At 51.8% G+C, this 115343-nt stretch carries 95 protein-coding genes and 1 other RNA gene (2 of these 96 only partly in view); 57 read left to right on the top strand and 39 right to left on the bottom strand.

Going from position 1 to position 115343, the window contains the following annotated elements:
- Positions 1–921: the 3' portion of a DUF1800 domain-containing protein gene (locus F0P93_RS06465; RefSeq protein ID WP_150875518.1), read on the top strand. The gene continues 624 nt to the left of window position 1, outside the view; 921 of the gene's 1545 nt are visible here — the last part of the coding sequence; its start codon lies off the left edge, out of view; the stop codon is at positions 919–921.
- A gap of 74 nt (positions 922–995) precedes the next feature.
- Positions 996–2561, top strand: coding sequence for a DUF1501 domain-containing protein (locus F0P93_RS06460; protein WP_150875517.1), 1566 nt, complete (start codon positions 996–998; stop codon positions 2559–2561).
- A gap of 446 nt (positions 2562–3007) precedes the next feature.
- On the opposite strand, the gene F0P93_RS06455 is transcribed toward F0P93_RS06460, so the two are convergent.
- Positions 3008–6418: a ThuA domain-containing protein gene (locus F0P93_RS06455; protein WP_150875516.1), complete on the bottom strand. Its 3411-nt coding sequence runs from the start codon at positions 6416–6418 to the stop codon at positions 3008–3010.
- A 155-nt stretch (positions 6419–6573) separates the two neighbouring features.
- Here F0P93_RS06455 and F0P93_RS06450 point away from each other — a divergent pair, with 155 nt between their 5' ends.
- The 3 genes from F0P93_RS06450 to F0P93_RS06440 all read left to right on the top strand — a co-directional run bounded on the left by F0P93_RS06450 (position 6574) and on the right by F0P93_RS06440 (position 8439).
- Complete coding sequence (locus F0P93_RS06450) at positions 6574–7203, top strand: hypothetical protein (protein ID WP_138990812.1); 630 nt, start codon at positions 6574–6576, stop codon at positions 7201–7203.
- Between the two features lie 37 nt (positions 7204–7240).
- Positions 7241–7613: a transfer-messenger RNA gene (ssrA, locus tag F0P93_RS06445) on the top strand.
- 316 nt (positions 7614–7929) lie between these two features.
- A complete protein-coding gene (locus F0P93_RS06440; RefSeq protein ID WP_150875515.1) occupies positions 7930–8439 on the top strand; it encodes an SgcJ/EcaC family oxidoreductase in 510 nt (169 codons plus the stop codon).
- 38 nt (positions 8440–8477) lie between these two features.
- Here F0P93_RS06440 and F0P93_RS06435 read toward each other — a convergent pair whose 3' ends face one another.
- Entirely contained in the window at positions 8478–8909 is a 432-nt protein-coding gene (locus F0P93_RS06435; RefSeq protein ID WP_150875514.1) for a RidA family protein, read from the bottom strand.
- Positions 8910–9311: 402 nt separating this feature from the next.
- Between F0P93_RS06435 and F0P93_RS06430 the strand changes: the two genes are divergently transcribed.
- From F0P93_RS06430 to F0P93_RS06420, 3 genes are all read left to right on the top strand, one after another.
- Positions 9312–9641, top strand: a complete 330-nt coding sequence (locus tag F0P93_RS06430) for a DMT family transporter (RefSeq protein ID WP_150875513.1) — start codon at positions 9312–9314, stop codon at positions 9639–9641.
- A 220-nt stretch (positions 9642–9861) separates the two neighbouring features.
- A complete protein-coding gene (locus tag F0P93_RS06425) occupies positions 9862–11109 on the top strand; it encodes a LuxR C-terminal-related transcriptional regulator (protein ID WP_225309384.1) in 1248 nt (415 codons plus the stop codon).
- Between the two features lie 224 nt (positions 11110–11333).
- The gene (locus F0P93_RS06420; RefSeq protein WP_150875512.1) at positions 11334–11573 is read left to right on the top strand and encodes a hypothetical protein; all 240 of its coding nucleotides are present in this window, start codon (positions 11334–11336) and stop codon (positions 11571–11573) included.
- A 61-nt stretch (positions 11574–11634) separates the two neighbouring features.
- Here F0P93_RS06420 and F0P93_RS06415 read toward each other — a convergent pair whose 3' ends face one another.
- Both F0P93_RS06415 and F0P93_RS06410 read right to left on the bottom strand, forming a co-directional pair.
- Complete coding sequence (locus tag F0P93_RS06415; RefSeq protein ID WP_150875511.1) at positions 11635–12210, bottom strand: DUF2911 domain-containing protein; 576 nt, start codon at positions 12208–12210, stop codon at positions 11635–11637.
- 51 nt (positions 12211–12261) lie between these two features.
- Complete coding sequence (locus F0P93_RS06410; protein WP_150875510.1) at positions 12262–13044, bottom strand: MBL fold metallo-hydrolase; 783 nt, start codon at positions 13042–13044, stop codon at positions 12262–12264.
- A gap of 67 nt (positions 13045–13111) precedes the next feature.
- Between F0P93_RS06410 and F0P93_RS06405 the strand changes: the two genes are divergently transcribed.
- Entirely contained in the window at positions 13112–13384 is a 273-nt protein-coding gene (locus tag F0P93_RS06405) for a hypothetical protein (RefSeq protein WP_150875509.1), read from the top strand.
- 15 nt (positions 13385–13399) lie between these two features.
- On the opposite strand, the gene F0P93_RS06400 is transcribed toward F0P93_RS06405, so the two are convergent.
- Positions 13400–13906, bottom strand: a complete 507-nt coding sequence (locus F0P93_RS06400) for a hypothetical protein (RefSeq protein ID WP_150875508.1) — start codon at positions 13904–13906, stop codon at positions 13400–13402.
- A gap of 388 nt (positions 13907–14294) precedes the next feature.
- Positions 14295–14702 carry a hypothetical protein gene (locus F0P93_RS06395; RefSeq protein WP_150875507.1) on the bottom strand — a complete coding sequence of 136 codons (408 nt, stop codon included), beginning with the start codon at positions 14700–14702 and terminating at the stop codon, positions 14295–14297.
- A 300-nt stretch (positions 14703–15002) separates the two neighbouring features.
- Here F0P93_RS06395 and F0P93_RS06390 point away from each other — a divergent pair, with 300 nt between their 5' ends.
- Positions 15003–15629 (top strand): AlbA family DNA-binding domain-containing protein, encoded by a 627-nt coding sequence (locus F0P93_RS06390; RefSeq protein ID WP_150875506.1) that lies wholly within the window; start codon positions 15003–15005, stop codon positions 15627–15629.
- A 137-nt stretch (positions 15630–15766) separates the two neighbouring features.
- Positions 15767–16666, top strand: a complete 900-nt coding sequence (gene hemF / locus F0P93_RS06385) for an oxygen-dependent coproporphyrinogen oxidase (RefSeq protein WP_150875505.1) — start codon at positions 15767–15769, stop codon at positions 16664–16666.
- Between the two features lie 23 nt (positions 16667–16689).
- On the opposite strand, the gene menC is transcribed toward hemF, so the two are convergent.
- Entirely contained in the window at positions 16690–17799 is a 1110-nt protein-coding gene (menC, locus tag F0P93_RS06380; protein ID WP_150875504.1) for an o-succinylbenzoate synthase, read from the bottom strand.
- A 91-nt stretch (positions 17800–17890) separates the two neighbouring features.
- On the opposite strand from menC, the gene lpxK reads away from it, so the two are divergent.
- The 5 genes from lpxK (at position 17891) to F0P93_RS06355 (ending at position 25862) form a co-directional block, all read left to right on the top strand.
- Positions 17891–18946 carry a tetraacyldisaccharide 4'-kinase gene (gene lpxK / locus F0P93_RS06375; RefSeq protein WP_150875503.1) on the top strand — a complete coding sequence of 352 codons (1056 nt, stop codon included), beginning with the start codon at positions 17891–17893 and terminating at the stop codon, positions 18944–18946.
- Between the two features lie 90 nt (positions 18947–19036).
- A complete protein-coding gene (locus tag F0P93_RS06370; RefSeq protein ID WP_150875502.1) occupies positions 19037–21058 on the top strand; it encodes a putative porin in 2022 nt (673 codons plus the stop codon).
- A 9-nt stretch (positions 21059–21067) separates the two neighbouring features.
- The gene (locus tag F0P93_RS06365; RefSeq protein WP_150875501.1) at positions 21068–22015 is read left to right on the top strand and encodes a DUF1835 domain-containing protein; all 948 of its coding nucleotides are present in this window, start codon (positions 21068–21070) and stop codon (positions 22013–22015) included.
- Entirely contained in the window at positions 22015–22602 is a 588-nt protein-coding gene (locus tag F0P93_RS06360; RefSeq protein WP_150875868.1) for a MiaE family protein, read from the top strand. The genes F0P93_RS06365 and F0P93_RS06360 overlap by 1 nt, the downstream gene beginning before the upstream one ends.
- A gap of 299 nt (positions 22603–22901) precedes the next feature.
- Positions 22902–25862 (top strand): PD-(D/E)XK nuclease family protein, encoded by a 2961-nt coding sequence (locus tag F0P93_RS06355; protein WP_150875500.1) that lies wholly within the window; start codon positions 22902–22904, stop codon positions 25860–25862.
- 285 nt (positions 25863–26147) lie between these two features.
- Here F0P93_RS06355 and F0P93_RS06350 read toward each other — a convergent pair whose 3' ends face one another.
- Positions 26148–26534 (bottom strand): DUF1801 domain-containing protein, encoded by a 387-nt coding sequence (locus F0P93_RS06350; RefSeq protein WP_150875499.1) that lies wholly within the window; start codon positions 26532–26534, stop codon positions 26148–26150.
- Between the two features lie 127 nt (positions 26535–26661).
- On the opposite strand from F0P93_RS06350, the gene F0P93_RS06345 reads away from it, so the two are divergent.
- Both F0P93_RS06345 and F0P93_RS06340 read left to right on the top strand, forming a co-directional pair.
- Entirely contained in the window at positions 26662–27816 is a 1155-nt protein-coding gene (locus F0P93_RS06345) for an efflux RND transporter periplasmic adaptor subunit (RefSeq protein WP_150875498.1), read from the top strand.
- A 12-nt stretch (positions 27817–27828) separates the two neighbouring features.
- On the top strand, positions 27829–30999 hold the full coding sequence (locus tag F0P93_RS06340) for an efflux RND transporter permease subunit (protein ID WP_150875497.1): 3171 nt from the start codon (positions 27829–27831) through the stop codon (positions 30997–30999).
- Positions 31000–31049: 50 nt separating this feature from the next.
- On the opposite strand, the gene F0P93_RS06335 is transcribed toward F0P93_RS06340, so the two are convergent.
- From F0P93_RS06335 to F0P93_RS06305, 7 genes are all read right to left on the bottom strand, one after another.
- Positions 31050–32240, bottom strand: coding sequence for a S8 family peptidase (locus F0P93_RS06335; protein WP_150875496.1), 1191 nt, complete (start codon positions 32238–32240; stop codon positions 31050–31052).
- Positions 32241–32466: 226 nt separating this feature from the next.
- Positions 32467–35121, bottom strand: coding sequence for an ABC transporter permease (locus F0P93_RS06330; protein ID WP_150875495.1), 2655 nt, complete (start codon positions 35119–35121; stop codon positions 32467–32469).
- Positions 35122–35224: 103 nt separating this feature from the next.
- A complete protein-coding gene (locus tag F0P93_RS06325; protein ID WP_138990783.1) occupies positions 35225–35563 on the bottom strand; it encodes a PadR family transcriptional regulator in 339 nt (112 codons plus the stop codon).
- 165 nt (positions 35564–35728) lie between these two features.
- On the bottom strand, positions 35729–36664 hold the full coding sequence (locus tag F0P93_RS06320; RefSeq protein WP_150875494.1) for an aldo/keto reductase: 936 nt from the start codon (positions 36662–36664) through the stop codon (positions 35729–35731).
- A gap of 12 nt (positions 36665–36676) precedes the next feature.
- Entirely contained in the window at positions 36677–37426 is a 750-nt protein-coding gene (locus tag F0P93_RS06315) for an SDR family NAD(P)-dependent oxidoreductase (protein WP_150875493.1), read from the bottom strand.
- Between the two features lie 171 nt (positions 37427–37597).
- The gene (locus F0P93_RS06310) at positions 37598–38926 is read right to left on the bottom strand and encodes a PQQ-dependent sugar dehydrogenase (protein WP_150875492.1); all 1329 of its coding nucleotides are present in this window, start codon (positions 38924–38926) and stop codon (positions 37598–37600) included.
- Between the two features lie 94 nt (positions 38927–39020).
- Positions 39021–40010: an alpha/beta hydrolase gene (locus tag F0P93_RS06305; RefSeq protein WP_150875491.1), complete on the bottom strand. Its 990-nt coding sequence runs from the start codon at positions 40008–40010 to the stop codon at positions 39021–39023.
- 267 nt (positions 40011–40277) lie between these two features.
- On the opposite strand from F0P93_RS06305, the gene F0P93_RS31455 reads away from it, so the two are divergent.
- Both F0P93_RS31455 and F0P93_RS06300 read left to right on the top strand, forming a co-directional pair.
- The gene (locus F0P93_RS31455) at positions 40278–40454 is read left to right on the top strand and encodes a hypothetical protein (RefSeq protein WP_191908741.1); all 177 of its coding nucleotides are present in this window, start codon (positions 40278–40280) and stop codon (positions 40452–40454) included.
- 82 nt (positions 40455–40536) lie between these two features.
- Positions 40537–41493 carry a sugar phosphate isomerase/epimerase family protein gene (locus F0P93_RS06300; protein ID WP_150875490.1) on the top strand — a complete coding sequence of 319 codons (957 nt, stop codon included), beginning with the start codon at positions 40537–40539 and terminating at the stop codon, positions 41491–41493.
- A gap of 115 nt (positions 41494–41608) precedes the next feature.
- Here the strand turns inward: F0P93_RS06300 and F0P93_RS06295 are convergent, their stop codons facing one another.
- Positions 41609–42646 (bottom strand): sugar phosphate isomerase/epimerase family protein, encoded by a 1038-nt coding sequence (locus F0P93_RS06295; RefSeq protein WP_150875489.1) that lies wholly within the window; start codon positions 42644–42646, stop codon positions 41609–41611.
- A 279-nt stretch (positions 42647–42925) separates the two neighbouring features.
- Here F0P93_RS06295 and F0P93_RS06290 point away from each other — a divergent pair, with 279 nt between their 5' ends.
- The 6 genes from F0P93_RS06290 (at position 42926) to F0P93_RS06265 (ending at position 51814) form a co-directional block, all read left to right on the top strand.
- Complete coding sequence (locus F0P93_RS06290; RefSeq protein WP_150875488.1) at positions 42926–43612, top strand: response regulator transcription factor; 687 nt, start codon at positions 42926–42928, stop codon at positions 43610–43612.
- 4 nt (positions 43613–43616) lie between these two features.
- Entirely contained in the window at positions 43617–44984 is a 1368-nt protein-coding gene (locus tag F0P93_RS06285; protein ID WP_150875487.1) for a sensor histidine kinase, read from the top strand.
- 108 nt (positions 44985–45092) lie between these two features.
- The gene (locus F0P93_RS06280) at positions 45093–46346 is read left to right on the top strand and encodes a TolC family protein (RefSeq protein WP_150875486.1); all 1254 of its coding nucleotides are present in this window, start codon (positions 45093–45095) and stop codon (positions 46344–46346) included.
- Between the two features lie 7 nt (positions 46347–46353).
- Positions 46354–47436, top strand: a complete 1083-nt coding sequence (locus F0P93_RS06275; RefSeq protein WP_150875485.1) for an efflux RND transporter periplasmic adaptor subunit — start codon at positions 46354–46356, stop codon at positions 47434–47436.
- A gap of 127 nt (positions 47437–47563) precedes the next feature.
- The gene (locus F0P93_RS06270; protein WP_150875484.1) at positions 47564–50722 is read left to right on the top strand and encodes an efflux RND transporter permease subunit; all 3159 of its coding nucleotides are present in this window, start codon (positions 47564–47566) and stop codon (positions 50720–50722) included.
- Positions 50723–51424: 702 nt separating this feature from the next.
- The gene (locus F0P93_RS06265) at positions 51425–51814 is read left to right on the top strand and encodes a response regulator (RefSeq protein WP_150875483.1); all 390 of its coding nucleotides are present in this window, start codon (positions 51425–51427) and stop codon (positions 51812–51814) included.
- A 21-nt stretch (positions 51815–51835) separates the two neighbouring features.
- On the opposite strand, the gene F0P93_RS06260 is transcribed toward F0P93_RS06265, so the two are convergent.
- The 4 genes from F0P93_RS06260 to F0P93_RS06245 all read right to left on the bottom strand — a co-directional run bounded on the left by F0P93_RS06260 (position 51836) and on the right by F0P93_RS06245 (position 55622).
- Positions 51836–52798: a threonine ammonia-lyase gene (locus F0P93_RS06260; protein ID WP_150875482.1), complete on the bottom strand. Its 963-nt coding sequence runs from the start codon at positions 52796–52798 to the stop codon at positions 51836–51838.
- A 140-nt stretch (positions 52799–52938) separates the two neighbouring features.
- Positions 52939–53817, bottom strand: a complete 879-nt coding sequence (locus tag F0P93_RS06255) for an alpha/beta fold hydrolase (protein ID WP_225309383.1) — start codon at positions 53815–53817, stop codon at positions 52939–52941.
- Between the two features lie 5 nt (positions 53818–53822).
- Positions 53823–54299, bottom strand: coding sequence for a methylated-DNA--[protein]-cysteine S-methyltransferase (locus F0P93_RS06250; protein WP_150875481.1), 477 nt, complete (start codon positions 54297–54299; stop codon positions 53823–53825).
- Positions 54300–54410: 111 nt separating this feature from the next.
- Positions 54411–55622, bottom strand: a complete 1212-nt coding sequence (locus F0P93_RS06245) for a PQQ-dependent sugar dehydrogenase (RefSeq protein ID WP_150875480.1) — start codon at positions 55620–55622, stop codon at positions 54411–54413.
- Between the two features lie 294 nt (positions 55623–55916).
- Between F0P93_RS06245 and F0P93_RS06240 the strand changes: the two genes are divergently transcribed.
- From F0P93_RS06240 to F0P93_RS06230, 3 genes are all read left to right on the top strand, one after another.
- A complete protein-coding gene (locus F0P93_RS06240) occupies positions 55917–56741 on the top strand; it encodes a serine O-acetyltransferase (RefSeq protein WP_150875479.1) in 825 nt (274 codons plus the stop codon).
- Positions 56742–56828: 87 nt separating this feature from the next.
- Positions 56829–57380, top strand: a complete 552-nt coding sequence (locus F0P93_RS06235; RefSeq protein ID WP_191908740.1) for an RNA polymerase sigma factor — start codon at positions 56829–56831, stop codon at positions 57378–57380.
- 68 nt (positions 57381–57448) lie between these two features.
- Positions 57449–57802, top strand: a complete 354-nt coding sequence (locus F0P93_RS06230) for a thioredoxin family protein (protein WP_150875477.1) — start codon at positions 57449–57451, stop codon at positions 57800–57802.
- Between the two features lie 126 nt (positions 57803–57928).
- On the opposite strand, the gene F0P93_RS06225 is transcribed toward F0P93_RS06230, so the two are convergent.
- A complete protein-coding gene (locus tag F0P93_RS06225; RefSeq protein WP_150875476.1) occupies positions 57929–58624 on the bottom strand; it encodes a pirin family protein in 696 nt (231 codons plus the stop codon).
- Between the two features lie 28 nt (positions 58625–58652).
- Entirely contained in the window at positions 58653–59381 is a 729-nt protein-coding gene (locus F0P93_RS06220) for a dioxygenase family protein (protein WP_150875475.1), read from the bottom strand.
- Positions 59382–59634: 253 nt separating this feature from the next.
- Here F0P93_RS06220 and F0P93_RS06215 point away from each other — a divergent pair, with 253 nt between their 5' ends.
- A complete protein-coding gene (locus F0P93_RS06215; RefSeq protein WP_150875474.1) occupies positions 59635–61146 on the top strand; it encodes a sulfatase family protein in 1512 nt (503 codons plus the stop codon).
- Between the two features lie 2 nt (positions 61147–61148).
- Here the strand turns inward: F0P93_RS06215 and F0P93_RS06210 are convergent, their stop codons facing one another.
- The 3 genes from F0P93_RS06210 to F0P93_RS06200 form a co-directional block, all read right to left on the bottom strand.
- Positions 61149–62423, bottom strand: coding sequence for an amidohydrolase family protein (locus F0P93_RS06210; protein WP_150875473.1), 1275 nt, complete (start codon positions 62421–62423; stop codon positions 61149–61151).
- 107 nt (positions 62424–62530) lie between these two features.
- Entirely contained in the window at positions 62531–63124 is a 594-nt protein-coding gene (locus tag F0P93_RS06205; RefSeq protein ID WP_138990755.1) for a TetR/AcrR family transcriptional regulator, read from the bottom strand.
- A gap of 162 nt (positions 63125–63286) precedes the next feature.
- Positions 63287–64033, bottom strand: a complete 747-nt coding sequence (locus F0P93_RS06200) for a class I SAM-dependent methyltransferase (protein WP_150875472.1) — start codon at positions 64031–64033, stop codon at positions 63287–63289.
- A gap of 194 nt (positions 64034–64227) precedes the next feature.
- Here F0P93_RS06200 and F0P93_RS06195 point away from each other — a divergent pair, with 194 nt between their 5' ends.
- A complete protein-coding gene (locus F0P93_RS06195) occupies positions 64228–65148 on the top strand; it encodes an ROK family protein (protein WP_150875471.1) in 921 nt (306 codons plus the stop codon).
- Positions 65149–65232: 84 nt separating this feature from the next.
- Here F0P93_RS06195 and F0P93_RS06190 read toward each other — a convergent pair whose 3' ends face one another.
- From F0P93_RS06190 to F0P93_RS06180, 3 genes are all read right to left on the bottom strand, one after another.
- Entirely contained in the window at positions 65233–67803 is a 2571-nt protein-coding gene (locus tag F0P93_RS06190) for a TonB-dependent receptor (protein WP_150875470.1), read from the bottom strand.
- A gap of 350 nt (positions 67804–68153) precedes the next feature.
- Positions 68154–68780 carry a hypothetical protein gene (locus F0P93_RS06185; RefSeq protein WP_150875469.1) on the bottom strand — a complete coding sequence of 209 codons (627 nt, stop codon included), beginning with the start codon at positions 68778–68780 and terminating at the stop codon, positions 68154–68156.
- Positions 68781–68791: 11 nt separating this feature from the next.
- The gene (locus F0P93_RS06180; RefSeq protein ID WP_150875468.1) at positions 68792–69280 is read right to left on the bottom strand and encodes an RNA polymerase sigma factor; all 489 of its coding nucleotides are present in this window, start codon (positions 69278–69280) and stop codon (positions 68792–68794) included.
- Positions 69281–69486: 206 nt separating this feature from the next.
- Between F0P93_RS06180 and F0P93_RS06175 the strand changes: the two genes are divergently transcribed.
- On the top strand, positions 69487–69987 hold the full coding sequence (locus tag F0P93_RS06175; RefSeq protein WP_150875467.1) for a DUF4385 domain-containing protein: 501 nt from the start codon (positions 69487–69489) through the stop codon (positions 69985–69987).
- A 97-nt stretch (positions 69988–70084) separates the two neighbouring features.
- Here the strand turns inward: F0P93_RS06175 and F0P93_RS06170 are convergent, their stop codons facing one another.
- The 3 genes from F0P93_RS06170 to F0P93_RS06160 form a co-directional block, all read right to left on the bottom strand.
- Positions 70085–72352: an NADP-dependent malic enzyme gene (locus tag F0P93_RS06170; RefSeq protein ID WP_150875466.1), complete on the bottom strand. Its 2268-nt coding sequence runs from the start codon at positions 72350–72352 to the stop codon at positions 70085–70087.
- A gap of 150 nt (positions 72353–72502) precedes the next feature.
- Positions 72503–72748 (bottom strand): hypothetical protein, encoded by a 246-nt coding sequence (locus tag F0P93_RS06165; protein WP_150875465.1) that lies wholly within the window; start codon positions 72746–72748, stop codon positions 72503–72505.
- A gap of 212 nt (positions 72749–72960) precedes the next feature.
- On the bottom strand, positions 72961–74193 hold the full coding sequence (locus tag F0P93_RS06160) for an MFS transporter (RefSeq protein ID WP_225309382.1): 1233 nt from the start codon (positions 74191–74193) through the stop codon (positions 72961–72963).
- Positions 74194–74461: 268 nt separating this feature from the next.
- Between F0P93_RS06160 and F0P93_RS06155 the strand changes: the two genes are divergently transcribed.
- The 5 genes from F0P93_RS06155 (at position 74462) to F0P93_RS06135 (ending at position 78860) form a co-directional block, all read left to right on the top strand.
- Positions 74462–75598: a Gfo/Idh/MocA family protein gene (locus F0P93_RS06155; RefSeq protein ID WP_150875865.1), complete on the top strand. Its 1137-nt coding sequence runs from the start codon at positions 74462–74464 to the stop codon at positions 75596–75598.
- A gap of 151 nt (positions 75599–75749) precedes the next feature.
- Positions 75750–76898, top strand: coding sequence for a Gfo/Idh/MocA family protein (locus F0P93_RS06150; protein WP_150875464.1), 1149 nt, complete (start codon positions 75750–75752; stop codon positions 76896–76898).
- 43 nt (positions 76899–76941) lie between these two features.
- Entirely contained in the window at positions 76942–77316 is a 375-nt protein-coding gene (locus F0P93_RS06145) for a four helix bundle protein (RefSeq protein WP_138990740.1), read from the top strand.
- A gap of 47 nt (positions 77317–77363) precedes the next feature.
- A complete protein-coding gene (locus F0P93_RS06140; protein WP_150875463.1) occupies positions 77364–78416 on the top strand; it encodes a sugar phosphate isomerase/epimerase family protein in 1053 nt (350 codons plus the stop codon).
- 243 nt (positions 78417–78659) lie between these two features.
- A complete protein-coding gene (locus tag F0P93_RS06135; RefSeq protein WP_114406982.1) occupies positions 78660–78860 on the top strand; it encodes a hypothetical protein in 201 nt (66 codons plus the stop codon).
- 10 nt (positions 78861–78870) lie between these two features.
- On the opposite strand, the gene F0P93_RS06130 is transcribed toward F0P93_RS06135, so the two are convergent.
- The 3 genes from F0P93_RS06130 to F0P93_RS06120 all read right to left on the bottom strand — a co-directional run bounded on the left by F0P93_RS06130 (position 78871) and on the right by F0P93_RS06120 (position 83048).
- On the bottom strand, positions 78871–81801 hold the full coding sequence (locus F0P93_RS06130; protein ID WP_150875462.1) for a leucine-rich repeat domain-containing protein: 2931 nt from the start codon (positions 81799–81801) through the stop codon (positions 78871–78873).
- 21 nt (positions 81802–81822) lie between these two features.
- Positions 81823–82431, bottom strand: a complete 609-nt coding sequence (locus F0P93_RS06125; protein WP_150875461.1) for a Uma2 family endonuclease — start codon at positions 82429–82431, stop codon at positions 81823–81825.
- Positions 82432–82496: 65 nt separating this feature from the next.
- Entirely contained in the window at positions 82497–83048 is a 552-nt protein-coding gene (locus tag F0P93_RS06120) for a hypothetical protein (protein WP_150875460.1), read from the bottom strand.
- 86 nt (positions 83049–83134) lie between these two features.
- Here F0P93_RS06120 and modA point away from each other — a divergent pair, with 86 nt between their 5' ends.
- The 15 genes from modA to F0P93_RS06045 all read left to right on the top strand — a co-directional run bounded on the left by modA (position 83135) and on the right by F0P93_RS06045 (position 106232).
- Entirely contained in the window at positions 83135–83872 is a 738-nt protein-coding gene (gene modA / locus F0P93_RS06115; protein WP_150875459.1) for a molybdate ABC transporter substrate-binding protein, read from the top strand.
- Entirely contained in the window at positions 83869–84540 is a 672-nt protein-coding gene (gene modB / locus F0P93_RS06110; RefSeq protein ID WP_150875458.1) for a molybdate ABC transporter permease subunit, read from the top strand. The genes modA and modB overlap by 4 nt, the downstream gene beginning before the upstream one ends.
- Positions 84541–84545: 5 nt before the next feature.
- Positions 84546–85400, top strand: a complete 855-nt coding sequence (locus tag F0P93_RS06105) for a sulfate/molybdate ABC transporter ATP-binding protein (protein ID WP_191908739.1) — start codon at positions 84546–84548, stop codon at positions 85398–85400.
- Between the two features lie 583 nt (positions 85401–85983).
- A complete protein-coding gene (locus tag F0P93_RS06100) occupies positions 85984–86823 on the top strand; it encodes an MBL fold metallo-hydrolase (RefSeq protein WP_150875456.1) in 840 nt (279 codons plus the stop codon).
- A gap of 197 nt (positions 86824–87020) precedes the next feature.
- A complete protein-coding gene (locus F0P93_RS06095) occupies positions 87021–87833 on the top strand; it encodes a patatin-like phospholipase family protein (RefSeq protein ID WP_150875455.1) in 813 nt (270 codons plus the stop codon).
- A gap of 71 nt (positions 87834–87904) precedes the next feature.
- On the top strand, positions 87905–90367 hold the full coding sequence (locus F0P93_RS06090) for a TonB-dependent receptor (protein ID WP_150875454.1): 2463 nt from the start codon (positions 87905–87907) through the stop codon (positions 90365–90367).
- 21 nt (positions 90368–90388) lie between these two features.
- Positions 90389–91585 (top strand): sensor histidine kinase, encoded by a 1197-nt coding sequence (locus F0P93_RS06085; protein ID WP_150875453.1) that lies wholly within the window; start codon positions 90389–90391, stop codon positions 91583–91585.
- Complete coding sequence (locus F0P93_RS06080; protein ID WP_150875452.1) at positions 91557–92333, top strand: LytR/AlgR family response regulator transcription factor; 777 nt, start codon at positions 91557–91559, stop codon at positions 92331–92333. Before F0P93_RS06085 ends, F0P93_RS06080 begins: the two co-directional genes overlap by 29 nt.
- A gap of 562 nt (positions 92334–92895) precedes the next feature.
- Positions 92896–95901, top strand: a complete 3006-nt coding sequence (locus F0P93_RS06075) for a SusC/RagA family TonB-linked outer membrane protein (RefSeq protein ID WP_150875451.1) — start codon at positions 92896–92898, stop codon at positions 95899–95901.
- A gap of 13 nt (positions 95902–95914) precedes the next feature.
- A complete protein-coding gene (locus tag F0P93_RS06070; protein ID WP_150875450.1) occupies positions 95915–97312 on the top strand; it encodes a RagB/SusD family nutrient uptake outer membrane protein in 1398 nt (465 codons plus the stop codon).
- Between the two features lie 451 nt (positions 97313–97763).
- Positions 97764–100808 carry a SusC/RagA family TonB-linked outer membrane protein gene (locus tag F0P93_RS06065; protein ID WP_150875449.1) on the top strand — a complete coding sequence of 1015 codons (3045 nt, stop codon included), beginning with the start codon at positions 97764–97766 and terminating at the stop codon, positions 100806–100808.
- Complete coding sequence (locus F0P93_RS06060) at positions 100805–102184, top strand: RagB/SusD family nutrient uptake outer membrane protein (protein WP_150875448.1); 1380 nt, start codon at positions 100805–100807, stop codon at positions 102182–102184. The genes F0P93_RS06065 and F0P93_RS06060 overlap by 4 nt, the downstream gene beginning before the upstream one ends.
- A 182-nt stretch (positions 102185–102366) precedes the next feature.
- Entirely contained in the window at positions 102367–103236 is an 870-nt protein-coding gene (locus F0P93_RS06055; RefSeq protein ID WP_225309381.1) for a DUF4843 domain-containing protein, read from the top strand.
- 8 nt (positions 103237–103244) lie between these two features.
- Positions 103245–103751, top strand: a complete 507-nt coding sequence (locus F0P93_RS06050; protein WP_150875446.1) for a hypothetical protein — start codon at positions 103245–103247, stop codon at positions 103749–103751.
- Between the two features lie 69 nt (positions 103752–103820).
- Positions 103821–106232 carry a M43 family zinc metalloprotease gene (locus F0P93_RS06045; RefSeq protein WP_150875445.1) on the top strand — a complete coding sequence of 804 codons (2412 nt, stop codon included), beginning with the start codon at positions 103821–103823 and terminating at the stop codon, positions 106230–106232.
- Between the two features lie 59 nt (positions 106233–106291).
- Here F0P93_RS06045 and F0P93_RS06040 read toward each other — a convergent pair whose 3' ends face one another.
- The 5 genes from F0P93_RS06040 to F0P93_RS06020 all read right to left on the bottom strand — a co-directional run bounded on the left by F0P93_RS06040 (position 106292) and on the right by F0P93_RS06020 (position 109927).
- The gene (locus F0P93_RS06040) at positions 106292–107002 is read right to left on the bottom strand and encodes a hypothetical protein (protein ID WP_150875443.1); all 711 of its coding nucleotides are present in this window, start codon (positions 107000–107002) and stop codon (positions 106292–106294) included.
- A gap of 165 nt (positions 107003–107167) precedes the next feature.
- On the bottom strand, positions 107168–107674 hold the full coding sequence (locus tag F0P93_RS06035; RefSeq protein WP_150875441.1) for a hypothetical protein: 507 nt from the start codon (positions 107672–107674) through the stop codon (positions 107168–107170).
- A gap of 49 nt (positions 107675–107723) precedes the next feature.
- A complete protein-coding gene (locus F0P93_RS06030) occupies positions 107724–108101 on the bottom strand; it encodes a hypothetical protein (RefSeq protein WP_191908738.1) in 378 nt (125 codons plus the stop codon).
- Positions 108102–108677: 576 nt separating this feature from the next.
- Positions 108678–109514, bottom strand: coding sequence for a TIM barrel protein (locus F0P93_RS06025; RefSeq protein ID WP_150875437.1), 837 nt, complete (start codon positions 109512–109514; stop codon positions 108678–108680).
- An 83-nt stretch (positions 109515–109597) separates the two neighbouring features.
- Positions 109598–109927, bottom strand: a complete 330-nt coding sequence (locus F0P93_RS06020) for a DMT family protein (protein ID WP_150875435.1) — start codon at positions 109925–109927, stop codon at positions 109598–109600.
- 130 nt (positions 109928–110057) lie between these two features.
- Between F0P93_RS06020 and F0P93_RS06015 the strand changes: the two genes are divergently transcribed.
- The 5 genes from F0P93_RS06015 to F0P93_RS05995 all read left to right on the top strand — a co-directional run.
- The gene (locus F0P93_RS06015) at positions 110058–110717 is read left to right on the top strand and encodes an endonuclease III domain-containing protein (protein ID WP_150875433.1); all 660 of its coding nucleotides are present in this window, start codon (positions 110058–110060) and stop codon (positions 110715–110717) included.
- Positions 110718–110861: 144 nt separating this feature from the next.
- Positions 110862–111488 carry a beta/alpha barrel domain-containing protein gene (locus F0P93_RS06010; RefSeq protein ID WP_150875431.1) on the top strand — a complete coding sequence of 209 codons (627 nt, stop codon included), beginning with the start codon at positions 110862–110864 and terminating at the stop codon, positions 111486–111488.
- Between the two features lie 144 nt (positions 111489–111632).
- Complete coding sequence (locus F0P93_RS06005) at positions 111633–112148, top strand: PspC domain-containing protein (RefSeq protein WP_138990691.1); 516 nt, start codon at positions 111633–111635, stop codon at positions 112146–112148.
- Positions 112149–112154: 6 nt separating this feature from the next.
- A complete protein-coding gene (locus tag F0P93_RS06000) occupies positions 112155–113156 on the top strand; it encodes a toast rack family protein (protein ID WP_150875429.1) in 1002 nt (333 codons plus the stop codon).
- Between the two features lie 656 nt (positions 113157–113812).
- A protein-coding gene (locus F0P93_RS05995) for a CotH kinase family protein (RefSeq protein WP_150875427.1) crosses the window boundary here: on the top strand, positions 113813–115343 show its 5' end (the start). It continues 1970 nt past the right edge of the window; only the first 1531 of its 3501 coding nucleotides appear in the window; its start codon is at positions 113813–113815; its stop codon lies beyond the right edge, outside the window.

Below are 115343 nucleotides of genomic sequence, written 5' to 3'. Positions count from 1 at the left end.
ACCAAAGCCGAAATCAGCACGGTCTTTCGGGCAAACCGGCACGATACGACCGACAAAACGTTCTCGGCAGCCTACCAGAACACGGTCATTAAAGGTCGTTCAGGGGCCAGTGCGGGGGCCGACGAGCTGAATGAGTTGCTGGATATGCTGCTGCGCCATGCCGAAACGCCCCGCTTTATTTGCCGGAAACTGTATCGCTGGTTTGTCAATGCAGACATTCCGGCCAAGGTCGAAACGGGTTTTATTCAACCGTTGGCCGAGGTATTCCGGAAAAGCAATTTCGAGCTGAAACCGGTGCTGGCTGCGCTCTTCCAGAGCCAGCATTTTTTCGACGAAGCCCTGCGCGGGGCGGTGATTAAATCGCCGGTAGACCTGGTGGTTGGCACGTTTCGGTTCTGGGGGGTGCAGGCCCCGGATCAAAATCTGACGGCCTATTTCCAGATCGGGAATTACCTCTACGCCCGCGTGAAAGAACAGCAACAGGATTTGCTGAATCCGCCTACGGTTTTCGGCTGGACAGCCTACTACCAAACCGGTTACTACCAGCAATGGATTAATTCGACTACGCTGGGCCTGCGCGGATTATTTGGGGATGCCCTGACAACCAATGCCCTGAAATTGAACTCAAAACCGGTAATCGATGTGCTGGCTTACGTCAAAACCCTGTCTGACCCCAGCGATCCCGCCAAACTGGTGAACGACCTGACCGGGCAATTGCTGGCATTGGCCCTCACCCAGCCGCAGAAAGACTTTCTGATTGACACCATCCTGCTCAACTCCATTCCGCGGTATGAGTGGACCGGTGAGTGGAATGACTATATCAAATCGCCGAATGATACGGCCAAAAGGCAGGCCGTACAAATCAAATTAACCGCCTTCCTGCAATACGTTTTCCGCATGGCCGAGTATCAGGTTTTTTAAAACAAAGGTGAAAGAGCGAAAGTCTGAAAGTTTACGAATCAGCATTCACTCTTTCGCTCTTTCACTCATTCCGTATGAAGCGTCGTAATTTCTTACAACAGGCGGTGTCGTCGCTGGTTCTGCCGGTTCTGATCGATGGGTATGGAGCCAAAGCATTTGCGCGCCCTTCGTCGTTTGTGCAGTCGCTGCTCAGCCTGGCCGAGCAGAGCGACCGGGTGCTGGTGATCATCCAGTTGCAGGGTGGAAACGATGGGTTGAATACGGTTATTCCACTCGATCAGTTGAGTACGTACTCGTCCGCGGGGTTTCGGGGAAACATTGCCATTCCCGGGGCCAAAGCCTTGAAATTAAAGTACTATCCCGAAACCGGCCTACACCCGGCGATGACCGGAATGCAGCAACTTTTCAACGAAAGCAGGCTGAGCATCGTGCAGGGGGTCTCGTATCCGTCCCCCAATTTTTCCCACTTTCGGGCGAGTGATATCTGGATGACGGGCGTGGATGCAGACAAAACTGCCACTTCCGGCTGGACCGGGCGGTATCTGGACAACCGGTTTCCCGGTTTTCCGGAAAAGTACCCGAGCGATAAGATGCCGGACCCGCCGGCCATTCAGATAGGGTACGTGACGGCGACCACCCTGCTTGGGTCCACCAACTCGATGGCAATTGTGCTCCAGAACCCGGATAGTTTCGCCCGGCTGGTTGGCGACACGCCCAAAGATCCGTTGTCTGCCCTTCCGGGCTATGCCGGGCAGCAGATCGACTACATCCGTCAGCAACAGGCCAGCTCGGTCAGTTACGCGGGGCAGATTAAGACGGCGGCCGGCAAAGGGAAAAATCTGGCGGTATATCCCGAAAAGAATGCGTTGGGCGATCAGCTCAAAATCATCGCCCGGCTCATCAGCGGTGGTCTGCAAACCAAAGTGTATTACGTGACACTGGGCGGTTTCGACAACCATGCCAACCAGGTGGTGTCCAGCGATACGACCACCGGGACGCACGCCAACCTGCTTAAAACACTTTCCGACGCGATTTTGGCGTTCCAGAACGACCTGACCCAACTGAAAGTTGATGAGCGGGTGGTGGGCATGACGTTTTCAGAATTTGGGAGAAGGGCCAAATCGAACGGGAGTTTCGGCACCGATCACGGCACCTCGGCACCCATGTTCGTCTTCGGCAGTGCCGTCAAAACCCCGATGGTGGGCAAAAACCCGAACCTGAGCGATCTGGATGCCAACAATCTGAAGATGCAGACCGACTTTCGGCAGGTCTATGCGGCCATTCTGACGGACTGGTTTGGCACCGACGCCGGTACCGAAACCGCCACCTTGTTCCGGGATTTTCCGGTGGTGCCGGTGTTTCGGCAGACGGTTACGGCCACGGCTCCGGTGCTTTCGGAAGCACGCGTGTACCCCAATCCGGCATCGACGGAAGTGATTCTGGAATCGGACTGGCTCGAACAGGGCGTCAAAACCGTGCAGATGACGGACCTGCAGGGACGACTATTTTCCCTTCGATCTTCCCGACCCACGCCAACATCCATTCACATGGTCGTCAGCCATTTGCCAACCGGAAATTACCTGCTTCGGGTTGAAACCGTTCGGGGTATAGTCACCAGGCAGGTGCTGGTGACGCATTGAGTAAACCGGATGTATGGAACCGGTTTTCGGATTGAAAAACCGCCAGTACTCAGAGTAAAAATACGCATCATTTCGACGCAGAAACAACCGGTTTGCGCGTGGCAAACTCTACTCGAGTAATTCCTGAAAAGAGGCCATCTGAAAAATTGCGTCATCATTTTCCGGCTTTCTCAGGTTATCAGACAGAAATGGTAAAATAGTACCAGTCTGTAGCAAATTGGTATGATCATATTGACTAGTTATTTATGACCAGGTGGGACAAATTGTTTTCAGAACTCCGGACTTTCTACAGAAAACAAAGGCATGCCAATGAGGAAATAGAAAAGGGTTGTCTCGCGGAGTCGAGCAGAGTGAAAGGAGTTAAGCGGAGTTTTTCTCTGCGGAACTCTGATTTTCTCTGCGTACCTCTGCGATACAACCCTTTTTGTATCCTGTCCTGAGACAACTTACATCGTCTCCCCGTTGAACTGAATGTCACTCAATGTAAACAGTGGCTTACTTCCAGCGTTCGGATTGACAAAAACAAAATAAAGCTTGTGCTGGCCGGAAACCGGAGTTTTGAAGCCAATGTTCACCGGCTCCGATTTTTCACTTTTGACATCACCACTTCCCAACAACGTTCCGGTGGGGGAATCGAGACGGATTTCGAGCGTGCCGCCCGCCATGTATTTCGACGAGGCAGAACCCATTACCGTCAGGCTGCGGATGGCTGTTAAATCAATGTCATCCAGAAAAAAATACCCGTTCGATTTGACACCGGAGGCAATTTCATTGCCGGAAGGCAGCTTGAACTTTGTCACATCTTTCCCGCCATCATAGGCAGCCGCTTTCACCCTGGCACTGCGCAGCGCGACCGTCGAGCTACCCGTCAGGGGGCCAATTACGGCACCGCCCTTGTCGGTATAGCTGGCAGAGAACAGATACGAACCGTCTTTTTCTTTCGCTTGTGCGGTATAAGTCCCTTTTAGCGGTTTTTTATCGACCTGCTGTTTATCGCCCAGCGACATGATGAAGCTAACCATTTCTTTCGCTTCGTCTTCTTTTACCTGCGGGTGGGCGCTCATGGCCTGTTCGCCCCAGACACCGCCACCGCCTTCGATCACTTTCTTCGCCAGTCTGTTGACAATTTCCGTCCGGCGTTCTTTGGCGTATTTTTTGGCCACTTCCTGGTAAGCCGGTCCAATGGATTTTTTGTCGATGCTGTGGCAGGCTTTGCAGTCGCTGAGTTCGATGAGCCGTTTGCCGGTTGCAAAACCGACGTTGGCCTGGTGGCCCTGCGCCAGCAGTGTCTTGTCGAATCCTTCGAGGTAGTTGATGGTCATCGTGACGTCTTCCGGACTGATTTTGCCGGTCGTCAGACTACCGTCTTCCTTGTCAGCCACTTTGACTTCGTATTCTACCGGTTTGTTGTCGAAATAAAAGGTTTTGTTGCCTTTCACGGCCACTTCCACTTTCGGAACCTCGTTGCCAACCCGGATTTCCAGTTTCTTGGTTGCAACATTTCCAGCGGCATCGGTAATTTTCAACGTCGGCGTATACACACCCGGTTTAGCATACGTGAAGGTGGGAGCGGCCTGGGTGCTTTTCGGCAGGCCCTGTCCGAAAGTCCACTCGTATTTGATCGCATCGCCGTCGTAGTCCAGTGATCCTTTGGCGTTGAATTGAACGGCCAGGGGCGCAGCTCCAACGGTTTTGCTGGCGTTGGCAACCACGAGCGGTTTGCGGTTTCCGGCGTTGTAGGTGATGTGCGATAACCGCGCGTCGTCGTTTTGAGCAAACCAGTTCTGGCCATATTCCAGGACATACAACGAACCGTCTTTGTGGAACTGCATGTCGATCGGGTGGCTGAATTTCGTGTTCGGCATGAACGTTTCCATCTTCACGAAATCGCCGTCTTTGGTCATCGTTACCGGGTGAATCCAGTCGCGAATCCAGTCGTAGGCAAAAAACTTGCCGTCGTAATGACGCGGGAATTTCACCGGCGTTTCCGGATAATCGTCGTAATAATACACCGGGCCGCCCATCGCGTTCCGGCCACCTTTGCCGACAATCGGGCCAAATTCGGGCGAGTCGGCATACGGATAATAAATAAACGCCTTCTGGGCCGGGGGCAACTCGCTGAGTCCCTTGATCAATTTCGACGGATTGACCGGTTTGGCCGGGTCAAACGACGGGCCGGAAGTGCTGTCGGCAAAATTGTAGTGACGATACGCCTTGTTGTCGGCAACGAACAGGGGCCAGCCGTAATACCCGGCTTTGCGGGCCTGGTTCACTTCGTCGTGACCGCGCGGGCCGTATTTTTCGATGTTGTTGGCGGCATCCGGGCCTACTTCACCCCAATACAGAAAACCGGTGCGTTGATCCACCGAGATGCGATACGGGTTCCGGTTGCCCATCACGTAGATTTCGGGCCGGGTGTTGGGCGTGCCTTTCGGGAAGAGGTTGCCTTCCGGGATGTCGTACGTGCCGTTGTCGAGTGGTTTGATGCGCAGGATTTTTCCGCGCAGATCCATTGTGTTGCTCGACGTCACCAAGGCGTTGAAACTCTCGCGGCCGGGCCGGTCGTCGGACGGACTGAAGCCCCGCGACTCGAATGGGTTGGTATCGTCGCCGGTCGACAGGTAGAGGTTGCCCGACTTATCCCAGGCTACCGAACCGCCGGTGTGGCAGCATTCGTTGTTGCGTTTGACCGGAACGCGAAGAATGACCTGCTCGCTTTCCATTTTCAGCTCGTTCTTCTCGGCATCGAATTTAAAGCGCGAAAGGTGCTGGGCCGTATCGGCTTTCCATTTTTCGACGGTTGGCGAATAATAGAGATACAGCCACTGGTTCTCCTTGAATTTCGGGTCGATGTTCATGCCCATCAAACCGTATTCCTGTTTGGTATACACCGGCAGATTGGCCACCAGCTTGGTGACTTTTGTTTTCGGATCATACACTTTCAGCGCACCTTTCCGTTCGGTAAACAGCACTTTGCCGTTGTCGAGTACAACCAGTTCGGTGGGCTCGTCCAGTTTCTCGGCCAGTACTTCCTTGTTGAAGCGGTTTTCTTCCGGGAAGGGCAGCGTTTTGGCTTTCGTGTAATCCAGTTTTGGTGCAACGGCATACTGAATACCGCCCAGCAAATGCTTGAGGTAAACGGGATTGGTGAAAGTTTCGTCGGGGTGGCCGAAGTTGGTGTAAAACACCTTGCCGCCGTCGTATTCGTGGAACCACGACATGGGATGATTATCGCCCATTTTGCCCTCTTTGTAGGTTTTCTCGTCGATTTTCACGAGAACCGTCACGTCGGGATTGACATTCTTGAAATCATAAAACTCATCTTTGATCTTCCAGCGATCGGGAAAACCGAACATCGAAACGTGGTCTTTGCTGACGACGTAAGCTTCGCCTTCCTGCACGTTCGGATTTCCGGGGTGGCTGGCAAAATACCCACCCACCAGCTTGCCATACCACGGCCAGTCGTATTCCGTATCGGCAGCCGCGTGAATCCCGACGAAGCCGCCACCGGCCTGAATGTAGCGTTCGAAAGCCGCTTGTTGCATGTCGTCCAGCACGTTACCCGTAGTGCTCAGGAAGACCACGGCATTGTAGCGTTTGAGGTTCGCTTCGGTAAATTTGGCGGCATTCTCGGTGGTATCGACGGCGAAACCATTTTCCTTGCCCAGTTTCATAATGGCTTGCTGGCCGGCTGGGATGGACGTGTGCCGGAAACCGGCGGTTTTGGAGAATACTAATAAACGTTTCTGGGGGGCCTGCGCCTGCGTCCATACGGCCGACAGGGTCAGACAGCCCGCCAGCATCCACGACAGGAATGCCCGAAAGCGCAACGAGGATTGGGGGTTGTCAGAATACATAGAGGTTAGTTAAAAAATACTACGTGGTCCAGAAACCGGCTTATAAAGATTCGGGTTTCAAATAGACTTTTACAAAGCTTCAAAAGTACAAAAAAAAACGGTCTGCGACCCACGCCTGTGCCGTATCTTTGCGGGATATCAATTCAAATTTCTGGATGGAATTTACGAACCTTTTAACGCATATCGTGGCCGACGATTCACTGCACGCCCGCTGGCTCAACACGTTGTCGATGATGGAAAATACCGGGGCCCGCAAGATTTCGGCGGCTGAACCCAAAACCACCGTCGATTTGCTGATGCTCAAACACGCGGCTGAGGAAGCCCGGCACGCATATTACCTGAAAAAACAGATTCAGAAAGTGGCCGAAACCGACTGCCCGACCTACGAACCGGCCTATCTGCTGGCTCCGAACGACAGCCACGCGTACCTCAACCGGCTCGATGTGCAGGTTTGCCGGTATTTGAAAGACACGCTGGGATTTGCGGGGGCGGAACTGAAATACGCGGCTTACCTGCTGGTGACCTACGCCATTGAGGTGCGGGCCGACGAACTGTATCCGGTCTACCAGGACGTGCTGACCGAGTCGGGCAGCAAGGTGAACGTCCGGTCGATCATTGTGGAAGAGGAGGGACACCTGGCCGAGATGCTGCGGCAGATGGAAACGTTTTTCGGCGACTGGCAGGGCCACGCCGAGCGGGCGGTGGCGATTGAAACCGGGTTGTATACGGCCTGGCTGACCAGCCTGATGGCGACGGAAAAAATCATTGCAGGAAAGGAAAACTAATTTCCGTACCTTTGTGTTATTCTTAGCACACGTTTCTGGGGACGACCGGAATTGACAGCTTGTTGACGCTGCGTGTAAGCATGCCGGGAGTTGAGGGCATTTCCTGTATAACAAACCTTCACACAATAACTGGCGAATATAACTACGCCATGGCTGCTTAATCCGGAGGATTAGCAAATGCCATTGTCCCACCGACCCTACGTGCTGCTGGGTTGGACTCTGGGGCATCGACTCGCAGCGCTGGTTCCGGTAATGGTGTTGACTACGGAGCGAGACAAAAATACCTAAGGATGAGGTACGGCGTGATGCGGGCCTGACCGATTCCCGACAATCCCAATCGCATCTAAGCATGTAGAAAGCACGACGGTTTCCTTGTCTGGACCAGGGTTCGACTCCCTGCGTCTCCACAAAATGCCGCTCCTGGCCTCAGGAGCGGCATTTTTTTTATGGTACGGTGAGTTTTATCCATTCTTTAAAGCGGAGAATGATCCAGTTCATTCCATTGTTTCGTTCAAATTGCTGAAAAAATATAATGTCACTTAAAGAAGCGATTCATGCAAATGTACAATCAAGTGTTCGCAGAAAATTCGGTTTATGAAAACGGAAATTTTCATGGTTGAAAAGAAAAAACGCTGGGGTATTCTTAAACCGTTAAATAAAGATCAATAGGTAGAGGATATTCCATTTTGTAGCTTTCAGAATAGTCCAATAAAAAAGCTACCAATCATGAAAATATATCCCTTTACCAAGTGCGTTTTCGTTCTTATGCTGACCCTGAATGCATCCAGCCTTCGTGCACAAAGTGCAAAGGACTCGATCGCAATTCAAAGCATCATTCAGCAGGAAGATCAGGCATGGAATCAGGGAGACGCTCCGGCTTATTCCCAGCCATTTTCCCTCGAGGGTACTTTTACCAACATTGGTGGTATGTTCTTCAAAGGGCATAAAGCATTTCTGGATCAGCACGACGTGATTTTTAAAAGCTTTTTTAAAAATACCGTTCTGAAACAAAAAATCGTTTCCCTGAAATTTATCCGCTCCGATGTCGCAATCCTGGAAACTTTGTGTCAGGTCTCAGGATTTGCAAAAGAGGGACTTCCAGCCAGAATTCAGCTTGACGCCAAGGGAGCACTCAATACCCGTTTATTGCAGGTATTAGCCAAAGAGACAGGTAGTTGGAAAATTGTTTCCTATCACAACGTCGATGTAAAGCCGGGCACCCCCATCCCGGAATAAAGGGTATAAATCTGAAAGACAGATGGGAGGTTTAAAAGCTATGTATGCTTAATGGTAGGATGGACAGCAACTACCGCAATCGCATCAATCTCAATTAACAATCCTTCCAGAGCTAATGCTTGCACACCCAGCCACGTACTAGCCGGAAGCTTTTCAAATGGGAATGCACTTTGAAATGCCTCACTGACCACACCGGCATCGGCCGAGCGGTAGTCTTTTACATAAATATTGATTTTTACTACGTCCATTGTGGTTGCTCCCACTGAGGCAAGAGCTACCTGCAGATTCTTAAAAGCTTGTGTAGCCTGACATTTAAGGTCGCCTTCTCCAATCAGTTTATTTTCTCGGTCTACCGAAACCTGACCGGAAAGATAAATGGTTTGCATTTCCTCACTCTTCACCACGACTACCTGTGAAAAGGCCTTTTCCCAATTGGGGAGTTGTGGGGGATTGTAATAGTGCTTTTCCATTGATAATCGTGTTATATTTTCATTTTTTCCAGCTTATCAACCTACAGAAGCTTTTAAACTGATACGAAAAAGTAAATCTGGTCTTTAAAGTATCTGTTGATCGTTTAAAATGATTCACAGAAAGCAGGGTTTGTCGCCAATAAACACCGGATATCTACATCGGAATAGTGAAACCGAAGTTTCCAGGTAAAAAGTTAAGATGCGTTTTTCTGTCCAGTCGAGTATCTTTTCGTTACATTAGAGTATGAATGCAAGGGACCTGACAAGTCTCTGGCTGACAAGATTCATCACTTTTCACAACGATTTGTTTACGACTTCACCGGAAAATTAATAGATGGCCTGGCTTGACAGCAAGTGTCTAGGGGGTAAAAAAAATCCGGAAAAACGCCCCACCACAACCCCATGAAATACCTGTATTTATTCGCGGCCATCGTTGCTGAAGTGGTGGCAACCAGTGCCCTGAATGCGTCCCAGCAATTCACGAAACTGGTGCCCAGCCTGATTACCATCGCAGGCTATCTGATCTCGTTTTACTTGTTAAGTTTAGCCCTGCGGTCGTTGCCGATTGGCGTGGCGTATGCCGTTTGGTCCGGTGTTGGAATTGTCCTGACCGCCCTGGTGGGCATTTTTCTATTTAAACAGGTTCCGGATACGCCTGCTATTATTGGTATGATCCTCATCATTGCGGGCGTTCTGGTAATGAATCTTTTTTCCAAAGTAAATGACTATTGATCAGAGTCCGCTGCTGCACGTTCAATAAAATCGCTGACTTTCAGCAATTTTTAGATTAATGGCGGCTTTTTTTATACGGTTTAAAGACAAATGCCGTTGATCGATACCGGAAATACGTTTTCGGGTTAGTAGAATACTGTTATCTTCACCATGCGTAGCGACCGGTCGGAAGGATGCCGGGAACGGTTTGTTACCCCGCGAATATTACTGGTTTTTGTGTATGAATACGTTCTGGTTGCTGCGCTCGGTCTACGGTTGTTGGTTCTTCTTTCTGTCAATTCATGTTTCGGCTCAGGGGCTCAGTCCGCAGGAACTGGAACAGAAGGTGTTTCAACTGAATAATACGCTCAACTACAAAGAATCACAGGCTTTGCTGCTGCCTCTCTTGCAGGATCCTACCCAAAGCCCTGAATACAAGTATCATGCGGCTTTACTTTTGTCGTATACGTACAAGCGTGTGTTCGATTATCAATCAGCACTGAAGTTCCTGACCGTTGCCCTCGGGTTTGCCCGGGAAACCCCGAACCGAAATCAGTATGAGGCAAACATCATCGCTGAGCAAGCCTTTGTCTATTTTGATGTGCATAATTACACGAAGGCCGACAGCCTGATCAAGCGGTTGACGGTTTCAGGCTTTCGTTTCATCAATCCTGAAAACAAAGCCATTCTGGTCATGCAGCAGGGCTACCTGTTTTTTCTAAACCGGCAGTTTTCCAAAGCAGATGACGCGTATGATCGGGCCATTGCCTGGATGCAGATCTCCAACCCGTGTAATCTGCCCATGATTTACGTGAAGAAAGTCCAGCTTTACGATGCGATGAACCGGGAAGAGCGTATGATGGAAGCGCTGCGGAAATCGACCGGGTATGCCGATTCCTGCCGGATCATTAAGTACCATCTGTATGCGTATGAGGAACTACTGAAAATTTTCGAGAAGCGAAATGATGCGTCCAAGATTGTGGAGATTAAAGCAAAAATCGATAGTCTCAACCAAATTTATGCCCGGGAAGAGAACATCAGTTTGCTGCACGATCAGAAGGAAAGTATCCTGTTGAAAACGAAAGAGCAGGAGTTATTGCAGCAGAAAACCAGCCGGGACCAGCTGACCCTCGTTCTTTCCGGATTGACCCTGATCGCCTTGCTTTTGCTGAGTGGCTTGCTTTTTTACCGTCAGCGGCAGAACCGTCTCGAGGCTGAATTTTTACAAATGAAAGCCGAGATGGATGCTTACATCACCCTCAACGGGAAAGTACAGGCCGACAATACAACCAATCCGGGGGCCAGTACGGGTCTCCTTTCAGAACGGCAGCGGGAGGTTTTTCAATGCATGACGGAGGGTTTGTCCAACAAAGCAATTGCGGATAAACTGTGCATTTCCGAGAACACGGTTAAATACCACATCAAGAATATTTACCAGGTACTTGAAATTAAGGACAGGAAGGATCTGCTGGTCTACATCCGGAAGTGAGCGTTCCAGCACCGGTTTTCTGGGCCGAATTCATGGATTGGCCCTATCAGAGCAGGTAGTTTTTATAAACGGTCTGTAAACTACCCGTTTGGGTAGGCGTTGACAAACGGCAGTTGCTTATTTTCGACCAGCTTTGGCACTGCGGTTTCAAATTTTCACGTATTGACGGATTCCGACAGCCATTGCTCACTTTTCTCCATTCTCTCCCAACTCTAAAAAAGCATATGGAAACGTTTGGGCAATTGCAATTCAATCAACAATTAGAGTTTGTCTTTCGATTTGGTAAATACCAGGCGACTCGCCAGACACCGGCAGGAATCGTCAAGTTGGTAAGACTGCCGGGCTTTTTCGTTGAGGCCCAGTACAAACCGGACAATGAAACCATTGAAAGGCTGGTCCCTCTAAAGAATGAATTGAACCTATCGGTAAAATACCCATCCCTGGCGAAAATCAGTTGGAACTAGTGGCGATAGATGGGAAACGCAGCCGGAGGCCAACTGCCGCCTGGCCTCCGGCTGAACAACCTTAAAACGAAACCGGCACCGTCACCAGCGTGGTGTCCCAACCGATAGACAGGATAGCGGTTTTAGCGTCTTTTTTTGTTAGCTGGATTGAAAAATTTTCTAGAACCGTATCCAGCTTTTGCACCGGTACGGTTACGCGGGCCACGTCCAGGGCTTCGTTGTAGCTGTAAGCGCCCCACTGGTCCAGGTCGGAGCTGAGGATGAGGGTCCATTCTTTTTCGGTCGGAATGGCCAGCAGTGCGTAATTGCCCGCTTTTATTTTTTTGTCACCAAACGTCGCATCCTGGTAAAATTTGATTTCCGGGGCTTCGTTGGCTCCCACCCGCCAGACCTTTCCATACGGCGCCAGTTTGGTTCCGAAAATTTCACGGCCGTTTTTCGCCGGGCGGCTGTAGGTAATTCGCACCATCGCCTTGTCGGTGCCGATTTTGGCCGGGGCGAACTTGCGGTCGTGGGCATAGTCGTCCGGGTAGTAGGCCATATCCATTGGCGATTTGTCGAGGCCACGGAACGTTTGGGCATTTGCTCCGGCCATCGCCAGAAAAAGGAGTCCGAAAAATAAACCGGTTTTTTTCATTGATTTTTGTGAGGTAAATAGGAGAAGGCTAAAACTACGCGCTATCCTTCGTCAAACCAACGCCAGGGCCCCATCAATCCGAAAAATTGGAGTTTCGCCAAAGCGGGAAGCCACAACAAGCTCCGTACGGTCGAGGTGGGGCAGAAACAGATCGCGGGCCAGTTCCGGGCAGTTGTTGTCTTTTGAGAGGTGCGACAACAGGACGTGGCTCATAAAAGCCGGTTTGTGTTGCCTGAACAGGGTCAGGGCCTGCTGGTTGGACAAATGGCCTTTGCCACCCCGAATGCGCTGTTTCAGAAAATACGGATACCGCCCCCGATCCAGCATGTCTTCGTCGTAGTTGGCTTCCAGAAAAGCCGCGTGACATTGGCTGAAGTGGTGAATCAGGTGTTCGCAGGGCATGCCGATGTCCGTAAAGATCCCAACCTTTGTGTCCTGAAAATCGACCGTAAAGCTGTGGGGGTCAGCAGCATCGTGGTGTTTCGGGAAAGCCGTGATGCGGAGGTCTCCAATCTGTACCGGTTCGTTGCCGCATAATGGGTTGACAGGAACCCCCTCCAATGAAAGACGGCTATTGTGCAGGGTTTTCGGGGTAATGTATACCGGCAGTTTATACTTCCGCGCCAGTTGGGAAAGGCCGCTGATGTGATCCGAATGTTCGTGGGAAATGAAAATAGCTTTCACCGTCCGGAGCGACAACCCCAGCCGCTGAAACCGGGTTTCGATCTGGCGGCAGGAAAGCCCGACATCGATCAGGACGGCTTCCTGCTCGTTGCCGATGTAATAACAATTTCCGTTGCTGCCCGAATTGAGGGAGGAGATAAACAATGGCATAGACTCGTAAAGTTATCAAAAAATACGCACGGATTGATAACGAAAGCCACCGTTGGGTGATAAATACATGAGCCAGCGCGAAAGCACCGGAGCCGGAACCAAACGATTGTCGAAAGCCATGTTAACCGCCAAAACCAACTTCAACCACGCCAAATTGCCCCGCCTGGGGGCTGTTGTGAGCCTGCCGGTGTCGCAGTTGTTTTCACCAAAACGGAAATTCATTGTGACGGCTTATCCGCTTTGTGACAATGAAACCGGCATTCACACCTGCTACCTGCGGGCGCTGGACAATGGGCAGGAGGTTCGGGTTTCGGGATTTTACTGCCATCTCGTTGCGTGAGCGGGCAGAATGGCGTCAGAATGCTGCGAGGTGGCTAACAGCTCGTTGATGCGAAGCTTCGAACCCGGTCAACAAGAGCAGGTATTTTTCCTGCATCAGTTCATAGTGTCTCAGTCCGGCACCGGCGCCCTTTCGTTGGGCCGCCTTAATCAGGGCCTTTTGATTGCCAATCAGGTTTCGGCAAACGCGTTCAATCTGCTTTTCGTAATACTGAATGAGTTGCCGATCCCACTCCTGCAAGGGAGTGATGACCGGTTTTTTCGAATAATTCCCCCGATTAGCTAAGATTTCCTCCCATTCCATCTGGAGATTTTGCAGGTGCGGACTGAATAATTGCCCATCAAATCCATCAACCGGAAGTTTCAGCAGGGTAGCACCATCGCTCACGGAAGCTTCCAGCAGGGTGAGGCCACTAGCGACAAAATTAGATAAAAGATCAAAGGCGGTTTCGTAATCATTGGGGAAGCAAATTAAATTCCGCCATTCAATTTCCGCCCGAATCCCATGTATGATAAGTACCATTTTACAACTGTGGATTAGTGACGGGTTCTTTTAAATACCTAATAAAGCTATCGGTTTGTGGGATAAGTCACAAATAATGGCCAATATAAATACCGGTTGATCATCCGGTAGCAGTTGATTTGGGCAAGTTGCGGGAGCGAATCAATCGCAGGAACGGCCTTCAAAAACAAATCCCGGCCAAAAAGGCCGGGATGTTCCACTTACCAATCTCTATTAATTACAAGTAGTACAGGTGTACTCCTTCATCTATAAGAGGGGGATAAAGTGCTTTTATCACCTTTTTTTGGAAAGTTTTTTTTGCTTTTTTTTGTAATAGTCAGATAGTCAAGGAATAACAATGTGTACGAAAGACATAATAAATCCGCATTTCGGCAGGTATACAACGGATTTATTCTGGTAAAACCGCCCGGTCGGACTCCGCTTTGACCACCGTGACGGTCGCCGATCGGGCGGCTGGCATCACAGGCCCGTCCTGAATGTCGCGAACAGGTAGCGCGGCCCGTGGTCCGATGGCTTGCGGGAGAATTCTGTTTGACGAGCCGATTTTGTGGTACGTGCTGTCAAAATAGTCGAACCGGACTTCAATCTGATGATACGAATACAACTCCGAGGTGTTGGTCATCGTAAACCCGTGAACGTTTGTGGGGCTTCCCGGCGGGTTTGCTACATCGCTTTTTTTCCAGATTACCCGGTCGATCAGCAGGTCGCGGTAGGCGTCCGCCTGGTCGTGATCCGTATTTTTTTTCGATTGGCAGGCGAAGGCGGTGAGCAATAACAGACAATGGAGCGGTTTCATAGCTTCTGGTTTTGGAGGACGCGGGTTTTCGGAATGGCTCATTTTGCCCCAAAACTACAAAGCCCGGCTGCAAGTGCAACCGGGCTTTGTCAGGATTATCTATCGCATTGTGAGATGAACTCGATCAAAGATATACGGATAAATTTTAAAAAGGACTATGCAAAGCAAGGTCGGAATGGCAATTTTAAGTAACTAGGGGCCTAAAGGACTGACAGACACGACTGGTGATGGCCCTGTTTTTGGCCTTCCAACGAAAATTATTTGTGAACAAAACGCTTGAATAACGTGGTTTAAGACAGTATGCGCTATAATCTGACCGAATTGATTGCCCGGGGTGAAGGCACCCGACTCGAATTTAAATCGACCATTCATACGGCCTACCGCATTGCCCGAACACTCACCGCCTTCTCCAACACGTCGGGGGGGCTGCTGCTCATCGGCGTATCGGACGACGGGCGGGTGTCAGGTGTCGAGTCGGAATTGTACGAAATGCAGAAAATCGAGAAAGCCACCGATCTGCTGATTGACCCGGCCATTTCGGTTAGTTACGAAGTGATCCACCAACTGGGTCGGCAGGTCATTCTGATCGAAGTGGCGGAGAGCGACGAAAAACCGCATTATGCCATCGACGAAAAAGGGAAACGAACCATTTATGTACGGGCGAAAGACAAATCCGTGCCAACCAACAAGCTGATTCTGACCAATCTCGTGACGCCCGACGGCCCGTTGCTGCAATCGTCCAACGTCCGCAATTTGATCCAGGTACTCCGGAAAACCGACTTCATTACGGCCAAGCAATACGCCCAACTGGTCAATATTTCCGAATACCGGGCCAGCAAACTGCTCCACCAGTTAACCGGACAAGGCTTGCTGTTGATGGTCGATAAACCCCGCCCCGTGCGGTTTTCGCTGAAAATCAGTGAGTAAGTGCTCCGGTCGTCCAGCCCGAGAGCTTTTTAGACAACATTTCAATGGAGGAAGACCATAGGCGGAATGAAAATCGCCCGGACTAATATCCGCGGGTCCGTGTATCTTTACGGGCGAAAAAACCGCATCATTCCCGAATGGCTGTCGATAAACAAAGCATCACTGATTTTTTTACGGGCTTACAGGACCGGATTTGCCAGGCACTCGAAACCGCCGACGGCTCCGGCCGGTTTCACGAAGACCGCTGGGAACGTGCCGAAGGGGGCGGAGGTCGCACCCGGATCATCCAGAACGGCAATGTGATTGAAAAAGGAGGAGTTCTGTTCTCTGCCGTCCACGGCCCGGCATCCGACGCGGTGCTGAAACAGATGAAAACGACCGAACCGGCTGATTTTTACGCCACCGGCGTTTCCATCGTCATCCATCCGCACAGTCCAATGGTGCCGATTATCCACATGAATGTGCGGTATTTTGAACTCAGTACGGGCGCGTGCTGGTTTGGGGGCGGCATCGACCTGACACCTCATTACGTCGACGCCGACGATGCCCGCTGGTTTCATCAGTACCTGAAAACCGCCTGCGACCGGCACAATCCCGACTATTATTCCCAATACAAAAGCTGGGCTGACGACTATTTTTTCATCCGCCACCGGGCCGAAACGCGCGGTATTGGCGGTGTTTTCTTCGATTACCTCCGCCCGGCCGACGACGATCATAAGGCGGCTTTGTTTGCCTTTGTGCAGGAAATCGGCAATTCCTTTGCACCGATTTACACCCATTTCATGCAGAAAAACCGGGCATTGCCATTTGGCGAAAACGAGAAAAAATGGCAGATGCTGCGCCGGGGGCGGTATGTGGAATTCAATCTGGTCTGGGACCGGGGCACGAAATTCGGGCTGGAAACCAACGGCCGCACCGAGTCCATTTTGATGAGCATGCCCCCGCAAGCCAACTGGGTATACGATTACCAGCCTGAACCCGGAAGCCGCGAAGCCGAAACGCTGGGTTTGCTAAAAAAAAGGATTGACTGGGTATAGAAAAGGCGCGGCAGAAACCGGCATTACCTTTCGATGCGCACCCCCCGACCGGTTTCTAGAATCTCCAGATTCCAGCCTTTGGTGAGATCGGTTTTCAAAAAACCGTTTTCAATCGCCAGTGGACTTTCGATGTTGTTGTGGTAGAGCTGCCCGGTTCCGAGGCCCTGCGGAATGGGGTTTTTGAACTGCGCGGTGTATTGCGCAATGGCGTTCAGGCCAATGTTGGATTCGAGGGCGGAGGTGATCCACCAGCCGATGCCAAGCCGGTTGGCAATTTCAATCCATTGGGTGCAGTGAATAAAACCGCCCAATAGTGTGGGCTTCAGGATAATATAGTGCGGCTGGATCTTTTTCAGCAACCGCATTTTTTCCACATATTCCATGTGACCGATCAATTCCTCATCGAGCGCAATCGGGATGGGCGACTGGCGGCAGAGTTCGGCCATCAGATCCGGTTGCCCTGGCCGGATGGGTTGTTCGATGGAATGAATGTCGAAAACGGCCAACTGGTTGAGTTTGTCCAGCACATCGTCGGGGCTAAAAGCGCCGTTGGCGTCCACCCGCAGCGTAATCTGGTCGGCACTGAAGCGGGAGCGAATGGAGTCGAGCAGGTCACATTCCTGCCGGAAATCAATGGCACCGATCTTTAATTTGATGGTCGTGAAGCCCGCTTCCAGTTTTTCTTCAATCTGCCGGCGCATAAATTCCGGTTTCCCCATCCACACCAGGCCGTTGATGGGCAGGGTTCTGGCGCCTTTGGCAAACTCGGAGTCGAAAACCGTCCGCTGTCCGCCGTTGATGTAATCGTGCATGGCGGTTTCAAAACCAAACTGGATCGACGGCAGTCGGTCGCTGATGAGTTGCAGCACAATCGGGACATTCCAGTGAAAAAGCTGAAGGTCCAACTGGTTGAAAAGCTCGCAGGTATGACGCAGTTGATCGACAAAATCAGGACGGTCGTCAATGCTCAGCCCGCGGAGCGGAGCGCACTCGCCCCAACCAACCACAGACGGTTCTTCATCGTCGCGAATGCGGACAAAATAGCTGTCTTTTTGCGTTAGCGTGCCTCGTGACGTTCCGGCCTCGAACGTAAAATGCAATGTGTATTTCAGGAAGTCGGCCTTGAGACTCATAGTGACAGATAAGGAACGGCATTCATCATTAAAAGTAGTAATTTTGGGTGTTACTGAATAGGCTTGTTAATAAATTATTACGTAAAACTTAGTGTCCAACCGATTCCTGAATCCCCTCAACTGGCTGTATGGCGGTATTACTGACATTCGTAATGCGCTGTATGACAGGCGTATTATTCCCATATTAAGGCCACCAATCTATACCATTAGTGTAGGAAACATAACGGTGGGAGGAACCGGCAAAACGCCACACGTCGATTATTTGGTTCGTTTGCTGAAACCGTTTGGGCCGCTGGCTACGCTGAGCCGGGGGTATGGCCGCCGGACCAAAGGTTTTCGTCTGGCAACAGATGCCGACACCGCCGACACCATCGGAGACGAGCCGCTGTTGCTGTATCGGAAACACGGACACAGCCAACGGGACGATCAAGCCCGGGTCATGATCAGTGTGGGTGAAAAACGCGCTGAAGCGATTCCGGAATTATTGAAAATAAATCCTGATTTACAGGTGATTATTCTGGACGATGCGTTTCAGCACCGCCCCGTTCAGGCGCACCTGAACCTGTTGCTGACGGATTACAACCGGCCCTTTTACGACGACCAGCCGTTTCCGGGCGGACGCCTGCGCGAACGGCGACACGGTGCCCGCCGGGCGGATGGGATTCTGGTAACCAAATGTCCCGACGGATTGAGCCGGGCCGAACAACAGGCGATTCAGGAGCGAATCCGGGCGTATGGCCGGTCCGACGTTCCGGTTTTTTTTACGGGATTCCGGTACGGTGATCCGATTAATTTTGCAACCCCATCAATCCGAAAGCGCCTGAAAAGCGTAGTTTTGGTATCGGGCATTGCCCGGCCCGAATCATTGGAAACGTACGTCAAAAGCCATTATTCACTGGTTCGTCATTGGCGGTTTGCCGATCATTACCGCTACACTCCGGCCGATCTGAAACGAATTCAGGACGAATTGCCGGTTGGCGCAACGGTTTTGACGACCGAGAAGGACTTTGTCAAACTGGCTCCTTTGCTGGCCCAAACCGGGGCCAATGCCTCGTCGTTTGCGTATCTGCCGATCGACGTGACCTTTCTGAAAGGCGAAGAATTGTTCCGGGAAATGATTCAGAAAAGCCAGCCGCAACGGGTTTGAACGGACGCGAAGGGCTGTTAAAAAAAGCTAATTACCGCAAAAAGTAATCACCGCGAATCAATAAATTGGCGGAATCCCAGTTCAGACCATATGACCCGACTTTTTTTACTGCGTATAAGTATCCTGCTGTTATGGTTTACCTCACCGGCCTGGGCGCAGTTGCCCACCCGCCTTCCAAACTTCCCGCAGGGTGGAAACCGGACAGGCGGGCAGCCTACGACGACCGGAGGGCCGGGTGCAACCGCCGGAGGGGCCATACTCGACGACTCCACCAAACTCATTTATGGGCCCAAAACGACCCGCTTTTTTTTGGAAAGCGACGTCCTGAATAACCGCAAAGCCCTGATAACCATCGACACCACGCTGGAAGGGATTCACCAGACCAACTATGTCAATCGGTATAACAACCTCTACACGGATTTGGGAAATCTGGGGACGGCCCTGCGGTCGGTTTTTTACCAGACACCCGCCATTGGTTCCCAAACGGGTCTGAGTGCCTACGGGTTGTACGGGTATCAAACCCAGAACATCCGGTATTTCGACACGCGATCGCCTTACACGAACATGTATCTGGTGCTGGGGGGGCGCGGGCAAAACATCGTGAATTTCGATTTTACGCAAAACGTCAGTGAACGCTGGAACCTTGGATTCAATCTTCAGCGCATGACGTCGGATGTGCAATTTGGAGGAACCACCTCCAGTTCGTCCGGCACGCAGCGCCTGGCCGAAAACTGGAATTTTGTCATCCATTCCAACTACCGGTCCAAGAACGACAAGTACACCTTGCTGGCGCATTACAACAACCTCAACCACCGCTCACTCGATCAGGGCGGAGTGGTTGAACCCGGCTCCAGCACCGCCACCGTTGCCAATCCCAACCTTGAACTAAAACCGGTTTTGTCGACGGCCAACTCCCGCGAAATCCGCAACGACCTCCATCTGTATCACCAGTATGTTCTGGATACGGCTTTTCAACTTTATAATATCGTTGATTTTCGTGCCCAAAGCTACCGGTTTACCGACACGGACATCTCCACCGGACTTACGTTGGCGGACTCCCTGAATCCGGCCCGAAAACCGTTTTATCCCCGCTATTATTTCGACAGCCTGGAAACGCGGCAAACCACACTATTTCGGCTGTTTGAGAATCAGATTGGCATAAAAGGCCAGTTTTCGGCCCGTGGTTCGGCTTTCAACTACCGCGCCTGGCTCCGAAACCGCTATTACGGCTTGGAAAACCGGTTCAACATCGGGCGGCTCGTGCCCGATTCGAGCTACAAAAGCAGCCGGCTCGAAACGTTTGTGGGCGGTTGGCTGGGCTACTATTTCCCGGACAGCCTGACGCGGGTGACCGCCGAAGTGGAGTATTTGTTAGGCCGCGACTTCCGGCTTCAGGGTCGTCTGGAAAGCCGTCTGTTGACGGCGGGCTATGAAAGCGTCTTTGCCTCGCCGACGCTCCTCCAAAACCGGTATACGAGCAACATTTACCAATGGGATCATGAAGGAAGGTTAGCAACCCGGTTTGATTTGCGCGGTACCCAACACGCCTACGGGCAGTTGAATCTGAAGCTGGGAAAGCTGATTTTGAGCCCCGGAATGGACTATTATTTGCTGACGAATTATATTTATTTCGACACGGCCGCGGTTCCGCAACAGCTTTCGAGTGCGTTCAGCATTTTGCAGACGAGTTTGGGCTGGCAGTTTCGGGCCGGCAAGTTTACGATGGCGGGGCAGGGTTATTACACGCTGGTTTCGAATGATGACGTGCTGCGCATACCGACCTTTCTGGCAAATGCCCGGTTTGAATATAACTTTTTGTTATTCAAGAAATTGTATGTGCTGGCTGGAATTCAGTTTCATTACAAATCCGCCTATTACGCCGACCAGTATATGCCACTCACCCAGCAGTATCATTTGCAGAACGAGACCAAACTGGGCGATTACCTCATGGCCGAACCGTATGCCAACTTGCGAATCAACCGGGTTCGGCTTTTTCTAAAACTGGCGCATGCCAACCAGGGCCTGCTCGACCAGACGTATTACAGTGCGCCGTATTTCCGGACGATCAACCGGTCTTTTTCCTTTGGTGTTCATTGGTTATTATTCGACTAAGTCCTGACTATGAAAGTACTACACATCCTCAACGGCGATGCAACCGCCGAAGCCTTTGCCGAATCGAACATTCTGGGAAATGCCGACCAGACCGACCGCATGGTCTGGCGGGAAGCGATGTCGGAGGGGCCGGTCAGTGCGGATGTTCAATCCGTTCACGAACTTTGGCGCATCCGCCGGGCGTGGCACAACGTGACGGATGACGCGCCTTCTGAGTACGATCAGCGGGTGGTGCAGGCGTTTGAAAAACTGGCCGTTCCGACCGACTACGACGAAATCTACCTCTGGTTCGAGCACGATTTGTTCTGCCAGATCAACCTGGTTTTTTTGCTGGCCCAACTGGCGCAGCAACCACTGGGAACCACTAAAATCAAGCAGGTTTCGGTCGATTCCTTCCCGGGGGAGCCGTTTTTTAAAGGCATGGGCCAACTGAACGGAGCCCAGTTGGCAACCCTGTTTTTACAGGCCGATGCGTTGACGCGTCACGATCTGGAGGTGGCCGGGGCGGTTTGGAATGCTTACGCCAGCCCGGAACCGCTGGCGATTCAGCAACTTCTGGAGACGGATTTTGGCCGGTTGCGGTTTTTGCGAAACGCCCTGATTCTGCATTTGCAGCGTTTTCCGTTTACCGAAAACAACCTGAATCTGATTGAACATATGCTGACGGCGACGCTGATGGAAGGGCCGATGCCGGAAGCCAGCCTGATCGGGCGGTTTTTACAGCAGGACCGCGACTATGGGATCACGGACCTGAGCGTGGGGGAAACCATCCGGCAACTGAACGGAAAACTGTGGGAATACACCGAAGCGGGTGTCAGCCTCACCGAAGCTGGTGCTGATGTCATTGCCGGACGCCGGGTCCTCAACCCGGTGGAACGCTGGCTGGGCGGTTATTATCAAACGCCGGATTCACCGTATCGGTGGGACCGGGAACTCGAAAAACTGATCGAGCTGTGATGACGACTTTAGGCCTGGAACTCCCTACCGATCCGCGCTGGGTCGATATTGCCCGAATGAACCTCGGCGATATCCTGATCGACCACGCCTTTTGCGAACAGAAAGCCGCATCGTCGTGCATCTCCCTGATCGTTCAGTTTCCCGAACATGAAAAGCTGGTGGAGGTGCTGACGCCCGTCGTGGCCGAAGAATGGGGGCATTTTCAGCGGGTTCTGAAAGAACTTCGCAAACGAAATATTCCGCTGGGTAAACCGCGTAAGGATGAGTATGTCAATCAGTTGCTGCTGGTTCTGCGAAAACCCGGCGACCGCAACGAACAGTTGATGGAAAAGCTGCTGTTGAATGCCCTCATCGAAGCCCGCAGCGCCGAACGCTTCAAGCTGTTGTCGGAAAACCTGACGGACGAATACCTGCAAAAATTCTACCGCGAACTGATGATTTCGGAAGCCGGACATTACCGGAATTTTATTGAACTGGCCGAAGAATACAATCCGAAAGAAAAGGTCCGGAAACGCTGGAAAGAACTGCTGGAAACCGAAGCGGCCATTATGAAAACGCTGGAAGTGCGGGCCGACCGGTTTCATTGAATTAACGGAGCAAAACGAACGTTCTTAGAAAAAATCGTCTATCGAAGCTGTTTAGGATTCTGGCTTGGACCTGACGAATGGGATGCTTCGGTTGGGGAGGAAAATAAATGTGAATTTGAAATCCTAAACAATGTCATCGTAATAAACGGATTATTTTTACCCCGGAGGGGTTTACTGTTAATAGCCCAAGCCGCTAAGTCTCGTCTCCTTAGCCCCGGAGGGGCGTAATAAGCTAATCTAAAATCGAAGGACACCCCTCCGGGGTAAATTTCTTCAGTCTACTTATATAATTAACCCGAATGTCATTCCTACGTCAAGTGGCCCAACACATCTTCCGCAACCATCAAACGCGGATGGACGACGTGTGGGTGATTGTGCCGACACGCCGGGCGGTTTCCACCTTTCAGCAACACCTTAGTCAGCAATCCGACACGCCGTTTTTGTCACCCCACGTGCTGGCCGTCGACGACTTCATCATGCAGAGTGCGGGCGTTCTGCAAATCGACCCGGTCAGTCTGTTGTTCGAACTGTTCGAAGTCTTCAAAGAGATTGACGATACGCTGGAATTTGGACGGTTTCTGAACTGGGCGAGCATTCTGCTCACCGATTTCGACCGCATCGATCAGTATATGATTTCGCCCTCCGAGCTATTCAGCTACATGACGGCGGCCAAAGCACTCGAACGCTGGCGGCTCGATTTGCCCGATGGCCGGGGGGGAGCCAAACTCGAAACCGTCGGAACGCAGCGGTATTTTAAGCTCTTCGAAAACCTGCAAACCGCCTACGAGGCTCTGCACGAGCGGCTTTTGTCGAAAGGCTGGGCGTACCGGGGCATGGCCTACCGGTTGCTGGCCAATCAGGTGGAAGACCTGGTGCGCGACAATCCGGCGTATGAAAAACTGTATTTCGTGGGATTCAACGCCCTGAGTCGTTCGGAAGAGCAGATTGTAAAAACGCTCCTGAAGGCGCAGAAAGCCGAAATGCTGTGGGATACCGACGCGTATTACATGCAGTCGAAGCGGCAGGAAGCCGGGAAGATGCTGCGGAACTACAAACGGGACGGCTGGAGTGGCCCCTGGACCTGGGAAGGAAATGGACTCACCGAAACGCCCAAACACATTCAGGTCATCGGCGTTCCGAATGCCAGCATGCAGGCCAAAGTCGCCAGCCAGATTTACCGGCAGCATGCCGATTCTGAAACCGATGCCGGCACCACGGCCTTGATTCTGGGCGACGAAACCTTGTTGTTACCGGTTTTGTATTCGATGGGTGGCTCAGTGACGGATCTGAACGTGACGATGGGGCTTTCGTTGCAGAATTCGCACCTGTTTACGCTGGTCGATGCCCTTTTTGAAATGCAGCGCACCGTGGCAGCTTTTCAAAAGAAAGACGGTAGCGGCACGATCTATATTCCCAAATTCAACCACCGGCACGTTGTCAAAGTTCTCAATCACCCGTTTATCCGGCAGTATGAATTGACGGGTTTGAAATCGTCGTCGGGGTTGCCAAACCGGGTCGTTCAGAAAGCCATCAACACCATCACGACGGACAATCTGGTGTATCTGGACGAAAAGCAGTTGCTGGCGATGGGCGAAAACAGCCCGTTGTTTCAGGTGTTGTTCCGCCGTTGGCCGGACGATAAACCGCTGGTGGTCATTCACCAGTTTTATGCTTTGATCGAGGTGCTGCGGGAGGTCTACACCGAACAGCAGGACGCCATTGAAACCGAATATCTGTATTTATTTCAGAATCTGCTTCGCCAGTTGGAAACGACGCTCGAACGCGAACAGCGGAATGAACTGGTGACGATCAAGAGCCTGAAGCAGTTTCTGTATGAACTGATCCGGCAAACCAGCATCCCGTTTGAAAGCGAAGGGGGCAGTGCTTTGCAGGTGATGGGGATGCTCGAAACCCGGGCGCTGGATTTCGAGCACCTGATTATTTTGTCGGTGAACGAGGGAATCCTGCCCCAGTCGCGGAAATTGAATTCCCTGATTCCGTTCGATGCCTGTGTGGAAGTCGGTTTGCCGACCTACCAGGATCAGGAATCGGTGATGTCGTATCACTTCTACCGGTTGTTGCAGCGGGCCAGAAAAGTCTCGCTGCTCTATGTTACTTCGGCCGATGCGTACGGGACCAGCAAAGGCGAGAAAAGCCGGTTTATCCGCCAGATCGAACACGAATTGGTTCCGGCTTCCGGGGGTAATGTAACCATCAGCTATCCTACTGTACGATTTGGCAAGGCGGCCGATCAAAAATTGGCTTTGTTACCCTACGATACGCTCGAAATTCCGAAGAGTGATGCAATTCTGGCGAAACTGCGGGAGGATCTGATGGGGAAATTCAGTTCGGCCAAAAATCGGGTGTTTGGTGGAATGTACCCCACCTCGCTGAATAATTTCATGAGTTGTTCGCTCAAGTATTATTTCAGCCGGGTAATCAGCATGCAGGAAGACGATGAGGTGAGCGATGAAATGGATGCCGCTGAATTCGGGCAGTGGATTCACAACACGCTGGAAGCCCTTGATCAGGAATACCGCATGGTGGGAGCGGAGGTGACGACCGAACGGGTTGTCGAAAAATTGAAGCTGAAATACGAAGAAGCGTTTGTAAACCGGGTGACCGAATCGGGCATGAATCGCCTGCTCTACAAGGTGGCGGAAGACCTGATGGTACGGTTTAATGCCCTGCAGATGGAGCGCTACGGGAAGAATCTGGAAGTGTTGCAAACGGAAGAAGAATGGGATACCGAGCTGGAGGTCGAAACCGCCATCGGTCCCTTACGCATCCGGATTGCCGGGAAAATTGACCGGGTCGAGCGGCTTCGCCAACCCGACGGTACGGTGCTGATTCGGGTGGCCGATTACAAAACCGGGAAAATCGAAGCCCGGGATGCCGACGTCAAAACGATGGAACTCCTGCTGACCGACGCCCAGAAAGACAAGGCCCGGCAGTTGTGGTTATACCAGTATCTGGTGTACAAAAAGATGCTGCAAAACAAGGGATTGCAGTTTGGCAGCGAATGGATCGACGGTACGAACACCCGGGTGGTAGCCGGTTTTTATTCGTTCCGCAACATGGAAGGCGGTTTCATGGAGAACAAACTGCATCTGGGCACGCCCGAAGAATTCGTGGTTGAAACGGAAGTGCACCTCCGTAAACTCATCGCGGATTTGTTCGACCCCGGCCAGCCGTTCCAGAAAACCAGCGACAAAAAGATTTGCGAATGGTGTGAGTATCGGAAATTGTGTGGCCGGTAGTTGAACTATAAAATGATGAATGTGAAAGGGTGCGGCTAACTACAAACGGGTCATCAAGTAGGCGTCGAGCACAGGCGTATGGTCTAGCCTAGGAGTGGCCGTCGAGCATAGGCGTCTGCCCCAGCACAGGCTTGACCGAGGGTTGCACCTCCGGTTATCCATACTTAACCCTCCAAGGGTTGTAAACGATAGGGAGCTTACTGGTAACACCGAAGGTGTTAAGTATGGATAACCGGGGGTTGCACCCCCGGTCCGGCAACGATATAGTATCCGGCTCTGGCACAATCACCCTCTCTTTTTATGAAAGATGGCCGGTTTTTCCTTGGAGGTTTCATTGAGCAGAATCGCTTCCTGCAGCAATTCCCGAATCAGGTCTTCGTTTATGGAGTCAGCCTGCACAATTAGTGACTTGACCGTTCGGCGGCCCCGGCCTTCAAGCGCGCCCTGTTCATTGGCTAATTCGTAGCCTCTCAGGAAACAAAGATCGATGGCGACCTCCGGTGTTCGGAGCGGATTGAGGTAACACAAATGGCCTTTATGGAAATAAAAGGGTACTCCCCAGCTAATTTTTTCCTGAACTTTAGGGGATGCTTCCAGGATTAATCGACGTATTTGGTCTAATAAGCGATGAATTTCGGGTGTTTGTCGATTAATGTATTCTTCAACTGTCATGGCTTGTTGTAATGGAGTAATTTCGGTGCTAAGTTAGCTGAAAAATCAGATTCCGACAGTAGGCACACGGTTTGATACAACTTTCTCAATGGGCGCAATACCGCGTCCGATTCAACTTACGATCTCTGTGAAAAGGTGGATTGCTATTATTTTGGTGGTGCTGGTTTTGGGCGGCATCATCTATTACAACAAGTTTTATAAAAAGCAACCGGGCGAATCGGCCGGTGGCGGTCGGGGAGGGGCTCCTTCCGGGCAGGGTGGCGGCCGCGCGGGCGGTGGTGGCCCCACGGCGGTCAATGTTTTTGTGGTTACTTCCCAGAATCTGAAAGATGAAGTAGTGGCTACGGGTTCCCTGCTGGCTTCTGAGCAGGTGGATATCTACCCCGAAATCTCGGGAAGAATTGTTCAATTAAACATTCAGGAGGGACGGGCCGTTAAGCAGGGTACATTGCTGGTGAAACTGTACGACGGTGATTTACAAGCTCAATTGTTGAAGCTAAGGTCGCTTGAAGAAAATAACCGGCGCATTGAAGAACGCAACAAACAACTGCTGCAACGGGGCGGTATTAGCCAACAGGAATACGACATCATTGTGACGAACCTGAAAGGAACGCTGGCCGACATCGAGGTGACGAAAGCCGCGCTTCGCCGAACCGAAATCCAGGCACCTTTTTCCGGAACCATTGGTTTACGGAATGTGAGTTTAGGGGCTGTAGTGAGTCCGAATACACTGATTGCCAGGTTGCAACAGACCAATTCCATGAAGCTCGATTTTTCGGTTCCCGAGAAATACAGTCCGTCCGTTAAAGTGGGCAGTGTGATCTCGTTTCAGGTCGACGGTCTGGACAAAACGTTTAACGGATCGGTGTATGCCATCGAGCCGGGCGTTGAAGAAGCCACCCGGAACCTGCGCATTCGGGCGCGGGTAGCCAACAATACGTCCAGCCTGCGTCCCGGAACGTTCGCCAAGGTGAGTCTGGTAATCAATAATTCCCAGGCACTCGTGGTTCCAACCCAGTCGGTGATTCCGCAAACGCGCGGCAGCCAGGTGGTGGTGATCGAAAACGGGAAAGCGGTTTTTAAAGATGTGAAGATCGGATTACGGAACGCCAGCGTGGTCGAAATAACGCAGGGCTTACAGAAGGGGGATACGGTGGCAACCACCGGTTTGATTTTCCTGCGTCCTGAAGCCCCGGTGAAAGTGGCTAAAATTGATCGGTTAACGGGTCAAAAGCAGCCGGAGCAAGGGTCAGCAGCGGGTAATAGTGCGAGTATGAATTAACGAACTACACCAATGAGTCTACCTTCATTAAGCCTTCGGCGACCGGTTTTCGCCATGGTTATGTCGATTGTCATCATCCTTTTCGGTGTCATTGGCTTTACATTTTTGGGCGTTCGGGAATATCCGGCTATTGATCCGCCGATTATTTCGGTCCGGACCAGTTACGTCGGTGCCAATCCGGAAATTATCGAGTCACAGATTACGGAGCCGATTGAAAAATCGCTCAACAGCATCGAAGGCATTCGGACCATTTCATCAAACAGCGCACTCGGCAGCAGCAACATCACCATCGAGTTTGAACTGGGAGCCGACCTGGAACGGGCCGCCAACGACGTCCGGGATAAAGTGGCCCAGGCCCAGCGGCAGCTTCCGCAGGACATCGATGCCCCCCCGGTTGTGAGCAAGGCCGATGCCAACTCCGACCCGATTATTTTCATGCCGATTCAGAGTACGACGCGCAATCCAATGCAATTGTCGGACTACGCCGAGAACGTGTTGCAGGAGCGTCTGCAAACGATTCCGGGTGTGAGTCAGGTGATGATCTACGGGTTGAAACGGCCCGCGATGCGGCTCTGGATCGATCCCAGCAAGCTATCCGCGTATCGGTTAACCTCTCAGGATATTCAGGATGCGCTCACCCGCCAGAATGTGGAACTACCGGGCGGAAAAATTTACGGAAACAACACGGAATTGACCGTTAAAGCCGCCGGTCGGTTGGCGACCGAAGAGGATTTTAACAACCTCATTCTTCGCCAGACCGCCAACCAGATCGTTCGTTTTAAAGACGTTGGCTACGCGGTGTTGGGGCCGGAAAATGAAGAATCAGCGGCCAAACAAAACAATGCTTCGGGTGCTATTCTGGTTATGATTCCGCAACCGGGCGCCAACTATGTGGCCATTGCCGATGAATTTAACAAGCGGTTGAACGATATCAAACGGGAACTGCCGCCGGACATCAAGATTCTGAACGGGATCGACCGGACGGTTTTTATCCGGAAGTCCATTGAAGAAGTGGGCGAAACCATTCTGCTGGCTTTTATACTGGTCGTCATTGTCATCTATCTTTTCTTCCGCGACTGGCTCATTTCCATTCGCCCGCTGATCGATATTCCGGTATCGCTCATTGGTGCCTTTTTTGTGATGTATATTTCCGGGTTCAGTATCAACGTACTAACGCTGCTCGGCATCGTTCTGGCCACGGGTCTGGTGGTGGATGACGGGATTGTGGTGACGGAGAATATTTTCAAGAAAATAGAAGGCGGCATGGAGTTGAAACGGGCGGCCAAAGAAGGCTCGGAAGAGATTTTCTTTGCCGTAATCTCGACCTCGGCTACGCTGGCCATTGTGTTTCTGCCGGTGATTTTCCTTCAGGGTTTTACGGGTCGCCTTTTCCGGGAATTTGGGGTCGTCGTGGCCAGTTCCGTGTTGATCTCGGCCTTCGTTTCGTTGACCCTGACTCCCGTTCTCAGTGTGAAGCTGGTGAGCAAAGACCACGGAAAAGGATCGTGGTTCTACCAGAAAACCGAGCCTTTCTACCAGTGGCTGGATCAGTCGTACCGCTCTTCGCTAACCGGTTTTATGGGGCGTCGCCGGTGGGCATTTGGGTTGATTGCGGTTTGTATCGCGCTGATTTTTGGTATTGGATCGACCTTGAAATCCGAGTTGGCTCCCCTGGAAGACCGGGGACGGGTACGGATTCCCATTACCGCGCCGGAAGGAACCAGTTACGAAGCCATGAGCCGGATTACGGACCGCGTCAACCAGTTTGTGCTGGATTCGATTCCGGAAATCAACTTTACGTTCAGCGTTATTGCGCCTGGAATGTCGGGTTCCGGAGCCGTCAATTCGGGTTTTGTGGCCCTCAACCTGATCGATTCCAAAGACCGCAAACGTTCGCAACAGGATATAACCGACTTTCTAAGCAAAAACCTAAAACGATTCAGTGAAGCGCGGATGAATGCCACCCAGGAACAGACCATTCAGGTGGGCCGTGGTGGTGGCGGGGGCGGAGGGGGTCTGCCGGTTCAGTTTGTGATTCAGAACCTGAATTTCGAGAAACTGCAGCAAAACCTGCCGAAATTCATGGATGAAGTTCAGAAGGATCCTACGTTTCAGGGTTTTGATGTAGACTTAAAATTTAATAAACCCGAATTGAACCTGACCATTGACCGGGAAAAAGCAACCAGCCTGGGTGTATCGGTTCAGGATGTGGCCCAAACCCTTCAACTGGCCCTCAGCAACCGGCGTCTGGCCTACTTCCTGATGAATGGCAAGCAGTACCAGGTAATTGGTCAGGTGGCCCGGGATGACCGCGACGAACCGGTCGATCTGGCGTCATTCTACGTCCGCAACAACGTAGGAAATCTCGTGCAGTTGGATAACCTGGTGAAATTTGCCGAAGTATCCAGTCCACCGCAGGTTTACCACTACAACCGGTTTAAATCGGCGACGGTTTCGGCAGGTCTGGCTCCGGGCAAAACCATTGGCGATGGCGTAGAAGCTATGCAGGCCATTGCCGCCCGCACGCTTGATGACACGTTCCAGACCGCCCTTTCCGGGTCATCCCGTGATTATGCCGAAGGATCGTCGAATACCATGTTTGCTTTTTTGCTGGCTCTCGTCTTGATTTATTTGATTCTGGCGGCTCAGTTTGAGAGCTTCACCGATCCGTTCATCATCATGTTGACGGTTCCCCTGGCGATTGCCGGTGCGGTGGTGTCGCTGTGGATGTTCAACCAGACGCTCAATATTTTCTCCCAGATCGGGATCATCATGCTCGTGGGGTTGGTGACGAAAAACGGAATTTTGATCGTGGAATTCGCGAATGAAAAGCGAAAAGAGGGCATGAATAAAGTCGAAGCGGCCATAGAAGCCTCGGCTCTGCGCCTTCGTCCCATTCTGATGACCAGTCTCGTCACGGCCTTTGGGGCTTTGCCCATTGCCATGGGATTGGGTGCGGCCGCCAAAAGCCGGATTCCGTTGGGGGTTGTTATTGTGGGGGGTATTATGTTTTCACTGGCTCTGACCCTCTTCGTTATTCCCGCTATGTACTCGTTCATGTCACGGTTTAAAGCCGTCGATAATTCGGCGTACGAGGATCATCCTCAGCCCCTCCAACCTTTGCCGGAGCCTGAAAAACCGGTCAAACGCAAAAGCGAGGAGTTACACGAAGAAGAAGTTTGATAGTAAAAAAACCGGCTCATCGCCGGTTTTTTCGTTTGTAGTGAATCCATTCAAACCTGTGGTGCTCTTACCAGACCCGTGCCTACATCGGTGGGATCAAAACCGGGTTTCAGGCCGGTTTCCGTACCCGAACCGATCAGCCGGGCCGTCAGCGTTAAGGGGGTCAGAAAACCGGTTTTCATGATTTTCTCCGCCCACAAAGCGGCCACACCCGCCACGTGGGGCGTTGCCATGCTGGTACCGCTCATCTGAACAAAACCGCCACCGGGTTTGGCCGACAGAATTTTAACCCCCGGCCCGGAAACATTGGCACCCGTATTAGAGAACGTCGCCACCGTCAGCCCCTGCGTGCTTTCGCCCAGCGCTGCAACGGAAATGATGCCGTCCGACACGGCGGGCGGGCTCACTGAAATCTCAAAATCCGGATTCACATTCCGCTGGCTTTCGTTGCCGGCGGCCGCAATGATGACCGTGGCCTGCGAAAACGAACCCTGTATTTTAATCAAAGCGGCCAGCCGTTCGAAGAGCTGGACATTGGCCCGGTAACCTTCCAGCGCGTAGGAGGTGGCCAGTTCGGTGGGATATCCCTCGTCGATCAGTTGCTTCACAAAACCGGGAAAGTCCATCCCCAGCGACATGGAGATGACATTGGCCCCATTCTGCCCCGCCCACTGAATGGCGCTCACGATTTGTTCGCTGGAACCCCCGCCGTTTTCGCCCAGAACCTTGCCGATGAGGGCTTTCTGAACACCGGGGGCCACACCGATCCGGAGGTTGTCACTAATGCGGCCAAAAATCGTTCCGGCGCAATGGGTGCCGTGTCCGTTCTGGTCGCCGTTGCCTTCACCCGTAAAATCCTGCTCAATGATCTGGACGCCCGCAAAAGCCGGGTGTGCGGCATCGATGCCCGTATCCAGCACGGCCACAATGACCCCTTCGCCCGTGAAAGGCGACGTGTCGGCACCCACGGCTTTGACACCCCAGGCCGTAGTCTGGGCCGATGGCGTGGCTACATTTTTTTGGCTAACGGGCTTGATCAGCTTCATAGGAATGGCCGGAGCCATCGCCAGAATGTCGGACCGACGGGTGAGAGCCGACACCTGCCTTCGGTCGATGTCTTCAACTTCGATGGAAAGGCCGGCGGCAACCGCTTCGGCAGAGCGGGGCAACGAGAGTGCGCCCAGAAAGGGATCGCGGGTGGCGGTTTGGGTGGTTCGGAGAATAATGTGTTTCTGTTTCATGGGGTAAGGATATAGTTAGAACGGGAGACTGAACCAAATGTAGAAACAGAACGGGTTCGCCAACAGCGTAGTATTACCTGATTTATTCACCGGGACGATTGATAGAAAACCGGGCATAAACCGGAAAGCCCCGGCTGGATTGCTATTGCAATTTTCAGCCGGGGCCTGGTTCGTTTATTAACGTGAAACCAGTAAAACCGCTTGTTTCAGGCAGCCTGTTTATTCTTTACTCCGAGCGAAGGGCTTTGACCGGATTCATCAACGCGGCTTTAATGGACTGAAAACCGACGGTCATAAACGCAATCAAAAAGGTGCCAACGATGGCAGAGATAAAGATTCCGACGCCCAGATCGACGCGGAAGATGAAGTTTTTCAACCAGGCCGTCATTGCGTAATAGGCCACCGGAGCCGCTACAATGAAAGCAATCAGAATCAGACGCGAAAACTCTTTGGCAAAGATCCAGAGAATCTGGCCCATGCTGCTGCCCAGCACTTTTCGAATCCCGATCTCCTTGGTTTTTTGAGCAGCCATAAACGACACCAAACCGTAGAGACCCAGACAGCCGATGAAAATGGCGATGGCCGCAAAAGTCTGAATCAGCTTGAGCATCAGGTCTTCGGTTGCGTAGAAATTGGCAATGTGTTCCTCCAGAAACTGATAGTCGTAAACCTGATCCGGGTGCCGGTCGCTCCACGTTTTTTCCAGAGCAGCCAGCGTGGGTTGCACAGTGGCGCTATTGATTTTCAGGGCGTAACTCGCGTACAAATCCGGAGCTGTCGTGATGCACACCGCGTTGATGTCTTCGTGGAAAGACCGGTCATGAAAATCGGCGATCACCCCCACAATCGTCCCTTTGGTGTTGCCATCGTTTAAACTCAGGGCTTTCCCAATCACTTCGTCGGATGCTTTCAGACCCAGCTTGCGGGCAAACATTTCATTGACAATAAATTCCTTCGCCGTGTCGGACGGAAACAGGTTGCGACCCGCCACGATTTTTAGTCCAAACATCGGGATATACTGCTCATCGGCGGCTTTGACGCTCACACTAAAGGCTTCATCCTCAGCCCGGTTGTCGTATTTGGGCGAAGTGTTCCAGACGTTGTAGTTCGAAGCCGGAGCCGACTGACAAACCGATACGGTTTGAACGCCCGGAATTTGGGAAAACTGGCTTTTCAGGGTTTTCATCGTCAGCACGTCCGATTCCGTCGCCACCGGTAGCATTACCACGGCGTCTTTGTTGAACCCCAGATCGGATTGCGTCGAATACCGCATCTGGTTGGTGATCACAATCATGCCAATGATCAGCACTTGCGAAATCGCAAATTGCCCCACGATCAGCGTACGCCGGGTATTGAAACCGCCGATGTTTTGTTGTGAAAGCTTTCCTTTGAGCGCCATAACCGGCTGAAAACCGGCCAGAATCAGTCCGGGGTATGATCCGGCAAAGAACGTAACGACCAGGGTCAGGAGGGGTAAAAACAGCATAAACGGCCAGTCGGAAATGGCGTTGACAGCGATTTGTACCTTGAACCAGTCGTTGATGAAAGGCAGGAGTAACGCGGACGCAAGGCAGGCCAATCCAACGGCTACGGTCGTGATCAAACCGGTTTCGGCGATAAACTGCCAGAAAAGTTGCCCGCGGAAACTCCCCAGTACTTTTCGAACGCCCACTTCTTTGGAGCGCTTTAGTGCCTGTGCCGTGGCCAAATTGATGAAATTTACGCAGGCGGTGATGATCAGAAACAGGCCAATACAGCCTAAAACCCACAAATTGGTTTTGGTGATAACCCCGCCATACCGGGCGTTAAAGTGAATATCGGTCAGCGGTTGCAGCTTGTAATGGTGGACGTTTTTGTTGGTCGGGCGGTATTTCTTCACGTAAGCAGGCAAAACCTTCTCTACTTTATCGGGCGAAACCCCGGGCCGGAGCCGGACAAAACACTGCATGGCACTGTTAATGCCGCCCCAGGCATCGTCGCTGGCCAGCCAGTCGTTGTACTGTTTCAGCGTGTTGTACGATGCGTAGATTTCGGTTTTTCGGTCGGTAGTGATGGGTAAATCTTTCAAAACTCCCGTGACCCTGAAATCAACCTTGTTATCCAGCCGAAACAGTTTGTTCATCGGATCGACCTCGCCAAAGAGCTTTCGGGCCATTTTCTCCGTCACAATGGCGGTATTGGGGTCACGCAAGACCGTACTCCGATCCCCTTTCAGCAGCGGATAATTGAAAATGTCGAAGAAATCGGGTTCCGTGAAGGCCACGCCCTCGCTCTCCTTAAATTTGCGGATTTCCGAACCTTCTTTAACCGTTAGCACCACATCCTCGGCGGTGGCAATGCGGGCTACTTTTTCGCCGAAGGTATAGTCGTTACGGAAAACTTTGCCGAGGGGGCTGGGAACGTTGGCGCGGTAGCTGATCGTTTCGCGGTGCTGCTCGGTCACGAAGCGGTAAATCCGGTCGGAATTGGCGTGAAACGTGTCGAAACTCAGGTGGTATTTCACCAGCATGAAAATCAGAATGCCGCAGGTCATTCCGAGGGCCAGCCCGGAGACATTGATCACCGTGTAGCTTTTATTACGAACCAGGTTTCGAAAAGCAATTTTGAAATAGTTACGGATCATCGTGGTATTTGTTGGTTTGGAGTATGCTTCGGGTTTTCGCTTTAAAAAGAACGGGTTCAGGTAATTCAAAACCGCCCAGACGAACGCCCGTCGGGCGTTTGCCAAACCGGCATCCTCCGTCTGCTTGTAAAACACTTCATGCAGATCGCCCTGCACATCCTCCAGCAGATGAGGTGCCACGAAGCGTTCCAGCAGCCAGTCGGCCCAGCGGGGCGGATGCGGTCCTGCATTTGGGTCTTGTGTTTCGGTGTTTCTCATCGGTTTGAAATATCGAATATTGAATAAAAAATATTGAATGATGAAGGGAGGCCACACTTCGATATTCTCTATTCAATATTCAGTGTTCGATATTCATTTTTATTTACCCGCCAATCAATTGAAATTTCCCCGGTGGAATGGCCTGCCAGAGTCGACTGCGGACTTCCTGAATGTCGTTTAAGGCCCGAACTCCGGCATTGGTCAGCGCGAAAAACCGCTTGCGTCGCCCACCCCGTTCGGCGGTAGCACCCCCCATCAGCGAGGAAAGAAATCCTTTCTCTTCAAGGCGGTATAAGGTGGCATGGACGGCACTCATCGTGATCGTTCGCCCGGTTTGTTGCTGGACATCCTCCCAGATTGTAACGCCGTAGGCTTCGGCCGGACAGGCTGCCACCACCAGCAGGACAATTTCTTCAAACTCGCCCAGAAAGGATCTTCGCATGGTCTTACTCCGTTCGTACGATTAGTTGTAATTTTGCAAAACAAATAGGATGCCAGAAAGAAAAAGTGCCTTTGGAAGTGATTTGGATGGTGTTGAAGAAGTGGCTCTGTACGATTTCGGACAGAATTTGTCCAGGTGCGGACAGGCAATGGATGTGGTTTGACGTTACAACCGTTGGAGAAACGCGGCCATTTTTTCGCGCAGGGCCGTATCCGGCTGACGTCCGTGTCCGGCCAGCATGTTGTCGGCAGCGTGCCGGGGGTTGCTGGTGCCGGGAATGACGCAGGTAACGGCGGGGTTTGAAACAATAAATTTCAGAAAAAACTGCGCCCAACTGCTGATCTCGTTTTCGGTCGCCCAGGCTGGTAGTTCCTTCCCTTTTACGAGCGAAAATAACCGCCCTTCGGCAAACGGCTGGTTGATGATTGTTGCTACGCCCTTGTCCCGGGCGACGGGCAACAGCTTTTTTTCGGCATTGCGGGACAGAATCGAGTAGTTGAACTGCACAAAGTCGATGGGGACTTTGGTGATGATTTCCGCCAGTTCATCGTGCATCGAATCGGTGTAATGCGTTATACCGATGTAGCGGATTTTGCCGGACGCTTTCCAGGCTTTGAGCGTCTCCAGGTGCGTTTTCCAGTCGACCAGGTTGTGAATCTGCATCAGATCCACCGACGACCGTTTCATTTTCTGCATCGACTCGTCCATCTGCCGAATGCCCGCTTCCCGACCCCGCGTCCAGACTTTGGTAGCGTAAAAAAACTGGTTTTGAATCCCGGATTCCGCCGTGAGTTTGCCCACCACTTCTTCCGAACGTCCGTACATCGGCGACGAATCGATTAGCTTGCCACCGGCTTGGTGAACGGCTTTCAAAGCCTGCAGCAACGGTTCCTGTTCCGTCGTTCCGGAAACATCGAACGTCTGCCAGGTGCCAATGCCCACGACGGGCAGTTTTTCGTTGCTGGAAGGAATCAGTCGGCTGAGCATGGAAGGAGGAACAGGGGCTGAAAAACCGGATAAACCGCCCGTTGCCAGCGTTGCGGCCGTAGCCCCAAGCAGTCGCAGGGCGTCTCGCCGGGTGTTTCGTTGGTTTTGATCCATCGGTTTCATTCATTATTGACAAACATACCCGCCATCCGCACTCACCAGACTGCCCGTCATGAAGGAATTGTCGTCCGACAACAGGAATGCGACCACCGCGGCAATCTCTTCCGGTTTACCAATTCGGCCCAGCGGCTGGATGGTGTTCAGTGATTCGTAAACCTCCGATTCACCAACGGAATTGACGGCGGAAAAATGGGTTACCGCTTTATGGAGCAAGGGCGTATCGATGGTTCCGGGACAAATGCAGTTAACCCGGATGTTGAACGGGGCATAATCGATGGCCGTGCTTTTGGTGAGTTGCCCGATTGCACCCTTGGTCAGGCCATACACCGAACTGCTGGCTTTGCCGGTAAAGGTCTGATCGGAACCCATCAGCACGATGCTTCCCTTCCGCTGCGCTTTCATGTAGGGGAGAACTTCCCGGACGGTATGAAACGTGCCTTTGATGTTGATCTCGATCAGGTTGTCCAGCTCCTCGTCGGACGTTTGTTCCATTGTAGCGAAAAGGTGGATGCCGGCGTTGGCAAAGAGCATGTCGATCCGGTTTTCTTTCGCCATAACAGCCGCCAAACCGTCTTTGATTTCTTGTTTGTTTCGGACATCACACGGGATAAATTCACCCGGTATGTCGTCGTCTGTAGGTTTTTGGATGTCGAGATTATAGACAATACCACCTTCACGCGTAAGGTGTTCTCGGGTCGCTTTGCCAATGCCGGTGGTGGCGCCGGTAATGACCACTACTTTGTCTTTGAATTTCATGGTACGATGTTGGAGACTCGTAAAACCGATCGATACCGACTGCCCCGGAAACAAGCGCCGGGGCAGTCGGTTCGCAAACGTAGTGCTATCAATCGAAGAATGCTATTGGAATTATCCCAATGATGATCGCATTTATACCAATCAAGAACAAAAGAGTGAAATTACCTCAGATCAGCGAGTTGCACTGATCCGCCAGATCCGGTTGCCGGCATCATCGGCTACGAGCAGCGAACCGTCGGGTAAAACCGACAAACCAACCGGACGACCAAACACGTCCTTGTCGTTGGCAATAAAACCAGTCAGAAAATCCTCCGGTTTTCCACTCGGTTTTCCGTTCTGAAAGGGAACAAAAAGGACTTTGTAGCCCGAAAAAGCCGACCGGTTCCAGGAACCGTGCTGACCCACAAAAGCGCCGTTGCGGTATTTCTCCGGGAAAGCGGTTTTGTCATAAAACGCCAGCCCCAGCGATGCCGTGTGCGAGCCTACGGCCACATCGGGAACGATCGCTTTCTTGACCAGATCGGGCCGTTCGCCTTTCCGGCGCGGGTCTTCGTTCTGACCAAAATAGGAGTAAGGCCAGCCGTAGAATGCGCCTTCTTTAACGCTGGTAATGTAGTCGGGCACGAGTTCATCACCCAGTTCGTCGCGTTCGTTCACGGCCGTCCACAGCGTGTTCGTACCGGGCGCCCAGTCCATGCCCACCGGATTCCGCAGTCCGCTGGCGTAAATCCGCTCACCCGACCCATCGGGGTTGATTTCCAGAATGGCCGCCCGTTTCACTTCATGCTCCATGCCGTTTTCGCCCACATTGCTGCCCGATCCCACCGAAACGTAGATTTTGGAACCGTCGGCATTGGCAAGCAGGTTGCGCGTCCAGTGGTTGTTGTAACCCCCGGCGGGCAGCGGCAGAATCGGCGTTCCTTTGGCGGTTATTTTGGTCTGGCCCGGCTGATACGGAAATTTGAGAACGCCGTCGGTATTGGCGACATACAGCGTGTTGCCGATCAGCACAACCCCAAACGGTTGATTCAGGTCCTCCAGAAAGGTTTCGCGAATTTCCGGTTTACCGTCTTTATTGGCGTCGCGAAGGAGCGTAATGCGGTTGGCACTTTCACCAACGGCACCGGCTTTCGCTTGTCCACTGACGGCGGCCACCACCTTCTTCACCACGCCTTTCTTTTCGGTTTGGGATTCGACTACCAGCACGTCGCCGTTGGGCAACACGTAAGTCCGGCGCGGGTTTTTCAGGTCGCGGGCGTATTCGGTGACCACAAAACCGTCAGGGGCCTTGGGCATCTGGCCGTCTTTCCAGCCGATCACGTTGCTGAAATGCTTGGATGATTCGGAAGGTTCCGGCAAATCAGGTGCCTGGGCAGTTTCGGTTTCTTCCGTTGCCGTAGCAGTGGTTTCGTCGCTCTCCGTCTTTTTGCTTTGGCCGCACGACAGCAGCAGACCGGTCAGCAGTAAGGTGTGTGTAAAAAGAATAATTCGGTTGTTCATCGTTGAGAAGAATTAGCAAGTAATCCTGTATCAACCGACTGATCAACGGCTTTGTTTGGGTTATTTATCGTGATTTATTCGGGCATAAACCACCTCACCGGGCTTGAAGTTCGGTCGCCGGTTGACGGGCCGGTTTAGGACTGGTTTGCAAAAAACGGTTGATGCTGGCCTGCCACTTCGCGTTTTCGACGGTGCAAAACGACTGGTGGGCCGACTTCTCGAAAACCACCAACTGTTTCCGGCGAGTACCTAAATTCTCAAAAATGGCGTCGGTCTCGTGTCGAAGCACCCGGGGGTCTTTCGCGCCCCAGTTGAGCAAAACCGGCATCGTGAGCTGTTTGGCCGACTCCGAGGGCCGGTAGCCAAACACCCACATGCTGCGCTGCATGCCGCCCCACAATGCCAGCAATTCTGACACCGGATGGGCTGGCAGGTGCATCGACCGAAGGCGACCCTGAATGGCGTCATAGAGTGAGGCAAACGGACATTCCAGAATGACCCGCGTCGGTTTCAATCCGTGTTCGGGAATGGCTTTCAGAATCGTAGCGGCTCCCATCGACACGCCCCAGAGGATGATGTTTTTCTCATTTCCCTTTGCCACAAAATCATAAGCGGCTTTCAAATCGTTGGTTTCGCGAAAACCGATGGTGCAAATGTTGCCCCCGGAATTGCCGTGCGCCCGGAAGTCGAACGAGAGGGTGTTGTAGCCCAGGGCGTGAAAATAGTCCGCTTCGCACAGGATTTTCGATTTGTTCGACGCATGGCCGTGGCACAGAATCACCGTGCCTTTGGCCTGTTCTGCCGGAATGTACCAGCCTTCCAGTTTCTGACCGTATTCGTTGGTGAGCCGAATGGTTTCGTAGGGGATTTTTGGGGTATCGCTGACGACCGATTTCTTCAGTTTCAGGCCAAAAAAAGCCGCCTGGATGAGTTCGCTGGTCGAGTAGTCCTCCGCTTTTCGTGCCGGTGTTTGGTCTGGGTTGTCGTAAAAATACGTAAAGCGGGAAGCATGAAAAGCCGAAACGATATTCAGCAGAATAAACAGGACGAGCAAAACCAGCCCGATTCGGCGCAGCATCAGCATGAGTTACCAGATTAAAGAAGCAGGAAGAACGCGTAAAACCGTCCCTCATTTGGACTGGCAAACATACCGATTTTTACAAACACTTTGTCACGAATAGGCCACCGGTTTTACAAACCCGTCTGGCCGAAAAGGAGCAGGCCAATAACCAGACAGCCGGGGTCAGCGGCCGAAGTTTTTTTACCCTTCGCGGTGTGACAAGTGGCACATCGCTCCGTCATATAGTAACCGAATCTGTCAACATGCTAACACTAAAGTATACAGAAAGCCATGAAAGTCTTACCTATTTTAACTGCCCTCCTCTTTATTGCGATTATGATCAACCTGTATTCGGGCATTGCGGATGGCTTCAGCACCAACCGCCAGGCCCTGATCGCGGGCGGTTTAACGGTTCCGGCGGTAGCGGTGCTGTTTGTATTGATCGTAAAAGCGAAGCAGGCGGAGTAGGGGATGGGTATCATTCTGCGTCATGGTCACTGAGTAGATCAGCACCTAAAAATCCTTATCGGCATACTTATTCCCTAATGCTATGCCGCTTCTGCTTCAACGTCGTGCTATGTTAAAAGGGTTGCTGGCGACCAGTCTGGCTGGTTCGGCGGCTGAAACCAGGGCGGTTTCGCAGGCACCGGCCGATGCTGCTCCCTATAGCATCCATATTTTCTCGAAACTCCTTCATTTCCTGGATTATACCGAACTGGCGACGGTTGCGTCCGATCTCGGTTTTGACGGCGTCGACCTGACGGTTCGGCCCGATGGACACGTTGAACCGGCCCGGGTGCAAACCGATTTGCCGAAAGCAGTCGACATCCTGAAAAAGCGGAACCTGAACGTGTCTACGATTACGACTGCCATTACCAAAGTTGATGAGACGGCCCGAACGGTGCTGGAAACCGCCAGCAAGCAGGGCATCCGGTATTACCGCACGGGTTGGCTGGCGTATCCAACCGACCAACCCATTCAGGCGGTGTTGACGAACTACCAAAAGCAACTTGGCGAACTGGCAAAGCTAAACCAGCAACTGAATCTGGCAGGAGCGTATCAAAACCACGCCGGAACCAACTTCGGTTCGGCCACCTGGGATCTGGCCACGGTTCTCAATGAAATCAATAGCCCCCATATGGGCAGTCAGTATGACATTCGGCATGCAACGGTAGAGGGCGGGACGTCCTGGTCAACGGGCGCACGGATGATTGCCCCACACATCCGGTTTATCGCCATCAAGGACGTGATCTGGGAGAAAAAGGAAGGAAAATGGAAAGCGGAAAGTGTACGGCTGGGACAGGGTATGGTCGATTTTCCGGCTTATTTTGCCCTACTGAAGAAACTGAACGTCCGCGTTCCGATTTCGCTGCACCTGGAGTACCCGCTGGGCGGTGCCGATCAGGGCAAACGCGCCATCACAATTCCCCGCGAGAAAATCTATCAGGCTATGCAGACGGATTTACAGACGCTGCGGGGCATGCTGAAATCGGCGGGATTGGGGTGAAAGGGAATGCTAAATAATAAAGGATGAATGTAAAATGTTAAAGTGATTGCAACTCCGGCATTTTTATATTTAATATTCATCATTTGATATTTATCATTCCCTCTTTTAAAGTTTTTTAGCTCAGCGCATTGCGGCAAAAGTCCATGCATTTTTTCACTTCGGCGACGGCATTGGAGCCTTCCGGAATTTTATACTCCAGTTCGACCGTGGCCGGGAATGTATATTTCTGCTCGCGCATCAGTTTCAAAACCGGCAGCAAGGGCGTATCACCCTGACCCCAGGGCAAATTACCTTTTCCATTCGCCGGTAGTTGGCGGTCTTTAATGTGCATACTGGAAATCCGGGTGTGTTTCTGCCGGATTAAGCCCAGCGGGTCGGGCTGACCGGCGGCCAGGTAGTGACCCAGATCGAAGTTCATGGCATTGCCCGGTGATTGGGCGAGCGCGGTGTCCCAAAACGTGGGCGTTTGCTGCTCGTGGCCGTGGTAGCCAACCCGTAAACCGTGTTTCTCGGCCATTTGCCCCAGTTTAAGCGTATGCGCATCGTTGGCCGGGTGTTCGAGCGTAACCTGATTGGCCCCCAGTGCTTTGGCCGCCCGCATGCCATAGTCGATGTCAGCGTCGGTGTTCTGCATGCCGAATGCGTCGGGCTTGAATCCGTAGATGGTAACACCGGCCGCGTTGTACATCTTGCGGACCTGCTCAAACTTGCTCATCGGAACCGAGAGCCGCCATTTGGCCACTTCCGCCCGGTACGCTTTCATTTTAGCATCTGCATCCGCCAGCGTTTTCTGTTCGTCATCGGTGAGGGTCTGGTTTTCGCGCCGTTTCCGCATCAATGGGAAAATCGTCCGCATATCGACCGTATTTTTGGGAGCGCCCGCAAATGACTCGGCCGGCCCACCCATCAACTCGATGGCGCTGATGCCACTATCCAGAACGTATTGCAGGGTGGCTTCGGCACTTTGGTCGGGCATATCCCGGTACGAATACGTAATGACCCCGACCTGTACGCCATTGATCAGGGAGTTGGGTTTGTTTAGATTGCGGATCAGGGCCGGTGCGCCAAACAGTTTTGGAGGAGCAAGCAGGGCACTGGAAACCAAAGCGGCTGTGGCACCCAGAAACTGACGGCGAGTGGGTTGGTTTTCCATCGTTTTAAGTCGGTAGATTTGATTGAATGGCGAAATGGTCACGTTACTAAATAGTCAAAGTAATACTTTTTCAGGTGAATGTACAAGAGAAATAGACGAGTGAGCCGGAAACACCGACCAATAAACCGGCAGAACCGACAGGCTGGACTTTAAAGTCACTGAGATGCGGGAGCCGTCGGGCAGGGAGGCCGCATTAGAATACCCTTAGAATTTGGATTTCAAGAACCGTCCGGGCAGGTTGTGTTGTTTAGTCAGTATTTGTCCTGATTTCGAAGTCGTATGAAAACTATTCTGATCGTTGAAGATGACCGCCGGATTGCCCAAAACATCAGCCGGGGTCTGATGGAAGAGGGATACCAGACCGAGGTGGCTTACGAAGGGTACAACGGGCGAGATCTGGCGTTGCGGCAACCGTTCGATCTGATCATTCTGGATATTAACCTGCCGGGACTGAACGGATACGAAATCTGCCGGAATGTCCGGGCCGAAAAACCGCATCTGCCGATCATCATGCTCACAGCCCTGGGCGAAATTGAAGATAAAGTGGAAGGACTGGAACGCGGAGCCGACGATTACCTGGTAAAACCCTTCGATTTCAGGGAGTTGAATGCCCGGGTGGCAACCTGTTTCCGGCGGGCGGATTTGATCGATAAAAGTGTCGCCGATGAGGTGTTGCGCATCGCGAATCTGGAAATCAATCTATCCACGAAACAAGTCAAACGCGGCAACACCCCCATCGACTTAACCGCCCGGGAGTTTGCTCTGCTCGAATACCTCGTCCGCAACCGGGGCCGGGTCGTTTCCAAAATGGATCTGGCCGAAAAAGTCTGGAGTCTCAACTTTGATCCCGGTACGAATGTCGTGGAGGTGTATATCAATTACTTACGCAAAAAAATGGATCGGGATTTTGAGCCGAAACTGATTCACACCCGCGCCGGTATGGGTTACGTTTTAAAAGTGGAGTAAGCAGATGAAGATCAGAAACCGGATCGCGCTTCAGTTTTCGCTCATCGTTGCCACCATTTTGCTGGCCTTTTCGGTCATTATTTACGTAACCACCGCCACCTACAGCCGCGATGATTTCTATGACCGCCTGAAAAGCAAGGCACTCACCACCGCCCGGTTTTTGATTCAGGTTAACGAAGTGGATCACAATCTGCTCAAAATCATCGACCGGAATACGCTCACGGCCCTGTATGACGAAAAAGTGCTGGTGTTCGATGAACGAAACCGCCTGATCTATTCCAGCGTCGACGACCACATCATTCATTACCAGCGGGGACTGCTGGATGAGGTTCGGCAGTTGAAAGAAGTTGAAACCTGGAGCGATGACAACCAACTGGCCGGGATTTTATACGAAGAAGGCGGGCGAAAGCTGGTGGTGCTCGCGTCGGCCAATGACCGCGTTGGGCAGAACAAACAGAAAAACCTCCGGTTCACGTTGATCTGGGGTTTGTTGGGCGGTATTAGTCTGACCATCGGCTTGGGCATTTTCTTCGCCGGGCAATCGCTGCGGCCCATCGACGAGATCAACACCCAGGTTTCGACCATTACCGCCCGGAACCTCCGGCAACGGCTCGATGAGGGTGACCGCCAAGACGAAATCGATCAGTTGGCGGTCAACTTCAACGCCGTGCTGGGGCGGCTCGAGCAGGCTTTCGAGCAACAGCGCAGCTTCGTTTCCCACGCATCTCACGAACTCCGGACGCCCCTGGCGGCCCTCAAATCCGAAATTCAGCTGGGCCTCCTCCGCCGGTTGAATGCCGACGAATACGAAACCATTTTGACCAATTTACTCTCGGACGCCGATCGGCTTATCGGGCTGACCAACAGCCTGTTATTTCTGGCCCGAACGCTCGAAAACATCAGCCAGATGCCGTTGGCCCCGGTGCAGATGGAGGAAGTCGTGCTGCTGGCCCGGGATGAGCTGCTGAGTGCCAAACCCCAGTATCGCATAGAATTCGATTACGACAACCTGCCCGAATCGGAAACCGAAACAACCGTATCGGGGAATGAAGAGTTGCTGAAACGGGTTTTGCTGAACCTAATGGACAATGCCTGTAAATATTCCGCCAATCATACCGCCCATGTCCGGCTCGGTACGGATGCCCGTTTGTGTTGGGTAAGTGTTCGCGACGAAGGAATCGGCTTATCGCCGGAGGAAACCGAACTGATCTTTGAACCGTTTTATCGGTCGGCCAATGCTGCTGGCTATGAGGGGTTTGGCATCGGGCTCTCCATTTGTCAACGGATTCTGGAACTGCATCAGGGGCGAATTCAGGTGGAAAGCCGCCTGAATGAAGGCAGCCAGTTCACTATCCGGATCGCCCATCTTTGAGCCTCTAATTTTTTTTTAACGGCTCTTTAACATTTTTCTAATTCGCTTTTAACAGCCTTCTAACTTCTTTGGGTGAACCTTGCATCAGCATTGTGCGAACCCAATTGAATGCGATTTTTAGCTGTTATTAGTAGTATCTGCCTGCTGTCGCTAACCGGCCGGGCGCAGGATACGTTGCGGCTCAGCCGACGGCAGGCCGACAGTCTGTTTCTAAAAAATAATCTGTTGCTGCTGGCAGGCCGGTTTCGGATCGAAGCCGGACAGGCGGACATTATTCAGGCCAGTTTGTACGACAATCCGACGGCTTCGGTGGAGGTGAGCGCCTACAATACGGAGCGGAGCCGGGTGCTGGACGTGGGTCGGCAGGGGCAGAAAATCATTTCGGTGCAGCAGCTTCTGTATACCGCCGGGAAACGGAACAAACGGATTTCGCTGGCTCAGGAAGCGGCCCGGCTGAACAACTACGAATTTGCCGATCTGCTTCGCTCACTTCGGTTTGAACTCCGAAGCCGGTTTTTCGACCTCTACTTTCAGCAGGAAACCCTCGCGCGCTACGACCGTCAAATTACCACCTTACAGGGAACCGTTGCGGCTTTTGAGCAGCAATTTGATAAAAATAACGTGTCGTTGCGCGAGCTGCTCCGGCTGAAGGCCCTGCTATTTCAACTGAACAACGACCGGCTGGAAATCCGGCTTCGCCAGACCGAAAACCAGCAGTTTTTACGAACCTTACTTTCAGTCGATCAGCCCATTCTTCCATTGGTCAACGAAGCCCAACTCCAGCAATACCGCTTCCCCAATCAGCCGGTCGACTCGCTGCGAAACCGGGCACTGCGGAACCGGCCGGATGTGCTTGCCAACCAGTCGCTGACCCGGCAATCGGAACTGAATTACACCTTGCAAAAAGCACTGGCGGTGCCAGACCTGCGGGTCGGCGGAACGTATGATCAGGCGGGAAGTTACATTCCGAATTACCTCGGCGTTTCGGTGGCGATGGATTTACCGTTTCTGAACCGCAACCAGGGCGCCATCAAAGCCGCCCGGAGCCAGATCGACTACCAGAAACAGATTCAGAACCAGAAAGCCGTGCAGGTGAACAACGAAGTGCTGGCGGCCTTGCAAAAAGTCCAGGAAGTCGAGCGAACGGTGCAATCCGTCGAGTCGCGGTTTTCGGAACAATTTGAGCTGTTGAACCAGGGTCTGTTTGCCAATTTTCAGAAACGTAACATCTCCCTGCTGGAGTTTATCGACCTCATCGAGACCTACAACGAAAGCACCAAGGAACTCAACCGGCTCAAAGCGGACCGCATCAGTGCGTATGAAGAACTGAATTACGTCGTAGGGGAGGAGCTTTTTAACTAAAAACAGGATGAAAAAACTCGTTAGCGGTCTATTGCTGGGAACACTGGGGCTGGCGACGGCCTGCCATCAGAAAGTGGAAGAAAACGAAGCAAAGGCGTTTATGATGTCGGATACGATGATGAATCGCATTCATCTGGACACGGTTTTGAACCAGCCGGTCCGGAGCGAGCTGACGTTGGTGGGCAAGGTGGCCGCCGACGAAAACAAGGTGATCAAGGTGTTTCCGCTGGTCGGGGGGGTGGTGGAAGAGGTGGATGTGGAATTGGGCGACTTCGTAAAAAAAGGGGAGCAACTGGCCGTGATCCGGTCGGGTGAGGTGGCTGATTTTGAGCGGCAAATGATTCAGGCACAGTCGGATCTGCTGCTGGCGCAGAAAAATCTGAGCGTGGCGGAAGACCTGTTCGAGAGCAAACTAAACTCACAGCGTGAAGTAGTTTCGGCGAAGAAAGACGTGGAAAGTGCACAGGCCGAACTCAGCCGGGTCAAGGAAATTTTTCGGATTTACGGCCTGGGTAAAACACCAACCTACGTGGTTCGGGCACCGATCGATGGGTTTGTGATCGAGAAAAACGTCAACCGGGACATGCAACTGCGCTCCGACAACGCCGACAACCTGTTCACGGTGGGCCAGATCAGCGACGTCTGGGTGCTGGCCAACGTCAACGAAAGCGACATTGGCCGGGTGAAAGCCGGGATGTCGGCCAACGTGCAAACGCTGAGTTATCCCGATCTGCAATTTCATGGAAAAGTTGATAAGATTTTCAGCGTGCTCGACCCCGGAACCAAGGCCATGACGATCCGCATCCGGCTTAAAAACGAAACCATGAAACTCAAACCGGAGATGCACGCGACGGTGGCCCTGCGGTTCGACGACGGCGCAAACATGGCAACGGTGCCTTCCACCGCGGTTATTTTCGACAATTCGAAATACTACGTCATGGTGTTCCGTAGCCGCTCCGACATCGAAACCCGGGAGGTTAACGTCCACAAATTTCTGGGCGACATTGCCTACATCAGCTCCGGTCTCAAAACAGGAGAAAAGGTCATCTCGAAGAATCAGCTACTGGTTTACGACGCGCTTAACGATTGAGTGAATGAGTGACGGGGCCGCCCGCGCGGTGAGCGAATAAAATCGCAATACTCTGCCTGCCGATAGCATATTTCCCCTATTTATTTAGTCACTTACTCACTCATTCGCTCAATCACTCATTGAGAATATGAACAGGTTCATTCGGAATATCGTCGGCTTTTCGCTCAAAAACCGGTTTTTTATTTTTTTTATGACCACCGGGCTCATCATCGCCGGTGTGGTGAGCTATCTGAATACACCGCTCGAAGCGTTTCCCGACGTTACCAACACCCAGATTATCGTCGTGACAGAATGGAACGGGCGGAGTGCCGAAGAAGTGGAGCGGTTTGTAACGGTGCCCATCGAGGTAGCGATGAACTCGGTGCAGAAAAAAACCAACGTCCGGTCCATCACGATGTTCGGATTGTCGGTCATCAAAATCATATTTGAAGACGATGTCGAAGACTTTTTTGCCCGGCAACAGGTCAACAATCAGCTTCGCACCGTGACGCTACCCGAAACCGTCGAGCCGGATGTGCAGCCGCCGTATGGCCCAACGGGTGAAATTTTCCGGTTTACGCTGGAAAGCAAAACCCGCGACAGCCGGGAGCTGCTGACGTTGCACAACTGGGTGATCGATCGTCAATTGCGCAGTGTACCCGGTGTGGCCGACGTCGTAGCGTTTGGCGGGCAGGAGAAAATCTACGAAATCCGGGTCAATCCCACGCAACTGACCAAATACGACCTGACGCCCCTGGAAGTGTACCAGGCCATCACCCGCAGCAACATCAACGTCGGGGGCGATGTCATCGAGCGAAACGGTCAAGCCTATGTGGTTCGGGGCGTCGGCCTGCTGACGTCGGTTCCCGATATCGAAAACATCATCATTGAAGAACTGAACGGCAACCCGGTTCTGGTGAAAAACGTGGCCGAAGTGGCCGAGTCGAGCTTGCCACGCGTGGGGCAGGTGGGTCTGAACGACAACGACGACGTGGTGGAAGGCATTGTGGTGATGCGGAAAGGCGAAAATCCCAGCGAGATTCTGACGCGGGTGAAGGATAAAATCGAGGAGCTGAACACCCGGATTCTGCCGTCGGACACGAAAATGGTGACCTTTTACGACCGCGACAACCTCATCGCGTTCTGTACCCGCACGGTGATGCACAACCTGACTGAAGGCATCATTCTGGTGACGGTCATCGTCTTTGTGTTCATGGCCGACTGGCGTACCACCGTCATCGTGTCCATCATTATTCCGCTGGCGTTGCTGTTTGCGTTTATGTGTCTCCGTTTGCGGGGCATGTCGGCCAATTTGCTGTCGATGGGCGCGGTCGATTTCGGAATCATCATCGACGGGGCCGTGGTGATGGTCGAGGGAATCTTCGTGACGCTCGACCATCTGGCGCACAAAAAAGGCATGGCGACCTTCAATCGGATGACCAAACTCGGGCTGATCAAAAAAACCGGTGGAGAGTTGGGCAAAGCGGTTTTCTTCTCCAAACTGATCATTATTACGGCGCTGTTGCCCATTTTTTCGTTCCAGAAAGTGGAGGGCAAAATGTTCTCTCCGCTGGCCTGGACGCTCGGTTTTGCCTTGCTGGGGGCCTTGTTGTTTACGCTGACGCTGGTGCCGGTTTTGTGTTCCATGCTGTTGCGGAAAAACGTTCGGGAGAAGAACAATTTCATCGTCCGGTTTTTTACCAACACCGTTACCGCCGGTTTTGAATGGTGTTATGCCCGGAAACGACTGAGTTTTCTGTTGGCTACGGCTTGCCTGGGCCTGACGTTTTTCTCTGCCACCTTGCTGGGAACGGAGTTTTTGCCGCAGCTCAACGAGGGCGCGTTGTGGGTGGAAGCCAAATTGCCGATGAGTTCGTCGCTGAGTGAAACCACCAAAATGGTGCGTGTTCTGCGAAAAAAGCTGATGGAATTTCCGGAGGTCAACGGGGTATTGTCGCAAACCGGACGCTCCAACGACGGAACTGATCCGTCCGGTTTCTATTATGTTCAGATGCAGGTGAACCTGAAACCGAAAGACGACTGGCCGGATCGCCGGACCGGGCGCAAGCTTTCCACCGATGACCTGATCGAAGAAATGGATTCGAAACTTAAACAGTTTCAGGGAATTAACTACAACTATTCCCAGCCGATCATCGACAACGTGGCCGAAGCCGTGGCCGGAATGAACGCGTCGAATGCCGTCAAGATTTTTGGAGAGGATCTGACGACGCTCAACGGACTGGCGGATGAGGTGATCGAAGCGATTCAAAATGTGCCGGGTATCAAGGACGTCGGTATTCTGCGGAACATCGGCCAGCCCGAAATCAGCGTGCTGTTTCATGACCACAAAATGGCCCTCTATGGGGTTTCAACGGCTGATGCCCAGGCGGTGATCGAGATGGCGATTGGTGGAAAAACCGCTTCGATTCTGTATGAGGGGGAGCGCCGGTTCGACATCCGGCTGCGCTACGCCGAGCAGTACCGGAAAACCGAAGACGACATCATGCGGCTGATGGTGCCAACGATGCACGGGAGTAAAATACCGCTCAGCGAGATTGCAACCCTGCGCAAAACCACCGGCCCGGCGTTCATCTACCGCGATCTGAACAAGCGGTTTATTGGCGTCAAATTCTCCGTCCGGGAGCGCGATCTGGGAAGTACCATTGCCGAAGCCCAGCGCAAAGTCAACCAGAAGCTGAAAAAATTGCCGAAAGGCTACTCGGTCAACTGGACGGGCGAATTTGAAAACCAGGTGCGGGCCACCCAGCGGCTAGGACAGGTGGTTCCGCTGAGTCTGGCGGCCATTTTTGTCATTCTTTTCATCACGTTCGGCAATCCGAAAGATGCCGGTCTGGTGTTGCTGAATGTGCCGTTTGCGTTGATGGGCGGCATTCTGGCGCTACACGCAACAGGCATCAATTTCGGTATTTCGGCGGGAGTGGGGTTCATTGCGCTGTTTGGAATTTGTGTGCAAAACGGCGTGATTCTGGTATCGGTTTTCAACCAGAACCGGGCCGACCGACTCCCGCTCGACGAGGCCATTCGGCAGGGCATCCAGAGCCGGATTCGTCCGGTGGTCATGACGGCCTTGATGGCGGCCATTGGGTTGCTGCCGGCCGCTGTTTCGACCGGGATCGGCTCCGAAACCCAGAAACCGCTTGCGGTGGTCGTCATTGGCGGTCTGATGACGGCTACGGTGTTAACGCTGCTGATTTTTCCGATTTTGTACCGGTTTTTCTATCGCAAGGCCGAAACCCATCCGAAACCCTGGCGACGTGAACCGGAGCTTTTGGAAGGCTCGAATTAACATTTTTCTAAGACGGCTCTAAGCGTTTTCTAATGTAGCCGCATCAATTTTGTGTTGAGATCAAAGAGGTGAGACACGAGAGGAAAGACCTGAAATTATGCGCTGTTCAATCAGTCTTTATTCTCTGATCACACCTCTTTGATCTCCTTGCAATAGAAGGTTTTTGGCGAGTAACATTGCTAATTTCAGGTGATTCCGATAGCCGGTTCTTCTCTGGGGACCGGCTATTTCTTTTGCCAGAAAATTCTAATTTTTTTTTAATCGGGCTCTAAGCGGGTTTTAAGATGCGTATCTCATCTTTGTAGAAATACTTAACCCTTACTTGATATGTCCTGGTTTGAATATAGTCAGTGTGTACTGAATAAAGTTGATTTCGACCGGCGGCTTTTCCGAAAAGAATTGCGGAAACTTTTACGGTGGCTCTCTCCGCCGGAGCGTATACAATTACTGCAGTGGTGTCGCCAGCAGGTTCTTCGAAAAAGGCGAGTGCTTACGTAGACGAAAGAGGTGAGACAAGAGAGGAAAGAAACGAAATCTACGATACTCTAAATGTCTTTCTTCTCTAGTCTCACCTCTCTTGTCAGATTTTGTGTGTTTTCTTTAGCGTTTTAGGTAGAAAGGGAGTAGCCGATCCAATGATTGGGTCGGCTATCTTGTTGAGAATGAGTTCGGAAAGCGGTCAACTCTAAAATCAAATTCATTATGCTGTTAAAACACCGTCTTGTTTTTATTGTCGATGATGACGACGATGACCGGTTTATGCTGTGGCAAGCCTTCCAGAAACACCATCCCGGTTGTTTGCTCTATACGTTTACCAACGGGCAGGAATTGCTGGATCACCTGACGGACTATGCCGACCGGCCGGATCTGATCATTCTGGATCTGAATATGCCCGTGATGGACGGTTTTGCAACGCTGAAACGGCTGAAACTGAGTAGCCAACTTCGTACAATACCAACCGTAATTCTGGGTTCTTCCTTCGAAACCATCGATAACCTGCGGGCCAATGAGGCCTCCAATGGAACCGTCCTCGTCAAACCTACGCGTTACAGCGAACTGGTTCAGTTGACAAATCAGTTGTGTCCGGTCTGATTTTTGCCGGATAGTCAGTCACTAAAACGGAAGTTTGCCCAGATCGACGTTACCGCCGGTCAGAATGATGCCCACTTTTTGCCCGGCAAACCAGTCTTTGTGTTTCAGCAAAGCCGCCAGCGGAACGGCGCAGGAGGGTTCGATAATGATCTTCATCCGTTCCCAAACCAGCCGCATGGCCGCAATAATCTCCGCATCCGAAACCGTCAGAATGTCCGAAACGTGCTGCCGGATGTAGCCCAGGGTGCGCTCACTCAGGCTGGTCATCAGGCCGTCGGCGATGGTTTTGATGTAAGGTGCTTTTTCAACCCGGCCACTTTGGAATGACAGCACGGCGTCGGCGGCGCCTTCCGGTTCTCCGGCAATCACCTTCGTTTGCGGACTGAGGTAGTGCGTAGCCAGGGCCGTTCCGCTCAATAGCCCACCACCCCCGACCGGTGCCATGATGACATCGAAAAACGAATCGTAATCGGCATCTTCAATCAATTCTTTGGTAGCAGTAGCTTGTCCGGCAATCACCCGGTCGTCGTCGAATGGGTGGATCAAAACCGCCCCGGTCCGTTCCATCACTTCCAGTACACCGGCTTCGCGGGCTTCGAGCGTTGGCTCGCATTCGATAATTTCCGCACCGTAGTCCCGCACAGCCTCTTTCTTGACTTGCGGAGCCGTCCGGGGCATCACAATGTAAGCCTTTGTGCCAACCTGCCGCGCGGCAAAGGCCACGGCTTGTGCGTGGTTGCCCGACGAATGCGTGGTGACAGGGCCAAGTGTGCGACCGTAATACCGTTCCTGTTCCGACAGTTGCAGAATGGCATTCAAACCACCCCGCGCCTTGAACGCACCGATTTTCTGAAAGTTTTCCGGTTTGAAATAAATGGAAGCGCCACTAATTGTATTGATGGTCCGGTTGGTGAGAATAGGCGTGCGGTGGATGTGTGACCGGATGCGGTCGTGAGCCGCCTGGATGGTTTCGAGGGTAATCATGAGGGGACGTTACGGGTTAAAAAATCGACAAGACAGACTTGACAAGAGAATAAAGACCAGCGGGTAAAGATATTGTGATTTCATTGCCTAACCGCCTTCTTCTGTCTTTATTCTCTAGTCTTTTCTCTCCTATCTAGAACTCAATTGACCGATTCATCGGCGATTGGAGTGGAATACCCGGCGCTACGGAGAATCAAACTTTTTACCATTTCGGAATGGGAATTGGTGATCAAATGGCCGGATTCGGGCAGAAAGATGTATTCCGCCGGTTTTCCGGCCAGCACTTTTTTGGCATAATCCAGATTCGACGGATCGACCAGCCAGTCTTTTCCGCCCTGCATCAACGTAACCGGCACCTGCAGTTTCGACCACAGGGGTTCAAGTTGGCGCAATTCGGCCACGTGGGTGTATTTTTCGGCAGTAGCCAGGTTGATATGACGGTCCATAAACAACTTGACGGGGGCCATTTTCCCCCATTTCGAAAACCAGAAGAATTTCTCTTTTTCCGGGTCAAGGGGCGAGGAAATCAGGAAAAGGTGTTTCACCCGGCCGGGATACATGATGGCCAGACGGGCAGCCACCGGCGCGCCATACGAACGACCCAGCACAACCGCCGGTTTCCCGGAATGATTCAGATTGAGGGCGTGAGCGATCCACTGCGCCTGTTTGGCAATGGACGTAACGGCTTTTCGCCCCTTCCGCGATTTTCCGTAACCTGGCCGGTCGACGGAGAGAATGTGAAACCGCTTGTGCAAGGTGCTGTCGTCGATCATCCGCAAATAACCGTACCACGAACCCGGCGCGCCGTGAATCAGCAGGAGGGGAGGTAGTGTATCCGGGCCAATGCTGGCGACGAATAGTTTCAGGCTGTCATTCTCAATCGTGAAAAAAGTGGGTTTGACGGCCCGGTTGGCAAAATGTTTCTGAATTTCCCGGTCGCTCATCCGCCACTTCCGGAAAAAACAACCGGAGAGACTTGTGATCAACAAAAGAAGAAGCAGGCTGTTGAGTACTTTCATCAATCTTAAAACAAACTCAGTTGTCCGTTGGCAACCTGCTCATGTTCCAGCAACCATTTTTTTCGTCCCAGACCGCCCGCATACCCCGTCAGGTCGCCGTTGGAGCCGATGATGCGGTGACAGGGAACAATGATCCAGATCGGGTTTTTTCCGTTGGCTGCGGCCACCGCCCGAATGGCTTTTTCGTCGCCCAGACGCCGGGTTAATTCCATATACGACATGGTTTTTCCGTATGGCACCTCCGCCAGCATCTGCCAGACCGACCGTTGAAAGGGCGTGCCCTGCGGACGAAGCGGGAGATCGAACGACCGTCGGCGGTTCAGAAAATATTCCTCCAGTTGACGCGCACACTTGTAGAGTACGGCCGGCACAAAGGCCGAATCTTCGACCGGTTCGTTACTGCACCGAACACTGGCAATACCGTCTTCGTTGCCGCAGATGACAGCCAGTCCAACCGGCGTGTGGATCGTTGTCGTATACATGGTGCTCATTGGGAGTTCGTGGTACTAATCTACAGAAAATACGACAAAGAAAGACAGACCCCGGGCGGAATCTGTCCATGCTATATCGAAAGTCAGTTGAAAAGCGATTGCTTATTTGGTAACAAACCGCTTGATCGTTCCGCTGCTGTGGTCGAGGATGTATAATTCCTGTTTGGCGTCTTCCCCGAAAGCCGAAACCGGGCCGCCCTCACTGGTGAGGAGTTGATTGCCGGTTTTTTGGTCGCCCTGAAAACTCAAGGCCCACACCTTGCCGGTGGCAAAGTCCGCGTAAATGTATTTTCCTTTCAGGTCAGGAAGGCTGCTGCCCCGGTAAACGGCTCCTCCCGTCACCGAAACACCTTCACTGCGGGCGTACTGGTGGATGGGTTCGATCAGTTGCCCCTGGTTGCAGTCGTTGGCAGGATTGTAACAATCCTGACCTTCTTTCAGACGCCAGCCGTAATTACCGCCTTTCTTGATGATATCGATTTCTTCCAGTTTGTTTTGTCCAACGTCGCCCGCCCAAAGCTGACCGGTTTCGGCGTCAAAACTAAAGCGCCAGGGATTGCGCAGGCCATAGGCATAAATTTCGGGAAGCGCGTTGGCATTGCCCACAAACGGGTTGTCGGCCGGGATCCCGTAATTCCCTTTGTCGGTTTTATTGACGTCGATCCGCAGGATTTTGCCCAGCATCGTTTTCAGGTTTTGTCCGTTGTTCTGCGGGTCGCCACCGCTGCCGCCATCGCCCGCGGCAATGTACAGAAAACCGTCCGGCCCGAAAGCCACTTTACCGCCGTTGTGGTTGGCATACGGTTGTTCATATTTCAGCAGGATGGTTTCGGTGGCCGGATCGACCCGGTTCGACCCGGCCGTGGCTTTAAACCGGGAAATGACGGTTTCGCGCGGGCTATTTTTGGTATAATTGACGAAAAAATAACCGTTTTGCTTAAAGTCCGGGTGAAAAGCCAGCCCCAAAAGGCCCATTTCTCCGCCCGAAGCTACTTTGCTGACGATGTCCAAATAGGTATCGGCAGTTTTTGTAGCTGCGTTGTTTTCGAACACCCGAATCCGTCCCTCCTGTTCGAGCACAAAAACACGATTCGTTTCGTCGTCTGCGTGTGTAAACTCCACAGGCTGTTTAAAAGTCAGACCAGGAAAAGCATTTTCGAGTTGAAGCGAAGCGGGAGCAAGTGTTCCCGGCGTCTCGGTGGCCTCCGCATCGGCCTCGCCTGGCTTACAAGCCAGCGACACCAGGAAGGCGAAAATCACCGTAACTGTGAGTGAGCTTGCCAGAGTAACCGCCGTTTTTTTGAGGTATGACATGGAAGTATTGATGAAGTTCTTTAGTTTAGTCATAGCAAGATCGTATCCAAAGGGGTAAGACGAACTTTTTGGCAGCGTTTTTGTTTCTTTTTCAACGTGTTAGCTGACTATTTGTTGCCAATGTTCGTTTTACACTCAAGTAATGCCTGTTGTAGTCTTTCCTCAAAATGGGGCGGTTGATACACAGTTAGTTATAAGACAGATTGCCCTTCGAAAGAAGGCTTTTTTTTGCTTAAAAGGTTTAGTACTCTATCGAATTGATTCTATCCGTAGACTTTATTGAACGACCACTCCATGACTCCTGCCGAACAGCAACATTTCTTTGAACGGATGGCGACTCAAAACGCCAGTTTTCGATACCGCCTGCCTTCCAAACCCGACGTGGGCCGGTTTATTGACAATTTGATTCGTTTCCTATTTCCCATTACCCAGGATTGCCGGCCTTTTGTGGTCAGCACCGCCGACACCTACCGGGAGTTGAATCGCCAGCTCACTTGTTTGTTAAAACCGCTGGATGAGCATTTGTCAGCAGACAAAGACCGGACTTGTGAACAATTTTTTGACCAGTTACCAAGTACCTATGATGAGTTGTTACTCGATGCGCAGGCAATCTCGGCCTTCGACCCGGCGGCTGCGGGCGTAGAGGAAGTGATTGCGATTTATCCCGGTTTTTACGCCATTGCGGTGTACCGCATTGCCCACGTGTTGACGGAACTGCAAGTGCCGCTCCTGCCCCGGATGATGACCGAATACGCCCACGGCCATACCGGCATCGACATTCACCCCAACGCTGAAATCGGCTCTTCCTTTTTTGTTGACCACGGCACCGGCGTCGTCATCGGAGAAACGGCCATTATCGGCAGCAATGTGAAAATTTACCAGGGTGTTACGCTGGGTGCCACCAATGTGGCCAAGTCGATGGCGTCGCGAAAACGGCATCCGACCATTGAAGACAATGTGATCATTTATGCCAACGCGACGATCCTCGGCGGTCGGACGGTGGTGGGCCATGATTCAACCATCGGCGGTAACGTCTGGCTGACCCAGAGCGTTGAACCCTATTCCCTGGTGTATCACACCAGCCAGATCGAAGTTCGCTCGCTGGCGTCGGAGTCGTGATAAAAAACCATACATTTTAAATTAAAAACGAAAACCGCGGGTGATTTTTGGGTGCGCCGGGGTATGAATGGCTATAGGAAATTTGCCATGGACTGCATTTGTGATGATAGCCTGATTGAATCGCTTCGTGCCGGAGAAACGTCGGCATACGAATGGATTTATAAAAAACAGTACCCCGCCATTGCCCGGTTCGTTCTGCGCAACCACGGCAACGAAGGGGATGCCGAAGATCTTTTCCAGGAATCCGTTCTGGTGCTCTACCAAAAAATAACCGCTCCCGATTTTCGGCTTACTTCCACCCTGAAAACGTTTTTGTTTGCCATTGCGAAAAATGGCTGGTTGAAAAAACTGCGGGATGAAAAGCTGGTCTCTATAAGTGACGACCAGTTGGTTGCTCTACAGGATTCCTACGATTTTGCCTCCCCAGAGCCTTCGCCCGAAGACGTTCAGCACGAGCGACTCAATGCCTGGATGGCGCGCATTACCGGTCATTGTCAGCGGGTTATCCAGTCGATTTACTTCTCCCACGAACCGATGGATCACCTCATGGTGACCATGGGCTGGAAAAACCGCCATACCGCTGTCAATCAGAAATACAAGTGCATCCAGCAGTTGAGAAGGGCGTCGGAAAACGGATGAAATTTTAAGTACGCGGGTGATTTTGGGGGACTTGCCGGAATCAATAGGTAAATCAACAATCAAAATCCATGACTACTGAACACACAAAGGCGGTGTATGCAACCGATCAGAACTGGGACGAATTGCTGGCCAAACCGGGGGTGCTGCTGGTGGATTTTAGCGCCGAATGGTGCCCGCCCTGCCGCAGACTGGAACCCCTCATTCATGAATTAGCTGCCGACTTTGCCGGGTCGGCCACGGTGGCGACTGTGGATGTGGAAATGCACCCCGTGGTGACCGCCCGCTACAAAGTCCGAAACATGCCGACCATCCTGGTTTTTAAAGATGGCGAATTGGTGAACCGCCAGATCGGTTTCACATCAAAACCAGTGCTGACCACAATGCTTTTGGAGCAAATGCAGGAAACGCCCGTTGTGAAGTAGCTGGAATATAAAATGTTAAATGCTAAATGTAAAAGGTGCTATTAATTACCACTTTTGCATTTAGCATTCATCATTTATAATTTTACATTAAAATTATAAATCATTGATATTCGGTATTTTAAACTATTACACTTCCAGTACCAGAAGAATGGCATCGGCAGAGAGCGCTTCGAACTCTACAGCATCCAGATTCCACAACGCCAGTCCGTCGCGGGGATGGAGCAGCCGGTCCTGAACTTCAAAAGCGCCTTCGATGACGAAAACAAACGCCCGTTTCTGGGCATTCCGCAGGGTATAACCGCCTTCGTGCCGACCCTCATATTTTCCGATAAAACCCAGACTGTTGCGATCCAGGGAGTAGAATACAGGCACAAGCTGGTTGCGGTACTGGAGATCAAAGGTCGTCAGCGGAAAACGTTCGGAGCTTTCAGAACCTACTGGGTCGGTATTCATACCAAGCAGCAGGTAGTTAACGGCTTCCGTTTCGAACGGGTTACTAATGTGGTATTCCTGATCCGGCAATACCGTGAAATGAAAGACCTCACCGGCTCCCATAAAAACACTTTCTCCGAGACCATCCACCAGTTCAATACCGCCAATTACCGGAATGAGCATCACTTCAGTCGGTGCTGAAACCGCCAGCGTATGGCTTTTGCCTGGCAGCAGGGTATCGTCGTTGAAAACCGTCAAAGCGCCAAAAGGCTGTCGGCTTTCGTGCCGATAGGACCCGAAATTGAAGGTGTGAAAACTCCGGTAATCAGCGGACTGCGTGCAGCCCCGCTGATCGGAGAGGTAAATTCGGGCTTCCGTTTCGGTAAGCATACCGTTTGATCGTTCGGTTGATGAGAAACTATGCCAGTACGACAATCGCCCAGGTTAGTTCATAACCCGCTGACGTACTCCCGGTTACAACTGACATATTGGTGGTCGTGCCATCGCTGAAGATGTTGTCACGGGCATTGGTCGTATCGGCTTGTCCATGACTGGCATAAACCCCCTGAGCATACACCACCTTGCTGATGTCTTCCGGAAAAGCAATTTGGGATATTTTCAACGATTTACCACTTGCATCATACACGTGGACGTGGATGTGTGGAGCGCGACCGCTGTACCAGCCGGGGTAAATGCTGGTAAAGGTCACCAGGCCATTGGCATCGGACGTCTGGCGTCCCCGCAGAAAGTGGACGCTCTGGTAATTGGTCGACTGCATTTGCGTACCACCGTATTCGGAGTAATTACCGGCCGCGTCGCAGTGCCAGATGTCCACCAAAGCCCCCGTCAACCCGGCGCAACTGTTGTTTTTGTTCTGAACGGTAATCTTGATGGTCAGCTTGGTTCCCTGCCGGTCGGAGGTGATGTTGTTCGTTACCAGACTGGTGGGCGTCTTGGTGGGGAAAGGACCTTCCGTTTCGTTGGAGGTTTCGGTACAGGTTCCGGTGGTCGTTCCGGTCGTGGTGCCTGTTCCGGTGGTTGTGGTGGGTTCCACGGCGTCGTCGGTTGAACAGGCGCCAACCATGGGCATAATCGCGGCCATACCCAATGCGGAAAAAGTCCTTTTCAAAAATTCTTTGCGTTCCATGCTGCTGGGGCTATAGATGGTAAGTTGTGGTTGGTTTCTTTGTATCTATATCGCTGAAAGACCCTGTTTCGTTGCGTTGGACCGGCAATTATAGGTAAACCGGGTAAATTTGTCGGTGAATGCGACCGGAAATTGGGATTGACCACCCGGAATTTCCACTGACAAACCGCAAAGCATTGTATTAAAACCGGGAATTCCCTACTTTGAGCGCAGCCAATCGTGCGATGCCTGACCCAATCCGTCTCCTAAACCCATGAAAAATAGATTTCTTCCCCTGGTATGCAGTCTTCTCGTGTTTGCCGGTCTGGCCGCTCATGCCCAGCAGAAACCCAACATTGTGCTGATTTATGCGGATGATTTGGGTTATGGCGATCTAAGTTGCTACGGCGCAACGAAAGTCAAAACGCCGAACATCGACCGGGTTGCCACCGAAGGGTTGCGGTTTACCAATGCCCACGCCACTTCGGCCACCTGCACGCCCTCGCGGTATTCACTCCTGACCGGCCAATATGCCTGGCGAAAAACCGGGACGGGGATTGCCCCCGGTGACGCGGCCCTGTTGATTCCGACCAACCGCGTCACCTTGCCCGGGATGTTGCAGCGGGCGGGTTACCAGACGGGCGTGGTCGGCAAGTGGCACCTGGGCCTGGGACCCAAGGGAGGACCGGATTGGAACGGGGACATCAAACCGGGACCGCTGGAAATCGGTTTCAACTACTCGTTTTTGCTGCCCGCAACGGGCGACCGTGTTCCCTGCGTGTACGTAGAAAACCACCGCATTGTCGGACTGAACCCCAGCGATCCGGTTCAGGTGAGTTACAAAGATCCGATTGGAACCGAACCTACCGGCAAAGCAAATCCGGAACTGCTCAAGATGATGTATTCGCACGGCCACGACCAGACGATCATCAACGGTGTTAGTCGGATTGGGTACATGAGCGGGGGCAAATCGGCGCGGTGGGTCGATGAAGAAATGGCCGATGTGTTGACCGGTAAAGTCAATCAGTTTATTGAAACGAATCAGAAAAAATCGTTTTTTGTCTATTTTTCGACGCACGACATTCATGTTCCCCGGATGCCGCACTCCCGGTTTGTGGGCAAGAGCGGTATGGGGCCACGGGGCGACGCCATTCTGCAACTGGATTATTGTGTGGGGGAAGTTATGAAAACCCTGGACCGACTGGGCCTGAAAGACCAGACGATGGTGATTATCAGCAGCGATAACGGCCCGGTGGTAGACGATGGCTACCAGGATGAGGCCGTGGCGAAACTGGGCGGACATACCCCGGCGGGTCCGTTGCGCGGGGGGAAATACAGCGCATTTGATGCCGGAACGCGGGTGCCGTTCATCGTTCGCTGGCCGGGAAAGGTGACTGTGGGAACCTCCGATGCGCTGTTGAGCCAGGTCGATTTGCTGGCTTCGCTGGCGGTTTTAACGGGCCAGAAAGTGGGCGCGGGGGAAGCCACCGACAGTTTCAATACCCTCAATGCCTTGCTTGGGAAAGACCCGAAAGGCCGCGATTACGTCATCGAACACGCGTTGAACAACACTCTTTCCATCATAAAAGGAAACTGGAAATACATCGAACCGGGCCAGGGACCGGCGGTGCAGAAAAACACCAACACCGAATTGGGGAACAATCCTCAACCCCAACTGTATAACTTGAAGACGGACCTGGGGGAGACGAAAAACGTCGCAGGACAGAACCCGCATGTCGTCGCCGAACTGACATCTTTGCTCAAGACGGTGAAGGAAGGGAAATGAAACTAGGGGTAGACTTTGCCGTCTTTGATCACCATTTCGATGGCGAATAGGGCGGTTGGGAAATCCTTTTCCAGATCGCCCTTGAAAACCGCCAGGTCAGCTTTCATCCCTTTCTTTAACGTGCCGGTTTGCCCGGAAAGACCTAATGCTCTGGCGGCATTCAAGGTGGCAAACTGGAGCACCGTCGGAACGGGGATACCGGCTTCAGCGTACGAAAGCAGCACATCGACCGAGCCTTTTCCGCGCTCAATACCGGGGATGTCGTTGTAATAATCAGAACCCGAGACGATCGGGACGCCCTTTTTAACGGCCCGGTTGAGCCGGTCATGAAACCCTTTCAATGCGCCGTTCAGATAATCTTCGCCCTCTTTGCCCTTCATCCCGACGGCCGCTACCCGCAGTTTGCCCTGCTCGCGGGAGACGTCGGTGGGCACCAGATAGGTTCCGCGTTTTGCCATGATCGACAACGTGCTGTCCGACAGGGAATACCCGTGTTCGATGCCATCCACCCCCGCCAAAACCGCATCCCGCGCTGATTCGTCGTAGGTGGCGTGGGCGGTAACGGGAATTTTCTGTTGGTGGGCGGTTTCCACAATGGCCTTTATTTCGTCGGGAGCCAGCACCCGGTTGTCGGTGTTCATGCAGACTTTGATCACGTCTACTCCACGCCGGATGTGCTCCAGAACGGCGGCTCGGGCATCTTCGGCTCCTTTGATTACGCGGTATTCCTGATTGATCAGGAAACTGTCGGCGGGAAACAAACGTCCAAACTGACCACCCGGCGGACTCAGAATCGGACCGGAAACTACCATGTGCGGCCCCGGATTTTCTTCATGCCGGAGTTCTTCCTTCAGCCTGACATCCAGGAATTGCCCGGAATTGCCGACATCCCGCACGGTGGTTACCCCGGCCAGCAAATTCGATTTGGCAAAGCCCAATGCCTGTTTCATTCGCTCATCGGCCGGAACTTTCGATGCGACTTCCAGACCATCTTTCGTGATCTTCTGATTGATCAACAGGTGCGTGTGGGCATCGATTAGACCGGGGGTGACCGTGCTGTTCCGAAGATCAATCAACCGGGCCTTTTTCGGTTTTTTCAAGCCACTGCCCACCGCCACAATCCGATCCCCTTCAATGATCAAATCCTGATTGACCAGAAAAACGTTTTTTTCGGAATCGTATAATTTACCGGCTTTGATGAAAAGGAACTGCTTTGTTTTTTGAGCCTGCGAGGTAGTAAAAAAGAAAAGGAATAAGAAGGAAAATAGGCAGCGCATGCAGGTTTCGGGTGGGTCGGTTAGGAAAAATAAAAGCGAACGATGACCATCAGCCCGGCCGAAACGGCGGGATAGTCATCGTTCATTGTCAGGTGGTTATGGTTAATCTAGCGCAGCCCACGGACAAACCGGCGAATCGAGTCGCGGTAGACCTGCTCGGACTGTTCCAAAGGCTGGCGATCCCGTAGCATCATGGCCAGGGTGATCATGCCGTGCGACAACGACCACCACTCGAAATACAATTTCTGAATGCTCTCTTTCGATTTGGGAATGAAAGAGAAGATAATTTCCCGAATAATATTGCTGATATCCTCCATTTCGATGGAATCGCAAACAGGAATGGTGCAATAGGCACCGTTCAAATTATACATGACCTGGTAAATCTCGGGCTGATCCAGGGAAAACTGCCACTGGGCCACCGACATTTCAAACAGGCGTTTTTCCGGGTCACGGTATACTTTTTTTATGCGGTCGTACTCCAGTCGTAGATGACGGAATCCTTCGTTTCGGATTTCGTCGAGCAGAATATCCTTGCTGTCAAAATATTCATAGACAATCGGTGCACTGTAGTCAATGGCATCGGCAATCTTGCGGATCGACACCGCTTGCCAACCTTCACGGCGAGCGATGTCTTTAGCGGTCAAAACAATTCCGGCGCGGGTTTGCTCCCGGCTGCGTTGCTTGCGCTCAAGTGTCTCCATTCGGTTTACTTCAGGTTAACAGTGTTAAATCGGCGTTAAACTACGCATTACTCCGCAAATGATCTAACACTGGCTCAATTATTCTTCCAAATATTCAATTTTTGCAATAAATTGTCTAGCATATCGTTTCCCGATCTACTATTTCCTGCAAAAAATACGCCTTCACTCGGCTTCTTCACTTTTCGAGGCAACCAACAGCAACCGTTCGTCGCCCAGCAGAAAATCAGAACCATCCAGATTACCAAGCAGTTCGGTGATCGTTAGCCCGGCTTTCTGAAATAGACGATGCAATTCGGCAACAGTATAAATGTAATGCCGGGACTGGCGGTATTCTTTCTGCCCGTCCCGGAGATAGGTCAGGTGGGAGGTAATACAACCCTCGCGGGCGTCGTATTCATTCTCCATCAGGAAGGTGATCTCGCCAATTTGCATCCAGTTTCGTTCCTCAAAATCGGGCAAAACCGACTCGGCAATCATGGCGGTATCGGCTACAAACCGCCCACCCGCTGGCAATAGTGCTGCTATTTTTTGCAGAAAAACCAGCATTTGGTCGTGCGGAAAAAAGCTAAAACTGTTGCCCAGACAGTAGGCCGCTTCAAAACTGCCCTCGATTGGAAGCGTCATGAAATCGCCGGCGATGGCTTCAACGGTCAGTTTTTCCCGATTCGCATCTTTTCGCAATTCGCCGATGGATTCAGTTGAAATATCAACGCCCGTGACGGAATAGCCCATCCGGGCGAGTTCGAGCGCGTGACGGCCGTGCCCACAGAAAATATCGAGTACACGCCCACCGGGTTGCACGTCCAGCGTATCGTGCAAAAAATCGCATTCCAGTTCGGTCTGCTCGTCGGTTTGACCGGCTTTCCAGGCTTCCTGAACCAATCCGTAGAAAAAATTCTCGTACCACATGAGGGAGTTAAAAGTTATGAGTTAAAAATTAAAAGTTAAAGGTTAAGATAGACGGGATTGGCTAAGGCCTATGATACATACGGGTTGTAACGATTTTCTAATCAATCTTCACTCATCACTTCTAATTCTTAACTCATAACTCCTACTTTTTAATTCTTTTATCGTAATTCGCGAAGAATAATTCTTAAATCTCCATGCAAACCTATTGGGGTATCGACCTGGGCGGTACCAAAATTGAAGGAGTCGTGCTGTCGGCACCCTCCCCCGACGCCGTTGTGATTCGGAAACGCATCGACACGGAAGCGGATAAAGGCTATCAACACATTGTTACTCAGATCGCCAGCCTTGTAAATCTATTAAAAGCCGAAACCGGTTATCAACCCGACCACATCGGGATCGGAACACCCGGAACCTTCGACCCTGCCCGGCACGTCATGAAAGGCTGCAACACCACCTGCCTGAACGGCATGCCGCTGCCCCAGGAACTGGAGAAAGTGCTGGGCATTCCGGTGAGCATTGCCAACGACGCCAATTGTTTTGCCCTCGCGGAAGCCACGCTGGGCGCGGTGCCGGAAGTCGTGCCGGACTACCGGGCGGTTTTTGGCGTCATCATGGGAACAGGCGTTGGTGGCGGAGTGGTTTTTCGCGGAAAAGACGGCCAGCCTTTTGTTCAGAACGGTTTGCAGGGCATCGGGGGCGAATGGGGCCACATTACGCTGGAAGAAAATGGCTACCCGTGTTACTGCGGCAAACGCGGCTGCAACGAGCAGGTTTTCTCCGGCCCGGCTCTGCAACGGTTTTACAGCGACATCAGTGGTGAAAAGCGGAACCTGAAAGAGATCGTCAGCCGTCACCTGGCCGGTACCGATCCCCATGCGTCGCAAACCATCGACCGGCTTCTGGAAAACTTCGGAAAAGCGATTTCGGTCATTATCAACGTACTGGATCCCGACGCCATTGTGCTGGGCGGGGGCGTTGGCAACATCGATTTGCTGTATACCGAAGGCGTCGAACGCGCCAAAAAATACGTCTTCAACGAAGGCCGTCTCAGCACCCATTTCCTGAAACCCAAACTGGGCGACAGCGCGGGCGTTTTCGGCGCAGCGATGCTGTAGTTAAGAGGTATGAGTTAAGAATGAAGAGTTTGCAGCCCAAGCGGTTAGCTGATCAACCCTTCATTCATAACTCATACCTCTTAACTACTTTTGCTTGGCTGCTCCGCCGGCGGGTTGTCCACCGCCATCACCGCCGTCTTTTACGTCGTCGTTGTTGACGGATTTTTTCCGGCGCTGGGGTTGGTCGAAACTCATTTTTCCGATCCGGTAGCTGAACGTCAACCGAACACCCCGGTTGTAGAAGTAGTTGATGTTGCTCTGCTGGAAAGTCGGTGAACTAAGTTCCGTCCGCATTTTGAACGGATTGGTCAGGAAGTTTTCACCCGCCAGACCCAAACTGCCTTTCGTCTGGCCCTTGTCGTCTTTGATGTCCTTCTTGATGCCCAGACTGTAGAAAGCAAAACCGGTCTGGTAGCCCTGCAACTGCACACTCCGGCCCTGTACGAAGCCAAACCCCTGCACACCCCAGCCTTTTTTCAGGCTCAAGCTCGTAAACATACGGCCCGTTACCACAACCCCGGAATTGCTCGCGTTGAGCGATGGCGTAGGGCTGTTGTTGGTGATGTACGAATAATAGGCATCGGCACCGCCCCCAATCTGCCATTTCGAAAACAGGCTGATGTTCCCGAACACGTTGGCTCCGTAGTTCTCCTTGTGGCCGATATTCTGGTACGTCGTCGTAATCACGCCGTCCGGGCTCGTGGTCCGAACGTTCTCGATGGAATTGTCCGTCCGGCGGGCGAAAAACGAAAAGTTCAGGTAGGTTTTCTTGATGTATGCACTGGTGCTCAGCTCGATATTGTCGGTCAGTTCCGGTTCCAGATACGGGTTCCCGAAGGTAATGTTCTGCGGATTGGCCGCATTGATGTTCGGGTTCAGGAACTGAATACCGGGACGTTGTAACCGCCGGTTGTAGGCAAGCTTAACAGTTTTTCCCCCTTTGAGTGATTTCGAGATGTTGATGCTCGGCACCAGATTGCCGTAACTTGGAATGTCGATGGATTGCCCCGGGATTTCGGAGCGGAAATTCGCATTGATCATCGTGTATTCATACCGCGCACCGGCCTTGATCGTATACTTCGATTTCGACGTGTAGGTGTACGAAAAATAGGTAGCAGCTACATTCTGGTCATAATCCAGACCGTTGTTGGGACGGGTAGGATTTTGGGTGTATTCACCGGTCGGGCCGGTCGAGATAAAGTATTTATAGTCGCTGTCCACTTGCCGGAAGATGCCTTTCCCCCCAAATTCCACCAACTGATTGGCTTTGACGGGGGTTTGGTAGTCGATCTGAATCGTGGATTCCTGGTTGTAGCTCAGGTTATCGTTCCGGTCGCGGCCCGTGATGTCCGACGAACTGCCGAAGAGATCGGCTTCGTAATCGTTGGTGCGGTTGTTGCGGCTGAACTGGGTCAGAATGCTGAATTCCTGCTGCGGTTTCTTGAAGGTTTTCGTATAATCGACATTCAAATCGACGGTTCCCGACAGGTTTTTGATGTCGACATCGCGCCGGGAAGTTTGTCCGGGAATGATGCCGCCCGGAAAGAAAACCGTAGCCAGATTCTGCGACGTTTTGCCGTTTTGGGCACCATAACGCAACGATGCCGTAATGCTCTGATTCTTCGCAATGTCGTAGTCGAAACCGAGCTGGTAGTTGCCAAAAATAAACTGGTTTTTCGTGTCGGCAATCTGGCGGGTTTCGGTCGTGACGCCATCGAAAAAGCTGCGTTGGGTGTTTTCAAAACCGCCTTTGATGTTGTAGTTGGCGCGGCCAAAACCGCCCAGCGAAAAGCCCATTTTTCCGGCCCGGTAATTCCCGTTCAAACCCAGGTTGGAGCCCCGGTTTCCGACGCCCGCGTCCATGTTCAGGGTTAGTCCCTGCAAGGTGTTTTTCTTCGTAATGATGTTGATGATACCGGCCGACCCTTCCGCGTCGTATTTGGCCGACGGCGACGTAATGACTTCCACCGACTTGATCATATCCGCCGGAATCTGCTTGAGCGCATCGGCCACGCTGGCGGCCACAATTGTCGACGGTTTGTTGTTGATCAAAACCCGGACGTTGCTGCTCCCGCGCAAAGTCACGTTGCCATCCAGATCGACCGACAGCATCGGCACTTTCCGCATCACTTCCGACGCGTCACCGCCCTTGTTGGTGATGTCTTTTTCGGCGTTATAAACCAGCCGGTCTACTTTTTCCTCCACAATCTGCGTTTGGCCGACTACGTTCACTTCCTGCAAAGTCTTTACGTCCGGTGCCAGTGCGACATTCCCGACGTTGATGTCTGACCCGCGTTCGATTTTCAGCTTACCGGTTTCCTTGTTTTTATAGCCCAGAAACGACACCTGCAGCCGGTAGTCGCCCGGCACGAGTTTTGTAAGCGCAAATTTACCTTTCTCATCGCTGGTAGTACCATCGATGGGCTTTCCAGTTTGCATGCTTAACAGGGCAATGGTGGCAAATTCGACCGGTTTGTTCGTCGTGGAATCGATCAGGACGCCGGAAATTTTACCGTTGCCGCGCGGGGCGTCGGGATTTACCGTTCCGGGAATCACCGGAGCCGGACGGGCACCCCCCTGCGGATTGCCAGCGGGAGGCTGGGCAAAGGATAGAGTGGAGCATAAAATAATACCAAAAAGTATAAACTTTTTCATAATTCTGGGAATGTAGTCTGTTGGAAGCGGAAATAGCGGGGTCAAATAGAATTATACAAAGATATTGCTAACTTCAATCCATAAGACAACCGGGTTGACCGTTGTTCGACTGAAAATGTGGAACGGTAAAATCAAGCCCGCGGATGGTACGGAAAATGGATGAATGGATCGCATGTGATTTTGAATAAATCACGCTCAAAAGTACGGCAAAGCAGAGGGTTTCAGGCCGGATATTCGATGAATGGCCGTTTTTTGGGGATAAACACTGCGTATTTTGGTGTAGGGTATACGGGCGAATCCAGCGTCTGGGTTGGACGGATTCTTAACCGGACGAGTGGGAAGGGAATCCGTTAAGAGATGGCTTTCAGTTGATCCAGTTCCTGAATATTTTCTTTCAATTCAGTACCCAGATGGTCCTCAAAGCTGTTGAAAATCCACCGTGCTGTTGCATACATCAACAGAATCAGGGCCGCTTGTCCGCCGAGGATCAGAACGGTTTTCATTGTTCCGTAGGTTTCAAATTTCCGGGCCACCATCGATACGCCAAACAGAAAACCGGCCATCATGCACAAGAGCCAGACTCGGGCTAACGCTGCCTGGGTTTTTACGTGCCATTGCAAAACCGTTGTCAGGCTATCATACAGATTCTGCTGGCTGAGCGATACCCGGCTGAGGTGGCGGTAATTTTTTACAACGACGGTGATGGCAAAGAGGGCTAAACCGATGTACAGCACCGAAGGAATGTAGAAATACCAACTTGTGTAGTCGAAGGCGTTACCAACAATGGCGGCTGCGAAGAAGATCACGACGGCAGTCATAAGGAGACCGGCACCCGTCAGGTTCCGCTCCATTTTTGCCAGGGTACTTTTCGAGCGGTCCTTGATCATCATAAACACCACGCGTTCGCTTAATTTCTGGCTAGCCAGTATTTTTTCGTCGTAGGCTTTCCAGTTTGATTTGAGTTCCTCTAAGTTCATAGTCTTGGTAATTAACGGGTTGTTGATTTGATGAGTTTTTCGAGTTTGGTTTTGATGCGGTTTAATTTGACGCCCACATTGGATTTGGAAATGCCCAAAATCGTGGCCATTTCGTCGTAACTTCTGTCATCCAGGTAGAGCGAAATGACGGCTTTTTCGACGGGAGAAAGCTGTTCGATGGACGCGTAAAGCAGGCTGATTTCTTCTTCGGCAATGTCTTCCTTAAAATCAGGAATCTGAAAATCCAGATCAGAGAACGAAACGGGTTGCGGTTTTCCAGACTTCTTCCGGAAATTTGAAATGGCGGTGTTCAGCGAAATCCGGTACATCCAGGTCGACACCGCCGACTCGTTTTTGAAAGTTGGATAGGCTTTCCAGAGCTGGAGTACGATCTCCTGAAAAAGGTCATTCCGGTCGTCCCGATCTCTGCAGTACAGCGAACAGACCTTGTAGAGAATACCGGGGTACCGGTTCAACAGGCTGACAAATTCCTTTTCCATCGGGATTGCATCGTTAGGCTTTCACGGTATTAGTCGCGGGAAGATGAGGTTTATTACAGTGGTAGCGAAAAAAGAAGAAAATAAACTAAAAAGAGCGGTTGCCGTTAACACAACACATACTGGATTCCGTTTAGCCCGAAGGGCTTGAGGCTGGATAACCCCGGATGCAGTCCGGGGCAGGCCGTCTACTCCCGGTTTCACACCTCATGAAAAACGAGCGAAAGAAATTTGATTACGATTTGAACTACAAGGAATTGAACCTGCGCGAGCGCCCGGAGTTGTACCGCGTCGGAGTTGGCGAACAGGGCGTTTTGCTCGTAGAACCGTACAAATCGGAAATTCTGCCGCATTGGCGGTTCAAAACCCCGGAAATTGCCCGCGAGTCGTCGGAGAAAATTTACGCGCTGTTTCTGGACTACAAAAAAAATGGTGATTTTGTGGGCATGGACATGGCCCGGAAATTCCTGCAAATGGGCGTGACGCGCTCCCGGCGCTATGCCAACCACCGAACCGGCCAGAAATACGACGGCCCGGTTCCTGACGATAAAAAAGGCCGCAGCGGAAGCCACGGCCGTGATCAGTTACCCCTTGATGTCGATCCAGTCAAAGCCGAAAGTGCCGCCATCTTCCGCGAAAAATACCTTCAGGCCCGCGAAGACCCGGACTACCAGCGAATGCGGAAGGAGTGGCAAAAGAAATATGGGTAATCAAAAATTAAAAGTTAAAAATTAAAAGTAGCTGGACGATGCATAAACGGAACGGGTTGCCCTATTTTTAACTCTTAATTTTTAACTTTTAATTCATTCATTTCCCTTGCGCTTCGACGACCGCGATGGCAACCATGTTGACGATTTCGCGTTCGGAACTGCCCAATTGCAGGACGTGTACCGGTTTGCGAAGGCCGAGCAGAATGGGGCCGATGGCATCGAAACCGGCGGACTCCGTCATGAGGTTGTAGGCAATGTTCGATGCCGACAGGTTCGGGAAAATCAGCGTGTTGGCGCCTTCTTCCACCAGTTTGCTGAACGGATGATTGAGTTTGAGCAGATCGGTATTGAACGCTAAGTGGGCCTGAATCTCCCCATCGACAATCATGTCCGGGTGTTTGCGTTGCAGAATTTCAACGGCCTGGTTCATTTTCTGGGCATCGTCGCCTTTCGCGCTACCGAAGTTGGAATACGAAACCAGGGCAATCCGGGGTTTGATGTTAAACCGTTCGACGGCTTTGGCCGTTAGTTCTGTAATTTCAACCACTTCTTCGACTGTCGGATTGAAGTTAACCGTTGTGTCGGAGAAAAACAGCGGACCGCGTTTGGTGAGCAGAATGTACATTCCGGCCACTTTTTTCACGCCGACTTCTTTTCCAATCACCTGCAAAGCCGGGCGGATCGTGTCGGGGTAGTTGCGCGTCAGACCGGAAATCACAGCATCGGCTTCACCTGCTTCCACCATCATCACCCCGAAATAATTCCGGTAATACATCTGTTTTTTCGCTTCTGTCGCGTTGCTGCCTTTGCGTTTGCGTTTTTCGTAATACAGCTCGCTGAACTTCTGAATCAGCTCGTCCTGCTCCGGAGCGCGCGGGTCCAGAATCGGGACATTGGCTAAATCGAGGTTGTTTTCGGTAATCAAGGCCCGAATCCGATCGACTTCACCCAGCAGGATGGGGAAGGCAATGCCTTCATCGCGAACCTGTTGAGCGGCTTTCAGTACTTTCAGGTTTTCCGCATCGGCAAAAACCACCCGCTTGGGGTCCGACTTCGCCTTGTTGAGAATGACCCGTGAAATCTGGTTGTCCTGACCCAAACGACGCGCCAGTTGCTGTTCGTAGGCATCCCAGTCGGTAATCGGGTGTTTGGCCACACCTGAATCCATCGCAGCCTGGGCCACGGCGGGGGCCACGGTGGTTAGCAGACGCGGATCGACCGGTTTGGGAATGATGTATTTCCGGCCAAACATCAGGTTGGATTCGCCATAGGCGAGGTTGACCAGATCAGGAACGGATTTTTTCGCCAGATCGGCCAGGGCGTGAACGGCGGCCAGTTTCATCGCTTCATTGATTTCCGTGGCCCGAACGTCGAGCGCCCCGCGGAAAATGAACGGGAAGCCCAGCACGTTGTTGACCTGGTTGGGATAATCGGAACGACCGGTCGCCATGATAATATCAGGACGGGCTTCTACTGCTTCGGGATAGGAAATTTCGGGCGTCGGGTTGGCCATCGCGAACACAATCGCGTCTTTGGCCATCGACCTTACCATATCCTGCGTAACGACGTTGCCTTTCGACAACCCGATGAACACGTCAGCACCCTTCATAGCCTCCTGAAGCGTGTACAGATCGCGGGTGGTTACAAACTGGCTTTTGCGTTCGTCGAGGTCGGCGCGATCCGCCCGAATGACACCCTTGCTGTCGCACATGACGAAATTTTCGATTTTCGCCCCCAGTGCGATGTATAGTTTCGAGCAGGAAATAGCCGAGGCTCCGGCCCCGTTCACCACGATTTTAACCTCATCGATCTTTTTGCCGATGATTTCCAATGCGTTCAGGAGGGCGGCCGCCGAGATGATGGCCGTTCCGTGCTGGTCGTCGTGCATCACCGGAATGTTCAGCTCTTTTTTGAGCCGCTCTTCAATCTCGAAACATTCCGGAGCTTTGATATCTTCCAGGTTGACGCCCCCGAATGTGGGTTCCAGGATTTTAACGGTGCGGACAAACTCGTCCACATTTTTAGTATTCAGCTCAATGTCAAAGACATCGATGTCGGCGTAAATCTTGAACAGCAGCCCTTTGCCTTCCATGACGGGTTTGCCGGCTTCCGGGCCAATGTCGCCCAGACCCAAAACCGCACTTCCGTTGCTGATTACGGCCACCAGATTGCCTTTGGCGGTGTATTTATAGACGTCTTCGACGTTTTCGGCGATGGCCAGACAGGGTTCTGCTACGCCCGGGGAGTAGGCCAGGGAAAGGTCACGTTGTGTACTGTACTCTTTGGTTGGAATGACTTCAATTTTGCCCGGACGGCCCTTGGCGTGGTATTCGAGGGCATCTTCCCGGCGGATTTTCTTCTCCATAAACAATAAGGTCAAGTGTGATAGATGGTAGTCGGAAGCGTTGTTGGGGCGCTAAGGTAAGAATAAAACTAAAAAAATGACCCGCTGTATTGGCGGGTCATCGGATATACAGAGAAGGTAGTAAAGTTACGTCAAATCGGATCGGAGAATTTAGAGTTGGACTTTAGAAACCGGGGGCTGGGGCAGCGTGTTCTTGACAAACGTCTGACCATTCAAGTCACCATGTTCCTGCATCATCATCATCTGGACTGGGTTAATTCTCGGCAGCACCTGTTCATATTGAAACCTCCAGAACGACATTGCGGTAATCAGGAGTGAAAGTACCGAAAGCTGAATGATCTGCCAGCGTGATAATTTCAAAGTAGGCCATTTACGGGTTTGGGTTAATTGATTCATTGGCGATAGGGTAAGGTTTAGGGAAAATACGTCGTGTTACGGTCAATACCTTATTTATCGGTTCTTTTTATAGTTGATTCAAAAATAAAAACAATTAATAAATAATGCCAATTTTTCTCTAAAAATTACTAAAAAAAACTTCCAGCCCGTCGGCGAATCAAGGCTGGAAGTTTTTCACTATCAATGTAGGATTTTTTTCGTCCCGCTGCAAATTAGGCGTGGCTCTTTTTACGACTGCGCATCCAGAACCAAAGCAAGGTAAACGCAACGATCAAAATGATCGGAAACGTGGTCATTTTGACCAGCGTGGCTTGCCCGGCGGCCAGTTCCAGGGCATCGCCCGACAGACCGGCTGCTGATTTTTCGGCCCGTTCAGCATCGATCCAGCCTCCGATGATGGTTTGGAAAATGGAAGTCGACAACATCCCGACGCCCCCAACGATGGACATGCCGAGCGCTCCGCTCAACGGAATGTTTTCGGCGACAAAGCCAATCATGGTGGGCCAGAAATAACAGACGCCAATGGCGAAGAAGACTGCCGCAATGTAGGCCGACGTTCCGGTTTGGGTGCTGAACAGGTAGATACCGATCGTGGCAAAAACCGCAGAACCTAACAAGACGCCGGTTTGGTCGAATTTATGAACGATGGGACCCGCAAAAAACCGGCCAATGGCCATCAAACCCGTCACCAGAGCCAGAATCAACATCGGGCTGGCACCGCTTTTGGCCATGATCAAACCGACCCATTGCTGTGGACCAAATTCGGTGATGGCGGTCAAAGCCATGCAGCAGAAGATAAAGATGTACAGGGGCGTCAACATGGCCGCGAAATTTTTGCCGAGTGACGTAACGCCTTCGACGCGGGGTTGCGGGAAAGTTTGGCCGAAATACAGGAATGCGTAAATAACCGTCGGGATCATGATGACCCAGATTTGCGCCTGCCAGGGTTGGCCCGCATCCGTCATGAATTTGGAGATCAAGCTACCCAACACGATTCCGCCCGGAAACCACATGTGGAACCGACTCAGCATTTTGTTCATTTTAGAACCGGTATACATGTCCGCGATCATGGGGTTACAGGCGGCTTCCGTACAACCGTTCCCGAATCCAATGAAGAAGGTAGAGACCAGCAAACCGATGTAGCCGCCGGAATAAATGGTGAGCAGAATCCCCAGGGTGTGGGCAATCACAGCCACCATCATAATAATTTTGGGACCAACGGAGTGGTAAACCAGACCCCCGATGATCATCGAAATGGGGAAGCCAAAAAAGAACATGGAATTGATCACACCGAGTTGGGTGGCTGTCAACCCGAACTCCGTTCCTAACTGGGGCAGAATCCCGGCCCGGATGCTGAAGGAAAAGGCCGTGGTGATAAGCGCAAAGCAACTGGCATTGAAAAGTCGGCTCTGGTTGACAGGCATTGTCGCCGTGAGTGTCGCCATAAGTGTATTGTAGGGGTTTAGTTGAAAAATTTGTGGTTAAAGCTAAGTTTTATTGAATGGAAATATACAAAATTTCCGAAAAATAAGTAAACCTGCTAATTTCCCGGCCAAATTCTTCTGATTTTATATTTTTAGATTTTTAACCGGGGAGTAGTAGGAACTGATTTTCTGAATCTTCCCCGTTTAGAGACCCAAAATATCCGGTCAGAATCAACCAAACTAACCAAACCTTCAGTTCAACAAGAGTATGGCGCACAGAAAAATTCGGATGGGCATGATTGGCGGAAGCCTGGAAGCTTTCATTGGGGCCGTCCACCGCCGGGCCGCTGTTTTCGACGGCGAAATCGAACTGGTCTGCGGGGCATTTAGCTCCAATCCGGAAAAATCAAAAGCCACTGGCTACGCTCTTTACCTGCCCGACGAACGTGTATACGGCAGTTTTGAGGAAATGATTTTGAAAGAAAAGGAATTGCCGGAAGGCGAACGGATGGACTTTGTGTCGATCGTGACCCCAAACCATATGCACTTTCCGCCCGCAAAACTGGCTCTTGAAAACGGTTTTCACGTGGTTTGCGATAAACCGATGACGCTCAACCTGGCAGAAGCCCGGGAACTGGCTCAGATTGTGAAAGAAACCGGCAAACTGTTTTGCCTGACGCACAATTACACCGGCTATCCGATGGTGAAAGAAGCGCGCGAGATGGTGCGGAGCGGCAAACTGGGCAAACTCCGCAAAGTCGTGGTGGAATACCCCCAGGGCTGGCTTTCGAAGCTGGAAGAAGCGACCTCCTACAAACAGGCTATCTGGCGGACCGACCCGGCCCAGTCGGGCGCGGCTGGTTGTATGGGCGACATCGGTACGCACGCGGAGAACCTGGCGGAATACATTACCGGTCTGAAAATCACTGAATTGTGTGCCGACCTGACGATCTTCGTAGAGGGTCGGAAGCTGGACGACGACGGTAACGTACTGCTGCGGTTTGAAGACGGTGTCAAAGGCGTTTTGCACGCCAGCCAGATTGCCAACGGCGAAGAAAATGCGCTAAACATCCGGATTTATGGCGAACTCGGTGGCCTGGAATGGCGACAGATGGAGCCTAACACACTGATTTACAAAACGCAGGAAGGGCAACGGGTTTTCCGCCCGGCTGTTGGCGAGTTGTCGGCAGCTGCGAAAGCGCACATCCGGGTTCCGTCCGGCCACCCCGAGGGCTTTTTCGAAGCGTTTGCCAATCTGTACCGCAATTTTGCCGTCACACTCCGGAGCGTGATGGAAGGCAAGGAACCCGACCCAATCTACGCCGATTTCCCCTCCGCCGAAGACGGCATCCGTGGGCTGGCCTTCATCGAAACCGTGCTCCAATCGAACCTGTCCAATGAAAAGTGGACGAAATTTGTGGAATAAAAGGTTGTTTCGCGGAGTTGAGCGGAGGAAAGGAGAGTTAAGCGGAGTTTTTTCTTTCACATTTTACTCTGCTTAACTCTCCTTTCCTCCGCTCAACTCCGCGAAACAACCTCCCTTTCTTAAACCAAAAAACGTACTTTATATCTCAAAAATGGAAAAAATTAAAGTTGGTGTAGTTGGTACGGGCTTCATTGGTCCGGCTCACATTGAAGCCCTGCGTCGGCTTCCGAACGTCGAAGTAGCCGCGCTTTGCGAAGTCACCGCCGAACTGGCCAAACAGAAAGCTGACGCGCTGGGGATTGCCCGTTCCTACACCTTTGACGAATTGCTGAAACAGGACGACATCCAGTGTATTCACATCTGTACGCCCAACTTCCTGCACTATTCGCAATCGAAAGCCGCCCTGGAAGCAGGGAAACACGTGGTTTGCGAAAAACCGCTGGCCAAAGATTTGAAAGAAGCTGAGGAACTGGTGGAACTGGCGGCTAAAACTGGCCTGGTGAATGCCGTTCACTTCAACTTGCGGTATTATCCGCTGGCCCGTCAGATGCGGGTGATGCGGGAAAAAGGTGATCTGGGCGAGGTGTATTCGATCATAGGGTCGTATTTGCAGGACTGGCTGTTTTACGAAACGGATTACAACTGGCGGCTCGAACCCGATAAGTCGGGCGACTCGCGGGCCATTGCCGACATCGGCTCCCACCTGATGGACATTCTGGAATACATCACCGGACTGAAAACCGTGGCCGTGCTGGCCGATTTCAATACCATTCACAAAACCCGGAAGAAACCGCTCAAAGCCGTGGAAACGTATTCGGGGAAGATGCTGCAACCGGAAGATTACGCCGATGTCCCCATCAATACCGAAGACCACGCCAACGTGTTGCTGCGGTTCGATAACGGTAACAAGGGGGTTATTACGGTTTCGCAGGTCTCGGCGGGTCGCAAAAACCAGATGAAACTGGAGATTGCTGGTTCGAAAAAAACGTTTGCCTGGAACTCCGAAGCGCCGAACGAAATGTGGATCGGAAACCGCGACGGCTACAACGAAAGCCTGATGCGCGACCCGTCGCTGATGTATTCCGAAGCACGCTCGGTGATTTCGTTCCCCGGCGGTCACAACGAAGGTTTTCCCGACACCTCGAAGCAGATGTTCAAGGAAGTCTACGAAGCCGTTGCGGCTGGCAAACAGCCTGAAAACCCAACCTACCCCACCTTCGCCGATGGCTACCGCGAACTGCTGATCTGCGAGAAGATTCTGGAATCGAACAAGAAACAGGCGTGGGTAACCATTGAGTGAATGTGCGAATGAGTGATTGAGTGAAAAACCGTCCCGCCAGAACATGGAGCCGATTCGGATTGATAAAGGCGAATTTGCAGATAGTGTAGAAAAACGCCTGAAGGGATTCATGTTACGATGTGTTCAGGTTTTTCGCTCATTGCCTAATTCGTTTGAAGCACAACATTTTGGGAAACAACTTCTACGAAGTTCATCTTCGTCAGCCGCCAATTATCGGGCGGTGCGAAGAGCCCGAAGTCAAAATGAGTTTTTCGCTAAAATCAGCATTGTTGTTGAAGAATTAGACGAATCGCTCTTTTGGCTTGAAACTTTAATTGATACCGAAATTGTAACAGAAATCCGGTTAAGTGATTTGCTAAGTGAAGGAGTTCAACTAGTGAAGATGCTTTCCAAATCCAGGAACAGTGTCAAAAAATAACGAATATTCTTCGCTCAATCACTCAATCACTAACTCACTCAATTATCATGAAAACCATCAAAGGACCCGCCGTCTTTCTGGCGCAGTTTCTGGGTGATGCCGCCCCGTTTAATTCACTGGATTCCATTGCTCAGTACATGGCGGATCTGGGTTACAAAGGCATCCAGCTACCGACCTGGGACCCCCGGGTGATTGACTTGAAAAAAGCCGCCGAAAGCACCACCTATTGCGATGAGCTGAAGGGCAAACTGAACGACATCGGCGTGGAAATTACCGAACTGTCCACCCACTTGCAGGGGCAACTGGTGGCCGTTCATCCGGCCTATGCATCGATGTTCGACGGTTTTGGTCCGGCCGAACTGGCGGGCAAACCGAAAGAACAGCAGGCGTGGGCGGTGCAGCAACTGAAGTGGGCGGCCAAAGCCAGCCAGAACCTCGGTCTGACCTCGCACGTGACCTTTTCGGGCGCACTGCTGTGGCCGTACATGTATCCGTGGCCGCAACGTCCGCAGGGTCTGGTAACCACGGCTTTTCAGGAATTGGGAAACCGCTGGAAGCCCATTCTGGATGCGTTCGATGAGTCCGGCGTGAACGTTGGCTACGAATTGCACCCCGGTGAAGACCTGCACGACGGCGTGACGTTCGAGACGTTTCTTGACTATGTCGATGGTCACCCGCGCGCCGGGATCAACTATGACCCGAGCCACTTTTTGCTGCAGCAACTGGATTACCTGCAATTCATCGACTTCTACCACGACCGGATTTTTGCCTTCCACGTCAAGGATGCCGAGTTCAATCCGACGGGGAAACAGGGCGTTTACAGCGGCTACCAGGGCTGGGTTGAACGCGCCGGACGGTTCCGCTCGCTGGGCGACGGGCAGGTCGACTTCTCCGGGATTTTCAGCAAGCTGTCGCAATATGACTACGACGGCTGGGCGGTTCTGGAGTGGGAGTGTGCCATCAAGCACCCTGAGCAGGGCGCGGCTGAAGGCGCACCGTTTATCGAAAGTCACATCATCCGCGTCACCGAACGGGCCTTCGACGACTTCGCCGGAACGGGCGCTGACGAGGAATTTAACAAGAAATTACTGGGCTTGTAAAGTCTGGTTTGAAACCGCTCCGAAACCTGTAAGGTCTTTTTTGACCTTGCAGGTTTTTTTTATCGTCATCTCAGAATGGCGGTTAATGGCCCTGCCGGAACGAAACGGATGCGAAGTTTTCAAAACCGGACCCGGCTTTTGGCAGTTTAAAGGACAGGAATCACCGTTTGTCATAAACCGAACGGATTGATCCGCCACCACACTACTTTTCGGTGGAAATCGTACTTTAAACGCTCAAAAACAATGGCAGGTCAAGGATCGGGCGGCAACGTGCTGGCTGCTCTCTGTAGTTTCTTCATTCCCGGTTTAGGTCAGTTGCTGCAAGGGCGGTTGCTGATGGCAATCATTCAGTTTGTGCTGGCCGGTGTCCTCTGGTTTTTTCTGCTCGGCTGGCTGATTCACTTGTGGTCGATTATTGATGCGGCCCGGTTTAAGGGGAGTTGAGGGCTTGCAGTTATCGCATTGAGTTGATGGTTTTTCGGATTTCACTCACAATACCGGAATAGACCTCATCTTTATCTGAACTGGAAGAAATCCAGGGCAATCGGCTTTGGTGATCCCGTTGTCCGCCCTGAAAACGCATCATGTCAAAGTCAGTTGTATCACAGGGACGGGTAAAAATGGGGATGACAACAATACCGTCTTTTTGTTCCAGCCGTTTTCGCAGAATCCCCAGTTCCTGTTCCCAGATGTAATCGGAGTGTAGAAAATCCGCACTGATCATAAGTAGAGCAATATCGGCTAATTCAAGTTGCTCTTTAATTTTATCATTCCATTCTTCACCCGCTTTTATTTCCCGATCATACCACGTTTCGATCCGTCCGGAACGTTTGAGCATGGCCATGTGTACATCCAGTTCCTTGCGGTATACTTCGTCTTTGTGCGAATAGGAAAAGAAAATCCGGAGTTTCCGGTTGTCGTCTTTTGAAAGCAGATTGATAGCCATAAAATTTAGCGGGATTCGTTTTCTGGTTTCGACGCAGGTACCGAAGTAGTTTTTCGCTTCGATATTCTGCATGGTTTCGACCACATCGATGAAGTAAGGCCGGTTGGTCGAAAGATACACGACGGTTTTCAGGTCTTTCGCGTCCCGGTTTCTGCGGGTCAGATGGGATAGAAACTGTTTTTCGTCCAGTTCTTCGGCTTCCAGTCCGGTTTTTCGTTTCATGCCCGGTTTTTTCGGTGTTTCGGCTTCGGGCTGGGACGGTTGGAAATCAAAAACAAAATAATCGAATATTTCCCGAGCAACTTCACTGCGGCCTTTGCCGTCTTCGATGTGTACCATCAACTGCCGGAGTTCATCCAGGTAATAGACCAACACCTGCAACGTATCCTGTTGCCGCTGTTCGGGTGTTTTACCGGGGTGCTGCCGGTTGGTCTCATATCCAAACAATAAACCGTATTTCCAGTAGCCGGTGTTGTCTTTGGCGTATTTTCCGTAAGCGGCAATGAACTGAAAAATCCGGCCTTCGTGAATGAAATCCGGAAACTGGAGACTGAACGTAAACGGCAATAATTCGAGCAAAACCTGCTTGAAACTATGTTTGTATTCGGGTAGAAACTGTGGGATGATGTAATACTGATTCGTTGGGTCGTCGTGTTCATCCCGGTGGGGTTGCTCAAAAATCAGCCGGAATTCGTCCATCAACGCAAAAAAGACATCGGTTTTTTCTTTCCGGTGTACCTTCTGGATTTCTTTTCGGCTGATTTTTCCGGTTTGCTGTTGCGGATAGGATTTGTCACGAACCAACTGAAAAATCCATTCAGATAACCGGGGCGGGTTCGCAAAAACATAGTTCTTTAACAGCGGACGGTCTCTGAAATACAGAATTGTTCCGGTAAATTCTAGGAAGTTGAGCAGCCCCTCGAATGCCGGTTCGTCAAAATTAGCTGCGTATTTTTTCTGGAAGGCAGTTTTTTCCTGGTAAATGGCATCCAACGGTTCTGTTTCCAATCGCTCCGCGACGTTCACCCATTTTTCGGAAATCTCGCCAAATGAGTCGGCGTGCAACCGCATCCGGTGGTGCAGTTCGTTCAAAAAATACGTTTCGCGGGCACCCGGCTTTGGGAGTTGCCGGACATCGATGGCAAACACATCCGACCAGCCAAGCCCGTACCGTTGCAGCCGCTCACTGGCGGGATAAGCCACCTCGTCGGGCTGACCGTCGCCGGGATTTTTTTGACTGTATTGTTCGCTTTTCGTTACCCAGCAGTTTTGCAGCAGCAGGAGTGGCGACTCCGGCGCAAAGGCCCGGGCCGTACCGAGCCAGTAACCGTAGTCGGAGGGCTGTACGTGACCGTTACGCCAGACCACCAGGTAAAAGTCGGAGCGACGTAGGAATAGGTAATGGAAACCGTGGTGGTAGGATTGCCCGCCAAAATCCCAGACTTTGGCCCGGTAGTCGCTGGCGGGTATCGCATACGCCAACTGATTTGTTCCGTGGGTTGGCAGGTCATCCTCATTAAAGGTCTGGTCTTTCAGAAAATTCAGCAACTGCGTTTTCCCGATCCGGCCCGTGCCCAGGATATTGACCTTTAAACGCCGGTTTTTAACCAGTGTATCGGTTTGTTTACTTCGCAGGTAACCAATAATTCCTTTTACGTCCGAAAAATCACTCAATGAAATGCCTTGAATCGGGTTGTCATCCAGGTTCAGTATTTCCATTCTTTCCAACTGCTTCGGACTTAAGCCTTTGATTTCACTGATCTGATTCGAGTCGAGGGACAATACCGTCAGGTTAGTGAGTGTATCGAGGCCTTTGATTTCACTGATCTGATTCGAGGAGAGGGACAATACCGTCAGGTTGGTAAGTGTATCGAGGCCTTTGATTTCACTGATCTGATTTGAGGAGAGGTACAATCGAGTCAGGTTGGTGAGTGTATCAAGGCCTTTGATTTCATTGATTTGATTCGAGTAGAGGTACAATTCCGTCAGTTTGATGAGTGTATCGAAGCCTTTGATTTCACTGATCTGATTCGAATAGATGTACAATTCCGTCAGGTTGGTGAGTGTATCGAAGCCTTTAATTTCACTGATCTGATTCGAGTCGAGGGACAATTCCGTCAGGTTGGTGAGTGTATCGAGGCCTTTAATTTCACTGATCTGATTCGAGGAGAGGGACATTTCCGTCAGGTTAGTGAGTGTATCGAGGCCTTTGATTTCACTGATCTGATTCGAGGAGATGGACAATCGAGTCAGGTTGGTGAGTGTATCGAGGCCTTTGATTTCACTGATCTGATTCGAGTCGAGGGACAATACCGTCAACCAGTTCAAATCGGAAACTTCTGCCGGAATTTCCTTTAACTTCAGTAAACTTAGATTCAGGCGGGTTGCCCGATTCTGTTTGCATTTATTAATGCGTTGTAGAGCTTCGGGCGGAGTCATAAAAAGGAGAGACCGTAAACGTTATAAGCCAATCCCTTCTTCCCTTAACAACTCAGCCAGATTCAACACACAATTATCTAAAACCGGTGCATTAACATCCCAATTGTGGGTAATCCAGTCGCCAGTGCGATTGGCAATGAACATCTTTTGGGGCTGGGTGGTAATCCAGATTACGCGTTCAACACCAAAGTCGAGAAGCCGCTCGGTTTTTGCGTAAATGTAGCTCTGTTCACGGGCCGAAAAATTCTCCAGATCAATCTGTACATCAACTTCAATGGCAACTTTAGGCGGTACATCGAAATATTTATTTGTCAGAATGAGCCCTTCTTTTTCAAAAATGGCTACATCATTCGAAAAATTACTCCCATGATCGACATGAAGGCCGGATTCATTTGAAACGACTAAATATCTTTTTCGATTGATCGTACGACCTATAAACATGACAATAGCAGTCACAATGGCCGCTTGCAACGAACTGCTTCCCATAATCTCGGCGGCTGTTTTCTTGCCTGACAAAACTTCCTTGTAGCCTTTGTAATACAGAGGCTTTCCGTTGAGTGTTTCGTAAACCAGATAGGAGGGAACGCGTTTTCGGCGTTTGGGCTCCTCAAAGACAATGGGTATTGCCATGCGCTTATTCATCCAATGAAATCAATACTACGTATTTTAATCGGCACTTTCAAGCCAGATGGGCTCTACCGCCGACCTAAATACACATTGAGCGACATCTGAACACTGGATTGAAACCAGCCCGCATCGGTGAGTTTGCCCACCTTCCCGACGCCTTCAAGCGCCAACCGCCGGGAAAGCGTCATTTCCAGACCCAGCCCCGCATTCAATTTGGCGCTGGAATACCGCGTTGGCGAACCGGGGGTTTCGAAGTCAATGTCCCAATCCCAGCCCTGGAACCGACCGTAGGATACGCCACCCAGTGCAAAACCGCTCAGGAGTGAGCCATTCCAGAGGTAATACCGGGCAAATAAACCGCCTTCCAGACGGGTCGATAAAAAATTGTGCAGTTCTCCCTCAGCCCCAATCCACCACCGGTTGGCGGCAAAATAACCGACTTTGGCGGTAGTGCCCAAAACCGTAATGCCTGCGCCGGTTAGCCAACTTCCATTGCCGTGTTGAGCAATGACATCCGCTTTCCATTCCGGTTTTTTTGCGCCGACAAATTCCTGAAGTAGCTGCGCCTGGCAGCTAAAGCTAAAAAGACACCCTGCCAATAGAAAGAAAAGATGTTTCATGATTGTTCTGTGAGGAATATAAACCTACTTATTCCCGTTCCTATTTCCAAGAACTCGTTATATTTGCCAGACCATAACGATCGTTCATGCGCCACGGGTTGATCCTGTTTCTTATTGCATTCACGCTTCCGGCTGCTGCCCAGAAAATTCGGGTGGCGGTGGCAGCCAACGCGCAGTTTGTCATGGAAAAACTGAAAGCCGGTTTTGAAAAGAAAACCGGTCTGGCCGTCGAATCCATCGTCAACTCGTCGGGAAAGCTCACGGCCCAGATTCAGAATGGCGCACCGTTCGACGTCTTTCTGTCGGCCGATCTTCACTATCCCGAGCTGGTTTTTCGGGCCGGACTGGCGCAGGCGAAACCGAAAACGTATGCCTATGGCTTGCTGGTGCTGTGGACGCGGGCCGACATCGATCCCGCCCAAGGGCTGGCCGTCCTGGCCGACAAACGGATTACGAAGATTGCCATTGCCAACCCCAAAACCGCTCCCTATGGCTCCGTGGCCGTAAACACGCTAACCCAGCAAAATCTGTTGACAGGCTTACAACCCAAAATTGTCTACGGCGAAAGCATTTCACAGGTCAACCAATACCTGGTTTCGGGCGCGGTCGATGCGGGGTTCACGGCAAAATCGGTCGTGTTGGAACCCTCCTTGCAGGGCAAAGTCCGCTGGGCCGATGTGGAAGGAGCCGAACCCATTGCGCAGGGCGTAGTTTTACTCAAGAAGGCCACCGCCGGTTCGCAGAAATTCTATGACTATTTATTTTCGACGGAAGCACGGGCTATTTTCCAGCAATACGGTTACCAACTGCCATCCCGCCCATGACCGATTTCGACTGGCAACCCCTGCTGCTTACGTTTCGACTGGCCACCACCACGACGCTTTTGTTGCTGCTGGTCGGGATTCCGCTGGCGGGTTGGCTGGCATTCACCCGCTTCCGGTTCAAACCGGTGATCGAAGCTGTCATCAGTTTACCGCTCGTTCTGCCGCCGTCGGTCCTTGGTTTTTACTTCTTGCTCGCTTTTAGTCCAACCGGTTTTCTGGGCGAACAATTGCTTGCCTGGTTCGACCTGCGGTTGTTGTTTACGTTTGAAGGGCTGGTGGTGGCGTCCATTTTTTACAGTTTGCCGTTTATGGTTCACCCTGTACAGGCCGGTTTGGAAAATCTGCCGGCGTCGTTGCGGGAAGCGTCGTATACGCTTGGGAAATCCCGCCGGGAAACCTTCTTCCGTGTCTTGCTTCCCAACATCAAACCGTCGCTGCTGACTGGCCTGGTGCTTTCCTTCGCGCACACCATCGGTGAATTTGGCCTGGTGCTGATGATCGGTGGCAATCTGCCCGGGCAAACCCGCGTGGCCTCCGTGGCGATTTACGATGAAGTCGAGTTGCTGCACTACGGAGCGGCCAATGCCTACGCCTTGTTGCTGCTGGTCATCTCCTTCGGTATTTTGCTGACGGTTTACGCGATTAACAAAAGATGGGTGATATTCTGATGCCGATGCTCCATCTCCGGGCCCGGATGAATTTGTTGTTTGCCAGCGGCCCGGCCCCGCTCGAGGTCGATTTTAAGCTGACAGCCGGAAGCCTGACCGGTCTGTGTGGCCCTTCGGGTTCGGGAAAAACGACCCTCCTCCGGATTCTGGCAGGCCTGACGGTGCCGGATAGCGGCATGATGCGGGTAGGTGACCGGATTTGGCTCGATACGGCACAAAAGATTCAGGTGCCAACGCAACAGCGGAAAGTCGGCATGGTGTTTCAGGATGCTGCGCTCTTTCCCAACATGACTGTCCGACAAAACGTCGAGTTTGCAGCCGAAAGCCGTCGGGATTCGTTGGTCGATGAGTTATTGGCACTGGTTGATTTAGAAAATCTGGCCGACCGGAAACCGGCCACGCTGTCGGGTGGACAGCGGCAGCGGGTGGCCTTGATCCGGGCATTGGCGCGTCGGCCCGAAGTATTGTTACTGGATGAACCCTTCTCGGCCCTTGATTACGAAACCCGGGAGCAATTGCTTGGTGAACTGGTTCGACTGCACCGGCAATTCGGAACGACAACGGTCCTGGTCAGCCATCACCAGGAAGAAATTCAACGGGTCGCCGACAACATTCTGGAATTGAAACAGGGAAAGGTAACGAATTTTGGAAGTCCTTATACCGCAGAAAAAGAATCGCTCAATCCTGTAACGGGTATCGTAAACGAAGTGAATGTCCGGGAGACCACAACGCAACTTCAGATTCGGCTAACGAGCCCCATTATCACAGTGAATGTGCCTTCAGATACAAAGGAATGGCATATTGGTGAAGCCATTGCCGTATCCATCGATCCCCAAACGCTGACCCGAAAGGCCGACTGAGAAAAGTTGAAGAGTCCTGAAAAGAAAAATCCCCGAAATGTACGGGGATCTTTGCTACCATTTTTCTCTGTCCTACCTACCTTACCCCGCTAAGGGTAAGGCTCAAAAAAAGATCAGTATAACCATTCCATGCAGCCGTCTTGGCGAACCAAAAACGAGAAGAAGGAACCTCTATACCGGACTTTCCGGTTGATCACTTATTTGCAAGCGAAATTTTATATATCATTGAATCCTAAAATCTGTCAACAATTTACAGGATTGCTTACAACCCGAAATTGAATGAATGACATACGACGGATATGGATGAATTATCGAAACCAAGAACACCGCAAACATCAGTGTTGTCACTAGCTCGAAAAGAGCAGTATGCAGAGAGATTCTTTAAATTCATACACGTTGAGCATTCAATCAATGCCTAAAAGTACTGGTTATGTCTGATAAATGCAAGACAAATCTAGTTTATAATGCGTAAAATAGCTCCGTTTAATACCTTTTTAATGATCATTTCTTTATCCAACGGGACCGTCTGATCCGGTTATAGTGTATATATAAGTCTGATTATTCATTTTCCAAGAATTCATTTATGACGCTACAAACGATCGAAACCGGTTTTTTTAAATTAGATGGTGGGGCGATGTTCGGGGTTGTGCCGAAATCACTCTGGAACAAGTCCAACCCGGCCGACGACCGTAACCTTTGCACCTGGGCGATGCGCTGTTTGCTGGTGGAAGAAGGCAATCGGCTGCTGCTGGTCGACACAGGCCTGGGCGACAAGCAGGATGCCCGGTTTTTCAGTCACTATGAGCCGCATGGGGAAGCGTCCCTGCTGAAATCCATTCGGCAGGCGGGGTATTCTGAAAAAGACATTACGGATGTGTTGCTGACTCACCTCCACTTCGATCACGTGGGTGGAGCGGTTTCCCGGTTCTCCGACCGGCTCGTTCCTACTTTTCCATCCGCCGTCTACTGGAGTCACAGCGCGCACTGGAACTGGGCTACGAACCCGAATCCACGCGAAAAAGCGTCTTTTCTAAAGGAGAATATCGAACCGTTGCAGCAGAGCGGGCAGTTGCACTTTGTCGATCAGGGCGGTTTTTCCTTCCCAAATGTCGAGCTGGTGCAGGTCGATGGTCATACGGAAAAAATGACGTTGCCGGTTTTTCAGATCGGCAACCGGAAAGTGGCTTATGTTGCCGACCTGATTCCGTCGTCGGCCCACGTCCCCTTGCCCTGGATCATGAGTTATGACGTCCGCCCGCTGTTGACGATGGAAGAAAAAACGCGTTTGCTAAAGCAGGCGGCCGAAGAAAACTGGATTTTGGTGTTCGAACACGATCCGGTTGTTGAAGCCGCCACCGTCGAAGCCACTGAGAAAGGCATCCGAATCCGGGAGAAAGGAGAGTTGGCCGCGTTATTGGAATGAACCGGAACGAGATTTTATATGTAACATCCCGTAGCAAAACCAGCATACGCTTCGTTACCTGAAAGAGGAAGTTCAGTTTGGTTTTCCGCAATTTTTCGAATTTGAACGTCATTAATACGTCTACTAATTCTTTATTCTTTCGCTTTTGCCCCGTTCCCCTAAAGAACGGGCAAAAGTGAAGTCATCGTCGTAAAAAAATGAAAATTGGCTTGGTGCTTTCCGGAGGAGGGGCGCGGGGAATTGCGCACCTGGGGGTTTTAAAGGGCTTACAGGAAGAAGGGTTTGTGTTCGATCAGATTGCGGGAACGAGTGCGGGGGCCATTGCCGGTGCTTTATTCGCCAATGGCTATACGCCCGACGAAATCCTGAAAATTATCGAGACAACGCCCTTTTATCGCCACGTTCGACCCGCGTTTACCCGGCTGGGGCTGTTGCGGCTCGACAAAGCGGAGGAATTATACCGGAAATATCTACCGCATGATAGCTTTGAAAGTCTGCATATCCCGATGCATGTGGTGGCGACGGACCTGACCGAAGGCGTTCTGACGGTTTTCAATACCGGCGAACTCGTCCGACCCATTCTGGCTTCCTGCTGTTTGCCCGGTATTTTCGAGCCTTACCTGATCAACAAACGCCAATACGTCGACGGGGCGGTTTTGAACAACATGCCCGTTGAAGTGATCGAAGACAAAGTCGATTTCATCGTCGGGATTCATTGCAACCCGTTCGCAACCCAGAAACCGATTACATCCGTCAAAGGCGTTTTGGAGCGCAGTCTCATTCTAGCCGTCCGCAGCAAAACCCGGGAGCGGCTGGCCAAATGCCACTTGCTGATCGAACCGCCCGAATTGAGCCGCTACGATGTTTTTGACTGGCGTCGCGCCCGGGATCTTTTCCGGATTGGCTATCAATACACCCAGACGATCAAACCCCAGTTGATCAGGACGCTGGAGTCGGCATTCATTTCAGATACGATCTCGCCCAATTCAAACAATAAAACCCCCGGTTGAGCCAATTGAGTCTGGGAAGACGCATCGGGAAGTCGTAGTTTTCATCAGAAAACAGCTTTCCATGCCCCGTAATGTTGAAACGTGTTCTGATTGTTGCGCTTCTTTTTGCTTCCGGTAGCCTGACGGCTCAGCCTCCACAATTCGGTGGGGTGACGGGTCTGGTACACGATTCGGGGGGCAGTCCGCTGGAGTTGGTGACCTTGCTGTTGCTGAAAGCGACCGACTCGACCCTGGTGAAAGGGACGGTGAGTAATCAGCAGGGCGTGTATGAATTTGAGACCATTCCTGCCGGGACTTATCTGGTGGCGACCTCACTGGTAGGGTTTCAGAAAACCTATTCCCGTGTCTTTACAGTAGGCGAGAACCAGTGGAACAGCCAACTGCCGTCGTTGGTGGTTCGTGAAGAAACCCGGCAATTGTCTCAGGTGACGGTGAAAGCTCAAAAACCGTTCATCGAGCAGCAACTTGACAAAACGGTTCTCAACGTTGAGAACAGCCTTGTGGCCACGGGTGGAACCGCCCTCGAAGTGCTGGAAAAAGCGCCCGGCGTGGTGGTGGATGGGCAGTCGGACCGAATTAGTCTGAAAGGCCGTGACCAGACGCTGGTGATGATCGACGGCAAGCCTACCTATCTGTCGGCGGCCCAGGTGATGGATTTGCTCCGGAACACGCCCAGCAATACCATCGAAGCCATTGAACTCATCCCGAATCCGCCCGCCCGCTACGATGCAGCCGGCAATGCCGGTATCATCAACATCCGTCTGAAACGCAACCGGTCGGCCCAACGGCTCAACGGCAATCTGACTGCCGGATTGGGTCAGGGTCGGTTTTTGAAATACAATACGGGTCTGACACTCAATGCCCGAACGGGCCCATGGAGTTGGTTTGGTACCTACGCATTCGATCAGCGCGACTACTGGTCGGTGGCCAACATCGACCGGCGGCTGGCACCGGATGGCGAGCCACTATTGATCCGGCAGGAAACCTACCGACCCATTCAAAACACCAGCCACTCGTTTCGGTTTGGTGCTGATTTTGCGCCCAACCGCCATTCGACCATCGGTTTGCTGCTGAACGGCATGAACGTTGGCAACCGCTCGCAGGGTGGAACCACCAGTGTGCTGTACAAAGCCGGCGTTCTGACCTCTACCGAGGAAACCGGGAACGACAACCAACGCACCATCGACCGGCTGGCGGCCAACCTGAATTACCGCCATCGGTTCGACACCACGAGCCGGGGTGGCAAGGGACGCGAATTGCGGCTGGATGTCGATTATTCCGATGCCTCGTTTCGGCCGCTGGAACAGTTTGAAAACCGCTACCTGAACCCGCAGGGCGTCGAAACCGGTCCCCGGGATTTTCAGCGACTCCATACCGTATCGAAAGCTCTGATCCAAGCCGCCAAAGCCGATTATGTGCATCCCATCGACCGGCGGACCACCGTGGAAGGCGGCTGGAAAAGCAGTTTTGTGACGCTCAAAAATGATTTGCAGTTTGAGACCAAACGCGCGGAGGCAGGACAAACCATACCCTGGCAGCTCGACACCAGCCGCACAAACCAATTTGAATACCGCGAAACGATTCACGCCGGGTATCTGACGGGCCGCCGAAACTGGGCGAACTGGACGCTGCAAGTGGGTCTTCGGCTGGAACAGACCCGAACCGAAGCCTATTCCGTAACGGCCCATCCTACCGTAAAGCGGTCGTATCTGAACCTGTTTCCGAATGTATCGCTGACCCGCCAGGTGGGCAAAAACCACCAGTTCCAGTATACCTTCAGCCGCCGGATCGACCGGCCGGATTACCAGTTTCTGAACCCCTTCATCCGGATTTATAGTCCGTATATGTACCAGCAGGGCAACCCGTACCTGAAACCTCAATATACCGACGCTTTCCAGCTCGGTTATAGCTACAAGGACGAAACGACGGTGAGTGTGAGTTATGCAAAGACCCGGGACGTCATAGCCGACATCAACGAACAGAATGATATCACCGGCGTCACGCGGGTTACGCTCGTTAATCTGGCGAAACAGAGGGTTTTGGGGCTGAATCTGAGTTCGCCTGTGCGATTTGCCCGTTGGTGGTCGGCCCGCAATACCGCTAATCTGTCGTACAGTTCCTACCAATCCGGGGTGGGCGGAACACCACTGAACACGACCTGGACGTCGGCCAATCTGACCAGCCACCATACGTTCGTTTTTCCGCAGGGCCTGTCGGCTGAACTGGCGGCTTCTTATAATTCGCCGTACGTCTACAGCCAGAACAAAATGCGGGCATATGGTCAGGTGAGCGTCGGCTTTCAGAAAAGTTTGTGGCAGAAAAAAGCCGTTCTGCGTTTCAACTGGGGCGATCTGTTTCAGACGCAGCGCTATCGGGGAACGCTGCAGTTCCAGCAAATGGATTTCCGCTTTGCATCCTACGCCGAAACCCGCGTCGCCCGCCTGACGTTCACCTACCATTTTGGAAACCGGGAATTAAAAGGAGCCGGGAACCGCCGGACGGTTTCTGAGGAGGAACAACGCCGGATGAATTAACCCGTACCTATACGAATCCCAATGACAAACTTCATCAATAAACTTTTGCAGCAGGCCAGCATCCCGATTACCAGCCGCCAGTTCTGGCGTTATTCGCTGGTTTTCTGGGGTGTTCTGGCCATCTTCTCGTACATCCAGAGCACGCTGGTTTGGATGTTGGGCAGTAAATCGAAAATGTACATCGCCGAATCGGTTGAATGGTTCATTACGTATCTGATGTGGCTCGGGTTCACGCCCTTGATTCTGAAAGCCGCACAGCGTTTCCCGATCCGGCTGCTGGAACGCAAAGGAGCCTGGATCAAGTCGGTGGCCATTCACGTGCTCATTGCCTCCGGTTTTTCGTTGCTGGTTTCCAGTGTTGCGTATCTGCTTGTTTCGCCCTTGTATGCCTACGAAATCGGGAAGCCGATTGGTCCCGAAAATATTCCCTTCTGGTTTTTCTGGTCGTATTCACTGCGTGTTACCAACTACCTGCTGGTTGTCGTCGGGTACAGCATTATTTCCTACACCCATCGCTACCAGGCATTGAAAGAACAGAATCTAACGTATGAATTGAACAATGAGCAACTGAAGACACAACTGGCGGGTGCCCAGCTTCAGGCGCTCAAGATGCAGTTAAATCCCCATTTTCTGTTTAATACGCACCACGCCATTGTGAGTCTGATGCTGCAAAACGACACGCGGAAGGCCATCGACATGGTTACTACCCTGAGCGATCTGCTGCGGGGCGTGCTGGCGCATCAGGAGTCCAATTTTCTGACGCTTCGACAGGAACTCACGCTGACCCAGCAGTATCTGGCGATTCAGCAAATCCGGTTTCAGGATCGGCTCCGGATCGAATATGACATTGACCCGGCCACCGAAAACTGCCCGGTTCCGCAGTTACTGCTGCAGCCGCTGGTCGAGAATGCCGTGACACACGGTATTTCGGGGCTGACCACCGACGCCCTGATTCGCATCAGCACCCGTAGGTACCCCGGCGAAATCCAGATTTCGATTTTTGACAACGGGCTGGGCCATCGCCGGAAGGGGCGGGCGGGGGGCGGTCTCGGCCTGAACAACACCCGCCTGCGCCTGCGTCAGGCCTACGGTGATGCGGCTCATTTTACCATCGAACAACCGCAGGGTGGCAGCACCATCGTGACGCTTTTATTTCCCAGCGAACCCAATTTGCTCCCCAACTCTACGCATGAAAACCTATCGCTCGCTCATCATTGACGATGAAATGCTGGCCCGGAGTGTCATTCGCACCTTTTTGCGGGCCGATCCGTCGGTTACGGTTCTGGGCGAAGCAGGCAACGGCACCGAAGCCGTCATCAAAATTCTTCAACACCGCCCCGATCTGATTTTTCTGGATATTCAAATGCCCGAACTCGACGGGTTTGAGGTGCTGAAAGAAATCTGGCCCCACCACCAGCCGTTTGTGGTGTTTACTACCGCCTACGATCAGTATGCTTTGCGGGCTTTTGAGGTCAACGCCATTGATTATCTGCTGAAACCGTTCAATGAAGTGCGCTTTCACCAGGCGTTGGGGCGGGTGCAGGAGCGGCTTTCGCAACGGACCCAGCCCCGAATCGAAGCCCTGGTGAGTCAGTTGATGAGCGAACAGGCTGCGCAACCCAGCGGGGCTTATCTGCGCCGGATTCTGGTGAAAGAAACCGGCCGGATGTATCTGGTGAAGGCCGACGACATTAGTTACCTGGACGCCGACGGCAATTACATTACCCTGCACACGGCCCAGGAGCGCCATACAATTTACGACAGTTTGACGAGCCTGGAGACGCGGCTTGATCCGACCGATTTTGTGCGAATCAACCGCTCCTACATCGTCAACCTCAATTACATCGCGGAGGTCGAAACCTATTTCAACGGGGAGTACATCGTCAAACTAAAAACCGGTCAGCAACTGAAGTGGACGCGAAATTACCGCGACAACCTGAAAGCGTTTTACTCCAAATCGGCCTGATGCAACGGCGCTCAGGCTACTCAAACTTCCTGATTTGCCTCCGAATAGCCGAAATAACCCTGATTGCCGCCAGCCAAAATTGAGAAACCATTGAATGCCGATGGTTGAGGATCGGGTGTTATCACTGACTGACAAACTGGTTACAACGAGAAGGGTATTCTACCTGGTAACCGCTTTTTAATATAACTTAATAAGACATTTGATTTATTTAATAGGATTAAAACTGAAGCCCATAAGAAGGTTCTGATGGTGGGAATCACCCATTTGAAAATTTGTCCAGCGCAAACACCAAACCGTTACCCTGCCGTAGTAGGGGGGGTAAGAAAATTGAAGCGTGTTAATACTTATTTGGTTATCAATGAATTATCGGGTTGTTTCTGAGTAGAAGAAGCTTTCCGGCTTTTTAATGATTTTATAAACAGTATGCAGGCATACATTTTTTTTGATCATAAGGTTCTCCATATCCCCCGAATTGCATTAAATTGCGTTAGAGTTATTTCCCCTTTTTCGGGTGATTGCTTTTTTTAATTCTTATTTTTTTCAACAAACCAAACCTATTTGTATGAGAAGATCATTACTGCTAAGCTGTCTGCTAATCACCCTGGTGTGGGCCTCGGCTATAGCGCAGGATCGGCAGGTGACGGGAAAAGTCACCTCCTCCGAGGACGGATCGGCCTTGCCGGGTGTTTCCATTCAGTTGAAGGGAACTTCGCGGGGAACCCAGACCGATGCCAATGGCAATTATGCACTCAGCGTACCGACATCGGGGGGCTCGCTGGTATTCAGTTTCATCGGAACGACGACGCAGGAGGTGGCTATTGGCAACCGCAGCACCATCGATGTGAAACTGGTGAACGACACCCGCGCCCTGAGTGAAGTGGTTGTGGTGGGCTACGGTACACAACAGCGCCGTGACCTGATTGGATCGCAACTGACCGTGAAGGGCGACGATATTGCCAAGCTTCCGGTGCAAACCTTCGAAACGGCCTTACAAGGCCGGACACCAGGGGTTCAGATTACGCAAGGAAGTGGCAAACTTGGTTCAGCGTTGCAAATCCGGGTTCGAGGTGCCGCTTCGATCTCCGCCGGAAACGAACCCCTGTATGTTCTGGACGGCATTCCCATCACCTCGCAGGATGTCAATACGACCGACACCGAACTGTTCAGCCCGCTGGCCGACATCGATCCGAACGACATCGAATCCATTGAGATTCTGAAAGATGCCTCAGCCTCGGCAATCTATGGATCACGCGCGAGCAACGGCGTCGTGCTGATTACGACCAAACGCGGAAAAGCCGGCCGGACCAACATCCAGATTGGCTATTATACCGGAATCACGAACGCTACCCGCAAACGGGAGTTTTTGAACTCGGCCGAATACAAGGAACTATTTACGGAGTCGCTCACCAACGCGGGTATTGATCCCAACGATCCGAGCGACGGTTTTCCGGGCTACGGGATTGACCCCAACTCCGGCATCGACAGCGACTGGGCGGGGGCGGCTTTCCGGCAGGGAGCCGTCAATCAGGCCAACTTCGGCATCAACGGCGGGAACGATAAAACCCGGTTTAGCCTGAGCGGAGCGACCAACAAACAGGTTGGTTTCATCATCGGCAACAACTTTCGCCGGAACAACATGCGGTTGAACCTCGACCACACGGTGAGCAAGAAACTGAGCGTAGGAGCCAGCATCGCCTTCTCGACCATCGTGAACAAGAAAGTGTCGGGCGATAACGCCTTCTCCAACCCGATTCAGTTGAACGCCCTGCCGCCCCTCCAGGCGATTTACAAACCCAGCGATCCGACAGGCTATAATCGTTCGACGCTGTACTATAACAACCTGGTGGAGCTCGACAACGCTTCCAATTACGCCCGCACCTTCCGTACGTTTGGAAATATCTTCGGCCAGTACCAGCTTCTGCCGGGTCTGACTTTTCGGAGCGAGTACGGTTTTGATGTCCTGAATTTGCAGGAAGAAATCTACCAGGGACGGGTGACGGAAGACGGTGCCCCGACTGGCTACGGCTACCAGGCCATGACGCGGGTGAACAACTGGACCACAAACAATACGCTCAGTTACCTGAAAAACATCGGTACCGATCATACGATCGATATTTTGGCCGGGATGACCTACCAGGAGCAGAATGTGCAGGTGGTGTCGGCTACGGGTCGGAACTTCCCGAACGACAAATTTCAGGAACTCGCCAGTGCCAGTCAGAAAACGGATGCCAGCTCGACCGAAACCGGTTTTAGCATTCTTTCGTATCTGGCCCGCGCCAACTACAAATTTAAAGACCGCTATCTGGTGGGCTTTACGGGCCGGATCGACGGCTCGTCACGCTTTGGAGCCGACAACCGCTACGGTTTTTTTCCATCGGCTTCCATCGGCTGGATTTTGAACGATGAGCCGTTTATCAAAAATGCCCTTCCCATCCTGAGCCTGCTGAAACTGCGCGCCAGCTACGGCTTGACCGGGAATTCGGAAATCGGCAACTTCGATTCACGCGGGTTGTACGGAACCATCAACTACGCCGACCAAGTCGGTATTCGTCCTTCGCAGGTGGCCAATGCCGCTTTACGCTGGGAAAAATCGACGCAGTTTGACCTGGGTCTGGAGTTTGGTTTCCGCAACAACCGGATCAACGGCCAGATTGATTTTTACAACAAAATCACTGACGATTTGCTGTTGAACGTGCCACAACCCGCCATCAACGGCTTTTCAACCATTGCCCGCAACATCGGCAGCATGCGCAACCGGGGTCTTGAATTCAGCATTACCTCGCAAAACCTGGTTGGCGCTTTCCGTTGGTCGACCAACTTCAACATCTCGTTCAACCGCAATAAGGTGACGCGACTGGATGTGTCGCCCATCCGGGCCAATTCCCGCTTCCTGAGCTACGTGACGGTGGGGCAGCCGCTGGGTGTTTTTTACGGTAAAAAATACCTGGGTGTCGATCCGGCCAACGGCGATGCGCTGTATCAGGGAGCAGACGGGCAACCCACGAACAACTACGCTTCGGCGCCGGAATTGTTTGTGGGCGATCCCAACCCTGATTTTACGGGCGGCTTGAACAATAGCTTCTCCTACAAAGGGTTCGACCTGAGTGTTCTGCTTCAGTTTGTTTCCGGCAACGACCTCTTCAACGTAGCGGGTATTTACCAATCGGTGAATGGTGATTATTTTGATAACCAGACCAAGGACCAGATGAATCGCTGGCAGAAACCGGGTGATGTGACGGATGTTCCACGCGCTGAATTCGGCGCGGCCAACGGAACCAGTATTTCATCCCGCTGGGTGCAGGATGGTTCGTTTCTGCGGGTGAAAACCGCTTCACTGGGCTACAATCTGCCCAGTTCACTCCTGAAAAAAGCCTTCATTCAAACCGCCCGGATTTACGTTTCGGGACTGAACCTGTTTACGTTTACGAAGTATACCGGCTATGACCCGGAGGTAAACACGCAGTACATCAACTCGACGAACCAGACGGCCAACATTGCGTTAGGGCATGATTTCTACACCCCTCCGCAGGCGAAAACCTTTACGTTTGGTGTAAATCTTGGCTTTTAATCGAAAACAGAACATGAAAAAAATAATCATATCCTTAAGTCTGGCCATGGTAATGGGCATCTCTGCCTGTGACAACAAGCTGGACCTTGAGCCCCGCCAGTCGGTCGATGCGGCCACGGCTTTGTCGTCGGCGCAGGACATTGAAAGTGCGTTGATTGGGACCTATGGCGTTCTGACCGGAACCGGTGGTGGGCTGGCTGATGGCGAATTGTATGGAACCAACCTGAACCTGGTTCCTGAACTGCTAGCTTCTGATAATTCGGTGTCCTGGCGCGGAACGTTTGCGAGCTATCGGGAAGTGACCAACCGGCAGATGCTGGCCACCAACGCCGAAGCGCAACGCACCTGGATTACAGCCTATCAGGTTATCAACGTGGCCAACAACATCCTGGAGTCGCTGGACAAAGTGACGGATGCCGATCAGAAAACCGCCTTTGAGGGTGAAGCACGGTTCCTGCGGGGGATCATGTATTTTGAGCTGGTTCGCCTGTACGCACTGCCCTGGGGAGCAACGGCGGCTAATGATCAACTGGGGGTTCCGTTGGTGTTACGGGGCACGACGGGTCAGGAACAGGCGGCCGAAACCCGGGCGCGGAATACCGTGGCGCAGGTGTACACGCAGGTGCTGGATGACCTGACCAAGGCATCGACCCTGATGCCGGAAGACAATGGGTTGCGGGCGTCCAAATTTGCGGCACTGGCGTTTCTGTCGCGGGTATATCTGCAACAGTCTGACTATGCCAAAGCCCTGACCGCGGCTAATCAGGTGATCCAATCCGGAAATTACCAACTGAATGCCAACGTCACGGCCGTATTCCGCAACCGCAATACAGCCGAAAGTATTTTCGAGATTCAGGAAAATACCCAGAACAACCCCGGAACGAGTAACGATGGGTTAACGACTCTGTACGCCAGCATTCCATCGGGAGGCTCGGCCATTGGACGGGGTGATGTCCAGGTACTGAACAGCTTTGTGGAGTCGTATGATGCGACGGATGCGCGTCGGACGGATTTGTATTACATCGGTGTGAAAGGTGCCGGAACCCGGTATTACACCGGAAAATGGGCGGATTTTTATGCCAACATTCCGGTGATTCGTCTGGCGGAAATGCTGCTGACCCGCGCTGAGTGTAACCTGCGGCTTTCGACCACCACGGGAGCAACGCCTGCCGCCGACCTGAATGCGGTTCGCGAACGGGCTGGTGTGGCTCCGATTGCTGCGCCGACACTGGCCCAGGTGTTGAAAGAACGTCAGCAGGAACTGGCCTTCGAAGGCTTGCGTATTCACGATATCAAGCGCACGAAAGGCAAAACCGGTGACCTCAACTGGAACGATCCGAAGCTGGTGATGCCCATTCCGAAACGGGAAATTGATGCCAATAGCCTGCTGGTTCAGAATCCGGGGTATTGAGGAGTTATAAAAATGATGAATATCAGATGTAGGATATTCGCTTTTTGCCCCTACATCCCCTAAAGGGGACTTTCAGCATCCGGATGTTGCCGCGTCCAGTTCCCTTTAGGGGATGCAGGGGCAAAAAGCGAATGTCTTATTAATGTAAAAGTGGGGATGTCCCATGAATACTTTTATATTGATTATTGATCATTTGATAGTCGTCATTTTGAAATACTCTATTTAAAAATGCCGTACCTGGTGGGTACGGCATTTTTATTTGGCAGAAGTACAACGTTGCACTAAAAAAAAGCGTCATGGTAGATGTTACATATTTTTTTATTTGGTATACATTGATTAGCCGTAGTTCAGCGTTTAATAGTTTGAAAAATCAGTATATTGACCCTTCAAAGGGGGAAAGAAGTAACCTATTCTGGCCCATGAGATTCGTTTTAACACCCCGTATTTGTAGATGAGAAAACGTTATACTTTTTTAAGTTGTTGGTGCTTATTCATTATTCTGTCGGGAAACCTGGCCTTTGGGCAGACTCGCCGGGTAACGGGGCGTGTAACCGCAACACAGGACGGCTCGACACTGCCCGGCGTGAACGTTGTGGTGAAAGGAACCACCATAGGGGTCAGCACCGACGCCGATGGGAATTACAGCATCAACGTCCCCGATGACAAAAACATCCTGACGTTTTCGTCCATCGCCCTGGTTTCACAGGACGTTCCTGTCAACAAACGTTCGGTCATCAATCTCCAGATGGCCGAAGCCGTCAACGAACTGGCACAGGTGGTGGTTACCGGGTATAATTCGGTGCAAAAGAAAGACATCACCGGTTCGATGGTTTCCGTAACCGCCGAAAAATTCAAGGAAATTCCCGTCACCAGTTTCGACCAGGCGCTACAAGGCCAGGCGGCAGGGGTTTTGGTCACCCAGTCGTCGGGAACACCGGGCGGGGGGATCACCGTCCGCGTTCGGGGCAGTACCTCCATCACGGCCAGCAATCGTCCGTTGTTCATTGTCGATGGCGTGCCGGTTGAAGACGGTTTGCTGTCGTCGCGGGATTTTGGGGGCCAAAACGACAACGCGTTCTCGCTCCTCAACCCCAACGACATCGAGTCGATCCAGGTATTGAAAGATGCCTCCGCCAAAGCCATTTACGGGTCGCGGGCCGCCAATGGGGTGGTTTTGGTGACCACCAAAAAGGGGAAAGCCAACCAGAAAACGACCTTTACCGCCGACGTGCAGCGCGGGGTGACTGAAATTGTCCGTCGTCCTGATCTGCTCAATTCCAGCGAGTTGCTCGATCTGCAACGGGAAGCGGTGACCAATGCCGGGCAGGACCCTGATAAACTGGGGTTGATTAAAGGCGTTACCGACGGCATCAATACGGATTGGGTCGATGCAGTTTTGCGGAGAGGTCTCTACCAGCAATACCAGCTTTCGGCATCGGGCGGCACCGACAAAACCCATTTTTACATCAGTGGGAATTACCGCGATGAAGAAGGCATTCAATTAAACAACCGCCTGACCCGGATGTCGGGCAAGTTCAGTTTCGATCACAAAGCCAATTCGGCGCTGTCATTCGGTACGGACATTTCCTTGTCACGAACGCTAAACAAGCGGGTGAAAGGAGACAACTTTCTGGATGGGGTGTATTCAGGCGCGGTCAAATCGCTCCCGTTTCATTCGCCGTATAACGAACAGGGCAAACTGTACGGCCCCAACGATCCGAATTACGCCGGTTTTCCAAACTTCAATCCGGTCGCCCAGGCGGTGTTGCCCCGGTTCGATACCTACACGGTGAAAATGCTGGGCGGTCTTTGGGCCGAATACGAACTGCTTCAGAATCTCCGGTTTCGATCCAAGGTGAGCATCGACTATAACCAGGTGACGGAAGACCAGTTCGAGTCGTCGCAAACCGCCATTGGCGGCTATCTGGAAAGCGTGGGCGGGCGCGGTTACGGCGTTTTTAGTTCTGGAACCTACACGACGTTTATCAATACCAACACGCTGACGTACAATGTGCTGTTGAATGAAAAGAATCGGTTTAACTTCCTGGCCGGATTTGAAATTCTGCAACGCCAGGAACGCTCCGGGAACGTGCAGGGGCGGTTATTTCCGAGCGATGACTTTACGTACATTACCTCGGCGGGAATTGTTGATAACGGAAGTTCCGGTTTGCTGAAAAGCGGGTTGATTTCCACCTTCGGTGAAGTGCGTTACGATTATGATGACCGGTATCTGGCAACGCTGACGGCCCGCTACGATGGCTCATCCCGCTTTGGTCGGGATCGTCAATACGGGTTGTTTCCCTCGGCATCTGTAGGCTGGCGGATTTCTCAGGAGAAATTCATGGAATCGTTCCGGTTTCTGAACGACCTGAAATTCCGGGCCAGCTACGGTTTTACGGGGAATGAGCGGATCGGGGACTACCAGTTTCTGGGGACCTGGGCTTCGGTGACCTACAGCGGAGCGACGGGCTTAGGCCCGGCTGCGCTGGCCAACCCGACCCTGCAGTGGGAGCGCACGCGGGAAGCCAACCTAGGTCTGGATGCGTCGTTCTACAACGGGCGACTGACCTTCAGTTTCGATATGTATGATAACCTGACCGATCGACTGCTGTTTGCCCAGCCCATTCCGTCTACGACCGGCTTTGGAACCTTGCAGGGGAACATCGGCAAGATATCGAACCGGGGAATTGAGCTGATGATTTCAACGGTCAACTTCGATCGGGGCGGTTTTAAATGGAATACCGACCTGAATTTGTCGCGGAACATCAACAAGGTAGTCGAGCTTGCCAACGACGGCCCGCTTTTTCGAGGGTACGACGCCAATGGAGTCGGGAGTACAAACGTCGTTTTGCAGGGACAACCGCTGGGTTCGTTCTGGGGACTCAAGTTCCTGGGGGTTGATCCGGCGACGGGCGATGCGATTTACGATGACATCAACGGCGATGGCCGGATCAACAGCGAGGACGGCCAGGTGATTGGCAATGCCCAACCCAAGCTTTTCGGCGGTCTGACCAACCGGTTCTCGTTCAAAGGCTTCGATCTGAACGTCTTTTTTCAGGGATCGTATGGCAACAAGATGCTGAACTTTACCAGTGTCACGTCCATCAACACCGGGGCAGATTTGCAGAGCAACCAGTCGCGGAAAGCCCTGGAACGCTGGCAAAAACCGGGTGACATCACGAGCGTCCCGCGGTATGTGTACCAGAATACGTACAACAACTACCACAGCAGCCGGTTTCTGGAAGACGGCTCCTACCTGCGGCTGAAAAACGTTTCGCTGGGGTATAACCTCCCCAAAAAATACGTCGAGCGGTTCCGGATTGTGTCAACCGCCCGCATTTTTGCCTCGGCTACCAACCTCTGGACGCTCACCCGGTATTCGGGTCCCGATCCGGAAGTCAGCACGCTGGACGGTTCGACCACCGCTCAGGGCATCGACTTTTTCACCATTCCTCAATACAAAACCATGATGGTGGGAATCACCTTAAACCTATGATCCGACTCATTCGCTATACGGCCATTCTGGCCACGGTTTGGCTGGCTTCCTGTACGACCGTACTGGAACCTAAACCGGTCGATCTGCTGGTCGATAACCTGGTTTTGAACGAACCGAACGATGTAGAACCGGCGCGAATCGGCGCCTACAGTGCGCTGCGGGGTATGGCGGCCACGAACATGATGGCGGGGGATTTTACGGCCGATTACATCCGTCACAACGGCACTTTCACCGATTACCGTGAGCTGGGTACCAAACAAATTACGTCTTCGAACGGCGCACCGGCTTCCCTGTGGAGCAACCTGTACCGGACGATCTATGTTGCCAACTTTGTGCTGGAAAGACTGCCCGCCATCAGTGGCGTGTCGGCAGCCACCAGGAAGCAGGTGCTGGCTGAGATGCGGTTTTTGCGCGGCTACGCCAACTTTATCGGGGCTAACACCTTTGGCGATATTCCCAAAGTAACCACCACCGACCAGGGCACCAACCGCAACATTCCGAGGACGCCAAAAGCTGATATTCTGGCGTCCGTGCTGGAAGATTTCAGAGCTGCCGAGGCCGATCTGGCCACCATCGAGGCCGGTTCGACGGCCACCGTGGTGAACGGAACGTATGCCAACAAAATAACCGCTCAGGCCATGCTCGCCCGGTATTATCTCTACCAGAAAAACTGGACCCAGGCGGAGGTGTATGCGACCCGTGTGATCGACTCGAAGGTGTATGTTCTGGAGACGAACTTTGTAGATATTGTCAGCAAGGACTTTACGAAAGAGTCTATTCTGGAAGTCGGCTACGGGCTGTCCGACGACCCCGGGACCAGTGCTTTTGGGTTGACCAATCTATTTGTAGGACGCCGGGAAGTCATCCCATCGGATCAGGTGGTGGTGTCTTTGCTGTCGACCGAGTCGGGGACGCGCCGGGCGACGGTTTCGTTTGATTCCCAAAATTTGCAGGGCGACGACAACGGCTGGACGGTTCAGAAATACGGCACGGCAGACAACGATAACAACAACATCGTGCTGATCCGGCTGGCGGAAATGTACCTCATTCGGGCTGAAGCCCGGGCGCAGCAAAACAAACTGACCGGAACCGCCGGGGCCGTTGCCGACCTGAACGTGCTGCGGGTCCGGGCGAAAGCCCCGAATGTGTCGGCCGCCAATCAGGCCGAAGTGATTTCGGCGATTGAGCGGGAGCGGGTGTATGAACTGGCTTTTGAAGGCCACCGTTGGTTCGACCTCATTCGCACGGGCCGCCTGCAGGCGGTCATGACGGCGTTTTCGCCCAACTGGAAAGCGACTTACGACCGCTGGCCAATTCCGAATGGTGAAATTCAGCGCAATCCGGCGTTGAAGGACGCACAGAATCCGGGGTACTGATTCCAAGGGAGGAATATGTTTTCGCATATTGCCCCTAAATCCCCTAAAGGGGACTTGGACACGGCTTAATCCGGATGCATAAAGTCCCCTTTAGGGGATTTAGGGGTAATAGGTGAAAGTCCTAAGAATTATCAATATTAAAAGTTAATCGAACTGCTGGTGTGGTTTGAATTCTGATGAAAATGAGACACTATAAATACCTATTGACTTGCATTATTGCGCTGGCAACGGGATGGCTGGTGGTGGCCTGTGAGGAACAGGATATCGACCGCACGTTTGAAGGGCCGTATTTTGTGCGGTTTACCGATTCATCGCTGACCTACAAGGAAAGTTACAGCAAAACCATCGGTATAAAGGTGCACAACGCAGGACCGCAGTTGGATGAGGCCATCAAAATCAATTACGTCATCAGCGGAACTGCCCGCGAAGGCAAGGACTACGCCATCGAAGGCACCAAAGGAACGGTGACAATTCCCGCCAAACAGAGTTTTGGTACGATTAATCTGAAGCTGATCAACAACGCCAACAACATTCTGGAATCCCAGACGGTGGTGTTGACCCTGACCGACGTGCAACCCTCGTCACTGCGGGTAGGGTTTGGCAAAGAAGGACTGCTAGGGAAAAGCATTACGTTCACCATCGAGGATGATTGCTTGTTCAGTGGTACCTATTCGGGTGTCCGGCAAAATGGCGCGTATGTGAACATCCTGCAATTGCCAACCACCACCGCCACGTTGTCGAACATTGCGATTTCCAGCTTGGACTGCAAAACCTACACCATTGGTAACTGGAACATTGGAATGGCTGATTTTTTTGGATTTAACGCCATCAAACCCACCTTCACCTTTGTGGATAACGGAGATAATTCTCTAACGATTCCCGTTCAGTCCAACGCAGATCTGGGCGGTGATACGTTGTCGGGTACGGGTTCGTGGAATCCGCAAAACCGGCAAATTTCCCTGAACCTGCGCTGGAGAGCGACTTTCACGACACCATCCGGCAAAGACTCGGTGGGGACGATCACTTTCCCGCTTACGTATACGCCACAATAATGAACCGTATGAAAACCGCTATCCGATTTCTGGTTTTGTCGGCAGGCCTGATGGGGCTTTTTGCCGGGTGTTCCGAAAAGCTGGAACCGAAACCCATAACCTACAGCCAGTTGCTCACCGGAACTGAAAAGAAAATCTGGCGGCTGGTGTCCTTCGAAGTAGTCGATGAGGGCAAAAAGTCGGGGGTAGTACCGATTCAGAATGCGCTTGATCCCTGTCGGAGTGACGACCGCTACGTTTTCTATGCCGACGAGTCCCACAAACTTGAATACCTCAACGGCACCACCAAATGCAGCACGACGGAAGCCGATACGCTTTTTGAAGATAGCTGGACGATGATTAATTCCAATGCCACCCTGGAATTTGTTATTCCGGTTTTCAGTGGCAGCATTTTGCCGTTTACCATTAAGAATCTAACGGAAACATCCATGACGGTAGAGATCTATTACGACAAAATCTATGTCGAACCGATTGACGCCAGCTACCGGTTTACGTTCAACTCGACCACAAAATAAAGGAGATAACGGTAGTGAAGTTTGGCGCAAACCGCTGGATCGACCACCGACCTAACTGGATTGCTTTTTATGCTTAAACGTATACTTTTTTCGGGTGCCCTACTCGTTTGCGGATTCTACTCCGGATCGGCTCAGCAAATCCCGGCCTGGCAGCAACTGGCCAGCCAACCGGCGCGGGAGCAATGTGCTACCATGCAGATGGACAGTGCTTTACGGGCTAAATACCCCGAAATGGGTAGCCGGGCGGCTTTTGAAAAGACGCTCCAGGAGCGCATTGAACAGATCAAGAAACTGGAACGGACGGGTCGGCTGGCCGATGTGGTACTGACTATTCCGGTGGTGGTTCACGTCGTACACGCGGGCGAAGCCGTCGGAACCGGTCGTAACATCAGCGAAGCGCAGGTAAAAGCCCAGTTGGAAACGCTCAATGAAGACTTTCGCCGGAAACCGGGCACGCGGGGGTTTAATGACAACCCCAACGGGGCCGACATCGAAATCGAATTTTGCCTGGCTGCCATCAACCCCACTGGAGGAACCATTACAGAACGGGGGATCGACCGGATAAACGGGGCGTCCAATTTTGGTAAATCGACCTGGAGCAAAGCCGACATCGACGGCGTTCTGAAACCGAATACATTCTGGGATCCCGAAAAATACTTCAACATCTGGGTCGTTGATTTTGCGGCCTCCGACGACCGTCTGCTGGGATACGCGCAGTTTCCGAGCCAGTCGACCCTGCCGGGTTTGTCGCCCAATTCGGGGGCAGGCAGCACCGATGGCGTAGTAATCCGGTATCAGTCGTTTGGCAATGCCGAGAAAGGAAACTTTCCGGTGATGCAGGCTCCGTACAACCTGGGTCGGACGCTGACCCACGAAGTGGGCCACTGGCTGGGCTTGATTCACATCTGGGGAGATGCCAACTGCGGGAATGACTTTGTGGACGACACGCCGACACAGGCATCCGAAAGCCGGGGCTGTCAGAAAGGGCGCGTGAGTTGCGGAGGCACCAACATGGTCGAAAATTACATGGATTATTCCGACGACGCCTGTTTCAACATCTTCACGCGCGGCCAGAAAACCCGCATGCGGGCGGTGATGGAAGTGGCCCTTCGTCGGGCCAACCTCGTGAATGCCAACGTCTGCGGTACATCCGTCGTGGCGCGTCCGACGGCTAATTTCCGGGCCGAAAACCTCCGGGTTCTGTTGGGTGGTCAGGTGCGTTTCACCGATCTGTCGACCAACTTCCCCACGAGCTGGACGTGGACGTTCGAAGGCGGAACTCCTTCGAGTTCGACGGAGCAAAATCCGGTGGTGACCTATAACCAGCCGGGTAAATTCCGCGTGACTCTGGTGGCTTCCAATGCCGCTGGGTCGTCGGCTCCGTTTGTCAGAGAGCAATACATTGAAGTCTTGAACGTCGGCCTGTGTGCCGATCAGACGAACTTCAGCGGTACCCGAACCGTGTTGCGTCAGCCGGGCGGAACCGGGTATGTCGCCGGCCAAAACAGTCGTAAAACAAAAGCGGTTTCCGAGTTTTTTGATAATTCACTGAGTTACAATAACATGCACGGTGCCTCACTCCGGTTTGGGGTTGCGAAAGCCGCCAAAGGTGCTGAGACGGAATCCATCGTAACCGTAACCGTCTGGAATGCCCGGGGCTTCCAGAACGGACCCGGTGCGGTACTGGAAACGAAGGAAGTACCACTCCGAACTATCCTGGAGGATGTGGCCAACAACCGCGCCACCAGCATAGTCTTCGACCGGAACGTTCCGCTCAGCGGTTTGCCGTTCCACATCGGAATCGAGCTTACCTACGTGGCCGGTGATACGGTGGCGCTGACGACAACCCGCGATGGCGAATCGCTGTTGGGAACTTCCTGGGAGCAGAATGCCAACGGCGAGTGGGAGCGGTACCGGGTCCGTCAGGGGCTCAACGTCGCCCACGAAATCACGGCCCGGGTCGGCATGAAACCGTCCGTTCAGTTGACGGCCTCCAAACAGTTTGTTCTACCGGGCGAGCCGGTGACGCTCAACGCCCGCGGAGCCAGTATTTTCAGTTGGGCGGGTCAGAATCTGAGCAGTACGCTGGGTGGACAGGTCATTGCCCGGCCCACACAGACGACCTCGTATACCGTGACGGGCTCCGGTCTGGATCTGTGCAATGCGACGGCGACGGCCCGGATTTACGTTCAGCCCGGCACGATCACCGGCGTACCAACTGCGCTGCCGGATGAGGCCTTGACGGTTTCTCCCAACCCCAGCGACGGTTTAACGGCGGTTTCCTTCCGGAACACGTCCCGGGGCATCCTGACGCTGTCGGTCCGGAATGTGGCCGGGGTGGAGGTGCTGAAGCAGCAGTACCAGAAAACCGACGACGGTTTTGAAAAGACGCTCGACCTTCGAACGATGCCAAGCGGTTTGTACAACATTGAAATCAGGGTTGGGGAGCAGGTGGTGCGGAAGAAGGTAGTGAAGTATTAGAAGTAAATGCACCCTGTCAGCGGTCGAAGACCCTGACAGGGTAGTTGATCGAAATTACATTAGCTGATCGATAGGTAATAATCGCCATCGGCTTTCCACTTCCCGTTGACTTTCCGGGCAAACACAACGCCGTAGCGATGCACGGAATACCCCCACATGTCGTAGAGGAAGCAGGCCAATTGTTTATCCTGTGAAAAAGCTACATGAGAGACGCTTAGTGTGCCTAACTTCCGGTAGGGGAAACCAAGGATTTTTTCATCTGATAGCGCATGTAACTCCAGCCAGGAAGGGGTTGCAAAGGCATAGATACTGTAAGTGTCAGACGCCGGGAAGCCTTGCCAATTCCGCCACACGACATCATCAGGTCCCCCTTGCGGTAATTGATCGACGGGTATGGAATCCAGATGGGGTGGGAAGTCAGGATTCCAGAAATCCAGCAAGTTGCGTAAAACCGCCCGATAGGCCGTATCAACCCCGTTGAACCGATTGTCCCAGTCCGCTTCCATTCGCGCCACCCGTTCATTAAAATGAGCGGGTGGCGGCATGAAAATCCCCGACATAAAACCCACCCAAACCGGTTCTCCTTCCAGGCCCTGACTCATGACTCCCCGGTAAGGAGAGTCCCAAGTGGGTTTAGGTTCGTCGGGGTTCAGATAGCGCAGACTCTGGTTGATCACGGCGATTTCTTCTTTGACCGTCGTGGAATCCCGCAGGGGTGGTTGAGTGGAATTCTGCTTTTCATCAGTTCTACAACTTGCTAACAGTAGCACAAAAACAATTTTATAAAAAGGTATTTGTATATTCATAAGAGGTGATGGATCGTGTTTATTTCTTCCGATACCGATCAGTAAAGTGGGTAGTAGACCATTCCATCCGGCATTTGAACTGTTATTTTCCATCAAATAAAGCACTGCATTTAGTCGGTTTTTGTTATTCTAAAACGGCATCGTTGCTACTACCTTTTTCTCAACCAATTTGCCTTTTCTGAAGGTAAACCTTTCAATAGGTGGTTCGTAAATAAAGGAACAAGGTATTTTGACTTCCTTCGGACCAGGCTTTTTATATTCTTCCAGATACGTTACATTATCACAGAGCCGGTAGCCAATCTTACTTTTCAATTCGCCGAACCAGCTCAATGTATCAGAAATCAATTTCTCGGAACCATCATAAATGATAAAAGGGTGGCCTTCAACGAATTCATAGCTGGCAGGCAACTGTTTTTCTAACTCACTCAATAGGGCTATTGATGTTAAATAAATGACCACTCCAGAAGTATCAGATCGGATAATCAAAGCTGAAACCGGAGTCCAACCGCCATTTTTGAGCTTTTTCATCTCCTTCAAATGACTTTGTAGGATTGGTTTGAAGTCCGCATACTTTCTCAGCCCTTGAAGTGTTGATTGGGCTTTGGTGCCGAGACTGATGCCGAATAAAATCAGCAAGGTAAAAAAGAAGCATTGCACAGTGGTTGATCAAGTACCTGAACTACCGTTAAAATTTCCCAAAAAACCGTTTGGTTATCTGCCATTTACCATCCGATTTTCGTACAGTATAATCAGCGGTTTGGCCGGTGCCGCGAAATAACAAACAAATAGCAACTTGTTGATCTGGAAGTACTTTAAATTGAAAGGCTTCTCCGCAAAAGCGAGCTGGAATAGGGTAAAAAGTTGGATTGTGGAGGGTTGAATCATAGCTGACGATTGGGACCTGCTTATCTTTAAAAGCAATCTTATAATTAGGCAATACAAACTCGTTACTAATTATTTTCAGATTCTTTCCCGGAAACGATTCAAGAAAGATTGCATTTAGGATACTGTCTGCCAATGTTGTTTCGATAATTGCAATAGTGTCTTTTTGAGAAAGATTCATCTCTTTAGTGCGCTCCTTTTCCTGGCAAGAATACCAGGAAAAGGCGAAGCAAATCAGTAAAAAATTCTTAAAAAAACCAACATTCAATTCAGGCGACGGTAAAAACCGCGAATCGGAGCAGCATCTTGCTTCGTAAAAGTGGATCATCGTAGATATTTTGTGGTATGTGCAAGCAATTATTAGACAACAAACCACATCCATCCAAGCATTTACCAAGAAATATTTTTATGTTTTGTTATATAAAATATTGGTAACATTATAATTTGTTTACGAGAAAATAGCTTTGGGAACAACAGGTTTTCATTCGAAGTGAAAGAGGGCACTTAAGGTGTACTGAAAGCGGGTTCTGGTTTAAAATCGAAAAAAGGCTGATCGACTATCTCTGAATAGCCGGTCAGCCTCTTTTCAAATAAAAAAAAGTTTGTAAAACGCTTTCCGCCCCTAATCCCCTAAAGGGGACTTTTGCATCCGGAGGGTTCGCGTCCAAGTCCCCTTTAGGGGATTTAGGGGCGGAAAGTGCAAAAGAAAAATATATGATGTACTTTTTCTGAACGCTCTATTCCCCCGCCAACCAACTCAATACGTCAGCTTCGCCAGGTAATCAAAGTCATATTTGGCGCTTTCCATGGCGGTTTTGGGGTATTCTTCCTGCTCGACAAAGAAATATTTCATCCCGGATTTGTCGCTGTTTTTCAACATCTTCACAATATCGATCTGCCCTTTGCCAAATTCGGTGCTTTCCTTTTTTACCTTGTCCATGTCTTTGAGGTGCCAGAGCGGAAAACGACCCGGATACTTGGCAAAATATTTCAAGGGGTCGTTGCCGGTCAGGATGGCCCAGCCCAGGTCCATTTCCAGTTTGACCAGATTGGGGTCGCTTTTCTCGACCAGTATATCGTACAGCGGTTTGCCGCCTTTCTTTTCAAATTCGTAATCGTGGTTGTGGTAGGCGAACACCAGACCGGCTTTCTGGCAATCCTCGGCGGACTTGGAAAACGTGTCGGCACAACGCTGGTAATTGGCAACGGTTTGCCCCTCCGACGGCAGCGACGAACACACCAGGTAGCTTTGCCCAGCTTCGGCGGCCATGTCGACCGACTTTTTCCAGTCCTTGTCAATGTGGACGTGACCGCTGCGGACGTTCATGCCGAGGTCGTGGGCCATTTTTTTGATTTCCTTTGGCTTCAACCCGTAGTAATTCCCTTTGTCGCTGCGGGCCGATTCCAGTTCTTTGTAGCCAATTTTTGCCAGTTGCTTCAGCGTGCCTACGGCGTCGGCCAGCATTTCCTTCCGGACAGTATACAATTGAATACCCACATTTTTGACTTTGGCGGCTTCCGCAAAAGGGGAATACAGCAAGGCCCCAGCGGCCAGGCTACCGGTTGTTTTTAGAAAATCGCGTCGTGTTGTCATCGGTTTTATAGAATACAGCTTGATCAACTGGACAAAGGAGCGGAGCCGTAAAGTCTACTAGCTGTGCCCCATTCTCCTGTAACCTACCACTTCTTAAACACAAAAAAGACTGCCAGGACAATCAGCGCGAAGCCGACGATGTAATTCCACTTGATTTCTTCCTTGAGATACAAAACCGCAAAGGCGACGAACACCAGCAAACTGACGACTTCCTGAATCGTTTTGAGCTCGAAGGCCGAGAATTGATAGGAGCCGATGCGGTTGGCCGGTACCGCAAAACAGTACTCCACCAGCGCAATCAGCCAGCTAATGAGAATCACTTTCCACAAAGCCTCGCCTTTGTAACGGAGGTGCCAGTACCAGGCGGTGGTCATGAACAGGTTGGAAACAACCAATAAAACTACAGTACGCATGATTGTATTTCTAGAGCGTTGAAGGCGATTTTGAACGTTCAGGATCGTTTATCCGCAAAACCGCTGCAAATCTCCGGGAACTCTCGGTGGAAACCATAAACCACCCGGCTTTTTTTGAGTTAAAGAGAGCGTGAAGCCCAACTTTGATTTATCACTGGTTCTCAGCCGCATTGAGGACGCCATCCGGCCGTATCCGAAAGCCGCTATGTTCGATCTGTTCGAGCGGGGGTATAACTCGGTGTTTGAACAACTGATCGCGTGTATCATCTCCATCCGCACGCTGGACGAAACCACCATTTCGGTTTCCCTGCGGCTGTTTGCCGTCGCCCGAACGCCCGACCAACTCCTGAAACTCAACCCGGCTGAACTCGCCACACTCCTGAACGGGACGCAGTACCCCGAACAGAAAGCGTACACCATGTTGGGCATTGCCCGGCGGGCACTGGATGAGTTTAACGGCCAGATTCCCGCCGATTTTGAAACCCTGATTTCACTCAAAGGCGTTGGGCCGAAATGCGCCAATCTGACGCTGGGCGTCGCCACCGGACAGGCCGCCATCAGCGTCGATATCCACGTTCACCGGGTCACCAACCGCTGGGGTTTGGTCCGAACCCGGCAGCCAGAGGAGACTTTGAAAGCTCTGGAGGAAAAAGTGCCCGTTGACCAGTGGATCGACATCAACCGGCTGCTGATGCCGTTTGGCAAGCACATCTGCACCGGCCCACTGCCGCATTGCCCAACGTGCCCGGTGCTGGAATGGTGTGAGCAGGTGGGGGTTCGGAAACAATAATTACCGCTACCGGGTGGGCAATGCCGAAACCGGATTTACCTTTGCAGCTTCAACCAAAACCGGTTTTCGGCTTCCGTCGTTTACACGTTCCCTGTTTGGGTTACATGAATCGTAAACGATAAACCGTAAACCGTATCCCCGCGTATGGCTTTAAAAACAGTTGTTAAGATCAGTAATGTAACCAATTTGAGTGATGCCCGGTACTGCGCCGGTATGGGTGTCGATTTGCTGGGGTTTTCCATGGACGAAAACGCGGAACAGTACGTGGCCCCGGTTACGTTCAAGGAAATTCGTTCGTGGGTGGCCGGGGTACACATCGTCGGGGAGACGGCTTCGATCGGTGTCATGGAAATTGAACGGTTGCTGGAAGTCTACCAGCCTGACGTCCTCCAGATTGAAGAAGCGGCCCTGTTGCCGTATCTGTCGACCTTCGATTGCCGGATCATCCTGAAAGCCGACCTGTCACTGCTGACGCTCGATCAACTGGAAGCCTTCTTTTTATCCGTTCAATCCGATCAGGTGGATTACTTTCTCCTCGAAAGCAAAGGCGCCGTAAACCTGGATGAGGAGTTGAAAGCAACGCTCAAACCGCTGGCGGCCCGGTACCCGGTTTTGCTCGGCATCGGATTTGCGCCGGACTCCATCGAAAACGTGCTGACCGACCTGCCAATTCAGGGCATTGCGCTCACGGGGGGCGACGAAGACCGCCCCGGTTCGCGCGAATTTGGTGAACTGATGGATATTCTGGAGGCTCTGGAGACCGACGACTGAATTATTAGGTTAAACCCGGTAGTATGTATTACCTATTATCAGTCCTGGCGTACTTTCATCCCAATCGGCGTCCATTCTTCCTTTCTTCCTTTTAAGCTACTGAAAACCGCGATACGTTTACAGCGTATTTTAACTAATACGCTCATGACTAAACGCTTAGAACGTCTTCGCGACGAAGCTATGTTAGGCGGGGTAGCCGCCGGACTGGCCCAGTATTTCAACATCGACCGGACCTTGATCCGGGTTCTCTTCGTGGCTGGCTTTTTCCTGCCCCACGTCCCGTCCCTGATAATTTATGTTATCTTGTGGATTGTATTACCGGAACGGGTTTCCGGCTATTACGCGTCGTTTAAAACAGAACCTTTAACTAATCAGTACACCACTATGAATACGAATGAACGCAATGGCAACCTCGTAGGAGGGTCAATTCTGGTCGGAATCGGCTTTCTGTTTCTGCTCGATCGCTGGTTCGATATCAACTTCGGCGATATGTGGCCGTTGATCCTGATCGGAATCGGTGCCTGGCTGATTGTCAAGGATCGGAACAAAAATAACGGCTCGCACAACGACGGCCCGCCGTCCAGCGACCGCTACACCAGCGGCTCAGATCCGTACGCCGATCCGTATGCTTCCAACAACCCGCCACAACAACCGCTCTGATCCAACATGAAGCGAACAGGATTATTCTGGGGCATCGCCCTGATCACGCTCGGCGTGGTGTTTCTGGCTCATAATTACGGCTGGTTCTACATTGACTGGAGTTTCTTCTCGCGGTTCTGGCCGGTGCTGATTATTCTGGCCGGGTTGAATCTGATCTTTGCGAAGTCGAACTCGGCAGCTGCGCTGGTAACCACCGTTCTGCTGGCGGTTTCGGTCCCGCTGGCCATCGTGGGCATGTTTCACGGAAACCGCTGGGACGGTAACGACCACTACGAATACCGGTACAACAACGATGATGACGATGATGATTCCGATCACAATCGCACTGATGATGACGACAACGACGACGGTGATCGCACTGATGGCCGGCCCAAGGTGCAAACCAGCCACATTGCCGAACCGATGGATTCCCTTATTCAGCAGGCTTCGCTGAAATTTGAAAGCGGAGCGGGGCGGTTTTACATCGGCGCACCATCCGACAGCCTGGTCGAGGCTGACACCAAAATGAGCGTCAGCAAATACAGCATGTCGGTCAACCGCAGCGACGAATCGCGCTCGGCAGAAATCGAACTGAAACTGGACGACGATGAAATCAAGCTGAAATCCGGCGAACTGGTCAATCTGGTGGATTTGCGACTGAATCCGAAACCCACCTGGACGTTCGACTTTGGGATTGGCGCCGGACAGGCCGACTTTGACCTGAGTGCCTACGCCGTGCGGTCGGTTAAACTGGGAGCCGGTGCCGCCGACATTGAAATAAAACTGGGGGATCGCGCTCCCCAATCTGACGTACGGATCGAGTCAGGCGTTACGTCGGTGACCCTGAAGATCCCGAAAACCGCCGGTTGTCAGGTCGAAACACAAGGGGCTTTGACCGTTAAAAAGCTCGACGGGTTTGTCGAAATCGGTGGGGGAGTCTACCAGACGCCGGGTTATGCCGGAACGGCGAAAAAGATAAACATTCACTACGAAGGTGGCGTATCGCGCTTCGAAGTCGAACGGTATTAATACGGGAAGCACGAGTTAACTCGTTATCATCCCGCAATTCATTGGGTCGTTGGGTAAAAGTCATCACTTTTACCCAACGACCTTTTCTATTGTCCAAACCTTACATTTGGATTGGTGGTGAGAGGTGATTTTAATACGAGTCTTCAGTGAGTAGTTATAACTAGTATTAAAGTAATGCCGGATTTAAAACCTGTAACGGATAATTGCCATGAAAACTTTTTACTGACGATGAAATAAAGGGTTTAAGGCTAATTAATGTCTGATAATTGACCTAGTTAAATTGTACTATCACATTTACGTATATACTAATCGTTGAATGTGTAAAATATTTATGCAGCCGTTTGATAAATAGTATTTTTAATTCCTTGTATCTATTAAAATAATAGTATAAAATCGTTAAATAATTACTTTTTTAAATGATTATGGATAAAAAAACAATGTGTATATACAAATAAATACTTATAATATTCTATGTTTGTAAAGGCTGTAGCCAGCGCGTGCGTACTTGTATAGGCATTGAGTATCATTAAGTAGGATCAGGGAAGCGGTAAAAGGACTACCGGTTTTCCTGGATTGAATGGGTGTGCAAGCAAATTATGCTTGAAGAAAATGAGATGTAATGGATTTTATAGAATAAATTTCCAAACTATTGTTTCATGAAACCCACATTTACGCTTCGAAGGCTGTTGCCTGGTTATTTGATTTGCCTGTTTTTGTTGTGCATTTTAAACGGACATGCACAGCCCATCACAATTGCATCAGAAGATTACAAGGTTGACGCTGGTCTGAAATTAATTGTCTGTAACCGCATCCCGGTTATTCCCGCTTCTCCGCAGACCCTGACGCTGGTTTTCGACAAAAATTATACCTATTCCGCAACGGGAGAAGCCTTTCAGGTTGGGAAAGAATACACCCTCGGCAGCAGTGCCGGGAACTATAAACTCTTTTTTACAAACTTCCCCATCATTGCATTCAACACCAACGGGGTGGCCATCAGTGAAGATGATAACCGCACCAAAGGCACGGTTTCGATTGCCAATCCGGGTGGATTGCCCTTTTCGTCCAGCATGGGCGTTCGGGTCAGAGGCAACACATCGCGGCTAAATCCCAAAAAGTCCTACAACATGGAACTGTGGAAGGATCCCGCTGGAAACGAAGAACTCGAGACGTCGCTGTTTGGCATGCGGGAAGACAGCAAATGGCTTTTTCTGGCCATGTACAACGAGCCCCTGCGCGTCAACAATGTGGCCTCGTGGGCGATTTGGCTGAAAATGCATCAACTTTATTATGCCGCTCAGGAGGCCGGTGCGCTTCCTGGCATCAGAACGCGGTACTGCGATGTATTTATCAACCATTCTTACAACGGCGTTTACGTCATTACGGAAGATCTCGACCGCAAACAACTCAAACTGAAAAAGACAAGAGACACGGGTGAAATTCGGGGAGAACTTTATAAATCCGGGGCTAAAACCGATGCAACCTGGTTTACAAGCGTCTTCAATAAAAACAACTTATCACCTTTCGATAACCATTCCGCCACCTGGTCAGGCTACGAGATGGATTACCCCAAGACCCCCTTTTGGAATAGTTTGTTTGGCATTGCAACGTTTATTAACAAATCGACCGATGCGGACTTTAAAAGCCAGGTAGCCGGGAAATTTAAACTTGACAATCTGATCGACAATTTCCTGTTTTTAAATGCGGTGGGGGCGTCGGACGATAATTTTGGCAATAACCAGTTCATTGCCCGCTACAAAGAAAACGAGTCCTACATCTTTTTGCCCTGGGATTTCGATATAACCCTGGGAAACTATTACGGTTCGGTGGATCCGGTTGGCGAAAACGTGCGGTTCAATGGCTTTTATTACCGTCTGTTAACGCTGAATCCAAACGGGTTTAAAAGCCGTATGAAGAAGCGATGGCTGGCCTTGCGGCAGGGAGACCTGACCAATGCCAATTACAAAAAATACCTGACCGACAATACCACGCTGCTAACCCATGAAGGAGCCTACAAACGCGAAGAATTACGCTGGCCCGCTTCGTTGCGCCTGTCGGAACAAACGGCCATTCTGAACTGGATTGACAAACGGCTGACGGTTTTGGACCAGTATTTTGCCGAGTTTCCGGATCAGGATCCTTCCGCCGTGGACGTTACCCTGCTCAATTTTACGGGACAGGTTTCCGGAG

The sequence above is a fragment of the Larkinella humicola genome, from assembly GCF_008727875.1.
In the GTDB taxonomy this organism is placed as follows: Bacteria; Bacteroidota; Bacteroidia; order Cytophagales; family Spirosomataceae; genus Larkinella; species Larkinella humicola.
This window is presented reverse-complemented; position numbering and strand designations above follow the sequence as displayed.

Excerpts from the sequence above, each read along its gene's own strand:
- F0P93_RS06460 (WP_150875517.1), top strand. The coding sequence starts at position 996 with ATGAAGCGTCGTAATTTCTTACAACAGGCGGTGTCGTCGCTGGTTCTG.
- F0P93_RS06455 (WP_150875516.1), bottom strand. The coding sequence starts at position 6,418 with ATGTATTCTGACAACCCCCAATCCTCGTTGCGCTTTCGGGCATTCCTG.
- F0P93_RS06450 (WP_138990812.1), top strand. The coding sequence starts at position 6,574 with ATGGAATTTACGAACCTTTTAACGCATATCGTGGCCGACGATTCACTG.
- F0P93_RS06440 (WP_150875515.1), top strand. The coding sequence starts at position 7,930 with ATGAAAATATATCCCTTTACCAAGTGCGTTTTCGTTCTTATGCTGACC.
- F0P93_RS06435 (WP_150875514.1), bottom strand. The coding sequence starts at position 8,909 with ATGGAAAAGCACTATTACAATCCCCCACAACTCCCCAATTGGGAAAAG.
- F0P93_RS06430 (WP_150875513.1), top strand. The coding sequence starts at position 9,312 with ATGAAATACCTGTATTTATTCGCGGCCATCGTTGCTGAAGTGGTGGCA.
- F0P93_RS06425 (WP_225309384.1), top strand. The coding sequence starts at position 9,862 with ATGAATACGTTCTGGTTGCTGCGCTCGGTCTACGGTTGTTGGTTCTTC.
- F0P93_RS06420 (WP_150875512.1), top strand. The coding sequence starts at position 11,334 with ATGGAAACGTTTGGGCAATTGCAATTCAATCAACAATTAGAGTTTGTC.
- F0P93_RS06415 (WP_150875511.1), bottom strand. The coding sequence starts at position 12,210 with ATGAAAAAAACCGGTTTATTTTTCGGACTCCTTTTTCTGGCGATGGCC.
- F0P93_RS06410 (WP_150875510.1), bottom strand. The coding sequence starts at position 13,044 with ATGCCATTGTTTATCTCCTCCCTCAATTCGGGCAGCAACGGAAATTGT.
- F0P93_RS06405 (WP_150875509.1), top strand. The coding sequence starts at position 13,112 with ATGAGCCAGCGCGAAAGCACCGGAGCCGGAACCAAACGATTGTCGAAA.
- F0P93_RS06400 (WP_150875508.1), bottom strand. The coding sequence starts at position 13,906 with ATGGTACTTATCATACATGGGATTCGGGCGGAAATTGAATGGCGGAAT.
- F0P93_RS06395 (WP_150875507.1), bottom strand. The coding sequence starts at position 14,702 with ATGAAACCGCTCCATTGTCTGTTATTGCTCACCGCCTTCGCCTGCCAA.
- F0P93_RS06390 (WP_150875506.1), top strand. The coding sequence starts at position 15,003 with ATGCGCTATAATCTGACCGAATTGATTGCCCGGGGTGAAGGCACCCGA.
- hemF (WP_150875505.1), top strand. The coding sequence starts at position 15,767 with ATGGCTGTCGATAAACAAAGCATCACTGATTTTTTTACGGGCTTACAG.
- menC (WP_150875504.1), bottom strand. The coding sequence starts at position 17,799 with ATGAGTCTCAAGGCCGACTTCCTGAAATACACATTGCATTTTACGTTC.
- F0P93_RS06370 (WP_150875502.1), top strand. The coding sequence starts at position 19,037 with ATGACCCGACTTTTTTTACTGCGTATAAGTATCCTGCTGTTATGGTTT.
- F0P93_RS06365 (WP_150875501.1), top strand. The coding sequence starts at position 21,068 with ATGAAAGTACTACACATCCTCAACGGCGATGCAACCGCCGAAGCCTTT.
- F0P93_RS06360 (WP_150875868.1), top strand. The coding sequence starts at position 22,015 with ATGACGACTTTAGGCCTGGAACTCCCTACCGATCCGCGCTGGGTCGAT.
- F0P93_RS06355 (WP_150875500.1), top strand. The coding sequence starts at position 22,902 with ATGTCATTCCTACGTCAAGTGGCCCAACACATCTTCCGCAACCATCAA.
- F0P93_RS06350 (WP_150875499.1), bottom strand. The coding sequence starts at position 26,534 with ATGACAGTTGAAGAATACATTAATCGACAAACACCCGAAATTCATCGC.
- F0P93_RS06340 (WP_150875497.1), top strand. The coding sequence starts at position 27,829 with ATGAGTCTACCTTCATTAAGCCTTCGGCGACCGGTTTTCGCCATGGTT.
- F0P93_RS06335 (WP_150875496.1), bottom strand. The coding sequence starts at position 32,240 with ATGAAACAGAAACACATTATTCTCCGAACCACCCAAACCGCCACCCGC.
- F0P93_RS06330 (WP_150875495.1), bottom strand. The coding sequence starts at position 35,121 with ATGAGAAACACCGAAACACAAGACCCAAATGCAGGACCGCATCCGCCC.
- F0P93_RS06325 (WP_138990783.1), bottom strand. The coding sequence starts at position 35,563 with ATGCGAAGATCCTTTCTGGGCGAGTTTGAAGAAATTGTCCTGCTGGTG.
- F0P93_RS06320 (WP_150875494.1), bottom strand. The coding sequence starts at position 36,664 with ATGGATCAAAACCAACGAAACACCCGGCGAGACGCCCTGCGACTGCTT.
- F0P93_RS06315 (WP_150875493.1), bottom strand. The coding sequence starts at position 37,426 with ATGAAATTCAAAGACAAAGTAGTGGTCATTACCGGCGCCACCACCGGC.
- F0P93_RS06310 (WP_150875492.1), bottom strand. The coding sequence starts at position 38,926 with ATGAACAACCGAATTATTCTTTTTACACACACCTTACTGCTGACCGGT.
- F0P93_RS06305 (WP_150875491.1), bottom strand. The coding sequence starts at position 40,010 with ATGCTGATGCTGCGCCGAATCGGGCTGGTTTTGCTCGTCCTGTTTATT.
- F0P93_RS31455 (WP_191908741.1), top strand. The coding sequence starts at position 40,278 with ATGAAAGTCTTACCTATTTTAACTGCCCTCCTCTTTATTGCGATTATG.
- F0P93_RS06300 (WP_150875490.1), top strand. The coding sequence starts at position 40,537 with ATGCCGCTTCTGCTTCAACGTCGTGCTATGTTAAAAGGGTTGCTGGCG.
- F0P93_RS06295 (WP_150875489.1), bottom strand. The coding sequence starts at position 42,646 with ATGGAAAACCAACCCACTCGCCGTCAGTTTCTGGGTGCCACAGCCGCT.
- F0P93_RS06290 (WP_150875488.1), top strand. The coding sequence starts at position 42,926 with ATGAAAACTATTCTGATCGTTGAAGATGACCGCCGGATTGCCCAAAAC.
- F0P93_RS06285 (WP_150875487.1), top strand. The coding sequence starts at position 43,617 with ATGAAGATCAGAAACCGGATCGCGCTTCAGTTTTCGCTCATCGTTGCC.
- F0P93_RS06280 (WP_150875486.1), top strand. The coding sequence starts at position 45,093 with ATGCGATTTTTAGCTGTTATTAGTAGTATCTGCCTGCTGTCGCTAACC.
- F0P93_RS06275 (WP_150875485.1), top strand. The coding sequence starts at position 46,354 with ATGAAAAAACTCGTTAGCGGTCTATTGCTGGGAACACTGGGGCTGGCG.
- F0P93_RS06270 (WP_150875484.1), top strand. The coding sequence starts at position 47,564 with ATGAACAGGTTCATTCGGAATATCGTCGGCTTTTCGCTCAAAAACCGG.
- F0P93_RS06265 (WP_150875483.1), top strand. The coding sequence starts at position 51,425 with ATGCTGTTAAAACACCGTCTTGTTTTTATTGTCGATGATGACGACGAT.
- F0P93_RS06260 (WP_150875482.1), bottom strand. The coding sequence starts at position 52,798 with ATGATTACCCTCGAAACCATCCAGGCGGCTCACGACCGCATCCGGTCA.
- F0P93_RS06255 (WP_225309383.1), bottom strand. The coding sequence starts at position 53,817 with ATGAAAGTACTCAACAGCCTGCTTCTTCTTTTGTTGATCACAAGTCTC.
- F0P93_RS06250 (WP_150875481.1), bottom strand. The coding sequence starts at position 54,299 with ATGTATACGACAACGATCCACACGCCGGTTGGACTGGCTGTCATCTGC.
- F0P93_RS06245 (WP_150875480.1), bottom strand. The coding sequence starts at position 55,622 with ATGTCATACCTCAAAAAAACGGCGGTTACTCTGGCAAGCTCACTCACA.
- F0P93_RS06240 (WP_150875479.1), top strand. The coding sequence starts at position 55,917 with ATGACTCCTGCCGAACAGCAACATTTCTTTGAACGGATGGCGACTCAA.
- F0P93_RS06235 (WP_191908740.1), top strand. The coding sequence starts at position 56,829 with ATGGACTGCATTTGTGATGATAGCCTGATTGAATCGCTTCGTGCCGGA.
- F0P93_RS06230 (WP_150875477.1), top strand. The coding sequence starts at position 57,449 with ATGACTACTGAACACACAAAGGCGGTGTATGCAACCGATCAGAACTGG.
- F0P93_RS06225 (WP_150875476.1), bottom strand. The coding sequence starts at position 58,624 with ATGCTTACCGAAACGGAAGCCCGAATTTACCTCTCCGATCAGCGGGGC.
- F0P93_RS06220 (WP_150875475.1), bottom strand. The coding sequence starts at position 59,381 with ATGGAACGCAAAGAATTTTTGAAAAGGACTTTTTCCGCATTGGGTATG.
- F0P93_RS06215 (WP_150875474.1), top strand. The coding sequence starts at position 59,635 with ATGAAAAATAGATTTCTTCCCCTGGTATGCAGTCTTCTCGTGTTTGCC.
- F0P93_RS06210 (WP_150875473.1), bottom strand. The coding sequence starts at position 62,423 with ATGCGCTGCCTATTTTCCTTCTTATTCCTTTTCTTTTTTACTACCTCG.
- F0P93_RS06205 (WP_138990755.1), bottom strand. The coding sequence starts at position 63,124 with ATGGAGACACTTGAGCGCAAGCAACGCAGCCGGGAGCAAACCCGCGCC.
- F0P93_RS06200 (WP_150875472.1), bottom strand. The coding sequence starts at position 64,033 with ATGTGGTACGAGAATTTTTTCTACGGATTGGTTCAGGAAGCCTGGAAA.
- F0P93_RS06195 (WP_150875471.1), top strand. The coding sequence starts at position 64,228 with ATGCAAACCTATTGGGGTATCGACCTGGGCGGTACCAAAATTGAAGGA.
- F0P93_RS06190 (WP_150875470.1), bottom strand. The coding sequence starts at position 67,803 with ATGAAAAAGTTTATACTTTTTGGTATTATTTTATGCTCCACTCTATCC.
- F0P93_RS06185 (WP_150875469.1), bottom strand. The coding sequence starts at position 68,780 with ATGAACTTAGAGGAACTCAAATCAAACTGGAAAGCCTACGACGAAAAA.
- F0P93_RS06180 (WP_150875468.1), bottom strand. The coding sequence starts at position 69,280 with ATGGAAAAGGAATTTGTCAGCCTGTTGAACCGGTACCCCGGTATTCTC.
- F0P93_RS06175 (WP_150875467.1), top strand. The coding sequence starts at position 69,487 with ATGAAAAACGAGCGAAAGAAATTTGATTACGATTTGAACTACAAGGAA.
- F0P93_RS06170 (WP_150875466.1), bottom strand. The coding sequence starts at position 72,352 with ATGGAGAAGAAAATCCGCCGGGAAGATGCCCTCGAATACCACGCCAAG.
- F0P93_RS06165 (WP_150875465.1), bottom strand. The coding sequence starts at position 72,748 with ATGAATCAATTAACCCAAACCCGTAAATGGCCTACTTTGAAATTATCA.
- F0P93_RS06160 (WP_225309382.1), bottom strand. The coding sequence starts at position 74,193 with ATGGCGACACTCACGGCGACAATGCCTGTCAACCAGAGCCGACTTTTC.
- F0P93_RS06155 (WP_150875865.1), top strand. The coding sequence starts at position 74,462 with ATGGGCATGATTGGCGGAAGCCTGGAAGCTTTCATTGGGGCCGTCCAC.
- F0P93_RS06150 (WP_150875464.1), top strand. The coding sequence starts at position 75,750 with ATGGAAAAAATTAAAGTTGGTGTAGTTGGTACGGGCTTCATTGGTCCG.
- F0P93_RS06145 (WP_138990740.1), top strand. The coding sequence starts at position 76,942 with ATGGAGCCGATTCGGATTGATAAAGGCGAATTTGCAGATAGTGTAGAA.
- F0P93_RS06140 (WP_150875463.1), top strand. The coding sequence starts at position 77,364 with ATGAAAACCATCAAAGGACCCGCCGTCTTTCTGGCGCAGTTTCTGGGT.
- F0P93_RS06135 (WP_114406982.1), top strand. The coding sequence starts at position 78,660 with ATGGCAGGTCAAGGATCGGGCGGCAACGTGCTGGCTGCTCTCTGTAGT.
- F0P93_RS06130 (WP_150875462.1), bottom strand. The coding sequence starts at position 81,801 with ATGACTCCGCCCGAAGCTCTACAACGCATTAATAAATGCAAACAGAAT.
- F0P93_RS06125 (WP_150875461.1), bottom strand. The coding sequence starts at position 82,431 with ATGGCAATACCCATTGTCTTTGAGGAGCCCAAACGCCGAAAACGCGTT.
- F0P93_RS06120 (WP_150875460.1), bottom strand. The coding sequence starts at position 83,048 with ATGAAACATCTTTTCTTTCTATTGGCAGGGTGTCTTTTTAGCTTTAGC.
- modA (WP_150875459.1), top strand. The coding sequence starts at position 83,135 with ATGCGCCACGGGTTGATCCTGTTTCTTATTGCATTCACGCTTCCGGCT.
- modB (WP_150875458.1), top strand. The coding sequence starts at position 83,869 with ATGACCGATTTCGACTGGCAACCCCTGCTGCTTACGTTTCGACTGGCC.
- F0P93_RS06105 (WP_191908739.1), top strand. The coding sequence starts at position 84,546 with ATGCTCCATCTCCGGGCCCGGATGAATTTGTTGTTTGCCAGCGGCCCG.
- F0P93_RS06100 (WP_150875456.1), top strand. The coding sequence starts at position 85,984 with ATGACGCTACAAACGATCGAAACCGGTTTTTTTAAATTAGATGGTGGG.
- F0P93_RS06095 (WP_150875455.1), top strand. The coding sequence starts at position 87,021 with ATGAAAATTGGCTTGGTGCTTTCCGGAGGAGGGGCGCGGGGAATTGCG.
- F0P93_RS06090 (WP_150875454.1), top strand. The coding sequence starts at position 87,905 with ATGTTGAAACGTGTTCTGATTGTTGCGCTTCTTTTTGCTTCCGGTAGC.
- F0P93_RS06085 (WP_150875453.1), top strand. The coding sequence starts at position 90,389 with ATGACAAACTTCATCAATAAACTTTTGCAGCAGGCCAGCATCCCGATT.
- F0P93_RS06080 (WP_150875452.1), top strand. The coding sequence starts at position 91,557 with ATGAAAACCTATCGCTCGCTCATCATTGACGATGAAATGCTGGCCCGG.
- F0P93_RS06075 (WP_150875451.1), top strand. The coding sequence starts at position 92,896 with ATGAGAAGATCATTACTGCTAAGCTGTCTGCTAATCACCCTGGTGTGG.
- F0P93_RS06070 (WP_150875450.1), top strand. The coding sequence starts at position 95,915 with ATGAAAAAAATAATCATATCCTTAAGTCTGGCCATGGTAATGGGCATC.
- F0P93_RS06065 (WP_150875449.1), top strand. The coding sequence starts at position 97,764 with ATGAGAAAACGTTATACTTTTTTAAGTTGTTGGTGCTTATTCATTATT.
- F0P93_RS06060 (WP_150875448.1), top strand. The coding sequence starts at position 100,805 with ATGATCCGACTCATTCGCTATACGGCCATTCTGGCCACGGTTTGGCTG.
- F0P93_RS06055 (WP_225309381.1), top strand. The coding sequence starts at position 102,367 with ATGAGACACTATAAATACCTATTGACTTGCATTATTGCGCTGGCAACG.
- F0P93_RS06050 (WP_150875446.1), top strand. The coding sequence starts at position 103,245 with ATGAAAACCGCTATCCGATTTCTGGTTTTGTCGGCAGGCCTGATGGGG.
- F0P93_RS06045 (WP_150875445.1), top strand. The coding sequence starts at position 103,821 with ATGCTTAAACGTATACTTTTTTCGGGTGCCCTACTCGTTTGCGGATTC.
- F0P93_RS06030 (WP_191908738.1), bottom strand. The coding sequence starts at position 108,101 with ATGAATCTTTCTCAAAAAGACACTATTGCAATTATCGAAACAACATTG.
- F0P93_RS06025 (WP_150875437.1), bottom strand. The coding sequence starts at position 109,514 with ATGACAACACGACGCGATTTTCTAAAAACAACCGGTAGCCTGGCCGCT.
- F0P93_RS06020 (WP_150875435.1), bottom strand. The coding sequence starts at position 109,927 with ATGCGTACTGTAGTTTTATTGGTTGTTTCCAACCTGTTCATGACCACC.
- F0P93_RS06010 (WP_150875431.1), top strand. The coding sequence starts at position 110,862 with ATGGCTTTAAAAACAGTTGTTAAGATCAGTAATGTAACCAATTTGAGT.
- F0P93_RS06005 (WP_138990691.1), top strand. The coding sequence starts at position 111,633 with ATGACTAAACGCTTAGAACGTCTTCGCGACGAAGCTATGTTAGGCGGG.
- F0P93_RS06000 (WP_150875429.1), top strand. The coding sequence starts at position 112,155 with ATGAAGCGAACAGGATTATTCTGGGGCATCGCCCTGATCACGCTCGGC.